Annotated in this window: 112 protein-coding genes (2 of these 112 cut by a window edge); 48 read left to right on the top strand and 64 right to left on the bottom strand. The window is 59.7% G+C overall.

Annotated elements, in window-relative coordinates; translation table 11 throughout:
* Positions 1-192: the 3' portion of a CAP domain-containing protein gene (locus tag Q1A07_RS09275; RefSeq protein WP_299780048.1), read on the top strand. The gene continues 336 nt to the left of window position 1, outside the view; the window shows 192 of its 528 coding nt (coding positions 337-528); its start codon lies off the left edge, out of view; the stop codon is at positions 190-192.
* 3 nt (positions 193-195) lie between these two features.
* On the opposite strand, the gene Q1A07_RS09270 is transcribed toward Q1A07_RS09275, so the two are convergent.
* The 8 genes from Q1A07_RS09270 to Q1A07_RS09235 form a co-directional block, all read right to left on the bottom strand.
* On the bottom strand, positions 196-696 hold the full coding sequence (locus Q1A07_RS09270; RefSeq protein WP_299780047.1) for a L,D-transpeptidase family protein: 501 nt from the start codon (positions 694-696) through the stop codon (positions 196-198).
* Between the two features lie 86 nt (positions 697-782).
* The gene (locus tag Q1A07_RS09265; protein ID WP_299780046.1) at positions 783-1562 is read right to left on the bottom strand and encodes an ion transporter; all 780 of its coding nucleotides are present in this window, start codon (positions 1560-1562) and stop codon (positions 783-785) included.
* A gap of 17 nt (positions 1563-1579) precedes the next feature.
* Positions 1580-2809, bottom strand: coding sequence for a class I SAM-dependent RNA methyltransferase (locus tag Q1A07_RS09260; RefSeq protein ID WP_299780044.1), 1230 nt, complete (start codon positions 2807-2809; stop codon positions 1580-1582).
* Positions 2810-2849: 40 nt separating this feature from the next.
* Positions 2850-4682: an ABC transporter ATP-binding protein gene (locus tag Q1A07_RS09255; protein WP_299780042.1), complete on the bottom strand. Its 1833-nt coding sequence runs from the start codon at positions 4680-4682 to the stop codon at positions 2850-2852.
* Positions 4679-6517: an ABC transporter ATP-binding protein gene (locus Q1A07_RS09250; protein ID WP_299780040.1), complete on the bottom strand. Its 1839-nt coding sequence runs from the start codon at positions 6515-6517 to the stop codon at positions 4679-4681. Before Q1A07_RS09250 ends, Q1A07_RS09255 begins: the two co-directional genes overlap by 4 nt.
* Positions 6518-6682: 165 nt before the next feature.
* Positions 6683-7855, bottom strand: a complete 1173-nt coding sequence (locus tag Q1A07_RS09245) for a CCA tRNA nucleotidyltransferase (protein WP_299780038.1) — start codon at positions 7853-7855, stop codon at positions 6683-6685.
* Positions 7831-8427 (bottom strand): CoA pyrophosphatase, encoded by a 597-nt coding sequence (locus Q1A07_RS09240; protein WP_299780036.1) that lies wholly within the window; start codon positions 8425-8427, stop codon positions 7831-7833. Before Q1A07_RS09240 ends, Q1A07_RS09245 begins: the two co-directional genes overlap by 25 nt.
* Complete coding sequence (locus Q1A07_RS09235; protein WP_299780034.1) at positions 8417-9406, bottom strand: Hsp33 family molecular chaperone HslO; 990 nt, start codon at positions 9404-9406, stop codon at positions 8417-8419. Before Q1A07_RS09235 ends, Q1A07_RS09240 begins: the two co-directional genes overlap by 11 nt.
* A gap of 81 nt (positions 9407-9487) precedes the next feature.
* Between Q1A07_RS09235 and Q1A07_RS09230 the strand changes: the two genes are divergently transcribed.
* Positions 9488-9925 (top strand): NUDIX hydrolase, encoded by a 438-nt coding sequence (locus Q1A07_RS09230; protein ID WP_299780032.1) that lies wholly within the window; start codon positions 9488-9490, stop codon positions 9923-9925.
* Here the strand turns inward: Q1A07_RS09230 and Q1A07_RS09225 are convergent.
* Entirely contained in the window at positions 9913-11193 is a 1281-nt protein-coding gene (locus Q1A07_RS09225; RefSeq protein ID WP_299780030.1) for a SpoIIE family protein phosphatase, read from the bottom strand. The genes Q1A07_RS09230 and Q1A07_RS09225 overlap by 13 nt on opposite strands.
* A 152-nt stretch (positions 11194-11345) precedes the next feature.
* On the opposite strand from Q1A07_RS09225, the gene Q1A07_RS09220 reads away from it, so the two are divergent.
* Positions 11346-11678, top strand: coding sequence for an Hpt domain-containing protein (locus tag Q1A07_RS09220; protein WP_299780028.1), 333 nt, complete (start codon positions 11346-11348; stop codon positions 11676-11678).
* Here Q1A07_RS09220 and Q1A07_RS09215 read toward each other — a convergent pair.
* Together Q1A07_RS09215 and ilvA are read right to left on the bottom strand one after the other, a co-directional pair.
* Positions 11675-12487: an SDR family oxidoreductase gene (locus Q1A07_RS09215; RefSeq protein ID WP_299780026.1), complete on the bottom strand. Its 813-nt coding sequence runs from the start codon at positions 12485-12487 to the stop codon at positions 11675-11677. The two genes, Q1A07_RS09220 and Q1A07_RS09215, sit on opposite strands and share 4 nt — an antisense overlap.
* Positions 12488-12496: 9 nt before the next feature.
* Positions 12497-13732: a threonine ammonia-lyase IlvA gene (gene ilvA / locus Q1A07_RS09210; RefSeq protein WP_299780024.1), complete on the bottom strand. Its 1236-nt coding sequence runs from the start codon at positions 13730-13732 to the stop codon at positions 12497-12499.
* Positions 13733-13865: 133 nt separating this feature from the next.
* Here ilvA and Q1A07_RS09205 point away from each other — a divergent pair, with 133 nt between their 5' ends.
* Positions 13866-15086, top strand: a complete 1221-nt coding sequence (locus Q1A07_RS09205) for an argininosuccinate synthase (protein WP_299780022.1) — start codon at positions 13866-13868, stop codon at positions 15084-15086.
* Between the two features lie 31 nt (positions 15087-15117).
* Here Q1A07_RS09205 and Q1A07_RS09200 read toward each other — a convergent pair whose 3' ends face one another.
* Together Q1A07_RS09200 and Q1A07_RS09195 are read right to left on the bottom strand one after the other, a co-directional pair.
* A complete protein-coding gene (locus Q1A07_RS09200; protein ID WP_299780020.1) occupies positions 15118-15309 on the bottom strand; it encodes a YegP family protein in 192 nt (63 codons plus the stop codon).
* Between the two features lie 257 nt (positions 15310-15566).
* On the bottom strand, positions 15567-16262 hold the full coding sequence (locus Q1A07_RS09195; RefSeq protein ID WP_299780018.1) for an HAD family hydrolase: 696 nt from the start codon (positions 16260-16262) through the stop codon (positions 15567-15569).
* 190 nt (positions 16263-16452) lie between these two features.
* On the opposite strand from Q1A07_RS09195, the gene msrA reads away from it, so the two are divergent.
* Positions 16453-17115 (top strand): peptide-methionine (S)-S-oxide reductase MsrA, encoded by a 663-nt coding sequence (msrA, locus tag Q1A07_RS09190; RefSeq protein WP_299780016.1) that lies wholly within the window; start codon positions 16453-16455, stop codon positions 17113-17115.
* Here the strand turns inward: msrA and Q1A07_RS09185 are convergent, their stop codons facing one another.
* Positions 17116-19371 (bottom strand): NADP-dependent malic enzyme, encoded by a 2256-nt coding sequence (locus tag Q1A07_RS09185; protein WP_299780014.1) that lies wholly within the window; start codon positions 19369-19371, stop codon positions 17116-17118.
* Positions 19372-19505: 134 nt separating this feature from the next.
* On the opposite strand from Q1A07_RS09185, the gene mutS reads away from it, so the two are divergent.
* The gene (gene mutS, locus Q1A07_RS09180; protein WP_299780013.1) at positions 19506-22142 is read left to right on the top strand and encodes a DNA mismatch repair protein MutS; all 2637 of its coding nucleotides are present in this window, start codon (positions 19506-19508) and stop codon (positions 22140-22142) included.
* 57 nt (positions 22143-22199) lie between these two features.
* On the opposite strand, the gene Q1A07_RS09175 is transcribed toward mutS, so the two are convergent.
* Together Q1A07_RS09175 and hrcA are read right to left on the bottom strand one after the other, a co-directional pair.
* The gene (locus tag Q1A07_RS09175; protein WP_299780012.1) at positions 22200-22763 is read right to left on the bottom strand and encodes a nucleotide exchange factor GrpE; all 564 of its coding nucleotides are present in this window, start codon (positions 22761-22763) and stop codon (positions 22200-22202) included.
* Positions 22764-22772: 9 nt separating this feature from the next.
* Positions 22773-23837 carry a heat-inducible transcriptional repressor HrcA gene (gene hrcA / locus Q1A07_RS09170; protein ID WP_299780010.1) on the bottom strand — a complete coding sequence of 355 codons (1065 nt, stop codon included), beginning with the start codon at positions 23835-23837 and terminating at the stop codon, positions 22773-22775.
* 114 nt (positions 23838-23951) lie between these two features.
* Here hrcA and rph point away from each other — a divergent pair, with 114 nt between their 5' ends.
* From rph to hemW, 3 genes are read left to right on the top strand one after another with little or no spacing between them, the layout of a single operon-like run.
* Positions 23952-24665 carry a ribonuclease PH gene (gene rph / locus Q1A07_RS09165; protein WP_299780008.1) on the top strand — a complete coding sequence of 238 codons (714 nt, stop codon included), beginning with the start codon at positions 23952-23954 and terminating at the stop codon, positions 24663-24665.
* Positions 24662-25273 (top strand): non-canonical purine NTP pyrophosphatase, encoded by a 612-nt coding sequence (locus Q1A07_RS09160; RefSeq protein WP_299780006.1) that lies wholly within the window; start codon positions 24662-24664, stop codon positions 25271-25273. Before rph ends, Q1A07_RS09160 begins: the two co-directional genes overlap by 4 nt.
* Positions 25266-26423: a radical SAM family heme chaperone HemW gene (hemW, locus tag Q1A07_RS09155; protein WP_299781386.1), complete on the top strand. Its 1158-nt coding sequence runs from the start codon at positions 25266-25268 to the stop codon at positions 26421-26423. Before Q1A07_RS09160 ends, hemW begins: the two co-directional genes overlap by 8 nt.
* On the opposite strand, the gene Q1A07_RS09150 is transcribed toward hemW, so the two are convergent.
* From Q1A07_RS09150 to hemJ, 7 genes are all read right to left on the bottom strand, one after another.
* Positions 26420-27319 (bottom strand): ParB/RepB/Spo0J family partition protein, encoded by a 900-nt coding sequence (locus Q1A07_RS09150; RefSeq protein WP_299780004.1) that lies wholly within the window; start codon positions 27317-27319, stop codon positions 26420-26422. The two genes, hemW and Q1A07_RS09150, sit on opposite strands and share 4 nt — an antisense overlap.
* Position 27320: 1 nt before the next feature.
* Positions 27321-28139 (bottom strand): AAA family ATPase, encoded by an 819-nt coding sequence (locus Q1A07_RS09145; RefSeq protein WP_299780002.1) that lies wholly within the window; start codon positions 28137-28139, stop codon positions 27321-27323.
* Positions 28132-28737: a 16S rRNA (guanine(527)-N(7))-methyltransferase RsmG gene (gene rsmG, locus Q1A07_RS09140; RefSeq protein WP_299780000.1), complete on the bottom strand. Its 606-nt coding sequence runs from the start codon at positions 28735-28737 to the stop codon at positions 28132-28134. The genes Q1A07_RS09145 and rsmG overlap by 8 nt, the downstream gene beginning before the upstream one ends.
* Positions 28734-30596 carry a tRNA uridine-5-carboxymethylaminomethyl(34) synthesis enzyme MnmG gene (mnmG, locus tag Q1A07_RS09135; protein WP_299779998.1) on the bottom strand — a complete coding sequence of 621 codons (1863 nt, stop codon included), beginning with the start codon at positions 30594-30596 and terminating at the stop codon, positions 28734-28736. Before mnmG ends, rsmG begins: the two co-directional genes overlap by 4 nt.
* 13 nt (positions 30597-30609) lie before the next feature.
* Entirely contained in the window at positions 30610-31896 is a 1287-nt protein-coding gene (gene mnmE, locus Q1A07_RS09130; protein ID WP_299779996.1) for a tRNA uridine-5-carboxymethylaminomethyl(34) synthesis GTPase MnmE, read from the bottom strand.
* Positions 31897-31925: 29 nt separating this feature from the next.
* Positions 31926-33233, bottom strand: a complete 1308-nt coding sequence (gene rho / locus Q1A07_RS09125; protein WP_299779994.1) for a transcription termination factor Rho — start codon at positions 33231-33233, stop codon at positions 31926-31928.
* 126 nt (positions 33234-33359) lie between these two features.
* Positions 33360-33809 carry a protoporphyrinogen oxidase HemJ gene (gene hemJ / locus Q1A07_RS09120; RefSeq protein ID WP_299779992.1) on the bottom strand — a complete coding sequence of 150 codons (450 nt, stop codon included), beginning with the start codon at positions 33807-33809 and terminating at the stop codon, positions 33360-33362.
* A 403-nt stretch (positions 33810-34212) separates the two neighbouring features.
* Between hemJ and Q1A07_RS09115 the strand changes: the two genes are divergently transcribed.
* From Q1A07_RS09115 to dnaQ, 4 genes are read left to right on the top strand one after another with little or no spacing between them, the layout of a single operon-like run.
* On the top strand, positions 34213-34812 hold the full coding sequence (locus tag Q1A07_RS09115) for a nucleoside triphosphate pyrophosphatase (protein WP_299779990.1): 600 nt from the start codon (positions 34213-34215) through the stop codon (positions 34810-34812).
* Entirely contained in the window at positions 34809-35657 is an 849-nt protein-coding gene (locus tag Q1A07_RS09110) for a shikimate dehydrogenase (RefSeq protein ID WP_299779989.1), read from the top strand. Before Q1A07_RS09115 ends, Q1A07_RS09110 begins: the two co-directional genes overlap by 4 nt.
* A complete protein-coding gene (gene coaE, locus Q1A07_RS09105) occupies positions 35654-36247 on the top strand; it encodes a dephospho-CoA kinase (RefSeq protein WP_299781384.1) in 594 nt (197 codons plus the stop codon). Before Q1A07_RS09110 ends, coaE begins: the two co-directional genes overlap by 4 nt.
* Positions 36240-36926 (top strand): DNA polymerase III subunit epsilon, encoded by a 687-nt coding sequence (dnaQ, locus tag Q1A07_RS09100; protein WP_299779987.1) that lies wholly within the window; start codon positions 36240-36242, stop codon positions 36924-36926. The genes coaE and dnaQ overlap by 8 nt, the downstream gene beginning before the upstream one ends.
* Before the next feature lie 3 nt (positions 36927-36929).
* Here dnaQ and secB read toward each other — a convergent pair whose 3' ends face one another.
* Positions 36930-37415, bottom strand: a complete 486-nt coding sequence (secB, locus tag Q1A07_RS09095; protein WP_299779986.1) for a protein-export chaperone SecB — start codon at positions 37413-37415, stop codon at positions 36930-36932.
* 59 nt (positions 37416-37474) lie between these two features.
* Entirely contained in the window at positions 37475-37945 is a 471-nt protein-coding gene (locus Q1A07_RS09090) for an FxsA family protein (protein ID WP_299779985.1), read from the bottom strand.
* A gap of 105 nt (positions 37946-38050) precedes the next feature.
* On the opposite strand from Q1A07_RS09090, the gene Q1A07_RS09085 reads away from it, so the two are divergent.
* The 3 genes from Q1A07_RS09085 to Q1A07_RS09075 are packed head-to-tail and all read left to right on the top strand — an operon-like array spanning position 38051 to position 40337.
* Positions 38051-38710, top strand: a complete 660-nt coding sequence (locus Q1A07_RS09085) for a Tim44/TimA family putative adaptor protein (protein WP_299779984.1) — start codon at positions 38051-38053, stop codon at positions 38708-38710.
* Between the two features lie 41 nt (positions 38711-38751).
* Positions 38752-39744: an MltA domain-containing protein gene (locus Q1A07_RS09080; protein ID WP_299779983.1), complete on the top strand. Its 993-nt coding sequence runs from the start codon at positions 38752-38754 to the stop codon at positions 39742-39744.
* On the top strand, positions 39741-40337 hold the full coding sequence (locus Q1A07_RS09075; RefSeq protein ID WP_299779982.1) for a Smr/MutS family protein: 597 nt from the start codon (positions 39741-39743) through the stop codon (positions 40335-40337). Before Q1A07_RS09080 ends, Q1A07_RS09075 begins: the two co-directional genes overlap by 4 nt.
* On the opposite strand, the gene Q1A07_RS09070 is transcribed toward Q1A07_RS09075, so the two are convergent.
* From Q1A07_RS09070 to regB, 12 genes are all read right to left on the bottom strand, one after another.
* Positions 40321-41547: an MFS transporter gene (locus Q1A07_RS09070; RefSeq protein WP_299779980.1), complete on the bottom strand. Its 1227-nt coding sequence runs from the start codon at positions 41545-41547 to the stop codon at positions 40321-40323. The two genes, Q1A07_RS09075 and Q1A07_RS09070, sit on opposite strands and share 17 nt — an antisense overlap.
* A gap of 38 nt (positions 41548-41585) precedes the next feature.
* Entirely contained in the window at positions 41586-42893 is a 1308-nt protein-coding gene (gene hslU / locus Q1A07_RS09065) for an ATP-dependent protease ATPase subunit HslU (protein ID WP_299779978.1), read from the bottom strand.
* Entirely contained in the window at positions 42890-43972 is a 1083-nt protein-coding gene (locus Q1A07_RS09060) for a hypothetical protein (protein WP_299779976.1), read from the bottom strand. Before Q1A07_RS09060 ends, hslU begins: the two co-directional genes overlap by 4 nt.
* Positions 43969-44526 (bottom strand): ATP-dependent protease subunit HslV, encoded by a 558-nt coding sequence (gene hslV, locus Q1A07_RS09055; RefSeq protein WP_299779974.1) that lies wholly within the window; start codon positions 44524-44526, stop codon positions 43969-43971. Before hslV ends, Q1A07_RS09060 begins: the two co-directional genes overlap by 4 nt.
* A gap of 147 nt (positions 44527-44673) precedes the next feature.
* The gene (gene trxA, locus Q1A07_RS09050) at positions 44674-44994 is read right to left on the bottom strand and encodes a thioredoxin (protein ID WP_299779972.1); all 321 of its coding nucleotides are present in this window, start codon (positions 44992-44994) and stop codon (positions 44674-44676) included.
* 36 nt (positions 44995-45030) lie between these two features.
* On the bottom strand, positions 45031-48402 hold the full coding sequence (addA, locus tag Q1A07_RS09045) for a double-strand break repair helicase AddA (protein WP_299779970.1): 3372 nt from the start codon (positions 48400-48402) through the stop codon (positions 45031-45033).
* Entirely contained in the window at positions 48399-51356 is a 2958-nt protein-coding gene (addB, locus tag Q1A07_RS09040) for a double-strand break repair protein AddB (protein WP_299779968.1), read from the bottom strand. The genes addA and addB overlap by 4 nt, the downstream gene beginning before the upstream one ends.
* Positions 51349-52017, bottom strand: coding sequence for a nucleotidyltransferase family protein (locus tag Q1A07_RS09035; protein ID WP_299779966.1), 669 nt, complete (start codon positions 52015-52017; stop codon positions 51349-51351). Before Q1A07_RS09035 ends, addB begins: the two co-directional genes overlap by 8 nt.
* Complete coding sequence (locus tag Q1A07_RS09030) at positions 52017-53039, bottom strand: phosphotransferase (protein WP_299779964.1); 1023 nt, start codon at positions 53037-53039, stop codon at positions 52017-52019. The genes Q1A07_RS09035 and Q1A07_RS09030 overlap by 1 nt, the downstream gene beginning before the upstream one ends.
* Positions 53036-53509, bottom strand: coding sequence for a tRNA (adenosine(37)-N6)-threonylcarbamoyltransferase complex ATPase subunit type 1 TsaE (gene tsaE / locus Q1A07_RS09025; protein ID WP_299779962.1), 474 nt, complete (start codon positions 53507-53509; stop codon positions 53036-53038). Before tsaE ends, Q1A07_RS09030 begins: the two co-directional genes overlap by 4 nt.
* 47 nt (positions 53510-53556) lie before the next feature.
* Positions 53557-55107 (bottom strand): PAS-domain containing protein, encoded by a 1551-nt coding sequence (locus Q1A07_RS09020; protein WP_299779960.1) that lies wholly within the window; start codon positions 55105-55107, stop codon positions 53557-53559.
* Between the two features lie 83 nt (positions 55108-55190).
* Complete coding sequence (gene regB / locus Q1A07_RS09015) at positions 55191-56579, bottom strand: sensor histidine kinase RegB (protein ID WP_299779958.1); 1389 nt, start codon at positions 56577-56579, stop codon at positions 55191-55193.
* A gap of 100 nt (positions 56580-56679) precedes the next feature.
* On the opposite strand from regB, the gene Q1A07_RS09010 reads away from it, so the two are divergent.
* The gene (locus tag Q1A07_RS09010; RefSeq protein WP_299779956.1) at positions 56680-57297 is read left to right on the top strand and encodes an SCO family protein; all 618 of its coding nucleotides are present in this window, start codon (positions 56680-56682) and stop codon (positions 57295-57297) included.
* Positions 57298-57381: 84 nt separating this feature from the next.
* The gene (locus Q1A07_RS09005; RefSeq protein WP_195821055.1) at positions 57382-57936 is read left to right on the top strand and encodes an ActR/PrrA/RegA family redox response regulator transcription factor; all 555 of its coding nucleotides are present in this window, start codon (positions 57382-57384) and stop codon (positions 57934-57936) included.
* 92 nt (positions 57937-58028) lie between these two features.
* Here the strand turns inward: Q1A07_RS09005 and Q1A07_RS09000 are convergent, their stop codons facing one another.
* Positions 58029-58514, bottom strand: coding sequence for a GNAT family N-acetyltransferase (locus tag Q1A07_RS09000; RefSeq protein WP_299779950.1), 486 nt, complete (start codon positions 58512-58514; stop codon positions 58029-58031).
* Positions 58511-59110, bottom strand: a complete 600-nt coding sequence (locus tag Q1A07_RS08995; protein ID WP_299779948.1) for an HD family hydrolase — start codon at positions 59108-59110, stop codon at positions 58511-58513. The genes Q1A07_RS09000 and Q1A07_RS08995 overlap by 4 nt, the downstream gene beginning before the upstream one ends.
* Positions 59111-59315: 205 nt before the next feature.
* Between Q1A07_RS08995 and Q1A07_RS08990 the strand changes: the two genes are divergently transcribed.
* The 4 genes from Q1A07_RS08990 to Q1A07_RS08975 all read left to right on the top strand — a co-directional run bounded on the left by Q1A07_RS08990 (position 59316) and on the right by Q1A07_RS08975 (position 62303).
* Complete coding sequence (locus tag Q1A07_RS08990; RefSeq protein WP_299779946.1) at positions 59316-59621, top strand: hypothetical protein; 306 nt, start codon at positions 59316-59318, stop codon at positions 59619-59621.
* A gap of 76 nt (positions 59622-59697) precedes the next feature.
* Positions 59698-61086 carry an adenosylhomocysteinase gene (gene ahcY / locus Q1A07_RS08985; RefSeq protein WP_299779944.1) on the top strand — a complete coding sequence of 463 codons (1389 nt, stop codon included), beginning with the start codon at positions 59698-59700 and terminating at the stop codon, positions 61084-61086.
* Positions 61087-61198: 112 nt separating this feature from the next.
* Positions 61199-61840 carry an extensin family protein gene (locus Q1A07_RS08980; protein WP_299779942.1) on the top strand — a complete coding sequence of 214 codons (642 nt, stop codon included), beginning with the start codon at positions 61199-61201 and terminating at the stop codon, positions 61838-61840.
* Between the two features lie 121 nt (positions 61841-61961).
* Complete coding sequence (locus Q1A07_RS08975; RefSeq protein WP_299781382.1) at positions 61962-62303, top strand: DUF2853 family protein; 342 nt, start codon at positions 61962-61964, stop codon at positions 62301-62303.
* A 233-nt stretch (positions 62304-62536) separates the two neighbouring features.
* Here Q1A07_RS08975 and Q1A07_RS08970 read toward each other — a convergent pair whose 3' ends face one another.
* From Q1A07_RS08970 to tsaD, 5 genes are read right to left on the bottom strand one after another with little or no spacing between them, the layout of a single operon-like run.
* Entirely contained in the window at positions 62537-62932 is a 396-nt protein-coding gene (locus tag Q1A07_RS08970) for a DUF1761 domain-containing protein (RefSeq protein ID WP_299779940.1), read from the bottom strand.
* 50 nt (positions 62933-62982) lie between these two features.
* Entirely contained in the window at positions 62983-63402 is a 420-nt protein-coding gene (locus Q1A07_RS08965) for an EVE domain-containing protein (protein WP_299779938.1), read from the bottom strand.
* Entirely contained in the window at positions 63402-63674 is a 273-nt protein-coding gene (locus Q1A07_RS08960; RefSeq protein ID WP_299779936.1) for a YciI family protein, read from the bottom strand. The genes Q1A07_RS08965 and Q1A07_RS08960 overlap by 1 nt, the downstream gene beginning before the upstream one ends.
* Entirely contained in the window at positions 63675-64637 is a 963-nt protein-coding gene (locus Q1A07_RS08955) for an NAD(P)H-dependent glycerol-3-phosphate dehydrogenase (RefSeq protein WP_299779934.1), read from the bottom strand.
* Positions 64634-65731 carry a tRNA (adenosine(37)-N6)-threonylcarbamoyltransferase complex transferase subunit TsaD gene (gene tsaD / locus Q1A07_RS08950; protein WP_299779932.1) on the bottom strand — a complete coding sequence of 366 codons (1098 nt, stop codon included), beginning with the start codon at positions 65729-65731 and terminating at the stop codon, positions 64634-64636. The genes Q1A07_RS08955 and tsaD overlap by 4 nt, the downstream gene beginning before the upstream one ends.
* Before the next feature lie 59 nt (positions 65732-65790).
* Here tsaD and Q1A07_RS08945 point away from each other — a divergent pair, with 59 nt between their 5' ends.
* The 6 genes from Q1A07_RS08945 to Q1A07_RS08920 all read left to right on the top strand — a co-directional run bounded on the left by Q1A07_RS08945 (position 65791) and on the right by Q1A07_RS08920 (position 72628).
* Entirely contained in the window at positions 65791-66516 is a 726-nt protein-coding gene (locus Q1A07_RS08945; protein WP_299779930.1) for a uroporphyrinogen-III synthase, read from the top strand.
* 68 nt (positions 66517-66584) lie between these two features.
* Positions 66585-67916 (top strand): hypothetical protein, encoded by a 1332-nt coding sequence (locus tag Q1A07_RS08940; protein WP_299779928.1) that lies wholly within the window; start codon positions 66585-66587, stop codon positions 67914-67916.
* A 13-nt stretch (positions 67917-67929) separates the two neighbouring features.
* Positions 67930-69441: a heme biosynthesis HemY N-terminal domain-containing protein gene (locus Q1A07_RS08935; protein WP_299779926.1), complete on the top strand. Its 1512-nt coding sequence runs from the start codon at positions 67930-67932 to the stop codon at positions 69439-69441.
* 64 nt (positions 69442-69505) lie between these two features.
* Positions 69506-71761: a heavy metal translocating P-type ATPase gene (locus Q1A07_RS08930; RefSeq protein WP_299779924.1), complete on the top strand. Its 2256-nt coding sequence runs from the start codon at positions 69506-69508 to the stop codon at positions 71759-71761.
* Positions 71758-72156, top strand: a complete 399-nt coding sequence (gene cueR / locus Q1A07_RS08925) for a Cu(I)-responsive transcriptional regulator (RefSeq protein ID WP_299779922.1) — start codon at positions 71758-71760, stop codon at positions 72154-72156. Before Q1A07_RS08930 ends, cueR begins: the two co-directional genes overlap by 4 nt.
* Before the next feature lie 37 nt (positions 72157-72193).
* Entirely contained in the window at positions 72194-72628 is a 435-nt protein-coding gene (locus Q1A07_RS08920; RefSeq protein WP_299779920.1) for a thioesterase family protein, read from the top strand.
* A gap of 2 nt (positions 72629-72630) precedes the next feature.
* On the opposite strand, the gene Q1A07_RS08915 is transcribed toward Q1A07_RS08920, so the two are convergent.
* Positions 72631-73455 carry a helix-turn-helix domain-containing protein gene (locus Q1A07_RS08915; protein WP_299779918.1) on the bottom strand — a complete coding sequence of 275 codons (825 nt, stop codon included), beginning with the start codon at positions 73453-73455 and terminating at the stop codon, positions 72631-72633.
* A gap of 177 nt (positions 73456-73632) precedes the next feature.
* Here Q1A07_RS08915 and Q1A07_RS08910 point away from each other — a divergent pair, with 177 nt between their 5' ends.
* Both Q1A07_RS08910 and Q1A07_RS08905 read left to right on the top strand, forming a co-directional pair.
* Positions 73633-74577, top strand: coding sequence for a fatty acid desaturase (locus Q1A07_RS08910; RefSeq protein WP_299779916.1), 945 nt, complete (start codon positions 73633-73635; stop codon positions 74575-74577).
* 71 nt (positions 74578-74648) lie between these two features.
* Entirely contained in the window at positions 74649-75452 is an 804-nt protein-coding gene (locus tag Q1A07_RS08905) for an enoyl-CoA hydratase (RefSeq protein WP_299779914.1), read from the top strand.
* Positions 75453-75471: 19 nt separating this feature from the next.
* Here the strand turns inward: Q1A07_RS08905 and gyrB are convergent, their stop codons facing one another.
* From gyrB to mutM, 9 genes are all read right to left on the bottom strand, one after another.
* Positions 75472-77886, bottom strand: a complete 2415-nt coding sequence (gyrB, locus tag Q1A07_RS08900) for a DNA topoisomerase (ATP-hydrolyzing) subunit B (RefSeq protein WP_299779912.1) — start codon at positions 77884-77886, stop codon at positions 75472-75474.
* A 78-nt stretch (positions 77887-77964) separates the two neighbouring features.
* Positions 77965-78585 carry a LysE family translocator gene (locus Q1A07_RS08895; RefSeq protein ID WP_299779910.1) on the bottom strand — a complete coding sequence of 207 codons (621 nt, stop codon included), beginning with the start codon at positions 78583-78585 and terminating at the stop codon, positions 77965-77967.
* On the bottom strand, positions 78582-79685 hold the full coding sequence (gene recF, locus Q1A07_RS08890) for a DNA replication/repair protein RecF (protein ID WP_299779908.1): 1104 nt from the start codon (positions 79683-79685) through the stop codon (positions 78582-78584). Before recF ends, Q1A07_RS08895 begins: the two co-directional genes overlap by 4 nt.
* Before the next feature lie 50 nt (positions 79686-79735).
* Complete coding sequence (gene dnaN / locus Q1A07_RS08885; protein WP_299779906.1) at positions 79736-80854, bottom strand: DNA polymerase III subunit beta; 1119 nt, start codon at positions 80852-80854, stop codon at positions 79736-79738.
* A gap of 143 nt (positions 80855-80997) precedes the next feature.
* Positions 80998-82359, bottom strand: coding sequence for a chromosomal replication initiator protein DnaA (dnaA, locus tag Q1A07_RS08880; RefSeq protein WP_299779904.1), 1362 nt, complete (start codon positions 82357-82359; stop codon positions 80998-81000).
* Between the two features lie 527 nt (positions 82360-82886).
* Positions 82887-83150 carry a 30S ribosomal protein S20 gene (rpsT, locus tag Q1A07_RS08875; protein WP_299779902.1) on the bottom strand — a complete coding sequence of 88 codons (264 nt, stop codon included), beginning with the start codon at positions 83148-83150 and terminating at the stop codon, positions 82887-82889.
* A 158-nt stretch (positions 83151-83308) separates the two neighbouring features.
* Entirely contained in the window at positions 83309-84391 is a 1083-nt protein-coding gene (locus Q1A07_RS08870; RefSeq protein WP_299779900.1) for a PAS domain-containing sensor histidine kinase, read from the bottom strand.
* A gap of 121 nt (positions 84392-84512) precedes the next feature.
* A complete protein-coding gene (locus Q1A07_RS08865) occupies positions 84513-85289 on the bottom strand; it encodes an enoyl-CoA hydratase (protein WP_299779898.1) in 777 nt (258 codons plus the stop codon).
* Positions 85290-85353: 64 nt separating this feature from the next.
* Positions 85354-86205, bottom strand: coding sequence for a bifunctional DNA-formamidopyrimidine glycosylase/DNA-(apurinic or apyrimidinic site) lyase (mutM, locus tag Q1A07_RS08860; RefSeq protein WP_299779896.1), 852 nt, complete (start codon positions 86203-86205; stop codon positions 85354-85356).
* 87 nt (positions 86206-86292) lie between these two features.
* Between mutM and ubiE the strand changes: the two genes are divergently transcribed.
* Positions 86293-87045, top strand: a complete 753-nt coding sequence (ubiE, locus tag Q1A07_RS08855; RefSeq protein WP_299779894.1) for a bifunctional demethylmenaquinone methyltransferase/2-methoxy-6-polyprenyl-1,4-benzoquinol methylase UbiE — start codon at positions 86293-86295, stop codon at positions 87043-87045.
* Between the two features lie 104 nt (positions 87046-87149).
* Positions 87150-88697 (top strand): 2-polyprenylphenol 6-hydroxylase, encoded by a 1548-nt coding sequence (gene ubiB / locus Q1A07_RS08850; protein WP_299779892.1) that lies wholly within the window; start codon positions 87150-87152, stop codon positions 88695-88697.
* Positions 88698-88736: 39 nt separating this feature from the next.
* Here ubiB and Q1A07_RS08845 read toward each other — a convergent pair whose 3' ends face one another.
* On the bottom strand, positions 88737-89915 hold the full coding sequence (locus tag Q1A07_RS08845) for an acetyl-CoA C-acyltransferase family protein (protein ID WP_299779890.1): 1179 nt from the start codon (positions 89913-89915) through the stop codon (positions 88737-88739).
* 124 nt (positions 89916-90039) lie between these two features.
* On the opposite strand from Q1A07_RS08845, the gene Q1A07_RS08840 reads away from it, so the two are divergent.
* From Q1A07_RS08840 to Q1A07_RS08825, 4 genes are all read left to right on the top strand, one after another.
* A complete protein-coding gene (locus tag Q1A07_RS08840; protein WP_299779888.1) occupies positions 90040-90606 on the top strand; it encodes an XRE family transcriptional regulator in 567 nt (188 codons plus the stop codon).
* Between the two features lie 92 nt (positions 90607-90698).
* The gene (locus Q1A07_RS08835; RefSeq protein WP_299779886.1) at positions 90699-91886 is read left to right on the top strand and encodes a glycine C-acetyltransferase; all 1188 of its coding nucleotides are present in this window, start codon (positions 90699-90701) and stop codon (positions 91884-91886) included.
* 25 nt (positions 91887-91911) lie between these two features.
* Positions 91912-92952 (top strand): L-threonine 3-dehydrogenase, encoded by a 1041-nt coding sequence (tdh, locus tag Q1A07_RS08830; RefSeq protein ID WP_299779884.1) that lies wholly within the window; start codon positions 91912-91914, stop codon positions 92950-92952.
* A gap of 65 nt (positions 92953-93017) precedes the next feature.
* Entirely contained in the window at positions 93018-93350 is a 333-nt protein-coding gene (locus tag Q1A07_RS08825; RefSeq protein ID WP_299779882.1) for a hypothetical protein, read from the top strand.
* Here the strand turns inward: Q1A07_RS08825 and Q1A07_RS08820 are convergent.
* From Q1A07_RS08820 to Q1A07_RS08810, 3 genes are all read right to left on the bottom strand, one after another.
* A complete protein-coding gene (locus Q1A07_RS08820; protein ID WP_299779880.1) occupies positions 93312-94040 on the bottom strand; it encodes a metallophosphoesterase family protein in 729 nt (242 codons plus the stop codon). The two genes, Q1A07_RS08825 and Q1A07_RS08820, sit on opposite strands and share 39 nt — an antisense overlap.
* A gap of 98 nt (positions 94041-94138) precedes the next feature.
* Entirely contained in the window at positions 94139-95734 is a 1596-nt protein-coding gene (serA, locus tag Q1A07_RS08815; RefSeq protein ID WP_299779878.1) for a phosphoglycerate dehydrogenase, read from the bottom strand.
* 93 nt (positions 95735-95827) lie between these two features.
* Entirely contained in the window at positions 95828-96967 is a 1140-nt protein-coding gene (locus Q1A07_RS08810) for a phosphoserine transaminase (protein ID WP_299779876.1), read from the bottom strand.
* 158 nt (positions 96968-97125) lie between these two features.
* Between Q1A07_RS08810 and serB the strand changes: the two genes are divergently transcribed.
* The gene (gene serB / locus Q1A07_RS08805) at positions 97126-98004 is read left to right on the top strand and encodes a phosphoserine phosphatase SerB (RefSeq protein WP_299779874.1); all 879 of its coding nucleotides are present in this window, start codon (positions 97126-97128) and stop codon (positions 98002-98004) included.
* 62 nt (positions 98005-98066) lie between these two features.
* Positions 98067-98381, top strand: a complete 315-nt coding sequence (locus Q1A07_RS08800) for a YciI family protein (RefSeq protein WP_195821093.1) — start codon at positions 98067-98069, stop codon at positions 98379-98381.
* On the opposite strand, the gene Q1A07_RS08795 is transcribed toward Q1A07_RS08800, so the two are convergent.
* Positions 98382-99362 carry an asparaginase gene (locus Q1A07_RS08795; protein WP_299779871.1) on the bottom strand — a complete coding sequence of 327 codons (981 nt, stop codon included), beginning with the start codon at positions 99360-99362 and terminating at the stop codon, positions 98382-98384.
* A 177-nt stretch (positions 99363-99539) separates the two neighbouring features.
* On the opposite strand from Q1A07_RS08795, the gene Q1A07_RS08790 reads away from it, so the two are divergent.
* The 3 genes from Q1A07_RS08790 to Q1A07_RS08780 all read left to right on the top strand — a co-directional run bounded on the left by Q1A07_RS08790 (position 99540) and on the right by Q1A07_RS08780 (position 102076).
* Entirely contained in the window at positions 99540-100070 is a 531-nt protein-coding gene (locus Q1A07_RS08790) for an invasion associated locus B family protein (RefSeq protein ID WP_299779869.1), read from the top strand.
* Positions 100071-100154: 84 nt separating this feature from the next.
* The gene (gene rlmN, locus Q1A07_RS08785; RefSeq protein ID WP_299779867.1) at positions 100155-101339 is read left to right on the top strand and encodes a 23S rRNA (adenine(2503)-C(2))-methyltransferase RlmN; all 1185 of its coding nucleotides are present in this window, start codon (positions 100155-100157) and stop codon (positions 101337-101339) included.
* Positions 101339-102076, top strand: coding sequence for a DsbA family protein (locus Q1A07_RS08780; RefSeq protein WP_299779865.1), 738 nt, complete (start codon positions 101339-101341; stop codon positions 102074-102076). Before rlmN ends, Q1A07_RS08780 begins: the two co-directional genes overlap by 1 nt.
* A 35-nt stretch (positions 102077-102111) precedes the next feature.
* Here Q1A07_RS08780 and Q1A07_RS08775 read toward each other — a convergent pair whose 3' ends face one another.
* The 3 genes from Q1A07_RS08775 to Q1A07_RS08765 all read right to left on the bottom strand — a co-directional run bounded on the left by Q1A07_RS08775 (position 102112) and on the right by Q1A07_RS08765 (position 103733).
* A complete protein-coding gene (locus Q1A07_RS08775; protein WP_299779863.1) occupies positions 102112-102444 on the bottom strand; it encodes a phage holin family protein in 333 nt (110 codons plus the stop codon).
* Position 102445: 1 nt separating this feature from the next.
* Positions 102446-102802 carry a DUF883 domain-containing protein gene (locus tag Q1A07_RS08770; protein ID WP_299779861.1) on the bottom strand — a complete coding sequence of 119 codons (357 nt, stop codon included), beginning with the start codon at positions 102800-102802 and terminating at the stop codon, positions 102446-102448.
* An 88-nt stretch (positions 102803-102890) separates the two neighbouring features.
* Positions 102891-103733, bottom strand: a complete 843-nt coding sequence (locus Q1A07_RS08765; RefSeq protein WP_299779858.1) for a TIGR00730 family Rossman fold protein — start codon at positions 103731-103733, stop codon at positions 102891-102893.
* Positions 103734-103873: 140 nt separating this feature from the next.
* Here Q1A07_RS08765 and dapD point away from each other — a divergent pair, with 140 nt between their 5' ends.
* From dapD to Q1A07_RS08750, 3 genes are all read left to right on the top strand, one after another.
* Positions 103874-104701 carry a 2,3,4,5-tetrahydropyridine-2,6-dicarboxylate N-succinyltransferase gene (dapD, locus tag Q1A07_RS08760; RefSeq protein ID WP_299779856.1) on the top strand — a complete coding sequence of 276 codons (828 nt, stop codon included), beginning with the start codon at positions 103874-103876 and terminating at the stop codon, positions 104699-104701.
* 99 nt (positions 104702-104800) lie between these two features.
* On the top strand, positions 104801-105712 hold the full coding sequence (locus Q1A07_RS08755; protein ID WP_299779854.1) for a hypothetical protein: 912 nt from the start codon (positions 104801-104803) through the stop codon (positions 105710-105712).
* 9 nt (positions 105713-105721) lie between these two features.
* Entirely contained in the window at positions 105722-106075 is a 354-nt protein-coding gene (locus tag Q1A07_RS08750; protein ID WP_299779852.1) for a hypothetical protein, read from the top strand.
* Here the strand turns inward: Q1A07_RS08750 and Q1A07_RS08745 are convergent.
* A complete protein-coding gene (locus Q1A07_RS08745) occupies positions 106072-107166 on the bottom strand; it encodes a Hint domain-containing protein (RefSeq protein ID WP_299779850.1) in 1095 nt (364 codons plus the stop codon). The two genes, Q1A07_RS08750 and Q1A07_RS08745, sit on opposite strands and share 4 nt — an antisense overlap.
* Positions 107166-108749, bottom strand: a complete 1584-nt coding sequence (locus tag Q1A07_RS08740; RefSeq protein ID WP_299779848.1) for a Hint domain-containing protein — start codon at positions 108747-108749, stop codon at positions 107166-107168. Before Q1A07_RS08740 ends, Q1A07_RS08745 begins: the two co-directional genes overlap by 1 nt.
* Before the next feature lie 266 nt (positions 108750-109015).
* Here Q1A07_RS08740 and dapE point away from each other — a divergent pair, with 266 nt between their 5' ends.
* The 4 genes in view from dapE to rnr are tightly spaced (each overlapping or abutting the next) and all read left to right on the top strand, a layout consistent with a single transcriptional unit that may run on beyond the window.
* A complete protein-coding gene (gene dapE / locus Q1A07_RS08735; RefSeq protein ID WP_299779846.1) occupies positions 109016-110161 on the top strand; it encodes a succinyl-diaminopimelate desuccinylase in 1146 nt (381 codons plus the stop codon).
* The gene (locus Q1A07_RS08730) at positions 110158-110580 is read left to right on the top strand and encodes a GNAT family N-acetyltransferase (protein ID WP_299779844.1); all 423 of its coding nucleotides are present in this window, start codon (positions 110158-110160) and stop codon (positions 110578-110580) included. Before dapE ends, Q1A07_RS08730 begins: the two co-directional genes overlap by 4 nt.
* Entirely contained in the window at positions 110577-111185 is a 609-nt protein-coding gene (locus tag Q1A07_RS08725; RefSeq protein ID WP_299779842.1) for a TIGR04282 family arsenosugar biosynthesis glycosyltransferase, read from the top strand. The genes Q1A07_RS08730 and Q1A07_RS08725 overlap by 4 nt, the downstream gene beginning before the upstream one ends.
* Positions 111182-111301, top strand: partial view of a ribonuclease R gene (gene rnr / locus Q1A07_RS08720; RefSeq protein ID WP_299779840.1) — the 5' end (the start) only. The gene runs 2136 nt beyond the window's last position; 120 of the gene's 2256 nt are visible here — the first part of the coding sequence; its start codon is at positions 111182-111184; the stop codon falls past the right edge of the window. Before Q1A07_RS08725 ends, rnr begins: the two co-directional genes overlap by 4 nt.

Genomic DNA, 111301 nt, shown 5'->3' with positions numbered 1-111301 from the left:
GAGAACATCTCAGAGACATATGAATCCGAACTGGAAACACTGGCGGCCTGGATGGAAAAGCCAGATACGCGCCGCGTGATCCTGTCGCCGGATGCGACCCAGATGGGGTTTTCGTGGTTTCAGGAAAACAATGGCAAAATCTGGTGGACGCTGGTCACCGGCAGTACGATTCCCGGTGCCGGCCCGGTCTGATCGTCAGGCGTTCAGAGAGATCAGCGTGTTATCACGCACCATCGCATAAATCTCTTCCATCTCATCGTTGGTGACGGAGATACATCCCCAGGTCCAATCCTTGTCGTCTCGCCTGAACGGGTTTTTCTGACCGTGGATAAAGATGTCACCCCCCGGAGATTTCCCCATGGCCTTGGCCAGGGCGACATCATTTACATTCGGGTAAGAGATCCCCAATGACAGGTGAAACTGAGAGTTCGGATTGCGGCGATCAATGCGGTAGACACCTTCCGGTGTTTTGCCGTCGCCTTCGACCTGCTTGTGACCAATCGGTGCAAATCCCAGATTGATATCATAGCTTTTCAGCAGCGCATCGTGATGCAAAAGATGCATCCGACGCTGGCCTTTGTTGACCACGACATATGTGACCTCCGGCCCATCATACCGGCGAAACTTTGAACTGCCTGCACAGCCCCCCAACGCCACCGCGGCGGCCGTTGTGATCATCAAATCTCTGCGACGCATTTTCTGCTGTCCCGTTTGTCTTTTCGACATTCTGCTCTTGTGGCACGGTTATCATGGAAAATCGGTTAAACCACCTCACAAATTTGTCAGGTGTCCGATTTTTTCGCCAGTTGTTTTTCGATTGCAATCAAACGGGTGAGCACTTCGTCACGGTAGGCATCGGTCACCGCGCCCGCCTCTTCCTGATGCGCGTCCTGCATGGAGTTCACGATCAGACCCACGAGCAGGTTCACCACGGCGAAGGTCGTGATCATGATGAAGGGCACGAAAAACACCCATGCGTAGGGGTAGACTTCCATGACCGGGCGCACGATTCCCATGGACCAGCTTTCCAACGTCATGATCTGGAACAGGGTATACCCGCTTAGCGCCAGCGAGCCGAACCAGTCGGGGAAACTGGCGGCAAAGAGCTTGGTCGCGATCACCGCACCGATGTAGAAAATGATCGCCATCAGCACGAAGACGCTCGCCATGCCCGGCAGCGCAGTGACAAACCCCTCGACCACGCGGCGCAGGCGCGGCGCCACCGAGATGACCCGCAGCACCCGCAAAATCCGCAGGGCGCGCAGCACCGACATGGTTTGTGAGCCCGGAATCAGCGCCGCGGTGACAATGGCAAAATCAAAGAGGTTCCAGCCGCTTTTGAAAAACCGTTTCCCCCGCGCGAAAATCTTCAACAGCAGTTCCGCGATGAAAAACCCCAGACAGACCGTATCCAGCGCAACGATCAACGTGCCCGCCTGCGCCATCAGGGTCGGTGACGTTTCCATCCCCAGCAGAATCGCGTTGAAAATGATCACCCCCATCACAAGGTTGATCACCCAGGTCTGATCCAGCCAGACATCCAGTTTTTCGCGCACCGTCATCGATCTCTCCTCAAGAGCTATCCGCGCATATGGGGGGCGGTGAAGCTGGCGGCAAGCTCTACATGGGCCGACCAGCGGAATTGATCGACCACTTGTACCCAATCAAGTGTAAAGCCCGCGTTTACCAAAACCTGGGCGTCGCGGGCGAAACTCACCGGGTTGCAGGAAACATAGGCAATGCGGGGTGTCGTTGTCTTTGCCAACTCAGCCACCTGCGCCTCGGCCCCTGCGCGTGGCGGGTCCAGCACGATCGCCTGCGCCTTGCGCATCTCATCCGGCAAGAGCGGCCGCCGGAACAGGTCGCGGGCCTCGGACGTGACGGTTTTCAACCCATCCGCCTTGCGCCATCCCTGATCCAGCGCCGCAATCATCTCGGGCGCGCCTTCAACGGCGTGAACCTCGGCGGTCCGCGCCAGAGGCAAGGCGAAAGTCCCGCATCCTGCAAAGAGATCAATGATCCGCGTGGCGCCCTCGGTGATCTCCCGCACGGCGGCCAGCAGCGCCGCCTCTCCATGGGCCGTGGCCTGCAAAAAGGCACCGGGTGGCGGCGTGATGTCGATACCGTCCAGCGCATGGACCGGCGGGGTGCGCATGGCGACAACCTCATCCGCCCACGTCAGACGCGCCAGCCCCATCTGGTCGCAGATCGCTGCGAGGTGCTGACGCAAGGGTCCGTCCAGCGGTTTGCCATTGCTGACCGCCACATCGAGGCCGGTTTTGGTTGTCGTGACCATGACGGAAAGTGGCGTTTTGCGGCTCGCCCCCGCGGTGGCCAGCGTTTCCGCCACCTGCATCCCGTTCAGCACCTCCGGTGCCACCAGTTTACAATCCGGAATGGCCACAATGGTATCCGACGCCCGCCCATGGAACCCGGCCAAGGCCCCCTTCTTGGTGCGGCGCGCGGCAAAGCCGGCGCGTCTGCGGGATTGAGCGGGCGACGTCTGGATCGGCCTTAAAACAGTCTCTAACCCTTGGGCTTCCAGCGCACGCCGCACCACATCGACCTTCCACGCGGCGACAAAATCATCATCCGCATGCTGCAGCTGGCAGCCACCACAGGATTTGAAATGGCGGCAAGGAGGGGCGACCCGACGGTCAGATGGGGTCAGGACCTTCACATCCTGCAGGGCAGACCCGTGCACCTGCCCCGTGATAGTCTCCCCCGGCAGGGTCAGCGGCGCAAAGAGGGGGCCGTTAGCCACGCCATCTCCCTCAACGCCCAGATGCTTGATTACGAATTCCGTCATGCCGCCTGCCTTACGGCAGGATCGACCGGCGCAAAAGCCCCTATTCCGCCGCTTGCGTCCGGATGAACCCACCCGACTGCCGGTCCCAATACTGCGCGTAGAGCCCACCCTTGGCCAGCAATTCCTCGTGGCTGCCATTCTCGACGATCTGCCCGTCATCCATGACGATGATCCGGTCCATTTCCGTGAGCGTCGACAGGCGGTGCGCGATGGCCAGAACCGTCTTGCCGTCCATCACCCGCTCAAGTGCGGTCTGAATCGCGGCCTCAACCTCGCTGTCCAGCGCGCTTGTCGCTTCGTCCAGCACCAGAATGGGTGCGTCTTTGAGAATGGCGCGCGCCAGGGCAATCCGTTGCCGCTGACCGCCTGAAAGCTTCACGCCCCGCTCGCCCAGATGCGCCTCGTAGCCGGTACGCCCCCGGTGATCGACCAGCCCCAGGATGAATTCATGCGCTTCGGCCTTCTTCGCCGCCGCGATCACCGCGTCCTCACCCGCGTCAGGCCGCCCGTAGATAATGTTATCGAGCGCGGATCGATTAAACATGGCCGTTTCCTGTGTGACCATCCCGATGTTGCGGCGCAGGCTTTCCTGCGTGACGCCGGTGACGTCCTGCCCATCGATCTCGATGGCACCCTCTTCGGCATCGTAGAGCCGCAAGAGCAGCGCCACCAACGTCGATTTACCCACACCGGAGGCGCCAACGATCCCCAGCTTTTCGCCGGGCTTAATGGTCAGATTGATGTCCCGCACGCCGCCGGTGTCCCGCCCGTAGGCAAAGCCGATATCGCGCAGCACGATCTGCCCGTCAGGCACCCGTAAGGCGCTGGCATTGGGGTCATCCTCGACACGATTGCGCGGGGTTAGCGTGCGAATGCCGTCTTCGATCTCGCCGATGTTGGAGTAGATCGCCATCAGCGTGAAACTGACCCAACCGGTCATCTGCGCGATGCGGATGGCCACTGCACCTGCCGCCACGATATCCCCCTGGCTCGCCTGCCCCGATTGCCAGAGCAGGATCGTGCCCCCCAGCAGGAGCACGGGCAGCAACCCGGCCAGCGTCATCAGCGAAAACCGGAACCCTGCGGCGAGGTATCCGAATTCCAAAGCCCGCGCGCGAAAGGTCTGCATCGCGCCAAGGGCGGCGCGGTCTTCGTGATCCGCATGGGCAAAAAGCTTGACCGTCTTGATGTTGGTGATCGTGTCCACCACCTGACCCGAGACCATCGCCCGGGCCCCTGCGCGACCAGCGGAGCGTTTGCGGACGCGTGGCAGGAACCAGTTGATCATGGCGAAGTAAAGCACCAGCCAGACGGCAAACCCCAGCGCGACCCGCAGATCAATCGCCAACAGCAACAGCACCGAGCCGGCCAGCGAGGCCAGCGCAAAGGCGACGACGTTGATCGCCTCCGACACCACATCCGTCACAGCGCGTGCTGCCTGCATCTGCTTCTGCGCGATCCGGCCTGCGAAATCATCGTCGAAAAACCCAACCGTCTGCCCCAGCGTCCAGCGATGCAGCCGCGACAGGACCAGCGGGTTCACATTGGGCTGCACGATGATCGCATTGGCCGAGGCCGAGAGACCAAAGAATATCGGCCGTGCCACCATGAAAAACGCCACCGCCGCAACGATCATCCCGATGTTCCGACCGTCAAAAAACGCCTCTGGCCCAGCGCTCGCCGTGGCATCAATGACAAGGCCCAGGATCAACGCGGTGCCCGCCTCCATCGCCCCGGCGGCGGCAGACAGGAAGGCGGCGAGCCAGAGCGCAGGCCAGGACCCGCTCAGGCACCACCGCATGAAGGCGCCAAGCGTCTGTGGCGGTGGGCCTTCCGCAGGCCGGAAGGCATCAATCCAGTCTGATATCTTCACGACGCCTCCTCAATGGCCAGAAATCCGCCCGACTGCCGGGCCCAGAAGTCTGCATATAGTCCGCCTTGGGCCAAAAGCGCGTCATGGCTGCCATCTTCGACAATGCGCCCCTGATCCAGCACCAGAATCCGGTCCATCTGGGCAATGGTCGACAGGCGGTGCGCAATCGCGATCACGGTTTTGCCCTTCATCATGCCATAGAGCGTATCCTGAATAGCCGCCTCCACTTCACTGTCGAGCGCGCTTGTCGCCTCATCCAGCAGCAGGATCGGCGCGTTTTTCAGAATGACCCGCGCCAGCGTGACCCGCTGCCGCTGACCGCCCGACAGTTTTACGCCGCGCTCGCCCACCTGCGCATCATAGCCCCGGCGGCCCTGCGGGTCCTCCAGATCGAGAATGAATTCATGCGCCTGCGCCTGCCGGGCGGCGGCAAACATATCCTCTTCGGTTGCATCCACGCGTCCGTAGAGGATATTGTCCCGGACCGAGCGATGCAGAAGCGAGCTGTCCTGTTGCACCATGCCAATCGCCAGACGCAGTGTATCCTGCTGAACCCTGGTGATGTCCTGACCATCGATCAGGATTTGCCCTCGCTCAGGGTCATAGAACCGCAGCAGCAGCTTCACCAGCGTCGATTTCCCGGCACCGGACCGGCCCACGAGGCCGATTTTCTCGCCCCGCCGGATGGTCAGATCGATGCCGTCCAACCCGCCGGACTCGCGCCCGTAGTGGTGCGACAACCCTTTGACCTCGATGGTGCCATCGGTCAGTTTCAGCGGCGTCGCGTGCTTATCATCGGTCAGGGTCACGGGCTGCGCGATGGTCTCCATGCCCTCGGCAACCACGCCCAGCTCGCGAAAGAACGTGGTTAGCGCCCACATGATCCAGCCCGTCATGGCGTTCAGCCGCAGGGTCAGCGCCGTGGCCGCCGCAACAACGCCCACGCTCGCCGTCCCCTGCATCCACAGCAGGATGGCCCAGCCTACAACGCCCACGATCAGCACACCGTTAAGCAGCACCAGCGACACATCCATGAGGGTGAAAATCCGCATCTCGACCTGGAAAGTCCTGCGCGTCTCCTCGATGGCCTCCTTGGCGTAGTCCAGCTCCTGTTCGTGATGCGCGAACATCTTCACCGAATGGATGTTGGTATAGGCATCGACCACGCGCCCGGTCACCACCGACCGCGCATTGGACGCCGCCTGCGACGCGGGGCCAACGCGTTTGATAGTCCAGCGCAGCAACAGCCCGTAGAGCAAAAACCACCCCAGCAGGGGGATCAACAGCCGCGGGTCGGAGGTGGACAACAGGATCGCGGCGCCCAGCAGATAGGCCAGCGAAAAGGAGATCGCGTCGAAGACCTGAAAGACAACCTCACCGGCGGCGGGCGGCGTCTGCATGATCCGGTTGGCGATCCGCCCGGCAAAATCGTTCTCGAACCAGCCCACCGATTGCCGCAGCACCTGCCGATGCGCCCGCCATCGGATCATCGTGCCGAAGTTCGGCAGAATGGCATTGTTCAGCAGCAAGACATCCAGCGCCTGCAGCAACGGCCGCGCGGTCAGGATGAATATCGCCACGAGAATCAGCTCGGTACCATAGGTGTCCCAGACGGTTTCGGGCTCCCCTTCCAGCACATCAACCACGCGGCCCATGTAGAAGATCAGGCTGATCTCGATCGCGGCCACAATGACCGACATGATGCCTGCCCAGACAAAGACCTTTCTGAAAGGCCGGGCGTATTGCAGCATGAACGGCCACAGCGTCTGCGGCGGCGTATTTGTCTCTGTATAAGGGCAATAGGGGTCTACAAGACGTTCAAAGAAACGGAACATGGTGGGGGCCTTCGTCGGAAATTTCGAAATGATCGGGCGCTGCGGTGCAGGCCTTCAGGAGCGTGGTTATGACAAAGTCAGGTGAACCAAATCCCGCGATACATTTCGTATTCCTCCGTTTCGATGATTTGTATGTACAAAAGATGTGGCGACTTGTCGACCACTTCATTCCGGTGTCATCAATTCTTCACGTGTGAGCTTGAAACCGGAGGCGATCCAGCGCCGTTCGAGCGCGTCCAGATGCATCCCCAGCGCCTTACCGGTGAAGGCTGGCATAAGGTCCTGCGCACGCACGGGAAACCGGGCCTTGGCCGCTGCTTTCAAGGGTTCAAGGGCCTGTACGTCTGCGGGTTGATTGGACAACGCCGCACGCAGAATGACCACGGATGCAGCGATGTCGTACCCCTGCCGGTAGGCGATTTCAGGCGCTGGCGTCATCTCGCCCATGGCAGCTTTCAGGGCCATCAACACTTTGGCATCCTTGCTGCTGAGCCGCAGCCGGTCCCACACATCGGAACCGCCCAGAGCCGCGAGGCGCAGACGCCAGTCAGGGTGGCGGTTCAACCGTTCTTCCAGATGCACAACCGGCCCCAGCAGGGTTGGATCACCCCCCGGCAGCACACGCACCAGAACACCGGATTGATGCATCACGGCGACAGCAGGCACCGGATTTGGTGCAGCCAGCAGCTTGCGCATCTCCATGCCCACGCGTTCTGCCGACAACCTCTCCAACCCATCGGTGTTGGAGGCAATCGCATCCAAAGCCTCGGGGTCGAACCCGTTTTCGGGGTCTGCATACCAGGCATGAAACCGAAAGAACCGCAACACCCGCAAATAGTCTTCGCGAATGCGGTCCTGCGCGTTTTCGATAAAGCGAATACGCCGCGCCAGACAATCCGGCAGCCCGCCCAGCGGATCGATGATTCGACCCTCCGGCGTGGCATAAAGAGCGTTGAGCGTGAAATCCCGCCTCCGCGCGTCTTGTGCGATGTCCGTTGAAAAGGCAACCGTGGCGCGGCGCCCATCCGTGTCTACATCCTGCCGAAAGGTGGTGACCTCAAAGCCTGTGCCCTGCGCCACGACAGTGACCGTACCGTGATCTATCCCGGTGGGCACGGTTTTCAGGCCCGCAGTCTCGGCACGCCGCATCACTTCCTGCGGTGTCAGCGGCGTGGCCATGTCCACGTCCGACCCATTGAGCCCGAGCACCGCATCGCGCACGCAGCCGCCGACCATGAAAACCTCTTTCCCGCCCAGCGCATCACAGACGGCACGCACCGCCGGGTCGGTCAGCCAGGGGGTGTCCGCGGGGATTATTGCGAAATCTGGTCGGTCCATGCCCGCAACATACGCGCAGTTGCGCCCCAGATGTAATAGGGGCCGTAAGGCACCGCGAAATACGACCGCTGCTGCCCCCGCCAGCGCCGCGATTGGATCACGTAATTCGCCTCTGTCATCACATGGGTCAGCGGGACGGAGAAGACCTCCTCCACCTCGCCCCGCTCCGGCACAATCTCGAAGGGATCGGTCACAAGGCCGATGACCGGTGTGACAATGAACCCCGTCACCGTTTCATGCGCGGGCAGGGTGCCAAGCACCTGGACATTGCCCGACGGCAGACCGATTTCCTCATGCGCTTCACGCAGCGCGGCGGCGGTGACATCCGCATCGCCCTCATCCTGCTTGCCGCCCGGAAAGGCGATCTGACCCGGGTGATGTTTCAGCGCGGAGGAGCGTTTGGTCAGCAGCAGGTGCAGCCCGTCGTCCTGTGCCACGATGGGTGCCAGAACACCCGCCGGACGCAATTTGCGCCCGGCGGGCAGAACCGTCTCCGGGTTCAGGTCAAAATCAGACGACGGGCGGCCGGGACGGCCCAGCGCCGCGCGCAATGTCTCCAGATCAGGCTTCATCGCCACTTTTTTCGGCTTCGAACCCAACCGACAAAGGGTCGAGATCGTAATGCGCGCCGCAAAACTGGCAGTCCGCCGTGACGCGCCCCTGATCCGTCGTCATCTTTTCGATATCCCGTGCCGAATAAATCGACAGGCTCTGACGCACGCGATCTTCCGAGCAGGTGCACCCGAACCGGACGGTTTGCGCATCAAAGACCCGCGGCTGTTCCTCGTGAAAGAGGCGCAGCAACAGATCATTCGGTGCCAGCGTCGGACCGATCAGCTCAATCTCTTCAACCGTGTCGAGCAGGATGTTCGCGCGGTTCCAGTTCTCCGCCTCATCGTCCTGAACCAGATCTGCCGCGGTGAGCGTTTCACCGTTGCCATCGCCCTCCGCCACGAAGGGCGATGCCTTGGGCATATGCTGCAGCATGACGCCCCCCGCGCGCCAGTGCTCGGCCACACCGGGTTCGGTCGACTTCCCGAAGCTCAGCGAGAAGCGTGTCGGCAATTGCTCTGATTGCGCAAAATACGTCTCTGCACAGGCCGCGAGCGACCCGCCTTCCAGCGGCGTGATCCCCTGATAGGGGGCCATGCCTTGGCCCTGATCGATCATGATCGCAAAATACCCTTCGCCGACCTGATCGAACGGGGCCGCATCGGTCAACCGGTCCGCGTCATAGCTGGCGTAGGCCCTGATCCGCGCGGGTTCGCCCTCGGCCTCCGGGCCGTAGTAGTCCGTGGCAATCATGCGCACAGCCCCCTTGGACTGAACCTGCAGCTGCATTTTCCAGCGCAGTTTGATCGTCTGTCCGATCAAGGCAGTCAGCAACGCCATCTCGGCCACCAAGGCTTCGACCTGCGGCGGATAATCATGCTGTTTCAGGATACCATTCAACGCCCCGTCCAGCCGCGCAACACGGCCGCGGATGTCGCTGGCATCAAGTTGGAAAGGCAGGACCGTATCGTCCCACGCGATCTGGTGTCCGAGTGTCATTGGGGTTTCCTTATCGCCAAAGGGTCGGCATACCGGCTCCATATAACCGTCTTGGGTCCGTTGAAAAGAGGGCAAGCCAGAATGATAAGACGTGTCGGCCATGCACCCCGCGCAGACCAGAGATATGTTTTGCGGCCCGGCGCCTATGCTATTTTGCCCTTGGATCGCGCTGTTTTACTGACCGCCCAATTGGGAGAGACCGTGGACATCCAACTGCCCGGCGGCGGGATCGATCCCGGTGAAAGCCCGGTGCAGGCGCTGCACCGCGAGGTCATGGAAGAGACCGGCTGGCGCATCGCAAACCCTCGAAAACTGGGCGCGTTTCGCCGGTTTGTCTACATGCCCGAATACGACATGATGGCTGAAAAGGTCTGTCATATCTATGTCGCGCGTCCGGTGCTCTGCAGGGCAGCGCCGTCGGAGCCGGACCACGAAACATTAGTTTTGTCCCCACCGGATGCGGTGGACGCTTTGGGGAACGATGGGGACCGTCTGTTTCTTGCGCGCTATTTTTCCTGACTTTGTCCAGTAAATTCAAAGAGAACACCTGAGACATCGTCCGGGAACTCCGACAGACCGGAGATCTCTGTCAGCGACGCGACCAGCGAGTCGAAGAGGTCGGGGCCTCTGACCTCGCGCAGCCCGTCCAGGATTTCCTCCAGCCCCTCCTCACCGATCAGGGCGCCGCAGCCGTCTGGACATTCCGTTATCCCGTCCGAGAAGATCATCAGCCTGTCACCGGGGTGCAGCTGCATCTCGAACTTCGAAAACGTCACACCGGACATCAGACCGACCGGAAAGCCGCCCGTACCGTCCTGCTCCATCGTGCCGTCCACGCGTTGAATGACCGGGTGCGGGTGGCCTGCCTGCCCGAGCACCACCTTGCCGGTCTTCAGATCGACATCGGCCAACATCAAAGTGAAGTAGTGTTCGGTTTCCATTTCATCGAGAACAAGCTCGTTCAGCGTCTCAATCGCCTCGTCCGGCGGTCGCGACCTGTACCCGTCCTCCGTTTTCTCCAGCGCGATGTTCTGGTCCAGCGCACTGGCCGACAAATACCCCGCCAGTCGGGCCGTCATCAGCGCGGAACTGATCCCGTGGCCGGATACATCGATGGAATAGAGGCCAAGGTGACCGGGCGCGGCAGGGTAAAACCCGACCAGATCGCCCCCCACATGACCGCTGGAACGCAGCAGAAGCGACAAATCCCCACCCTCGAAGGTTTTGAATCGTTCCCGCACCAGCGACTGTTGAAGCTGTTTTGCCTCGATCAGATCACTGTCGAGAGAATCATACAGACGCTGCAATTCGTCCAGCGTGTCGGTAATGACGCGGTTCTTCAACGTCAGTTCCCGCTGCATCTCCAGAATGCGGGTCCCGGCGGTCATGCGCGCGCGCAGTTCATGGCCATCCACCGGTTTGGTCAGAAAATCATCGGCGCCCGCGTCCAATCCTTCGGCCACGTCATTTTTTTCACTCTTCGAGGTCAGCAGGATGAAATAGCCGTAGTGTTCGCCCGACATCTCGCGGAAGGCTTTGCAGAACTCGATCCCGGACATCCCGGGCATCATCCAGTCACTCAACACCAGATCCGGCGCGCGGATTTTGCAGGCTGCCAAGGCGGCCTCGCCCGAATCCGCCTCCACCACCCGGTATCCCCAGCGTTTGAGCGAGCTGGACAGGATTTTACGCTGCAACCGGCTGTCATCGACGACCAGAACGAGTCTGGGGCCGTCCGAATGATCAGACAGCTTGTCAGTCTCCGGAATGAGTAATTTGTCCGCCATTCAATGCTCGAAACTAGAGTGCACGCTGTTTACGCCACGAAAGCTTAAGGTGTGATGAAGCCTAAAGTTTGCTCTAAAACCAGGCGCCCGCACACCAACTGTTAGTCCTTTTTGGCGACACTGGCGGTTCACATTGGTCGGAGAATGCGGTCATGATCGACTGGGACAGAGTGGCAACGCTGAAAGAAGAGGTTGGTGCGGAAGACTTCGAGGAGGTGGTTGAGCTCTTCCTGGACGAGGTGGATGCAGCCATTGACGCGCTTGCCGCACAAAAGCAGCATGACGATCTGGAGGACAAGCTCCACTTCCTGAAAGGCAGCGCGCTCAGCCTCGGATTCCGGTCGTTTTCTGATCTGTGCCACGCGGGGGAAAGCGCTGCGGCGCAATCAGCAACCCCAATGGTCGATCTCGACGAAATCCTGCAATGCTACGCCCAGTCGCGGCAATCCTTCCTCACCGATCTGCAGACCAAGGTTGCCAGTTAATCCAACCGGTAAAGCTCTGCTTGGTGAGCGTCGCCCAATTCAGACACCGATTTCTGCTGCAGGCGGCGCATACCGTCGATCCAACGGTCGTGGTCCTGCGCCCGCCGCTGCGCATGTTGCGCCACCTCTGCATGGGGCAGGATCAGAAACTGGCCACCCTCGACACCGGCAATAATCGATTGCGCCACTTCCTCGGCTGTCAACAGGGCGGGGCGCGCATCTGCGTCCGGGGCGGTCATGCCAATCAGCGGGGTCGCCACATATTGCGGGCACACCACCGACACGCCGATACCCTGCGCCCCGTGGCTGATGGCCAGAGACTCCGCAAAACTGACCGCGGCATGTTTCGTGGCAGAATAGGCGGCATCCCCGATCTGGTTCAGCAGACCGGCAGCTGAGGACACATTCACAAAATACCCCGCCCCCCGCGCCAACATATCCGGCAGCAGGCATCGCGCCGCGTAGACATGTGCCATGACATGCACCATCCAGTTTTGCATCCAGACGTCATCAGAAGCGGAAGCGGCATGCCCGCTCTGGCCCGCGAAAATACCTGCGTTAGAGACAAAAACATCAATCCGGCCCAGCGCCGTGGTCGCATCGTGAACGCAAGCCTCGATCTCCGCTTCGGCGGTCACGTCGCAGACTAGCCCGAGACAGCCCATCTCCTCCGCTGCATTCATGACGGTCGCCGCATCCCGATCCGCAATGGCGACCCGTGCGCCTTTTTCCTGAACAGCACGTGCCAGCGCCGCGCCGATCCCGCTGGCGCCCCCGGTGATGACAACCGTTTTGCCGTCAAACTCCATTATCGCCCCTCAAATGACGAATTGCGCCAATGTTTCGTCGTTGGTGATGTCGGTGTAGGTAAAGCCTGCCGTATCCAGCTCCGCCAGAAACCGGTTGAAATTTTCCGGACGGGTGGTCTCAATCCCGATCAGAACCGAGCCAAAGTTCCGCGCGGATTTCTTGAGATATTCAAACCGGGCGATATCGTCGTCGGGTCCGAGAATGGACAGGAATTCCTTGAGCGCGCCAGGCCGTTGCGGCATGCGCAGGATGAAATACTTCTTTATCCCCGAATAGCGCTGCGCCCGCTCCTTCACCTCGGGCAGACGTTCAAAATCGAAATTCCCGCCAGAGGCCACGCAGACAACTGTCTTGCCCCTGATTTGCTCCGCGACGACCGACAGGGCTTCGATGGCCAGCGCGCCGGCGGGTTCCAGCACGATCCCTTCGACGTTCAGCATCTCGACAATCGTGGTGCAAATCCTGTCTTCGGACAGGTGAATGACGTCCACCGGGTCAACCCCGCGCAACCGCGCAAAGGTGCGCGCGCCCAGTTTGGCAACCGCCGCCCCATCCACAAAGCTGTTGATCGGGGAGACATCGACCGGTTGGCCTTCGCGCAGCGCAAACCCAAGACTTTGCGCACCTGTGGGCTCGACAAAGGTATAGGCACAAGTCTCGCCAAAGAAACTGCGCACACCGGCCGAGAGACCGCCACCGCCCACCGGCAGGATGATCCGATCCGGCGCGCGGCCCAATTGCGTCTCTATCTCGACGGCTACCGAGGCCTGCCCTTCGATCACATCCTCATCGTCAAAGGGCGACAGGAAATGCGCGCCTTCCTTTGCGCAAAACGCTTGTGCTTCGCTGAGCGTCTGGTCGAAATAGTCTCCAACAAGGCGAATTTCCACGTGATCGCCGCCGAACATCCGCGTTTTCTGAACCTTTTGCTGCGGAGTCGTGACCGGCATGAAAATCACCCCGCGCACGCCGAAATGACGACACATGAAGGCCACACCCTGCGCGTGATTGCCCGCGCTGGCACAGACAAAAAGCGACTGCGCCGGGATCACCTTGCGCATCGCGTTGAAGGCGCCGCGCAGCTTGTAGGACCGCACCGGGCTGAGGTCTTCGCGCTTGAGCCAGATATCGGCACCATAGCGATCCGACAGGTGGTCATTGCGCAACAAAGGCGTGGGCGGAAACACGGCGCGCATTTCACGCTCTGCCGCGCGCGCAGCCTGTGCAAATGCATCTGCCTTCATCCACCGGGTCCTTATATCTGCAGGGTCCCTGTTCAGTAGGCGCGCAGGCCGCGACGGTCAACGCGCATCGACCTTGCCGCCCCTGTCAAAACCCGATATCGCAGCCGGGATTTCGTGACGAAGGAAGATGCTCATGTCCGCGCCCAAAAAAGTCGTGCTCGCCTATTCCGGCGGTCTTGATACCTCGATCATCCTGAAATGGCTGCAAACCGAATACGGATGTGAAGTGGTGACTTTCACTGCCGATCTGGGCCAGGGCGAGGAATTGGAACCGGCGCGCAAGAAGGCAGAACAGATGGGCGCATCGGAGATCTACATCGAGGATGTGCGCGAGGAATTCGTGCGCGATTTCGTCTTTCCGATGTTCCGGGCCAACGCGGTCTACGAAGGGCTCTACCTGCTGGGCACCTCCATCGCGCGGCCCCTGATTTCCAAACGTCTGGTCGAGATTGCCGAGGAAACAGGCGCCGACGCGGTGGCACATGGAGCCACCGGCAAGGGCAACGACCAGGTCCGGTTTGAGCTGGCCGCCTATGCTCTCAACCCCGACATCAAGGTGATCGCGCCCTGGCGTGAATGGGACCTGTCGAGCCGCACCAAACTGCTGGATTTCGCCGAGAAAAACCAGATCCCCATCGCCAAGGACAAACGCGGCGAGGCCCCGTTCAGCGTCGACGCCAACCTGCTGCACACCTCCTCCGAGGGTAAAGTGCTGGAAGACCCGGCGGTGGACGCGCCCGACTACGTCTATCAGCGCACGGTTAACCCGGAAGATGCACCGGACACACCCGAATACATCGAAGTCGGGTTCGAGAAAGGCGACGCCGTCAGCATCGACGGCGTTGCCATGTCCCCCGCCACGATCCTGACCAAACTGAACGAGTTGGGCGGCAAGCATGGTTGCGGCCGTCTCGATCTGGTCGAGGGCCGTTTTGTCGGGATGAAATCCCGTGGCATCTATGAGACGCCCGGTGGGACACTGCTGCTGGAGGCCCACCGGGCCATTGAATCCATCACGCTTGACCGAGGGGCCATGCACCTCAAGGACGAGCTGATGCCGCGCTACGCAGAACTGATCTACAACGGCTTCTGGTTCTCGCCCGAGCGCACGATGCTGCAGGCAGCCATCGACGCCAGCCAGACCCATGTGACCGGCACTGTGCGACTGAAACTCTACAAAGGGCACGTGCGCACAGTGGGCCGCTGGTCAGATCACAGCCTTTACTCCGAAGCGCATGTGACGTTCGAAGATGATGCCGGTGCCTACGACCAAAAAGACGCCGCCGGGTTCATCCAGTTGAACGCGCTGCGCCTGAAGCTACTGGCCGCGCGGGATCGTCGGTTGAAAAAGTGATCGGGGAGATTTTGTGCACTCCCCGACCTTTCTAAGCAGATGTAGCCTGCTTGACCGGGGCGCTGGAAGATAACTTTACCAACTCAATTGCAGATATTGCGTCGGAGCGATTGTGATATCCTTCGCCCGAGTTCGCAATCTTGCGATTGTTTGCAGCATAGAGTGTCCAACGCCAATGATTGTTGACGTCTTTGTATAGATAATAAAACACGGCTTTCTCCATAATCCTGTCCAATGGAAGCCTCTGCCCCATCATTGGGGCAAAGGCAGTTTTCAGACGCTATCGACTTGACTGGAGACCTAGTTTCCACGAGAATCGTGGAGTGTGTAGAAGCACGGTGTCCATAGTGGCGCCTTAGACGCCGACGACGGGAATCGTCGGCGTCTAATGATTCCGTAACCACCAAACAGAGTCCAGAACTTTCTACATTTTGTTATCGGCTTCGCTAGAACTACAAAATGATGGTATGGTACATAACGCTACTTTAGCGCGCCAATATTCATCTTCTTGTAGTATGGAAATGCTGCTTCAAGAAGTTCAAGCAGATGGCCATTCAGTTCCGACAACGGCCCCTCCGCGCCCGCGAATCCGGTGCTCTGATGCACGGCGCCGTACCAATGCGCCGCCCAGATACCATCCTCAGCACGCGGCCCGGCAGACCAGCTGAGCATCGCGGGATCAAAGGGCAGATCAATCGCGTCACACAAGGCCCGCAGCATGTGTTCGGGGCGCGCACGGATATCCGTGCTGTCGATCACGACGCCACCCAATTTCTCATAGAGCGCATGTTGCTGGACAAAGCCGATGTCCTCCAGCGTTGGCGCTTCGCGTTTGGCTGCATAGCTGGCGATGACCCGCGCGGGATGGCGGATGAGGTGCACATTCACACAGTCCTGCGCCCAGTCGAGCGGAAACCCCTCCAGCATGTGATGCGGCATGTGTTTCATATAGAGATGCGGCGTTGGAAAGGGCGCGCTGCACAGGGCGGTCACCTCACCTGGATCGGTGGCCTGCGCTGCGAGGATCTCCTCGCGCATCGGATGGTCCGCACCGGACTGTGCGAGGTAGGCCGCGTAAAACGGCTCATCCATCACGGTGAAATCCGACCGCGCGCCAAAGCTGTACATCATCGCGGTTGAGAGATTCCGCGGCCCAGACCACATCGCAATCTTCATCAGCGCCTTGCCTTCACATGTTTTGTTTCAACCCGCGTGCCCGGCACGATGGGATGTTTCAGAACAGCGTAGAAACCACGCCCCGGAATGCCAAGTCCGTAAACTGTTTTCACCTGCCCGTGACATCGCAAGCTCGTGAATTGTTTGAACGATCTGGATTGGACAGATTGGTGCGCAAAGGAGACGCGATATGTTCACACGGGAAACGTTCAAATCCATTGCCCTTGCCGGAATGATTGCGCTGGGGCTTGTTGCACAAAGCAAAACCGCCCATGCGGCGGACCTGCAGACGCTGACGGTTGCGGGCGGCTGTTTCTGGTGTGTCGAGGCCGATTTCGAAAAGGTCAAAGGCGTGAAGCAGGCCGTCTCGGGCTTTACCGGCGGCGCCGTTGCGAACCCGACCTACAAACAGGTGACCTCGGGTGGCACGGGGCATTATGAGGCGGTGCAGATCACCTTTGATGCGGATGTGGTCAGCCGCCGTACCCTGCTCGATCTGTTTTTCCGGTCGGTTGATCCAACGGATGCGGGCGGACAATTCTGTGATCGGGGTGAGAGCTATCGGACCGCGATTTTCACCAACACCCCAGCCGAAAAGCAAGCAGCACAGGCCGCCAAAACAAAGGCCACTGCTGATCTTGGCCAAAAGGTTGTGACCCCGATCCTCAGCGCATCGGAGTTTTACCCCGCCGATGCCTACCACCAGGACTACTATAAAGGCCGTCAGCTGGTGATCACCCGGTTTGGCCCGAAACGTCAGGCTTCCGCCTACAAGGCCTATCGCGAGGCCTGCGGGCGCGACGCGCGGGTCAAGCAACTCTGGGGAACTGACGCGCCTTTCGTGAACAGCTGATTAGCCGACCTTGCAGGCCGCCAATACCGCCATGTTCAGGATGTCATTGGCCGTGGACACGGTAGAGCAAATCTGGATCGATCCATCCACCCCGGCAAGGATCGGTCCGATCACCGTCGCCCCCGCCATCTCCTGCATCAGCTTCACCGAAATGCTCGCCGAATGGCGCGCGGGCACAATGAGAATGTTGGCAGGCCCGGTCAGCCGCGAGAACGGATAGGCTTCCTGCGCCAGCGCGTTCAGCGCCACATCGACGGTCATCTCGCCTTCGTACTCAAAACTGACGCCGCGCTGGTCCAGTACATCCGCCGCCTTGGCCATTTTCTCCGCCCGTTCCGAGACCGGGTAGCCGAAGGTCGAGAAGCTCACAAAGGCCACCCGCGGCTCTAGCCCCATGTTCTGAGCCACCGTGGCCGCGCGTTCGGCAATGTTGGCCAGGTCTTCCTCGTCCGGCCATTCGTTCACGATGGTATCGGCGATGAACACGATCCGCCCCTTGTGCAGCACCGCCGTGATCCCTGCGACACCGTGATCCTTATCCGCGTCGTAGACGTGATTGATCCGGTCCAGAATATGCGCCGACTTGCGCGTGGCCCCGGTGACCAGCCCATCCCCATGCCCGTGCTGCAGCATCAGCGCCGAGAACACATGCCGGTCGCGCGCCGCCAGCCGGTGAATATCCTGCGCGTCGAAACCGCGCCGGTGCAGCCGGTCGTAGAGGAACTGCTTGTAGGTCTCCAGATGCTGGGTATTGGCCGCATTCACAATCTCGATCTGGCGATGCGCGTCTTCAAGACCTGCCGCCTCCAGCTTGGTTTTCACGTCATCTTCACGGCCAACAACCAGCGCCTTGCCGAACCCGGCACGCTGATACATCACCGCGGCGCGCAAGACCCGTGGATCGTCCCCTTCGGCAAAAATCATGCGGGCCTGATTGGCGCGGGCGCGGGCGTTGATGCCGCGCAGAATGCTGGCCGTCGGGTCCATGCGAGACTTCAACGACAGCTCATAGGCGTCCATATCGATGATCGGGCGGCGGGCAGCCCCGGTGTTCATGCCAGCCTGCGCAACAGCGGGCGGCACGCGGTGGATCAGACGCGGATCGAACGGCGTCGGAATGATGTAATCCCGCCCGAAACTCAGGTTCTTGCCATAGGCCAAGGCCACTTCGTCCGGCACATCCTCGCGCGCGAGGTTCGCCAGCGCATGGGCGCAGGCGATCTTCATCTCGTCATTGATGGCGCGCGCGTTGATGTCCAGCGCCCCCCGGAAGAGATAGGGAAAGCCCAGCACGTTATTGACCTGATTGGGGTAATCGCTGCGCCCCGTGGCGACAATCGCATCGGGCCGCACCTCATGCGCGTCCTCGGGCGTGATTTCCGGATCGGGATTCGCCATGGCGAAAATCACCGGGTTTTCCGCCATGCTGGACACCATGTCCTGCGTCACGGCCCCTTTGACGGACACACCCAGGAACACATCCGCGCCCTTCATCGCCTCGTCCAGCGTACGCAGATCCGTGGCCACCGCATGGGCCGATTTCCACTGGTTCATGCCTTCGGTGCGGCCCTGATAGATCACGCCCTTGGTGTCGCACATGATGCAGTTCTGATGCTTGGCGCCCATCGCCTTCAGCAGTTCCAGACAGGCAATCCCGGCAGCCCCTGCCCCGTTCAACACAATGCGCACGTCTTCGATCTTCTTGCCCGACAGCTTCAGCGCATTCAGCAGACCGGCGGCACAGATCACCGCCGTGCCGTGCTGATCGTCGTGAAAGACGGGGATGTCCATCTCCTCTTTCAGCCGCTGTTCGATGATGAAACACTCCGGTGCCTTGATGTCCTCAAGGTTGATGCCGCCAAACGTCGGCCCCATCAGCTTGACCGCGGCCACAAACGCATCCGTGTCTTCGGTGTCGAGCTCGATATCGATGCTGTTCACATCGGCAAAGCGTTTGAACAGAACCGCCTTACCTTCCATCACCGGTTTTGACGCCAGCGCCCCAAGGTTCCCGAGGCCCAGAACCGCCGTCCCATTGGAAATCACCGCAACCAGATTGCCCTTGTTGGTGTAGTCGTAAGCCGTCTCGGCGTTTTCCGCGATCGCCTCGCAGGGCACAGCCACACCGGGCGAATAGGCCAGGCTCAGATCCCTTTGCGTGGTCATCGGCACCGTCGCCGTGATCTCGAACTTGCCGGGGGTCGGCTCGAGGTGAAAGGCCAGCGCCTCTTCGGGCGTCACGCGATTTTTGGACATGAGAAAAGGCCTTTACTGCAGTTCCGAGCGCATAACCTCTAGCCCAGCGCGCAGGTAGCCTCAAGCAGGCAGCATTTGAGGCTTTTCCCCACCCGCCCGCGTTTGTAAGGTCTGCCGAAACTGCGGGGGTGCCCATGACCGTCACGCCGATGATGGCGCAATATCTCGACCTGAAAGCCGGTTACGCGGATGCCCTGCTGTTCTACCGCATGGGCGATTTCTACGAGATGTTCTTTGACGATGCGGTGGCCGCTGCGGAGGCGCTGGACATCGCCTTGACCAAGCGCGGCAAGCACGACGGCGCGGATATCCCCATGTGCGGCGTGCCGGTTCACGCCGCTGAAGGCTATCTGCTGACGTTGATCCGCAAAGGCTTTCGCGTTGCGGTCTGCGAACAGATGGAAAGCCCGGCAGAGGCGAAAAAACGCGGCTCCAAATCGGTGGTCAAACGGGATGTCGTGCGTCTGGTCACGCCCGGCACGCTGACCGAAGAGGCGCTGCTGGAAGCGCGGCGGCACAATTATCTGACCGCCTTTGCCGAGGTCCGTGATGCTCAGGCACTGGCCTGGGTCGATATCTCCACCGGGGCGTTTCACGTGATGCCGCTGACGGATTTGCGGCTGGGTCCGGAACTGGCACGGCTGGCGCCCTCCGAGCTGATCGTGTCGGAAGCACGCGAGGCGGACCTGCGTGAGATGGTCGAGGAATTCGGGATCGCGCTGACCGGCCTTGCCCGCTCTGCCTTTGACAGCGCGGGCGGTGAAAAGCGCCTTTGCGATCTTTTCGACGTTGAGACGCTGGATGCCTATGGCAGCTTCACCCGCGCGGAGATCGCCGCCATGGGCGCGATCCTGCAGTATCTGGAGATCACGCAGAAAGGCAAACTGCCCCTGTTGCGCGCGCCGCAGAAAGAGGCAGAAGCCCGCACGGTGCAGATCGACGCCGCCACGCGGCGCAACCTCGAACTGACGCAAGCGCTGTCTGGGGGTCGCGCCGGTTCCCTGCTCTCCGTCATGGACAAAACGGTGACGGCAGGCGGCGCGCGCCTGCTGGAACGGCGGCTCTCCAGCCCCTCACGGGTTCTGGACGTGGTGCAGGACCGGCTGGCCGCGGTGCGCTGGGCGGTCTCTGAGACACAGGAACGGCAGACTACCCGCGACACTCTGCGCAAAGTGCCCGATCTGGACCGCGCGCTGTCACGTCTCTCGCTGGATCGCGGCGGGCCACGTGACCTTGCTGCCATTCGAAATGGCCTGTCTCAGGCGGAAAATCTCTGCGCGTCTTTGAACAAGCTGGAGTTACCGCCGCTCCTGACCAGCGCATTAATGGCGATGTCGGGCCATGACGCCCTGATTGATCAGCTGGATGCAGCGTTGGTGGCAGAACCACCGCTCCTGACCCGCGACGGTGGCTTCATCGCGCCGGAGCATGATGCGGAACTCGATGAGGCCCGCAAACTACGCGACGAAGGCCGCAGTGTGATTGCGCAGATGCAGTCTGAATTCGTCTCTAACACGGGGATTTCGTCTCTCAAGATCAAACACAACAACGTCCTGGGCTACTTCATCGAAACGCCCGCGACCCATGCGGAAAAGATGCTGTCACCGCCGCTGTCAGAAACCTTTATCCACCGTCAGACCACCGCGAACCAGGTGCGGTTCACCACGGTCGAGCTTTCTGAGATGGAGACGAAAATTCTCAACGCCGGGGCGCGGGCGCTGGAGATTGAGAAACGCCTCTTCGAAGTGCTGCGCGCAGATGTGTTGGCGGTCGCAGGGCCCGTTGCGGAAACCGCCCGTGGTTTGGCAGAACTTGATCTGACCACGGCACTGGCCGAATTAGCTGTTGCCGAAAGCTGGGCAGCCCCTAAGGTCGATAATACGCGGGCTTTCGATATCTGCGGCGGGCGTCACCCGGTGGTTGAACGCGCGCTGAAGGATAAGTCAGGCGAACCATTCATTGCAAATGATTGCGATCTGAGCGCCGAGGCGGATCATGCAAATGTCTGGCTGCTCACCGGTCCGAACATGGCGGGTAAATCCACCTTCCTGAGGCAAAATGCAATCATCGCCTTGCTGGCGCAGATGGGCAGTTTTGTGCCGGCAGAAAAGGCACATATCGGCCTGATCAGCCAGCTCTTCAGTCGCGTTGGGGCTTCCGATGATCTGGCGCGCGGGCGCTCCACCTTCATGGTCGAGATGGTGGAAACGGCGGCAATTCTCAATCAGGCCGATGACCGGGCGCTGGTGATTCTCGATGAGATCGGGCGTGGAACAGCCACCTATGACGGGCTGTCGATTGCCTGGGCGACGCTCGAACATCTGCATGACGTGAACAAGAGCCGCGCGCTTTTCGCCACACATTACCATGAGATGACCGCGCTGGCCGGGAAACTGACAGGCGTTGAGAACGCGACTGTCGCCGTTAAAGAATGGGAAGGCGAAGTGATCTTCCTGCACGAGGTGCACAAGGGCGCCGCCGACCGATCCTACGGTGTACAGGTGGCACAGCTTGCCGGACTTCCAGCACCTGTGATCGCCCGCGCCCGCGTCGTTCTGGACGCACTGGAAAAGGGAGAACGAGAAGGCGGCGCGACCCAGAAAACCCTGATCGACGATCTGCCACTCTTCTCCGCAACACCGGTCGCCGCGCCGCCAAGGCAGAAAACATCCGAAGTCGAGACGCTTCTGGCCGACATCCTTCCGGACGAACTCACACCCCGGCAAGCGCTAGACGCACTGTACAAACTGAAAGACGCGGCCAAATCCTGACCGCGCCTTCATTGTTCCGAAAAATATGCCCCCCGGAGGGTCGCGCTCAAAAAACGCTCAGCTTGCCGGTGTCGACGACACCCCAACCTGCGCCGGACGCAGCAGGCGGTCATGCAGCATAAACCCTTCGGCGGCGACCTGAATGATGTCGCCCGCCTTGGTGCCCGGCACTGGTGCCTCGAACATCGCCTGATGCTGCTGCGGGTCAAAGCGATCCCCAACTTCAGGCGCAATGACCTCGATCCCGTGTTTCTTGAAGACGCTCAGCAGTTCGCGCATTGTCAATTCAATGCCTTCGATCAGGGCCGAATTCGCTTCTTTCTGCTCGTCCGTGATGGTCTCAATAGCACGTTTCATGTTGTCATAGACAGGCAGCATATCGCGCGACAGCTTGGACCCACCGTAATTCTCGGCCTCGCGCCGGTCCCGATCCGACCGCTTGCGGGCATTCTCGGCATCCGCCAGCGCACGCATAAAACGGTCACGTAGTTCGTCGCGCTCGGCGCGCAGCTGGTCCAGCTCCAGCGCCTCGTCGTCAATCTCTTCCATTTCATCCGCAAAAGCCTGCGCTTCCGCGTCTTCAATATCGTCCAGAAACTCTTCGTTCTTGGGCTCTGCCATAGTTCACCTCTAGCTCCGGTCAGAGATCAGCTTTCCGACCAGCTGCGCCGTGTAATTCACAATCGGCACAATGCGTCCATAATTCAGTCTCGTCGGACCAATGACGCCCACGGCGCCGATGATCTTTCGATCAGCGTTCATATATGGGGAAACCACCAGAGAGGAACCCGAAAGTGAAAAAAGTTTGTTCTCAGAACCGATAAAAATGCGCACACCGTCGCCTTCTTCAGCAAGTTCAAGGAATTCGGCAATATCACGTTTGCGTTCAAGGTCATCAAAGAGGTGTCGGATGCGCTCCAGATCCTCCGCCTCGCCCTCCTCGCTCAGCAGATTCGACCGCCCCCGCACAATCAAACGCTCTATCTGATCGCCCTCGCCCTCCCAGACCGCCAGCCCGCTTTCCACCAGGTCACGCGCCAGCGAATCGATTTCCTGCCGCCGGTTGGAAATCTCCTGCTGAATCGTGGTGTGTACTTCGCCGAGCGTTTTGCCTTCGATCAAAGAATTAAGGAAGTTCGCCGCCTCGCGCATGGAGCTGGGCGTTTGCCCGGGCGGCGGGGTAAACAGCCGGTTTTCGACGTGACCATCCCCAAAAACCAGCACCACCAGCGATCGTTCAGGAGACAGCGACACGAATTCAATATGTTTGATCGGCGCTTCGTGCTTCGGCGTCAGCACCAGCGACGCGCCATGGGTCACCCCCGACAGCGCAGAGCCCACGCGGTCCAGCAGCCCGCTCACATCCTGCTCATTCGACCCCAGGGTTGCGTCGATCTTTTCGCGGTCCGTTTCATCCGGGTTCCCGATTTCCAGCAGCCCGTCCACGAACATGCGCAGGCCCATCTGTGTCGGAATGCGCCCCGCGCTGACATGAGGGCTGTCCAGAAGACCCAGATATTCAAGGTCCTGCATCACATTGCGGATGGTCGCCGCGCTCACCTTTTCGCTGAAATCCCGGGTCAGGGTGCGTGATCCAACCGGGACGCCATCTTCCAGATACCCCTCGACCACCCGGCGAAACACTTCGCGGGATCGGTCGTTCATCTCTCCAAGGATGTTTGGCACGTCACTCATGATCAGATCCCGATTGAACCGCTATAAAAGCATGAAACCCGCAGAATTCAATCGGGGTTGCATCTTCACACCGCTGGACGGTATCGGGGGGGCGTACACAGCAAAGGATATTCCATGCGCCCTTCTGGTCGAGCTCTGGACGAAATGCGTACCGTTTCCATCGAAACAGGTTTCACGAAACACGCCGAAGGGTCGGCCCTGATCAAGATGGGCGATACGCATGTGTTGTGCACCGCCACCATCGAGGATCGCGTGCCGCCGTTCATCAAGGGATCGGGTCTGGGTTGGGTCACCGCAGAATACGGCATGCTGCCCCGCGCCACCAACACGCGGATGCGTCGAGAAGCCGCCGCCGGCAAGCAAGGTGGGCGCACGGTGGAAATTCAACGGCTGATTGGCCGATCCCTGCGCGCCGGTGTCGACCGGGTGGCACTGGGAGAACGTCAGATCACCGTCGATTGCGATGTTCTGCAGGCCGACGGCGGCACCCGTTGTGCCTCGATCACCGGCGGCTGGGTCGCGCTGCGGCTGGCCGTGAACAAGCTGATGAAAGCAGGCGATGTGATCAGCGATCCGATGGTTGACCCCGTGGCGGCCATCAGCTGCGGTATCTACGCGGGCCAGCCGGTGCTGGATCTGGACTATCCAGAGGATTCCGAGGCCGGTGTCGACGGCAATTTCATCATGACGGGCTCCCATCAGTTGATCGAGGTGCAGATGAGCGCCGAAGGTTCCACCTATTCGCGGGATCAGATGAACGCCCTGATGGATCTGGCCGAAAAAGGTGTGTCTGAACTGGCTGCAGCACAAAAGGCTGCTACCACATGACCCGAAGGTTCGACGACAAACGCATCCTTGTGGCCACACATAACGCTGGCAAACTAGATGAGATGCGGCAGTTGTTCGAACCTCACGGCGTCACGGTTGTTGGTGCGGCGGAAATGGACCTGGCCGAACCTGCAGAGACCGAAGACAATTTCGTCGGCAATGCCCGGATCAAGGCGCGCGCCGCGGTTGAGGCAACGGGCCTGCCTGCGTTGGCCGACGATTCCGGGATCGAGGTTGAAGCCTTGGACAATGCCCCCGGCGTCTATACCGCCGATTGGGCCGAAACGCCGAACGGGCGTGATTTCGTCATGGCCATGACCAAGACGCACAACCTGCTTGAAGAGAAATCCGCCCCGCATCCCCGCAAGGCCCGCTTCTGCGCGACCTTCGTGCTTGCATGGCCCGACGGGCATGAAGAGATTTTTGCCGGGCGCGCAAATGGCACGCTGGTCTGGCCCATGCGCGGCGAAACCGGCCACGGATATGACCCGATGTTCCAGCCCGATGGCTATGACATCACCTATGCGGAAATGGACCCGGTCCAGAAAAACAGCATCAGCCACCGCGCCGATGCTTTTGCCAAGCTGATTGCTGGTTGCTTTGGCTGAGGATTGGGAAGCAGGCGGTTTTGGCCTCTACCTGCACTGGCCCTATTGTGAGGCCAAATGCCCCTACTGTGATTTCAACAGCCATGTGTCGCGGCAGATTGATCACGCCGCATGGTGCGATGCCTATCTGAAAGAGTTGGACCGCGCCGCATCGGAAACACCTGGTCGCGTCCTGCGGTCGGTGTTTTTCGGCGGCGGCACCCCCAGCCTCATGCAGCCGGAAACGGTGGGCCGGATCATCGAAAAAATCCGCAGCCTGTGGCCCGTGGCAAATGATCTTGAAATCACGCTGGAGGCAAACCCGGGATCGGTAGAAGCTGGCAAATTCCGTGCGTTCCGTGACGCAGGCGTCAATCGCATCTCTATGGGGGTGCAGGCGCTGAATGATGCAGATCTGAAGCGTCTCGGGCGTATTCATACCGCTGACGAAGCGATGAAGGCCTTTGACATCGCACGCGCCACCTTTGACCGGGTCAGTTTTGATCTGATCTATGCGCGGCAGGGACAATCGCTGGCGGATTGGCGGATGGAACTGGAACAGGCACTGTCCATGGCCGTCGATCACCTGTCTCTCTACCAATTGACGATCGAGCAAGGCACGGCCTTTGGGGATCGCTATAATGCGGGCAAATTGCGCGGGTTGCCGGACGAGGATCTGGGGGCAGATCTTTTCGCCCTGACGCAAGACATTTGCAGCGCGCATGGGTTGCCCGCCTATGAGGTGTCCAACCACGCGCGGGACGGCGCGCAGTCCCGGCACAATCTGATCTATTGGCGTTACGGCGATTACGTGGGCATCGGTCCTGGCGCCCATGGCCGACTGACGCTGAAAGGACAACGCTGGGCAACGGAATGCGTCTCCAACCCGACCCGTTGGCTTGAAGATGTCGCCACGACAACGCCGGAAAAGCCCAGAACGCCCTTATCCGCATCCGATCAGGCAAGCGAATTCCTCCTGATGGGCCTGCGCCTGAAGGAAGGGGTCAGTCGGAGCCGTTTTGCGCAGTTGAATGGCAAGCCCTTGGTATCTGAAAAACTTCAAGACCTCGAAGATCTGGATATGATCTCAACCGAGGATGACAATTTAATCGTTTCAAATCAAGGGTTTATGGTTTTGAACGCTGTGATTGAAAGCCTGCTGCAGACTTAGGACCCACTGAGAATGCGACAAAGCTCATCCAGGTCATCCAAGGATTTGTAGTGCAGCGTCATCTGGCCGGATTCCTGACCCGGCTTGTGCGACAGACTCACCTTCATACCAAGGCTCGCAGAGAGATCGTCCTCAAGCGCTTTGGTATCCGCGTCTTTTGCGGCTTTTGCCGGTTTTGCATCAGGCGTTCCAAAGATGTTCGCACCATCGGAGGCCTGCTTCTTGACCAGCGCCTCTGCCGCACGAACGGATAACCCGCCCCTGACAATCGTTTGTGCCAGTTTCAAAGGATCATCTGCCGGGATCAACGCCCGTGCGTGGCCAGAGCTTAGGTCTCCCTTACGGACCATCTCCAACACAGCCTCAGGCAAGTTGAGCAACCGCAAAAGATTCGCAATATGGCTGCGGCTTTTGCCCAGTGCTTCGGCCATCTTTTCCTGCGTGTGACCAAACCGGTCCATCAGTTGCCGGTATCCCGCTGCCTCTTCAATCGGGTTCAGATCCGCCCGCTGAATGTTCTCGATGATCGCAACTTCCAGCACCTCAACGTCCGTGAAGTTCCGCACGACCACCGGTAACTCGTGCAGCTTGGCCATCTGCGACGCGCGCCACCGCCGCTCCCCCGCAACAATCTCATAACGATCATCTGCCACGGCCCGCACGATCAGCGGCTGGATGACACCCTTCTCGCGGATGGAAGCAGCAAGATCATCCAGATCACCCTCTGCGAACCGTTTCCGGGGCTGATCCGGATTGGGTGCGATTTGCTCGATGGGAATCACACGCTCAGCGGCGGACGGTCCCGCACTGGCGGCCTTCTCCGTCTCCGCGACATCTGACATCAGGGCCGATAGGCCGCGCCCAAGACCCCGTTTACGATCTGCTCCACCTGCCATGTCAGCCCCCTAGTACGACTTTCTCACTATTTCTGCTCAATACTTCCTGCGCAAGAGCCCGATACGCCTGCGCCCCCTTGGAGGCGGTATCGTAGGTCAGCACCGGCATGGCAAAGGATGGCGCTTCGCTCACCCGCACATTCCGCGGAATTCGGGTGGAAAACACCAATTCCCCCAGATTGTCCCGCGCGTCCTGCTCAACCTGCAGGGACAAGTTGTTGCGTCTGTCATACATGGTCAACACAACACCTTCGATTCGCAGGTCTTTGTTGCCGCTCTGCCGAACCTCTCGAATGGTCAGCATCAGCTGCGATAAACCTTCCAGCGCAAAGAACTCACTTTGCAATGGCACCAACACCGAATGCGCCGCGATCATTGCGTTCACTGTCAGCAAATTTAGCGACGGCGGACAGTCAATCAGGATGTAATCCAGCTCAAACACATCCATCGCCGTCTGGCGCAGAGCGTCATGCAGCAGAAAACTGCGCTTCTCATTCGAAATCAGCTCGATGTCGGCGGAACTCAGGTCAACCGTTGCCGGGACGATCATCAACCCCGGCGTCACAGTTGGCAAAACGACCGACTTCAGGTCGACATCCTCCAGGAGCAGCTCGTAGGTGGTGAATTCGCGATCCCCCAGCTCGATACCGAGACCGGTGGACGCATTCCCCTGCGGATCAAGGTCAATGACAAGGACCCTTTTGCCCGCCTCGGCCAATGCGGCGGCAAGATTAATGGTGGTCGTTGTTTTGCCAACCCCGCCCTTCTGGTTCGCGACCGCAATGATTTTAGGACCCACAGGGCGTGAAAAGTCAGACACGTTTGATTTCCCTCACCTCGAGAATGGCAGCATTTGGGTTCGTTTTACTTGTATGGCTCACGAGGTCAAAAGACCACGCCTTACGCGCTTCATCGACCTCTTTTTGCCAGGTCTCGCCTTTGAAAAACAACGCGTGACCGTTCGGGTTCAAGTGATGGTCTGCAAAAGACAATAGCGAAGACAGATCAGCAAGCGCCCGCGCGGAGAGGACATCCGCATCAAGAGGATCAGTTTGTTCAATTCGGGAGGTGAGAACCGTCGCCGTCAGGCCCAACTCGCGTATCACCGTCCTCAGGAACGTCGCTTTTCGCATATCGCTTTCGATCATGGTCACATGAAGGTCTGGATTCAGTTCCCGCGCAATAATCGTAATGACCAACCCGGGCAAACCACCGCCGCTGCCCATATCAACCCAGTTTCGGCAGGTGTCGGCAAGCGGATACATTTGTGCAGAATCCCGGATGTGCCGGTCCCAGACCTCAGCAAGACTCGCCTTGGAAACAAGGTTGATTTTGGGATTCCACTTGGTCAGGAGATCGTGGAAACAGGATAATCGGTCCAATGTTTCACGTGAAACATTCAAATCCAATACCGTCACGCAGATTGCTTTCGTTTCAAGGACCGCAACCGCGCAAGGATGAGCGTTAAAGCAGCGGGTGTCATCCCATCGATACGCGCCACCTGCGCCAGAGAACTCGGCTGCGTCGCGATCAGTTTCGCCTTTAGCTCGTTGGACAGCCCTTCCATCACCGCATAATCAAAACCCTGCGGAATCAGCAAGTTTTCGTCCTTCTGCATCAGCTCGATGTCTTTTTGCTGGCGAAGAATGTAATTGGCATATAGCGCTTCCCGCTCCATTTGGTCCCGCGTTTCGTTGTCGATGTCTCCGAAAGCAGGATCAAGATCGCCAACCTCAGAGAAACCCACATTTGGGAACGCGAGAAGCTGCATGGCTGTGCGCCTGGATCCATCCTGGTTGATTTTGATCCCGACTGACGCGGCTTGCGAGGGCGTGAAGGTTGTTCCCGTCAAGAGATCACGTGCTTTCTCCAGTCTTTCAGACTTCCGTGCGAAAGCCTCCGCGCGCATCGAACCGACGCACCCAATCTCCACTCCCAGCGGTGTCAGACGTTGATCTGCATTGTCTGCGCGCAAGGACAGCCGGAACTCTGCACGGGAGGTGAACATGCGATACGGCTCGCTGACACCGCGTGTTGTGAGATCGTCGATCATCACGCCGATGTAGCTCTGCGCCCGCGAGAATTGTAGTGTTTCCCGACCAGATGCCCTGAGCGCGGCATTTAGCCCGGCAACCAGCCCCTGCGCTGCTGCTTCCTCATACCCCGTTGTCCCGTTGATCTGCCCGGCCAAGTAAAGTCCTGGGACCGTCGGGAGCGCAAGTGTCGCGTCCAACGCACGCGGATCAACATAATCGTATTCAATGGCATATCCGGGCTGCAGAATAACCGCTTGCTCCAGCCCGAAGATTGAGTGCACGTAGTCTTCCTGCACGGCTTCGGGCAGAGACGTGGAGATGCCGTTAGGATACACCGCATCGGTGCTAAGCCCTTCTGGCTCAAGAAATATCTGATGTGAATCCTTATCCGCAAACCGGACGATCTTGTCTTCAATGGAGGGGCAATATCGGGGACCAACCCCGTCAATATGACCGCCATACATCGCAGAGCGTTCCAGGTTTTCCCGAATAATATCATGGGTTTTTGAATTCGTATGCGTGATCCCACAGGACACCTGGCGGGCATGGGTACCCTTTGACAGGAAAGAAAAAAGGGTTGGCACCTCATCACCGGGCTGGTTTTCGAGCTCCGCCCATCGAATGGATTTTCCATCCAACCGCGGTGGTGTTCCGGTTTTCAGCCGTCCAAGCGGTAATTCAAAGGAGTCAATCCGCTCCGCAAGTTTTACAGACGCCTTCTCGCCCATGCGGCCGCCTGAGCGCGAGACATCCCCAATATGGATAACCCCCCGCAAAAACGTACCCGTGGTGAGCACAACAGACGTCGCCTTGACCTCGCTGTCGTCCTGCAACCGAACGCCAATAACGCGCGGACCGTCCATCAGAAAGTCAACAACCTCTCCTGTCAAAATGCTTAGGTTCGGCTGTACTTTGACTTCCGCAAGCATTTCAGTTCGGTAGATTAGCCGGTCCGATTGCGCCCTCGGACCCTGCACGGCCGGACCCTTTCGTCGGTTCAGCAGACGAAACTGGATGCCCGCTTTGTCTGCGACGCGGCCCATCACCCCATCAAGCGCATCAATTTCCCGCACGAGGTGGCCCTTTCCCAGCCCGCCAATGGCCGGGTTGCAGGACATCGCGCCGATCCCGTCTTCGGATAGTGTAATCAGGGCTGTGTTTGCCCCCATGCGGGCGGATGCATGTGCGGCCTCACAGCCTGCATGCCCACCACCGATGATCACAACATCAAAATGTTTCACGTGAAACACTCCGCTACTTGCCCAAGCAAAAACTCGAGAATACTTCGTCCAACAGGTTTTCGACGTCAATACGCCCCACCAGCGCTTCCAAAGCTCGAATCGCACTCCGAAGCTCTTCTGCCGCTATATCATACTGTTCTGGTCCCTGCCCGACGATATCCAAAGCCTGATCAAGGGCACTTCCCGCCCGTTCCATTGCCAGCCGATGCCGCGCATGCGTCGCAAGGCCCGCTCCGGCCGTGCGCTGCTGCAAGGTGTGCTGAATGCGATCCACAAGCTCCGAAACACCGGCGCCGGTTCTGCCAGATATGCCATTCTCAGCCGTATCGACCAAATCGGCCTTGGCGTGTAAAACCAAGTCGCCCTCGACCGGCGACAACATTAACTCTTCGCCGGGCATGGCAAGAAAAACGCGCAGATCCGCTGACTTTGCACGCTCTACAGCGCGCGCAACACCGATGGATTCGATTTCGTCCTCGCTGTCCCGAAGGCCTGCCGTATCCAAAAATGTAACGGGCAAACCTTTCAGATCCATACGAACTTCGATGACGTCACGGGTGGTGCCAGCGATATCTGACGTGATTGCCGCATCGCGCCCGGCCAACCGGTTGAGCAAGGTTGATTTACCCGCGTTTGGCGGCCCTACCAAAGCAACCTCAAACCCCAGCCGAATACGTTCCGCCACAAAGGTTCCGGCGATTTCGCTTTCCAGGTCGCTCTTGACCTGTCCCAGCAAGTCCAGAACTTCAGGACTTACGTCCACGGGAACATCTTCATCAGCAAAATCTATCGTGGCTTCAAGCAACGCTGCACTGCGGATCAGCTTGCTTCGCCAACTTTCAACGCGGTCTCCCAATGCACCGGAAAAAACACGGACAGCCTGTTTGCGCTGCGCCTCGGTCTCCGCATCAATGAGGTCGGCAAGACCTTCGACCTGCGCAAGATCCAGCTTGCCGTTTTCCAGCGCGCGCCGTGTAAACTCACCCGGTTCGGCCAGACGCAGGTCATCCTGCACACCAAGCTCGGCCAAGACCGCCTGCACCACGGAAATGCTACCATGCACGTGCAGCTCAATCACATCTTCCCCGGTGAAGCTGTGCGGCCCTTCGAAGCGGATAACCAGCGCATGGTCGAGGACCTCGCCACTGTTGTCTCGCAAGATACGGGTGGCGGCCTTTCGTGGCTCCGGCAAGGTCCCAGCCAGTGATTTACCCGCGGAGATCGCTGATGGACCGGATATCCGGATCACCGACACCCCGGCCCGGCCTTGTGCCGACGCCAGTGCATAAATCGTATTCATATGTTAACCCACTGTAATTAAACAATAAGCTACGTATTCATGGAGTCGAAGAAATCCGAATTCGTCTTGGTCTGTTTCAGTTTCGAGATCAGGAATTCAATCGCATCCGTTGTGCCCATCGGATTGAGAATACGGCGCAGCACAAAGGTTTTCTGCAGATCGATCTTATCGACAAGCAGATCCTCTTTCCGGGTGCCAGATTTCAGGATGTCCATCGCCGGGAAGACGCGCTTGTCGGCGATCTTGCGATCCAGAACGATTTCGGAGTTACCCGTGCCTTTGAATTCTTCAAAGATCACCTCGTCCATCCGGCTGCCAGTGTCGATCAGCGCTGTGGCGATGATGGTGAGCGAACCGCCCTCTTCGATGTTCCGGGCTGCGCCAAAGAACCGCTTGGGGCGTTGCAAGGCATTGGCGTCCACACCACCGGTCAAAACCTTGCCCGACGACGGTACAACCGTGTTGAACGCCCGGCCCAGACGCGTGATGGAATCGAGCAGGATCACCACATCGCGCTTGTGTTCGACGAGACGTTTGGCTTTTTCGATCACCATATCCGAGACGGCCACGTGGCGCGTTGCCGGTTCATCGAAGGTGGAGGAGACAACCTCCCCCTTCACCGAGCGCTGCATGTCCGTCACCTCTTCGGGCCGTTCGTCGATGAGCAGCACGATCAGATAGCATTCCGGGTGGTTGCGTTCGATGGAATTGGCGATGTTCTGCAGCAGAACGGTTTTACCCGTCCGCGGCGGCGCCACGATCAGCGACCGCTGGCCTTTCCCGATCGGAGCCACCAGGTCAATGATCCGCGAAGACCGATCCTTGACCGTCGGGTCGTCGGTTTCCATCGTCAGACGCTCATCCGGGTAAAGCGGTGTGAGGTTTTCAAAAGCCACCTTGTGACGCGCTTTTTCAGGCTCTTCGAAATTGATCTGCGTGACATCCAGCAGGCCAAAATACCGCTCATTGTCGTCGGGGGCCTTGATCACCCCTTCGATGGTATCGCCTGTGCGCAGGGAGAATTTGCGGATCATTTCAGGCGAGACGTAAATATCATCGGGGCCCGGCAGATAATTCGCCTCGGGAGACCGCAGAAACCCGAACCCGTCCTGCAGCACTTCGAGCACGCCGTCCCCGGAGATTTCCCAGCCCTCATCCGCACGTTCGCGCAGGATCTGGAACATCATCTCGCCCTTGCGCATGGTGGAGGCGTTTTCAATCTCCAGATCTTCCGCCATGGACAAAAGGTCCTTGGGGCTTTTGCGCTTCAGATCCGCGAGGTTCAGCGTCTCGAGCGTTTCAGGGACAGAAGGTGTGTCGGTCATGTCAGTGGTCATGGAAATACCCGTGATCAGCCGCAGCAAAACTGCCGGCTGATGTAAATTTGGAATGTCAGGTCTGCGCCATCCCCGGACGGGGTGGTGCTGGGTACATAGGCGCGCAGGCCGGGTGAGTCAATTGATTCAGAACCGCACAACCACCGAGAGGACAATCAGCACCATCAACAGGGTCGGCACCTCGTTCATCAGCCGGTACTGTCGTCCGGTCAGCTTGTTCTCGCCTCGCATGAAATCCTTGCGCCGCAATCCCAGCCAATGGTGAAACCATGTCATGGCCAGCACACCTGCCATCTTGGTCCAGGGCCAAATCGCCGACCAGTCGACAACCCCGGGTGTGAAAACCAGACAGAGACCCAGGATCCAGGTGGCGATCATCGCCGGGTTCATGATCACCCGCAGCAGTTTCAATTCCATGGTCTGAAAGAGATCATGGGTCTCTCCGCTTTGTCCGACCTGTTCCGCGTGGTAGACAAAGAGACGGGGAAGATAGAACAGACCTGCCATCCAGGCGATCACTGCCATGATGTGAAATGCCTTCGTCCATGGATAGGCAAGGGCGAGCAGGTCCGACATTGAGAACTCCGATCCGTTTGCTCCTCTTATTAATAATAAAAGAAAGATAAAAGGATGATGATTTTGTAGGGTATCTCATATCTGTGGATTATGCGGTTTTGCCTGTCCTTATCCGCTTGGGGAGAACAGTTTTCCTCCGCGGATGAGAACCTCAGATTTATAATTTATCTATTTATAAACAATATCTTGAAAAGTTTTTCGTTGGATTGATGGCGGGATAAGCTTGTGCATATTTTCGCCAAAACCTGCTTATACACACCTTGGGCGTTGTCCTTTTCCGCATAGGGGCATTTCTTGCGCTATTCTGGAATTCCCACAGGATAGCTTTTCCTTGCAGGATCACGCTGTTTTGCCCAGAAGAACATATTAAGAAATCCTTAACCTTGTTCACAGGCTTACCCACATGTCCCGGCACCTGATCCTGGCGTCCAATTCTCAAATAAGAGCGCAGCTGCTGCGGCAGGCGGCGGTTGACTTCACCGTGCAGCCCGCCCGCGTAGATGAGGAAATGATGCGTGATGCCTTGCTGGCCGAAGAGGCCCCGCCCCGTGATATCGCCGATGCGCTGGCGGAAATGAAGGCGCGCAAGGTGAGTGAAAAGCATCCCGAAGCCTTGGTTTTGGGATGTGATCAAGTGTTGGACCACAAGGGCACCCTGTTGGCGAAACCCGGCACGCCCGACGAGGCGGAGGCGCAGTTGCGCTCCCTGCGGAACGACCGCCACATGTTATTGTCGGCGGCAGTGATCTGCGAGGCAGGTAAACCGATCTGGCGCCATGTGGGTCAGGTTCGGTTGCGCATGCGGGATGCGTCGGATGATTTCATCAAGGGTTATGTTGCGCGCAATTGGGACAGCATTCAGCACGCGGTGGGTGCCTATAAACTGGAGGAGGAAGGCGTGCGGCTTTTCACCCGGATTGAAGGCGACTATTTCAACGTGCTCGGGCTGCCCTTATTGGAATTGCTTTCCTATCTGACGTTGCGTGGAGATCTTGAACAATGAGTGACAGCCAACAAGCCCCGGCAAAGATTCCCCTGGCGGGTGTCATCGGGTCCCCGATTGCGCATTCCAAATCCCCGCAGGTGCATCGCCACTGGCTGAACAAACACTATGTCAGGGGGTTTTACGTCCCCATGGATGTCAGCGCCCGGGACTTGAGGGATGTGCTGATGACCCTGCCCAAGGCAGGGTTTGTCGGGGTCAACGTGACCATCCCGCACAAAGAGGCGGTTCTGGACATCGCCGATCTGATCACTGACCGTGCGACCCTGATCGGGGCGGCCAACACGCTGATCTTCCGCAAAGACGGCAAGATACATGCGGACAATACGGATGGGTATGGTTTCATCGAAAACCTGAAGGCGGGCGCGCCCGGCTGGCAGCCGACGCAGGGGAGCGCCGCATTGTTGGGGGCGGGTGGTGCTGCGCGGGCGGTGATTGCGTCCCTGCTCGAAGCAGGTGTGCCGGAAATCCTGCTGTCCAACCGCACCCGCGTTCGGGCGGAGAAACTGCAGGCGGATTTTGGCAACCGGATCACCGTCGTGGATTGGGTGCAGGCAGGCAATATGCTCGAAGACGCCAGCCTCGTGGTGAACACCTCATCCCTTGGGATGGTGGGCAAGCCGGAGATGCGTGTGCCGCTGGATGGATTGCGCAAATCCACCATCGTGACGGATCTTGTCTATACGCCGCTGAAAACCAGATTGCTGGAGGTCGCTGAGGAAAAGGGCTGCGTCACTGTCGACGGTCTGGGTATGTTGTTGCATCAGGCTGTGCCCGGATTTGAGCGTTGGTTCGGCCCCCGTCCCGTGGTCGATGAGGAAGCGCGCGCGGCGGTGCTGCGCTGATGTTTCGATTGGGGCTGACTGGCTCGATCGGGATGGGCAAGACCACGACAGCGCAGATGTTTATGGAGGAAGGTTGCGCACTTTGGGATGCGGACGCTGCGGTGCACCGGCTTTATGCCGAGGGTGGTGCGGCCGTTGTGCCGGTCAAAGCCGTGTTCCCGGAAGCGGTCCAGGAGGGGGCAATCTCCCGCGATGCGTTGCGCAAGATTATCGGTGCGGACCCGAGCGCTTTGCCAAGGATTGAAGCTATCGTGCATCCACTGGTCGCCGCAGATCGTGCAGAATTCATCGGGAGGTCGGATGCCGAAATTATCGTCTTCGACATTCCCTTGCTGTTTGAAACCGGTGGCGAGGCAGAGATGGACGCCGTCGCCTGCGTGTCCATTCCGCCGGAAATTCAGGAACAGCGGGTGCTGGCACGCGGCACCATGACCCATGCGGATTTCGAAAAAATCCGCGCCAAACAGATGCCGAACGCTGAAAAATGCGCCCGGTCCGACTTTGTCATCGTCACGGACACGGTTGAACATGCCCGCGCGCAGGTTCAGGATGTGGTCAGGCAGATCAAGGAAAGAATGCGCGATGCGTGAGGTTGTGCTCGACACCGAAACCACTGGCTTTGATCCGGAGACCGGCGACCGGATTGTCGAGATCGGGGCGGTGGAGCTGATGGGCCATATGGCCACCGGCAAAACCTATCATCAGTATATCAACCCCGAACGCAGCATGCCGGAAGAAGCCTTTCAGGTGCACGGGCTAGGCGATGACTTCCTGCGCGACAAACCGAAGTTTGCGCAGGTGGGTCAGGCGTTTCTGGATTTCATCGGCGATGCGAAACTGGTGATCCACAATGCGGCTTTTGACATCAAGTTCCTGAATGCGGAACTGAAATGGATGGGGCTGCCGCAAATCCCGTGGGAACAGGCCATCGATACGCTGGAGATCGCGCGCAAACGCTTTCCCGGCTCGCCTGCGTCGCTCGATGCACTGTGTCGTCGGTTCAACATCGACAATTCATCGCGGACGCTGCACGGCGCGTTGCTCGACAGTGAAATTCTGGCGGAGGTTTATCTGGAGCTGATTGGTGGGCGACAACCGGATTTCGGTTTGTCCACCTCGTCGCAGAGCGCGTCAGGTGCCGCGGGTGAGGAATGGACTCCGCGCCCGCGCCCGGTGCCGCTCAAATCCCGGATTTCGGAAAAGGAAGCCGCCGCCCATGCCGATTTTGTGGCGAAACTGGGCGACGACGCAATGTGGCTGAAAACCTGAGGTTCAGGCGTCCATTTTGGGCTGATCTTCGGATTCAGACTGACGCCGCGCCAGCTCGTTCCGGTAAAGCGACAGGAAGTCGATGTTTTCCAGGTTCAGCGGCGGGAAGCCACCGTCACGGGTCACATCGCTGACCACGCGGCGCAGGAACGGGAAGATCATCCGTGGACATTCGATCAGCAGGAACGGGTGCAGCTGGTCCTCGGGCACATTGTCGATGCTGAAGATCCCGGCATAGTCAATTTCGAGCACGAAAAGCGTGGCATCGCTATCCTTGGCCTTGGAGGTGACATTCAGCTTGATCGAGGTTTCGTACTGACCTTCGGTGCTGCGCTTTTTTGCGTCCAGATTGACCTGAACCTGAACGTCCGGGGTCACATCCGCAGGCGCGCCTTTTTGCGCCATGATGTTTTCAAAGGACATGTCACGAATGAATTGTCCAAGAACACGCATTTGCGGTCCTTGCTGTTGTGCTTCGGCTTCAGCCATCGGTGTCTCCTACCGTGAATATGAAATCGGGCGAGCTTTACCAGCTTGGTCTGGGGTTCTCAATGGTCGGTCCACTTGGAGGGGCGGTCGACCCGATCACGATCCGGCTGGACCTCGGAATACTCGCCATCGATGATGTCGCCCCGTGCGGGTCTGCGCGCGGGATCGGCCTCGAAGGTCTGGATGTTGATGCGGGACCGAATGGCTTTGAAGAGCGCGATGCGGACGGAGGGAACCAGCAGCAGAAAGCCGACAGCATCGGTGAAAAACCCCGGTGTCAGCAGCAATGCGCCGGAAAACAGGATCATCGCGCCATGTACCAAAGGCTCCGTCGGATCCCGCAGATCGGAAAAGGAAGACTTGAGTTGACCGAGTGCTAGAACGCCCTGATTGCGCACCAGCCACGTGCCCGCAATGGCCGTCAGCACCACGGTCACCAGCGTCCAGCCGAGCCCGATGGCACCACCGATTTGGATGAATAGCGTGATTTCAATGAGTGGTACCGCAAGAAAAGCGATAAATAGCCACATTTTGGTGCTTCCTTTCGTGGAGCGTGGAGTGGACTTGCGCAGGCCCGACACCTACATAAGAGGGATAACTGCCTGTTTCCATGATTTACCCCACATGAGGTACCTATGAATTCGCCCCTGATACAGCTTTTGGTGCTGGCTGGCATCGCTGTTTTTCTGATTCTGCGACTCAAAAACGTGCTGGGGACACGGGATGGGTTTGAACAGCAACCCTTGCCAAAACCTCAAGAGCGCGGGCGATCCGGTCCGGATTTCGAAGTGATCGAAGGTGGTCCCGACCTTGATATCGTGGATCATGTGGATGAGGACAGCGATGCGGCCAAGGCGCTGGCGTCGATGAAACGGATTGAGCCGTCGTTCAACGTGACAGATTTCCTTGGCGGTGCGCGCAGCGCTTACGAGATGATTGTCATGGGATATGAAAAGGGTGAATTGTCCGACATCCAGCCATTTCTTGCCGAGGACATCTATGAATCTTTTGTCGATGGCATTGCTGCGCGCGAAGATCAGGGGCTGACGGTGGAATCGACGTTCATCGGTGTGCGTGAGCTGAAATTGATGGATGCGACGTTTGATGACGATACGCAGGATGCCGAGCTGACGATCCGCTTCGTTGCCGAACTCACCTCCGTTGTACGCAACGCCGAGGGCGAAATCGTGGACGGCGACCCCAAGGAGATCAAACGGCAGAAAGACACATGGGCCTTTGCCCGTGTAATGGGGTCGGATGATCCGAATTGGTTGCTTGTTTCCACAGACGCATGAAGCCTGCCTTCGCGGCAGCACTTTTGGCGGGGATACTCGGTATGACCGGCCCCGCCAGTGCTGAGACGCGCATAGAGGTTCTGTCTTTCGATGACCTTGATGGTTGGGCCAAGGACGACCACGCCGCTGCCTTCGAGACCTTTCGCAACACCTGTCAGGATATGGACGATCCAGACTGGCGTGCCGTCTGCGCCTATGCAACGTCCGAGCCTGATCCGAAGTCCTTTTTCGAACTCCTGTTCCGCCCGGTCTTGATGGAGGACGGGGATCCGGCCCTGTTCACAGGATATTTTGAGCCCGAACTGAACGGATCACGCCAGCGCAGTGGACGCTATCGTTACCCACTTTATGCCATGCCGCCCGAGGCGAAGGACACCGTGCTATGGTATTCTCGGCGACAAATTCTGGACGGGCAGTTGTTGGAAGGGCGCGGGTTGGAGATTGCCTGGGTCGATGATCCGGTCGAGCTTTTCTTTCTGCAAATTCAGGGGTCCGGTCGTGTGAACCTGCCCGGCGGCGGCAAGCTGCGTGTGGGATATGGCGGGGCCAATGGGCACACCTATCGGTCTATCGGAGCCGAACTTGTCCGGCGTGGCACCTATGCCGCGCATCAGGTGAGCGCCGATGTCATCAAGAACTGGGTGCGGCGCAATCCGGCAGCGGGGCGCGAGCTTTTGTTTCACAACCCGTCTTACGTCTTCTTCCGTGAAGTAAGCGAGGTGCCCGCAGACAAGGGCCCGCTTGGCGCGATGAACCGGTCGGTCACACCGATGCGCACCATTGCGGTGGACCCGTCTTTCGTGCCGCTGGGCGCGCCGGTCTGGATCGAAAAGGACGGCAAGAAACCCCTGCGCCGCCTGATGATCGCGCAGGATACCGGCTCGGCGATCAAGGGGGCGCAACGCGCGGATGTCTTTTTCGGCACGGGCGACAAGGCGGGGCGCGCCGCGGGCAAGCTGAAAGATCCCGGGCGCATGGTCGTTCTGCTGCCGATCCAGCGCGCCTTTGCCATGGCGCCGGAGGGTGCGCTGTGACACGGCGCAAACTGTCCGCCGAGGAAGCAGCGCTTTGGCGGAAAGTGACGGAGAGAACCGAAGCCCTCGAACAGCGCCAGACCTTTGATCCCGCTGCTTTTGCGCCGCAGCCGAAACCCAAGCGTGCCGATCCCCCGAAACCGGACTTTGGCAAGCTGGCCACGACATTCCCGCCCAAACCCGAGCTCCGCAAGACCAGTTTCAATCTGACACCTTCCCTGCCTGATCGCTTGCGCAATGCGCCAGTGCAGATGGACCAGAAAACCTTTGGCAAGATGAAGCGCGGCAAGATGAAGCCTGAAGGCCGGATTGATCTGCATGGTATGACGCTGGACCGGGCGCATAGTGCACTGACCCGGTTCGTTCTGTCGGCGCAGGGGTCCGGCAAACGGCTGGTTCTGGTGATCACCGGCAAGGGCAAGAACCGCGACGAAGGCGGCCCGATTCCGGTACGCCACGGCGTTCTGCGGCATCAGGTGCCGCAATGGCTGAGCGCGCCGCCACTGGCCTCTGCCGTGATGCAGGTCAGTGAGGCGCATATCAGTCACGGCGGCGGTGGCGCCTATTACGTTTACCTCAGGCGACAGCGCTAGGCAGATCGCGCTGGTAGCGCAGGATGCCGAGACCGGCGAGCGCGGCCCCTGCAAAATAGAACATGGCAATGGGGATCATCTGGTTGGGGAAATTGATGCCCAGATCGATCAGCGCCCCGGTGATGCCTGGCCCGATGGCGGACCCGAAGACCATCAATGCGGCGGCGGCGGCCTTGATCGCGCCCAGATGGCGGGTGCCGTAAAACACCGCCCAGAAAGCTGTTGTGGCGGTGGCCTGCATGCCCTGCCCCATGCCGAAAATCACCAGGCCCACGCCTGCCATGAAAATACTGTCGGCCGCGGCCAGAACCAGAAAGGACACGCCGAAGGGGATCATCTGAAACGGCACTATCCATTTCACGCCAAACCGGTCGACGGCCCAGCCGGTGATGAAGGTGAAGGCAATCGTGGACCCCGTGTAGATGGGCATCAGGGCCACATAGGACACCAGGCTCCAGCCTTTGACCTCGGTCAGGTGGACCTGCTGGAAAAACAGCGCCGTCCCCCAGGCGGCCGGGCCCAGTATCAGCGGGATCAGCATGTAAAAGAGCGGGTGCCGCAACAGGTCCACCCGCGTCCAGTGCCGCCCGCCCATGCCGAGGCTTTGCGTATCCTCCGCCATGGATTGCGGCGTGCGTTCCTGTCGGAGAAGGGTTTGCATGACCGGAATGACAACCAGAACGCAGACCGCTGCCAGCACCCAGAGGCTGCGCCAGTCGTACCGCACCAGCAGCGCCACGAACACAATCGGCAGCAATGCCTGCCCCACGGCAAATCCCATCGAGGAGAGCGAGATCGCCCGGCCCCGCGCCGCCACGAACCAGCGCGACATGGCCACCGCACCCAGCTGCGACATCATGCCCTGACCCATGAGCCTGAGGGCAAAGACAACTAGGATCAGGAGAAATCCATTCGGCACCAGCGCCATGGCAACGCAGGCGAGCGCCAGCAGGATCATCACCCCAAGCGACAGATGCCGAACGCGGAACCGGTCGGTCAGGGCACCCGCCCAGATCATCGTGATCGCGGACAGCGTGGTCCCGATGGTGTAGATCCCGCCCCATTGCCCATCGCTCAGGCCAAAGCTGCCTTTGATCTCACCGGCAAAGAGCGAGATGAAATAGGTCTGCCCGAAGGAGGACGTGAAGGTCAGCAGGAACCCCGCCAGCAGAAACAGCCGGTTGTCGATGAGAAAACGGATGTAGCCCATTCATGCCATTTCGCAGGCGTTCGCCGGGAAGGGAAGACTTAAAGCACGTAGCGGCTGATATCCGTGGATTTCGTGAGCGCGCCGAGGTTCTTGTCGACAAATGCCGCATCCACGACAACTTCGTCACCCGCGCGGTCGGGGGCGTTGAACGACAGCTCCTCGAACACCCGTTCCATCACGGTGTAAAGCCGCCGCGCGCCGATGTTTTCCACGGACTGGTTCACATCCGCCGCGATTTTCGCGAGGGCTGCGATGCCTTCCGGCTCAAATCTGACGGTGACCTGTTCGGTGCCCATGAGGGCGGTGTACTGCAAGGTCAGCGCATTGTCGGTCTCCGTCAGGATGCGCACGAAATCCTCCTCCGTCAGGGCGCGCAATTCCACGCGGATCGGCAGGCGGCCCTGAAGTTCTGGCAGGAGGTCGGAAGGTTTGGCGATGTGAAAGGCACCCGAGGCGATGAACAGCACGTGGTCGGTTTTCACCGGCCCGTGTTTGGTGCTGACGGTGGTGCCTTCGATCAACGGCAGCAGATCGCGCTGCACGCCTTCGCGGCTGACGTCGCCGCCGCGCGCATCCGACCGGGCACAGACCTTGTCGATCTCGTCCAGAAATACGATGCCGTTCTGTTCCACCGCGTCGATGGCCGCCTTGGTCACGGTTTCATCATCCAGCAGCTTGTCCGCTTCCTCGCCGATCAGCACGTCATAGCTTTCGGCCACGGACAGCCGTTTGCGTGTCGTGCGACCACCCATCGCCTTGCCGAAAATATCACCCAGGTTCATCATGCCCATACCGCCACCCGGCTGGCCGGGAATATCCATCATCGGGAAGGGGTTGGAGGTATCGGCCACGTCGAGATCGATCATCTCACCGTCTAACTCCCCCGCTTTCAGCTTCTTGCGGAACATCTCGCGGGTGCCTTCGCGCGCATCGGCACCGGCAATAGCATCAATCACCCGCTCCTCGGCGGCGTGGCGGGCATTGGCCTTCACGTCCTCGCGCATGTAGTCGCGGGTCATGGCAATGGCGCTGTCCACCAGATCGCGGATAATCTGCTCCACATCCCGCCCGACATAGCCCACCTCTGTGAACTTCGTCGCCTCGACCTTCAGGAACGGCGCGCGGGCCAGTTTCGCCAACCGGCGGCTGATCTCGGTTTTACCGACACCGGTGGGCCCGATCATCAGGATATTCTTGGGGTAAACCTCGTCGCGCAAATCATCGGCCAGCTGCTTGCGCCGCCAGCGGTTGCGCAGCGCCACGGCGACCGCGCGTTTGGCGTCTTTCTGCCCGATGATAAAGCGATCAAGCTCTGAAACGATCTCGCGGGGGGTCAGGTCAGTCATTGGAAAACCTTTGTCACATGTGAAGGAGGCAACCGATGCAGCGGGATGAAGCCGGGCATCAGGGCCAGCAGACGGGCGCGGATCGCTTCCCAGCGCGCGCCGAGGAAAAGCAGAACCACACCAAGGAAGAAGACGGTATAGACGGCGCCGTCGCCTTCGAAAATGGTTGTTGTGAGGATCACCGTGTAGCCGATGGCGGCAATCAGGAAAGACCGGCGGTCGATAATGATGGCGACCAGCGCAAAGAGCATCAGCACGCCGATCAGCGTGGTGTCGGCCCAGCTGCCCTCGCGATCAAGCAGGGTGAGGGCCAGCGTGTTCACCAAGGCGGGGGCGGCCACCACATGCAGCCAGAACCCGTTTGCCGCGCGCCGCGTGACCCGGTGCGGATCGGACATGTCGAACATCATCGCGATGGCAAAAACGACAAGGCCCAGGGCCAGCGTAATCCATGCGAAAGGCCCCCCGGCGGAGAGCAGGAAAAGCTCTTCAATCGACTGGGGCGAACCGCTGCTGTTCCCTGCGATCAGAAGGGCGACCCCGAACGCCGCAAGTGCGATGAGCGCCAGCGCAAAGGGGACGCGGAAGCGGAACCAGTAGATGAACAGTGCGATGGTTGCGAGGGCAAAGGGCAGTGGCAGGCTGCTGTTATCGCCTTGTGCCACCATCAGAATTTCTGAAAAGGCCCCCGCCAGCCCATAGGCCGCGTTGATGGCAAAGAGAATGGCGAGCGCGATGGCCGGGGCGACCATGCGGCGGCGGCGGATGAAGTATTCCGACAGCAACCAAAGCACGACGGCGGCTGCAAGGCTGGAGGTGATCAGTGTCTGCCGCACGCCCAGCGGATCATTGGCAATCCCGAAGGTGACAATACCGATCCAGCCGAATGCGAGGATGACCATGCCGACCACGATGAAAATCTCGTTGAACCCTTTGAAGAGTTCAAAAGGTTCGTCCCCCGGCGCGAGGTTTTCGCGCGCACCACTGCGACTGTGCGCAAGGCTCATGAGGGCAGCAGCCTGCGCTTCGGTCACGATTCCCGCGCTGACGGACGCCCGGAGATCGTCCTTGTCGATCATGCGCTGATTTTCTCCACGGTCAGATTGCCGTTGGTGTAGACACAGATGTCCGCAGCGATGGCCATGGCGTCGCGCGCGACGTCTTCGGCGGATCGGTCGCTGTCCATCAGCCCGCGTGCGGCGGCGAGCGCAAAGTTTCCACCCGACCCGATGGCCGCGACATCATGTTCCGGTTCCAGCACGTCACCCGCACCGGTGATGACAAAGATATCCTTGCCATCGGAAACGATCAGCATCGCCTCAAGCTTTTGCAGGTATTTGTCCGTGCGCCAATCCTTGGCCAGATCGACGCTGGCACGCGCCAGTTGACCGGGCGTCGCTTCCAGTTTGGCCTCCAACCGTTCCAGCAGCGTGAAGGCATCCGCGGTGGACCCGGCGAACCCGGCCACAACATCAAACCCGCCGGGGCTCAGCCTGCGCACCTTGCGCGCCGTGCCCTTGATCACCGTCTGCCCGAGAGAGACCTGACCGTCACCGGCAATCACAACCTCACCGGCCTTTTTCACCCCGATGATCGTGGTCCCATGCCATCCGGGGAAATCGTCCTGTGCCATTCTGGTCTCCTTCTGCGTGGTGCTCTATATGGCCTGCGCTTTTGGGGGGTACAAGGGCGCGCAAAAGCGCATGGGCGGAATGCCGGGCATTAAAAAAAGGGCGCCCGACCCGGACGCCCATCTCATCTGCAAATAATTGACCGGCGGTCAGAGGGAGTCTTCGATCCAGCTTTGCAGCGCGGCTTTCGGCTTGGCGCCCGCCATGTTGGAAATGACCTGACCGTCCTTGAAGATAAACAGCGCCGGGATGCCACGTACACCCATCTGCGCGGGTGAATTCGGGTTCTCGTCGACGTTGACCTTCACGATCTTCACCTTGCCGTTCATCTCGTCCGACAGCTCTTCGAGCGAGGGGCCGATCTGCTTGCAGGGGCCGCACCATTCCGCCCAGAAATCGACAACCACGGGGATGTCGGAATTCTTGACCTCGGAGTCGAATGTATCGTCTGTTACAGCAAGGGTGGCCATGGTGCTCTCCTGACAGGCTATGCTTGGAGGATGAACCTATGTAGCCCTCGGTCCGAGGTCAAGATGTTGCGGGCTTTCTAACACCTGCGTCACGATTTCGTGCGGCAGATGCATCAGGGTGCAGGTTTTTGTCCACAGAATCGCCGTTTCTATGCGCTTGTCGGGATAGATGTGTCGCAGTCCTTCGGCATAAGCGGCCATTTGGCGCAGCAGGCCCAGCGGACAGCTGTCCGCCGTTGCTGGCACGACGCGGTTGGTTTTGAAATCCACTGCCAGAATCGCATCGTCGGACACGATTAGCCGGTCGATGATTCCATACATGCGGGCCTGTTTTAACGGCGCGGAAACAGGCACCTCCGCCAAGGTTGTGGGGGCAAAGAGATGGCGCAGCGCCGGAGCCTCCAACACGGCTTGCGCTTCGGCCAAAGCTTCGGCGTCCTCCGGCTGTCCGGTGGACAAGGTTGCGGCCACCGCGGGCCATGCCGACGCCTCCACATGGGCGAGATGTTCAAGATAGAGATGCACGAGGCTGCCGTAGGCTTTGGCGGCGTCTTCATCGCGCCCCTGCTCGCCTGCAAGTGCCTTTGGGCCACCGAGATCGGAGGGCGAGAGCGTTTCAACCGGGTCGGACTGGGGTGGTGCCTTGCGATAAAAAAACGGATCGAGCGTTGCGCTGGGCGGCGTCGGTCTCTCGGTTTGAACCATTTGCAGCGCATCCCACGATCCTTGGCTGTGCCGCTTGATGGTCAGGCCCTGAAATGCGATTTCCTCCGTTGGCATTTGGTCAAGCGCCGCATCCACGATCTGATAAAGACTGTCATTTTTCCGTGAAAGCTCCCCGGCAGCTGCAACGATCAGCCACTTTTCTGCCCGTGTCAGAGCCACATACAAAAGCCGCAGACGCTCTTCGAACTGCGCATTTTTGAGCGTGGTCACTTCCTCCGCCATGATCTGCGGCATCTCGGCGGCATTGGTTTTCCAAACCGGGTGGTCCCCGATTTTCAGGATGTCATCCTTGATCTGTATGTCGCGCTTGCCGGTGTCGGGCAGGATCACGATGGGCGCTTCCAGCCCTTTGGCGCCATGGATCGTCATCACCCTGATCTGGTCCGAGGCACTGTCGATCTGGCGTTTGATTTCCAGATCGTCGGTGTCCATCCAGACCAGAAACCCGGTGAGACTGGGGATCGCGTTGCGTTCATAAGACAGCGCCTGCGAGAGCAGTGCGTTGATCCCATCCTCCGCCTCGCGTCCCAACCGGGCAAGCAACTGCCGCCGCCCGCTGTGCCGTGTCAGCACCCGTTCGATCAGGTCATAGGGGCGCAGGAAATCCACATTGGCGCGCAGATCGTTCAGGATGCCCAGTGTTTCGGGATAGGCATCGGGCTTGCTGCGCAGGGTCTGCCAGAGATGGTCTTCGCTGCGACCATGGGCGAGATCGAACAGCTCTTTCTCTGTCCAACCGAACAGCGGGGATCGCAGCGCCGTGGCGAGCGACAGGCTGTCTTCGGCCACGGCCAGAAAGGAGAGCAGCGCAGCCAGGTCACGCACCGCCAATTCGCCGCCAACCTTCAACCGGTCGGCACCTGCAATGGGCAGGTCGTGATTTTTGCAGGCGCGGATGATCTCGGCAAAAAGATCGGACCGGCGTTGCACCAGAATGAGAAAATCACCGGGCTGAACCGGCCGTCTGGCATGACCACCGTCCACATCGACGGGGATGGTTTGGCCGGTGTCGATCATCTGCTTGATCTGATCTGCAACCTGATTGGCCAGGATCATGGTGTGATGGCGGGCGCCGCGACGGTCCAGCGGTTCGTACCACAGGCGGTCATCCGCATCGTCCTGCTTTTCGATCACTGGCCAGATGTCTACGCGCCCGGGCAAGGCATCCTTGAAGGCGATATGGCGGGCATCTTCGGTGAAGCCGGCTTCTTCGCGATGCTCAAAGGCGGCATCGACCACCCCGAGCACGGCAGCAGAGGATCGGAAGGAATATCCCAATGTCAGGCTCTGAAACCGCTGATCCGCCGCCTCCATCTTGGATTTAAACTCCGCGTGCATCCGGTCGAATTCCCGCGGGTCGGCACCCTGAAACGAATAGATCGACTGTTTTTTGTCACCCACCACAAAAAGCGTGCGCGCGACGTCTTTGCGCGCGCCTTCGCCGCTGGTGAATTCAGCGGCCAGTTTGCGGATCACATCCCATTGCGTGGGGCTGGTGTCCTGCGCCTCGTCTACAAGAATGTGGTCAATGCCGCCGTCGATCCGGAACAGCACCCAGGCGGCAACGGCGGGGTCGTTCAGCAGGTCGCGCGCCTTGAAAATCAGGTCGTCGAAGTCGAGCCATCCGCGCAGCAGTTTGCGTTCCTCGTAATGCGCGATGAACCGGGTGGCGAAATCTCGGAGGGCCTGCGTTTTCCGCGCCGCGTTCAAGGCAAGGCGCGCTTCCCGCGCGGTCTCCACACGATCCATGAAGGCATTGAGCGCTGGCATGTGATCACTCAACACGCTCTGTGTCGGTTTGGTTGGCAAGCTTCCGATTTTCGCGGTGAAGGGGGATTTCGCCGTGGCACCGGTCAAAAAGACCCCTTCGAGCCCCGGCAACGCGTCAAAGCCCAACGACCCCAGCGCTGCGAGTTTTTCTGCTGCCTTTCCGTCATTCCCGCCCTTCTCCCGCATGGCTGGCAGGATCGCGGCGATCAGATCATCCTCGCCACCAAGAAAGACATCCTGCGCAATCTGCCCCTCTGACAGCGTCGCTGGTTGTTCAAGTACTGCAAGGATTTCAGGCCATGTCAGGGGTTGGGACAGCAGTTCGCGATGCTGGACAATGGCGCGGGTCAGTTTGGAAAAATCTTCGCCCGTGTAGTGCCGTGCGATGCCGTCAATCAGGCTGCTGTCTGCCCCTTCAGCCATTTGGTCCACAATCTCGGCGCGCAGCAGATCGGCGGCGCGGTCTTCGATTTCGGTGAATTGCGGGCTGACCCGCGCCTCCAGCGGAAAGCGGCGCAGAAGCGAGGCGCAAAAGGAGTGGATCGTCTGGATTTTCAACCCGCCCGGCGTTTCGATCGCGCGGGCGAAGAGCGTGCGGGCATCCCGCAACCGGGCGCTATCGATCGCCCCTTCGATACCGAGGTCGCGCAGCGCGGCATGCAGCGCTGGTTCGGGCAGCATCGCCCAGGCCCCAAGCCGTTTGAACAGCCGATTCTGCATCTCGGAGGCGGCGGCCTTGGTGTACGTCAGACAGAGGATGTGTTGCGGTTCCACCCCATCCAGTAACAACCGCGCCACCCTGTCGGTCAGTACGCGCGTCTTGCCGGACCCGGCGTTGGCGGCCAGCCAGGTGGAAGCGTCAGGTCGCGCGGCGCGCACCTGTGCTTCTGTGGCATCGTCCCGCCGGGTCATGACAGATCCTCCGGCGCGGGGTCGTCCGTCGCGTCCCATTCACCGAAACGGGCGAGCTGGTCATAGTCACCTTCGATTTTGTCCTGCAGCATCATGCGGCGGGAAGTGAACCCCTGCCCGGGGTCAAGATAAGCGTCGATCAACGCGCGCAGATTTCCCAGTGTTTCTCTGGGGGGTTCGGTCTCCAGCGGGGCCAATACCTCTTCCGGATGTGCGCCTAACCCGATGAAAATCGCCGATGCGACCGAGGAAGCACCCAGCGTGGCAAATGCCCCTTCTTCGATCATCGCCGCTTCGATCAGCAGTTGTTTGTCAAAGGTCGCCTGCTGTTTCGCTGTGGGTGGCTTGCCGGTCTTGTAGTCGTAGATCAGGACATCACCATCCTCGGTCCGGTCGATCCTGTCGGCGCGGGCGCTGAGGGTGAACCCGATGTCGGGCCAGACCAGTTGTCCTTTGGCTTGCGCCTCGAAGGCGACAGGCGTCGAGTAGCTTTGCCGCAGTTGTTCTCGTGCCACAAACCAATCGGCGATCTTTTCGATCCGGGCGAGCCACATGGCGCGTGCAGCAGGCCACGGCACCTCCGTTGTCATCACCCGACGTGCCACCGCCATCAGGTGATCGGCGCAGAGCAGTGCGCGGTCTTGCAACGTGTCCTGTACAAAACCCTCCATGATCTCATGCGCCAGGGTGCCGCGCATCAGCGCATCGGGGCTTTGCACCAGCGGCCCGAGGCGCGAGAGTTTCAGGACATGTCGCGCGTAAATTGCATAGGGATCGCGGATCAGGCGTTTGATTTCGGTGATCGACAGGGCACGCGGTCGGGCCTCCAGGGGTGGTTTCGGAGAGGGCCGTTTTGCCGGGTCCGCGGGGTCAACACGTTCAAAACAGGCGGCGCGGGCGAGCCAGAGATCACCGCGCGCCAGCATATCGGCCAAGGCTTGTGGCCCACCCTGATCGCGCAGCCCGTCCAGCAGGTTACGCAACCGGTTCAGCCAGCGCGACGTGACGGTTTCCGCGTCATCGGAGCGAATGGCGCGGGTGAGCCAGACCTCCTTGGCGCCGATGGCCTGCTGGTAATCATGCGCGGACAGTCCAATGCGTCGTTCCGGCAGCAACAGCCCGGCCTGATGTCGCAGCGCGCGATTGAGCCACGGGTCCGGCGCGGGTGCTTCGGGCCATGTGCCATCGTTGAGACCGGCGAGGATGACAAGATCGGCCCCCTGTACCCGCGCCTCAAGCGTGCCCCAGATCATGATGTCAGGATGCGGGGCGTCGCGGTCGCGGATCTCTTCCCCCGACAAAAGCGCGCCGATCAAATCGCCGTAGTCGGCCGCCGTCATGGTGGTGCCGTATTCAGCCTGTGACGCAACATTTTGCATCACTTGCAGGGCTTTTTGTCCGGCTTTCTTTTGCCACAGCTCGCCGGGATCTGTGTAGCCAAGACCTGCGGAAATAGTCTCTGACAAGGTAATATGGTTATTTACCCAAGTGGCAAGTGGACGTACCTCGGACGTCATATGCCCGGCAAAGGTCTGGCCCACCCACTGTGCCCAATCCTGCAGCGCTGCCTGATCTTCCGCTTTGGCCACCGACTTTTCCAGCAGACGCAGGATGCCTGCGGGGTCGGGATAGGGCAGCCCGTGTTTCCGGATGCACAGCTCCAACCGTTGCGTGTTGAGTACATGCGGGCCGCGCGCGCCGCCGCTGTGTGTCAGCGGGTGCTTCAAAAGTGTCAGCAGTGACTCGGTGTCCAGACGGCGGGTAAAAAGGTTGGCCACGTGGCGCAGGAAGCGCCCGGGCGGGGAGAGGTGCAGCGGCGTGCCCGCTGAATCGTCGGGCAGGATGTCCCACTGATCCAACGCCGCCGTCACTTGCCGGGTCAGCACCCTGTCGGGCGTGATCAAAGCGGCGGTTTCCCCGACCTCGGCGGCCTGACGGAGCCGTAACGCGATGGCCAGCGCCTCGTCCCGGGGGCTGGGCGCGTCCAGCAGTGTCACATCTGCCGTGGCTTCGGCGATATTGGTCAGCTTTGCACCTTCGGTCAGCCAGGCATCTGTCACGGGCGCGGGCCGCAGGGACAAAGACACCAGCGCATTCCGCGCAGGCGACGGTGCGGGTGCATCATGCCAGTGCGTGACATCAGAGGGGGTCACCGCCATCTCCGTCATCATTTTGTGAAAACGGTATTGCGGGTGATCTTCCGACGCCATGGCGTTGCCCAGCTGTGCCCAGACGCTAAGCGGCATGTCAAAGTCGAACCCCGGCAGGATCAGCGCGCCCTGCGGCAGCTTTGCCACCGCCTGCATCAACAACATCGTGGTGCCCCGCGACCCGGTGGAGCCCGCGATCAGCACCGGATCACCCGGTGGCTGACGCTGCCATTTATCGGCCAGTGCGGTCACAAGCAGACGCTGGCGTGCTTCCTGATCTGGTGCCGTGTCGGTTTGATCCAGATAGGCCTGCGCAATCTGAATGAACTGCTGTGCCCGTTGCCAGTGTCCGGATTGATCGGTCACGTCCAGATCAGCGATGGTTTGAGCTGTTACGCCTTCGCCCTGCATTTCGTCTATGAGGCTGGCGAGGCTGTCGGTGAGATCATAGAGAGAGGATTGAGGCGCGAGGTCCTTTTGCTGCGCAATGAGGCGCGAAACCAATGCGATCAGTTCCAGCCTGCGCCGCAACGGCGAGACGGGGGGCGGCAGCGCCAGACTTGGATCAATCAGATCAAGATCGGTGATCAACCTGATCTTTGGCAACAACATCGCGGGTTGAGTATCAAAGAGATCACGCAATCTGCGTTGCATCCGGCGTGTGTTCACGATCAGCTGCACACGTGCCATGGCCTCGGGTGGCTGACCAGACATCCGCGCAACCAATCCTTCAACCAAGGCGCGCGGAAAATCTACACCCGGCGAAATGCCGAAAAGCCTTTTGTTAGAGCCGTTTTCAAACATCGGATCGGACCAGTAAGGCTTCGGCAATGTCGATGCCGCCGGGGTGGCCGACGTCGCACCAATGTCCCGGGTAGCTGATCCCGAAAAGCCGGTTTTGCGCGGACATCAAATCCCACAGGATGTTCAGCGAAAAACTGGTGGCGTCAATTTCCTGCAACCTGTCGGTCTTGATGATCTGCGCGCCGCTGTAGACGTGACCGTGGCCCCGGTGCAGCCTGCCGTTCTGGTCGATTTCGAAATCGCCCTGCCCCGAATAGGCGTGTGTCTGCGTAACCGGGATACACATCAAAAGCGCATCCATTTCCTCCGGTTGCCATGCGTCCCGGAGCAACGCCAGCGGGCTGGGGCCTTTCCAGATGGAATCGCTGTTCAGGGTGAAAACCGGACCCCGCCCCAGATGCGATATCGCGTTGCGCAATCCGCCGCCTGTATCGAGGATTTCGGGGTGCTCAAGTACAGTAATGACCTCCCGCGCGGCCAAGTGTTCTGCCAGTTTTGCAGGTTTGTAATGCAGGTTGGCAACAATCCGGTCCAGCGGCACGCCAACCGTCTGGTCCAGCGCATGATCGATCAGCGGTCGACCCGCCACCGGGATCATCGGTTTCGGCAGCGCGTCGGTCAGTGGCCGCATGCGCGTGCCAAACCCGGCTGCGAACAGCATTACTGATCCGGGAACGTCGCGCATTTCGATCTCAAAAGGCTCAGGGCCTCCGGGGTTGGAGGCGACAGGGATTGGTGGATGTGCTCGGCGACATCTGCAAGGGCCGGGTGGCGCAGATTTGTCTGAACGTGGCCCCATACGCGCGGGATCAGGTCAATGTAATGTGCCTTGCCGTAACGCAGACAGAGCCTTGCAAAAACCCCCAGAATGCGCAGATTGCGCTGGGCCCCAAGGACCGCGTAGGCGGTCGTAAACGCGGTGTGGTCTTGCGGGCTCTGCTCCAGGAAATGGGCGATCATGTGCTCTTCCAGCTCAGGCGATACGTCCCGACGGGCGTCTTGCAAGAGCGAGACCAGATCATAGGCCGTGTGCCCAAGTACTGCGTCCTGAAAATCCAGCAACCCCACCCGCGCCAACCCTTCCCGGTCGGGCAGCCAGAGCAGGTTTTCCGCATGATAGTCTCGTTGAATGAGTACTTTGGGCTGCGCGTCGAGCGGTGCGAGATGTCTTAGAAACAGTTCTGAAAACGCCGCGCGCGCGTTTTTGTCTATCTCTCCGGCTATGCCGAACTGGTACCAGTCAAAGGCTGGCGCGGTGAGGGAGGCGAGTGTTGCGGCGTCATAAGAGGCCAGTGCCGGGGGCGGCGCACGGTGCAGATGAACCAACGCATCAATGGCCGTTTCATAAAGTGTTTCTTCGCGGTGTGGCTCCTGTTCCAGAATGCGGGCAAACAGGTCATCTCCCAGATCTTCCAGCAGCAGGAACCCCAGCTTGTCGTCCTGGGCATAGATACGCGGCGCGCTGAGCCCGATGCCTGCGAGATAGGCGGCAATGCGCACAAAAGGGCGTATGTCATTGCCCTTCGCAGGCGGTGCGTCCATCAAAACTGCGCGCATGCCATCTGGCTGTACGAGCCGGTCATAGCGTCTCGTGGACGCATCCCCGGCCAGCGGTGTGATCCTCGCGGCCCCCAACCCTGCCCGTTCGACAAAAGCCTGAAGGTCCTGATCGCGCGCCGTCATAGCGCCCAGGCCTTCATTTTCTCCGTCCACCGCGGATTCAGCCAATCGGCGCAGAGCATGCGGCTGTCTTCCGACGCGCCGTCCTTCAGCCAGATGTTCAGCGCATTTTCCGGGCGCAGTTCGCCCAGCCTGTCGGGCCACTCTACGAGGCAGATCGCGGTCTCAAAAGCCTCTCCCAGACCCAGCTCCTCGATCTCGCCCACGGTGCCGATGCGGTAGAGATCGGCATGCCAAAGGGGGCCGATGGTGGTGTCATAGGTCTGCACGAGGGTGAACGTGGGAGAGGGAATATCTTCGGGCGCGATCAGCACGGAGCGGATCAGGTGCCGCGCGAAATGGGTTTTGCCAGCGCCCACGGGGCCGTTCAGCAAAACGGTATCCCCCGGTTCGAGCATGGGTCCGAGTGCCGCTGCCGCCAAAGCGGTCGCATCGCTGGTGTCAAACTGATGGGAAATCTGGTTGGCGGTCATGCCCCATGCTTACCGCGCGCAGGGTTGGCTGCAAGGGGTAAGAGGGTTCAGGCAGACGGGCGGTTGAGCTTTGTCCGTGCTGACTTGGCTTTCGTTGCACCGGTCGGGATGAAACGGATCACCGTTGCCCCGGACGCAATACGTGACACAGTGCACGAAAGAGCGGTACCGTCGCTGAGCTTTGCCGGCATATCCCAGGTGGTACGATCGCCATAGCCGCGGACAAAATCCGTCAACGCAGGCCAGCGCGTGCCCGGTTTGCATAGGCGTTTCCATTCATGCACGGAATCCGCGATGGTCACATCGGCAAAGGAATTGTCCGGATCGAGCCCCCAAAGCTCCCGGTAGGCAATGTTGCAGAAGGTCAGAACGCCGGTGGAGGAGAAGACGACCAATGCTTCATCGAATGTGTCCATCAGAGACTGTCCAAGCTCCAGCTCTGCTCGGAAGTTCCTTGTTAGAGACACTTCAGCGCTAATATCTTCGATTAGAAAGGCGATGGCCCCGTCGGGATGTGGTCGCCCGCGGACCCGGTAGGTCTGCCCGGTCTCCAGGGTCCATGTCTCCTGGTACCGACCGTCCGTAGCGGCGGCGATTACTTCTGAGATCTCCTGGCGCCAGGAATGATAATTCTTGGGCTCCGGCATCCGACGGTTTTCGCGCATCCGGTCGAAGAATGACAAAAGCGTCGGGCGCCCGCTCAGGAAATCGGCGGGCAGGTCGGTCAGATCAATCAGGGCCGGGTTGAAGAGGGCCAGCTGTCCGTTTCGGTCAAAAATGGCCAGGCCAATGGAGAGTTGTGCAAAGGTCTTTGCCAGGGTCTGTACGAAATTGCGCTGGGCGACTTCCGATTTCACCACCGCATTCACATCCACCGCGTGGAATATCGTGATGTCACCGACGGTGACCGCATTCACGTCGTACCAGTCTTTCCTGCCATCCGCCTTGGATTGGGTAGACACGCGCTGCCGACCAGTGCTCTCGTTTGCGGCATCAGAAACCTCGAAAACGGGTTTGGTTGTTTGGGGGGCCGTGTTGTGTAACCGGTTGTACAGATCTTCGTAAGCCGCATTGTGCCATGTAACCTTGCCCATCTGGTCCACCTGCCAGACCGCGTGCGGTGTGGTATCGCTGGCCCGCCGCAAATCGGCGAGCTCCCGGTGCAGCGCGCGCAGTTTTTGCGACTGTGCGGCGTTGATCATCCGGTCATCGTCCATATGAATCTGGGTGAACTGCCCACGGTGTGTGAGTTTCAGGGTCGCCGTGTCCTCGGCATGCCGCGCCGGCACTGTTACGGACCCAGGTTGGTTTGACATTGGATGTTCGGGCAGGCTGGGAAACCGGTTCAGCATGCGTTCACGCCAGGATTGCCAGTCATCCTGGCCAGGGATCAACCGATAGAGTTGTTGCGCAGTTTCAGATGCATGATGCAGGTCTTCCCGGTCGAAGAGGAAAGAGATACCGTCCGGACGGCTTTCGCGCGTCATGTCGGGTGACGGGCTCGCCGACGTGGGACCCGGTCGCATGATCCAGAATAATGCGGCACCTGTGCTGAGCCCGGCAGCAGCGACGATGGCCGCTATGTCCCAAAAAGGCATGAGCCGAACAATCCCTGTTTCAGATGAAGACAGGTTTACTATTCCTTGGCGTTAGTTAACGGCTGGTTAATTTCCCGAACGGCTCAGACGGCGAACTGGCGGTTTTCCCCGAATTGGCGGGCTTGGTCGCGGTCATGGGCATCTATGCGCTGTCGCTCCCATGTCACATGCACGATAGCGCCCAGATCGGTGCGTTTGCCCTCTTCCACCGCAACAGGATCGCGGCCATTGGCAAAGCGGAGTTCCGCGCCAGACCGTTCAAGAAGGGTTTTCGCGATAAACAGACCCAGCCCCATGCCTTCGTACCCTGGCCGCAGGCCGCTACTGGCCGTGTTGCGCCGACGGCGCATGAATGGATCACCGATCCGCCCCAAAAGCTGTGGCGGAAAGCCGCACCCGTCGTCCATGATGCGCAGGGAAATGCTGTCGTCACTCCACCCGGCTTCGATCCAAATGTCCGTTTCCGCGAAATCGACGGCGTTCTGGATAAGGTTCCGCAAACCGTGGATGATTTCCGGTTTGCGCAGGATGGAGGGTTGCTCCGTGGGATCGCCCAGATGGTGGAAGTGCACAGTCTTGCCGCGCCCCATATGCGGTTCGGCGGCCTCTTCGATCACCGCCATGAGGGGTGCCTGCCGGAGATGCAGATCATCCTTTCCAGCGCGCCCCATGTCTCGCAGAATGTCGCGGCACCGATCCGCCTGCTCACGGATGAGTGCTGCGTCTTCCCGCAGGTCGGGATGATTGATCAGCTCTTCATACAATTCGCCACTGGCCAGCTTGATGGTCGCCAGTGGCGTTCCCAACTCATGCGCTGCAGCAGCAACGACGCCACCAAGATCGGTCAGTTTCTGTTCGCGCGCCAGCGCCATTTGCGTGGCCGCCAAAGCGTCCGACATCGAGTGTATTTCTGAGGTGACCCGCACGGAATAGGCGCTGATAAAGACAATTGCGATGATCAGGGCGATCCAATGGCCAAAAACGAACAGCTGCGGGATCTCCAAAATCAACCCGCTGTCGGTGCGCAGGGGCAGGTGGATTTGCGACAGGATGGACACCATCAGAATCGCAGTGCTGCCCAGAAGAACCGTTGATCTTAGGGTGAGAACAGCTGCGGAAATCGTGACGGGCCCCAGCATCAAAAGGGCAAAGGGATTATGCAGCCCACCGGTCAGGAACAACAGAATGCTGAGTTGAAGCAGGTCGAACATCACCATCAGCATGTTTTCGACTTCGCCGAGCCGTTTGTTTTCCGGGAAAATGAAGATGGCCACCAGATTGGCGATGACCGAGGCGCCGATGACCAGATAGCAGAGCCCCAGCTCCAGTTGCAGCCCGTACCAATGCTGCGCCACCGTGATCGCCGTGAGCTGGCCGCCAATGGCAAACCAGCGCAACAGGATCATGGTCCGCAGGCGTATCCAGCTGGCGCGCGTGTCCCCGCCGAGAGGTCTGACAGTGTTTTCCTGCATCCGGGCTCACCGCTTGTTGAGTTGCATAGATGTCGCAGGACGGTACGACTTCGATTTGATAGGAACACCCTAACGTTGCAAATCAGGAGAAGCGACACCCATGCGCTACATCGCCCCCCTTTCCGCTATCGCCATCTTCGGTCTTCTGGCCGGGATCTGGTTTGCCACGCAATCGCCGACGGGTGACGACGCTTATGCGCAATGCAGCGCAAGCCAGGTTGCCGGTGGTGCGGGTGCGATTGGTGGTCCGTTTGAGCTGGTGAATGCAGCTGGCGAAACCGTCACGGATCAGGATGTGATCACCGAACCCACGCTGCTGTACTTCGGCTATACCTTCTGCCCGGACGTCTGCCCGATCGACACGGCGCGGAATGCGGATGCCGTGGATATGCTCGCGGAGAAAAACATTTCCGTCACGCCGGTTTTTATCTCCATCGATCCCAAGCGCGACACTCCTGAAGTTGTCGGAGATTTCGCACAGAACCTGCATGAACGGATGATCGGCCTGACGGGTTCGCCAGAGCAGGTGAAAGCGGCGAGCGAGGCTTATCGCACGTATTACAAGGCGCATGACGGGGACGATGATTACTACCTCGTCGATCACTCGACATTCAGTTATCTGGTGCTGCCGGAAAAGGGCTTCGTCGAGTTTTTCCGGCGTGAGGCGACGGCTCAGGACATCGCGGACACAGTTGCCTGCTTTGTGGAAAACACCTGAAACCACCACACATGGTTTGACGAGTGCCCTGCACTGCCACATATTGCATAAGGATGACTGACAACCGTGCTAAGGAAAGCGCCGATGCAGGAAGCTGCTCAATTGGACCTCGGAGAAGACGCCAGTCTTTTGCTGGTGGACGACGATGAACCCTTTCTGCGTCGGCTTGCCAAGGCGATGGAGAAACGCGGTTTTTCCGTGGAGACTGCGGACTCCGTAGCGGCAGGCAAGGCGATTGCGACAGCCCGGCCCCCGGCCTACGCCGTGGTCGATTTAAGGCTCGAAGACGGAAATGGCCTCGATGTGGTCGAGGTGCTGCGTGAGAAACGTCCCGACATTCGGGTTGTCGTGTTGACGGGATATGGTGCAATTGCGACAGCCGTAGCCGCCGTGAAAATTGGTGCGACGGACTATTTGTCGAAACCAGCTGACGCGGCGGATATCGTGAACGCCTTGTTGGCACGGGGGGATGATCTACCGCCGCCGCCCGAAAATCCGATGAGCGCGGATCGCGTGCGATGGGAGCATATCCAGCGGGTGTTTGAACTCTGTGACCGCAATGTCAGTGAAACCGCACGACGCCTGAACATGCACCGCAGAACGCTGCAGCGCATACTGGCAAAGCGCTCGCCCAGATAATGCCGACAGAGGGGTGGCCTGAAAGCCCACCCTACCTGTTGGCGGCGAGGGTGATGGCAGACAGGTAGGGTGGGCTTTCAGGCCAACTTTTGTCAGATGTCGTATCGTTTGCTGATCTTGTTGACCAGTTGCCCAGACGCCAAAGCAACATCCTCGTCAAAGTGCCAGTCTCTGAACCCTCGGCTTTGATAATAGGTCAGCCCGCCTGTGTTGTCCGCGCGGATCGTGGCATTGATCCACACATAGCCCAGTTCTTTTGCCGCTTTTGCCGTCGCATCGAACAGCGCCGATCCAATCCCTAGGCCGGTTTGACCCACCTTCACAAATGTGGCGATGTCCACGGCATCGGGTGGCAGCTTTGGATGGGGTTCAAGCAGTTGAAACCCAACGACCTCTTCTTGTTCATTCACCGCCACATGCCAGGCGGACCCGCTTGAATGGCCTGCCATCCAGTCTTTCAGATCATCGCCTGTCACGGGTTTGGTCAGCGCGGTTGTCCCACCGATTTCGATGATTTCATTCAACAGCCGCGCCATGGAGGCGCAGTCGAGAGGCAATGCCGGTCGCACGTGAATCATCCCATTTCCTCCAGGAGCATTGCGTGACGCTCGGTAAAGGCGCGGCGGGTCTCGACCGGCGGGCGCAACACGATCTGCAGGTCGTCCATGGCTCTCGCGTCCGGCTTGCCAAAAAACTTGCTGGCCTCAGCTTGTGAAAACCCCGCAATCTGCGTGGCTTCCATCCAGGCGCTGATCTTGTCGGCCTTTTTGATCTGTTTCTTGATCTGAACGGGAATCGCTGCTGGCAGACCGAACCGAATATGCACCGCTGCCGCCAGGCGATCATCCAGCGCGCCATAGTCCGGACCAACGGCTGCCTTGACCGGGGAAATCATGTCTCCGATGACATATTCCGGCGCGTCATGCAGCAGCGCTGCAAGACGCCATTTGGCAGGCGCTTTTGGGGCGATACGGCCAAAAAGCGTCTCTACCAAAAGCGAATGCTCGGCCACGGAGTAGGCGTGATCTCCTCGTGTCTGGCCGTTCCAACGCGCCACGAAGGCCAAACCATGCGCGATATCTTCGATTTCTATGTCGACGGGCGTCGGGTCGAGCAGGTCAAGCCTGCGTCCTGACAGCATCCGCTGCCATGCGCGTGCCGGCGATCTGGCCATATCGGGTCATCCTCGTGTGTTTGCACCTGATTATCCCGCGGCCCGGTCACTGGCAAATCCCTTCCTCACGATAAGAGCACAGGAATGTGCGGCCCGGCGCGTCGCAAATCCGCCTGATCGAGCTTATATTGACAGTATAAACAGCAACAGGCGCACGGCGTCTTATTACCTTCATGCGGTGCGCCCCTGATCAAGGAGCAATCCCATGTTTAAACGTCTTTTTTCGGCAGCCCTTGTCTTTGGCGCAGCAGCGCTTGCGCCCCCCTTGGCGGCCCAGACGGCCTGCCTGCCACGCGGTGACCTCGTCAATTCGCTAAAAAGCACTTACAGCGAACAAATGGCGGGTGGCGGTCTGCAAAACGCGTCGCGACTGATCGAAATCTGGACCTCCCGACGTACCGGCAGTTTCACCATCTTTATCACGCGCCCGGACGGTATCAGTTGCGTGGTTGCAAGTGGCCAGGACTGGTACTCGGTCCCGCAACCTATTGGCGAAGGTGTCAAAGGGTAAGGTCGTATTACTCCATTGTCCCTTTTAAGCCCCGGTGCTATCTGAACGGCAACTTTGGATGCAGGGAATGTAAATGATGGCAGAAGATTTTATCGTGCGTGACATCGCGCTCGCCGACTACGGGCGCAAGGAACTCGATATTGCAGAAACGGAAATGCCGGGCCTGATGGCGCTGCGCGACGAGTATGGCGAGAGCAAGCCGCTCAAGGGCGCGCGGATTGTGGGTTCTCTGCATATGACCATCCAGACGGCCGTTCTGATTGAAACGCTTGTGGCGCTGGGCGCGGATGTGCGCTGGGCGTCCTGCAACATCTTCTCCACGCAGGACCACGCAGCAGCCGCGATTGCCGCAGGCGGCACGCCTGTCTTCGCGATCAAAGGTCAGTCGCTGGAAGAGCACTGGGACTATCTCGACAGGTCGTTCATGTTCCCTGAGGGCCCGAACCTGATCCTGGATGATGGTGGCGATGCGACACTGTATATTCTGCTTGGCGCCCGTGCCGAAGCCGGAGAGGAAGTTATTCCTGTTCCCGGCTCTGAAGAGGAAGTCGCGATCAAGGCGCAGATTAAAAAGCGTATGGAAGAAAGCCCCGGCTGGTTCACAAAAATGCGCGACCAGATTGTCGGCGTCTCGGAAGAGACGACCACCGGTGTGCACCGTCTGTATGAACTGGTGCGCGAAGGCCAGCTGCCCTTCCCCGCGATCAACGTGAACGATTCCGTGACCAAGTCGAAGTTCGACAACAAATACGGCTGTAAAGAATCGCTGGTCGACGGTATCCGTCGTGCGACAGACACCATGATGGCGGGCAAGGTTGCCGTTGTGATGGGCTACGGCGATGTGGGCAAAGGCTCTGCCGCCTCGCTGCGCGGTGCCGGTGCGCGGGTGAAGGTCACCGAAGTGGACCCGATCTGTGCACTGCAGGCTGCGATGGACGGCTTTGAGGTTGTGCTGCTGGAAGATGTGGTTGGTTCCGCGGATATCTTCATCACCACCACCGGCAACAAGGACGTGATCCGCATCGAGCACATGCGCGAGATGAAGGACATGGCGATTGTCGGCAACATCGGCCACTTTGACAACGAAATCCAGGTTGCCGCGCTGAAGAACCACAAGTGGACCAGCATCAAAGAGCAGGTGGACATGATCGAGATGCCGAATGGCAATCGTCTGATCCTGCTGTCTGAGGGTCGTCTGCTGAACCTCGGTAACGCAACGGGCCACCCGTCCTTTGTGATGTCTGCGTCTTTCACCAACCAGGTACTGGCCCAGATTGAGCTGTGGACCAAAGGCGACGAGTACAAAAACGAGGTCTACATCCTGCCCAAGCATCTGGATGAAAAAGTGGCCCGTCTGCATCTGGACCGGATCGGTGTGAAACTGACAGAGCTCGACAAGGATCAGGCAGCCTATATCGGCGTCGCCCCCGAAGGGCCGTTCAAGCCGGAACACTACCGCTACTAGGCGCGTGCCGGATCAGCCGGAGACAGAGCCTGACAAGATCAGACGCCGCCCCGCATTAGGTCGGGCGGCGTTTGTCATTCTGTGCGCCGCCCTGTTCGGTGCGTATCGTTTGATGACCCTGCCGGATACGCCCCTGCCCGCCGCCTGGAACCCCATGGCACCGCTATCCGTCAATGATCCGGTCACGCCATTGACCCACTGGAAACTGAGCCGGGCGCTGGCCGCGCCCGAGGTATGTCTGCAGGCATTGATGACCGGGGCCGTGGCGCAACCCCTGCCCGATCTCGTGGAAAACGCCCAATGCGGCATTGCCGATCAGGTCTTGCTGTCCGGTGTCTCCGGTGCACGTCTCGATCCGTTGAATACGCGGTGCCAGACGGCGTTGCGTATGGCGATGTGGCTGCAGCACGGGGCGCAACCGGCTGCGGAAAACCATTTCGGACAGCGCATTGCCCGCGTGAACCATATCTCCAGCTATTCATGTCGACCCATTCGTACGCCCCGTGGCACTGGAGCGCGGATGAGCACGCATGCACGGGCCGAAGCCGTGGATGTCGCTGGCTTCGTGCTGGCGGATGGCACGCGGATTTCACTGTTGGAAAGTTGGGGGGAAGATGGTCCGGCGGGCGCTTTTCTTGCGGATGTGCGCAATGCGGCCTGTACGTGGTTTCGCCTGACGTTGGGACCTTCCTTCAACCGATTGCATGCCGATCATTTCCACCTGCAGCATCGCGGCAGTGGCCTGTGCCGGTAAGCAGGGCTTTGCAACGGGGAATGCGACAGACAAAAACTCCTTTTGTGAATGGAAATATGTGATTAGTCTTGCGCGCAACGGTCGGACACCCCGGCCGATTTTGCCAGGTGGGAGAATTTTTATGGGCAAACGGGACGATTTGATTGCGCAATATGCAGATGATCTGAAGAGTAAATGTGGCATGTCGCCGGACATGGATTTGCTGACAAAAGTCACAATCGGCTGCGGCCCCTCAATCTATGATGCGGATGCGGCGACCGTTGCCTCCAGCCAGGCGGGCGAGATTGAAACCGTGAAAAACAACTTCCTGATCAAGAAGCTGGGCCTGTCCGATGGGCCTGAGCTTGATGCAGCGATTAGCAAGGTTATCGAAACCTATGGTCAGTCGGAGCGCAATAAATATCGCGCTGTTGTCTACTACATGCTGACCAAACACTTTGGCAAAGAAGCCGTTTACGGCTGATCAAGACCAAAACGTGATCCGGAGCGCCTTCTTTTCTTAAGGAGGCGTTTCTTTTTTAGCAGGCTTTTAAAACACTGAAAAATTGCAATTCTTTGCTGCCTGATGTAGCAATTACTCATCCGGCCAGCATGGCCAGGACCAGTTTCAAACACGTGCGGTGGATATGGGAGCACGTGGGGTGAAGAAGGGTTCTGGCGTCATGTCAGGACCCTTCGTCTTTTTTGCCGGACCTTTCAGAACAGTGTCAAAACGATACCGATCACGGTACAGCCGAATGTAGCATATCCGCCATCGATCAGGATCAGGCTGCGCGGTCGTGCACCAAAACTGTAGAACGTTGCGATCCAGGGGCTGACGAGAAAGAGCCCGATGCCCAGACCCGAGACAAGCCCTTTGCCCACCGTGTCAATTGCGCTCAGCTCAAACACATGTCGCATCATGCCGGCCACAAGGATCGCGCCCAAAAGACTGGTGATATAGGGAATCGGGTCTGATCTGTTGGCGGGTTTGCCGCTCTCGTCTCGTGCTACGCCTGACGCCGCCATCCATCTATCGGCCAGCACAGTGTACCAGACGGCTCCAAACATGAACCCCGCCACCCCGGCGATCAAAACACTCAGATATTCCATAATTGCCTCCCGTATTCTGACGGGAGACTGCCATCAAGAAGGCAACCCGGCTAGTCCGAAACGCCGGTCATCTCGCAGATAATCTGCCATTCCTTTGCGGTCACCGGTTGCACCGACAGCCGTGAATTGCGGACCAGCACCATCTCGGACAGGCGCGGATCTGCTTTGATATCATCGAGTGTAATGGGCGTTTTCACCGGTTTCACCGCCTTGATGTCCACGCATTCCCACCGCTCATCCTCGGTGGTGCTGTCAGGATGCGCCTCGGCGATGACCTCGACGATGCCAACAATCGCGCGCTCTTTTTGCGAATGGTAGAAAAAGCCAAGATCGCCCACGGCCATCTCGCGCATGAAATTGCGGGCCTGATAGTTACGCACACCATCCCATTCCTCACCCGCGTCGCCCTTGGCGACTTGCTGATCCCAGCTCCAGGTCGTGGTTTCGGATTTGAAAAGCCAGTAGTTCATCAGCCGATCACCCTGTTCCATGGGATCAGATTAACGGATTCGAACAGCCCTGCCTTGCCGTAGGGATCGCCGTCGGCCCATATGCGGGCCTCATCCATGTCGGCGACATCCAGGATGATCAGTGATCCGATCATGTCACCCACATGGTCCAGCAATGGGCCCGCCTGCTGCACAGCCGTGCCGGATTTCAGGTATTCCACATGCGCGGGCCGGTTTTCCTGTCGTACAGACAGTGCGCCGGGTTTGTCATGCGCTATCAGGGCAACAAGCATCTATTCTTCCTTCAGGCTGCGCGACAACAGGTCATGCATCGCTTGGCGCACATCCAACCGTTTTTCGACCAGCCCCGCAACCGCAGAAGTAATCGGCATGTCCAACCCTTCCTCGCGCGCCAGCGCATCGGCGGCGCGGGCGGTGGCCGCACCCTCCACGGTGATTTTGTCGTCGAACGCTTCCGCTTTGCCCAGCGACAGCCCAAGCCGGTAGTTGCGCGATTGTGCCGAGGTGCAGGTGAGCACGAGATCTCCAAAGCCCGACAGGCCTGCCAGCGTGTTCGGATTGGCACCCTTGTGCAGGGCCAGCCGCTGCATTTCCGCGAACCCGCGGGTCAGGACGGCGGCGCGCGCGCTTTCGCCCAGCCCGGCCCCCATCGCAGCGCCACAGGCGATGGCAATCACGTTTTTCAGCGCCCCCCCCAGGGTCGCGCCCACCACGTCGTCACTGCGATAAAGCCGCAAAACCGGCGTCGAGAGGGCCTCCTGCACCTGTCGCCCCAGATCATCATCCGCGCAGGCAAGCGTCAGACCGGTGGGCAGGCCCGCCGCGATGTCGCGGGCAAAACTCGGCCCTGTCAGCAAGGCAGTGCGCGCGCCGGGCAGACTGTCTGCAATCACCTCCAGCGGTCCCTTGCCCGAGGTCAGGTCCATCCCCTTACAGCAGGCCACCAGCGTCTTGCCGTCCAGCGCTTCGCGGTGCTCCTGCAGGAAGGACCGCAGCTGCTGCATGGGGACGGCCAGCAGCAGGATATCCACTTCGGCTGCGCGGTCGATATCCGGGGTGACGGCCAGCGCCGCCGGAAAGGGTCGATCGGGCAGACGGGATTTGTTTTCATGATCCCGAGACATCTCCTGCACATGCTCGGATGAACGGGCCCAAAGCTGAAGCGGGGTCTTTTGCGACAGGCTGATGGCGAGCGCTGTACCAAATGCGCCTGCGCCCAGAACCGAAATCGTCATGCCTTGGCTCCCTTCTTGCCACTGCCCAGCATGGCCGGGCTGGTCTGGTCGAGCGGCCAGCGCGGGCGGGCGGAGAGATCAAAACCATCCGCCGGACGGGTGGCCATCTGCTCCAGCGCGGCAAAGGCGATCATGGCTGCATTATCCGTGCAAAGTGCCAGGGGAGGCGCAACGAATATAGCTCCATTTCGCAGCGAAACAGTCTCTAACGCGGCGCGAATGGCCCAGTTGGCCGCAACGCCTCCGGCAACACATAGTGTCGGTTGCGCGGGTGACAATGCGCCGTAAACCGCAAGGGCACGTTTGGTTTTTTCCGCCAGCACGTCGACCACTGCCTGCTGAAACCCGGCGCAAAGATCGGCGCGCGCCTGTTGTGGCAGCCCGCCATGCTCAGAGACGATGGCATCCCGCGTCCGCAGAACGGCTGTCTTCAGCCCCGAAAAGGACAGGTCACATCCGGCACGGTCCAGCAATGGACGCGGCAATGGAAAACGGCTGCTCGTTCCCTGCCGCGCTTCCTGTTCCACGGATGGGCCGCCCGGTTGCGGCAGGCCGACAAGACGCGCGATCTTGTCAAACGCTTCGCCGGGGGCGTCGTCGATTGTGCCGCCCAGACGCTCGAACCGTCCGGGCCCATGTACGATTAGAAACTGGCAATGCCCGCCCGAAACCAGCAGCATCAGGTAGGGATAGGCGACATCATCCGTGAGGCGGGGCGTCAACGCGTGGCCTGCGAGATGGTTGACGCCGTAGAGCGGCAGCCCCGTTGCGGCAGACAGTCCCTTGGCGCACATCACACCGGACACAACGCCCCCGATGAGGCCGGGGCCAGATGTCACACCAATTGCATCGAGGTCTGAAAAACTGCAATTTGCCTTTGTTAGAGCCTCTTCCACGCAATGATCGAGCAGCTCGGCATGGGCCCGGGCGGCAATCTCTGGGACGACACCACCAAAGTCGGCGTGCAGTGCCGTTTGCCCCTTTACGACAGAGGACAGAATGTCGGTTTGACCGTCTTCGTGCCGTCGCAGAACCGCAGCGGCAGTGTCATCGCAACTGCTTTCCAGACCCAGGATTGTCGTTGATCGTGTCACGCGGTGACCCCGTTGCATGCGTCTTTGCCCGCAGGTAACACCGTAGGGGGCCGCAAACAATGCCGAGGGTTTTCATGGGCACCGCCCCCATACCGTTGATCATGACCCGCCCGGTTGAGGCGAATGCGCGATTTGTGGCGCAATTGCCCGTGTCATTGTCCAAGCGTCTCGAGGTAATCGAAAGCCCGCTTGTCGAAATTGTGCCCGAGCGCGCAGATTTTGAGATTGGCCCCGGCGAGGCCGTGATTTTTACCTCTGCGAATGGCGTTCAACACGCACCAGACGGGCAGGGCAGGCAGGCTTTTTGCGTCGGTCAGCGCACGGCAGAGGCGGCAGGCGCAGCAGGATGGGAGAGCGTGTTTTGTGGTCAGACTGCGGACGCGCTGGTCTCTTCCATGTTGGCGGCGCCGCCTGCTGTAAGGCTCTGGCATCTCGCGGGGCGGCACACGCGGGGACAGATTGCGGAACGTTTGACCGCTGGCGGGCTGCAGGTGACGCGGGTCACGGTCTATGATCAGGCACTGAGACCACTCACCGCACAGGCCAAAAGCCTTCTGAAACAGGCAAAAACGGTGATTGTACCGATTTTTTCCCCGCGCACGGCCACCCAGTTTGTGCAGGAATGCCCGGCAGGGGCGCGTCCACATATCGTTGCGCTCAGCGAGGCCGTTGCGGCACCGATGGGGCAGCTAGGCTGCGCTTCGTTGGAAGTCGCGCCTGCGCCGGACGCACAGGCCGTGGTCAAATGCCTTGAAAAGGTGATGGCGCGCATCAGCTTGGGTTGAAGAAGTGAGGTGCGCGCGAGTAAGGTTCCTAGGTGCGCCGCTGGGGTAGATTCGAAAAGGTGGATGTTGTGGCAAAAGCAAAAAAACCAAAAGACGACACCGCGCCGGAGCAAGCCGCAAGTGAAACGCGCAACGATATTTCCGAAAATGTGACAGCAGGAACCGGGGCAGAGGATGCCTCCGAGACCAAGGTAGAACCATCGACGGAGGTCGAGACCTTGGCCCCGCAGGATGTGATCACGGATGCTGACACACCCAAAGAGGACTCGTCCGCCGCAGCGAAAGCGGATGAGACCGCGCCTGAGGAGCCTGCAAAGGATGATGCGGTCAAAGCGCCGTGGTCCGTTTCCGAACCGGACGCCACCGAAAAAACGGATGATGAACAGACTGAGGATGCGTCGGAGACCCGGGATGTAAAAGATCAGGCGGTGCTGCAGCACCCGTTGCCGGTGCCTGCGCCGGCCCCGCGCCGCAGCAGTTTCTGGCCTGCGGTGTTTGGCGGTGTTGTCGCGGCGATGCTCGGGTTCATTGCGGGGCGTGGCGACTTGCTGGATGCATATTTCCCTCGTGCCGATCTTCCGGAACCGGTCGATCTGACGCCGCTGACCGAAGAAACCGCCGCTTTGACCGCGCGGGTTCAAGATCTCGAAAACGCACCCCCCGCCGCCGTGCCGGATGGTGATGCCATCACCGCGGGCCTCGATGATGTCTCCAGCGCGCTTGAGGCCATGCAGTCCACCCTGCAGGCCCAAACGGCTCGGATTGACGCGCTGGAAGCCCGCCCTGAAACCGGGACCACCGCACCGCCGGTAGACAACAGTGCCGAGATCGAAGCCTTGCAATCGTCAATCGCGGCGCTCGAAGCGCGTTTGGCTGAACAGGATGCCCAGGCCAGCGCGGAAGCGGCGCGATTGTTGGCACGGGCCGCCCTGACGCAGGTTGTGACGGCCGTGGAAAATGGTGAGGCGTTTGAGCCTGCCCTGGGCGCGCTCGAAGAAGTAGCGCCCGTTGAGGTGCCGGATGCCCTGCGCAGCGCTGCGGCGGAAGGGGTGCCCAGCATGACGACGTTACGAGAGAATTTCCCGGATGCCGCACGGGCCGCATTGGCCGCCGCGCGGGCGGACGTTCCGGAATCGGAGGTGGCGGGCATTGGTGGATTTTTGCGGCGGCAACTGAGCGCCCGTTCTGTTACCCCGCGCGAGGGGTCAGACCCGGATGCGGTGCTGTCGCGGGCTGAAGCAGCGGTCAGGTCTGGTGATCTGGAGACAGCGCTGACCGAATTGGCCGCGCTGCCTGAGACGTCGAAATCTGCGATGCAAACCTGGCTGGACGGGGCAAATGCCCGCAAAGAGGCGCGCGACGCTGCTCAGGCTCTGTCTGACAGCCTGACGGTTAATTAAGGAAGACGAATTCATGCTCTGGTCCCTCATCAAGATTATCCTCTTTGTCGGTGTTGTCGCGTTGCTGGCGCTCGGGGCCGGATACCTGTTGGAAAGCGAGGGCGGTGTTCAGGTCACCGTCATGGGCAGCGAATACACCTTTGGCCCGCTGCAGTCGGTGATTGCCGTCGCGGTGCTGGTGGTGGCGCTCTGGGTATTGCTCAAACTGGTGTCCCTGCTGGTGGCGACATGGCGTTTTCTGAACGGAGATGAGACGGCCCTGTCGCGATACTTTGACCGCAATCGCGAGCGCAAAGGGTTCGATGCGCTTTCCGAAGGGATGATGGCGCTGGCCAGCGGTGAAGGGCGGCTGGCCATGACCAAGGCGGCCAAGGCCGAGAAATATCTTGGCAAACCGGAGCTGACGAACCTCCTGACGGCGCAAGCGGCTGAGTTGGCAGGTGATCGGCAGAAGGCGGAGGAAACCTACAAGAAACTGGTGACCAATGACGCCACGCGGTTTGTGGGCGTGCGCGGTATTCTCAAGCAGAAACTGGCGGATGGGGATACCGAAACGGCGCTGAAACTGGCGGAAAAAGCCTTTGCGATCAAACCCAAGCACGAAGAAACGCAGGACGTGTTGTTGCGGCTGCAGGCGCAGAAAGAAGACTGGTCCGGCGCACGCCAGACGCTGAGCGCCAAGCTCAAGCACGGTAATCTGCCGCGCGACGTGCATAAACGGCGCGATGCGGTGCTGGCCTTGTCCGAGGCCAAGGATGTCTTGTCGGACGGCAGCGGTATTGAGACGCAGGAAAAGGCGATCGAGGCCAATAAACTGTCACCTGATCTGATCCCGGCGGCGGTCATGGCTGCGCACAGCTACATCGAAAAAGGCAAACCCCGCCTTGCCACGCGGTTGCTGAAAAAAGCGTGGGACGTGGCGCCGCACCCTGATCTGGCCGCTGCCTTTGCCGCCATTGAACCCGACGAAACGTCGGAGCAGCGCCTGAAGCGCTTTGCCTCTCTGACGCGCAGCAATCCGCAGCATCCTGAAACGCGCATGCTGCTGGCCGAACTTCACATCGCAAACGAGGACTTCCCCGAAGCCCGTCGCGCCCTTGGGGATCTGGTGGAAACAGATCCGACCGCGCGATCTGTGACCTTGATGGCGGCTATCGAGCGAGGCGAGGGCGCAGATGACGCGGTGGTGCGCGGTTGGCTCGCGCGCGCGCTGACTGTGTCACGCGGTCCGCAGTGGATTTGTGACAATTGCCAGCATATCCACGCGGAATGGGCGCCGATCTGCGAAAATTGCGAGAGCTTCGACACGCTGGCGTGGAAGACGCCACCCCTTTCCGAAGTGGCGATGCCCGGGGGCGTGCAGATGTTGCCGCTGATCGTGGGCGCGGTTGAAGATGACGTGAGCAAGGCACCGGATGACGATGCTGCGGATGACGTTATCGAAGACGCGGAGCTTCTGGAGCCAGATGTAACTGATGTCGACGTGGTTGAGAGTGAGCCCGCCCTGGAAGAGAAACGCGCCTGAGGTCTTGACCTTCCAGTAACTGGAGGCCTTATCTCTATCCCTGAACCGCTTCGGGGGCCTGCGCGTGCTGGACACTCAAAAGATCACACTGACCGTTGAAAACATGTCGTGCGCCTCCTGCGTGGGACGTGTGGACCGTGCCCTCGCAGAGGTACCGGGTGTCATTGACGTCGCCGTCAACCTCGCAACGGAAGAGGCGACCGTGCATGTGCGCGGCGATGGCCCTTCGGGGGAAACCCTTGCGCTTCAGGCGACGGAGGCCGGATACCCTGCCAAAGTCCTGCAGGGCCGCGACGCGGATGATCAGGCCAACCGCCAGAGCGCGCAGGCCGACGCGCTTGGAAAACGCACATGGATTGCGGCGCTTTTGACGCTTCCGGTCTTCGTGTTGGAAATGGGCGGGCATATGGTCCCCGAATTCCATCACTTCATCGCCCGTACGCTTGGCACGACCCAAAGCTGGTGGCTACAGGCGTTGCTCACCACAGGAGTTTTGCTGGGCCCGGGTCGGATGTTCTACGTGACCGGTGTGTCGGCGCTGCGCAAAGGCGCACCGGATATGAACAGCCTTGTCGCCGTTGGGACATCCGCCGCCTATGGGTATTCGCTCTGTGTTCTTCTGGCGCCGGAGTTGCTGCCTGCCGCTGCGCAGGTGGTCTATTTCGAAGCGGCAGCGGTGATCATCACCTTCATTCTGCTGGGCCGATGGCTGGAAGCGCGCGCCAAGGGCAAGACCGGCGCGGCCATCCGGTCCTTGCTGAAATTACAACCGAAAACGGCGCAGGTGCTGCGGGGCGGGGTCGCGCAAACCGTCGCTGTCGACGAGATTGTGCCCGGCGACATCATCCTGCTGCGTCCGGGAGAGCGGGTGCCGGTCGATGCGGTGGTCACCGAAGGCGCCAGCCACATCGATGAAAGCATGATCACCGGGGAACCGATGCCGGTGGAAAAATCCCTCGGCGACCCGGTGACGGCAGGCACGATCAATGGTCCCGGCAGCCTGCGCCTTGATGCCAAGAGGGTCGGGGCCGACACCGTGCTCGCAGGGATTATCCGCATGGTGCAGGAGGCCCAAGGCGCGAAGCTGCCCATTCAGGCACTGGTTGATCGGGTGACGCTCTGGTTCGTGCCGGCAGTGCTTGGCTTGGCTACGCTGACGGTGGTGATCTGGCTGGTTTTCGGACCAGAACCGGTGGTGTCACACGCGCTGGTGGCGGGCGTTGCCGTGTTGATCATTGCTTGCCCCTGCGCCATGGGGTTGGCCACGCCAACGTCGATCATGGTGGCCACAGGACGTGCTGCGGAACTCGGGGTGCTGTTCCGCAAGGGTGATGCCTTGCAGGCGTTGGCGGATGTGGATCTGATTGCATTCGACAAAACCGGCACGCTGACAAAAGGTGAGCCCGTGTTGACCGACTTCAGGGCCTTGGGTGATTTTGACCGCGCTTATGCCCTGGCGCTGGTGGCGGCAGTGGAGGCGCGGGTGGAACATCCCGTGGCGGGCGCGATCGTCGACGCTGCGCGTTCGGATGTCGCCCAGGTTCCAGACGCACGTGACGTGACAGCGCTCAGCGGGCTGGGGGCCAGAGGATCGGTAGACGGCCATGTGGTTCTGGTGGGGTCGGACCGCCTGATGCAGGAAGAGGGCATCGATTTCGGCGACGCGCTGGGGCAGGGGCACATACTGGCAGCGCAGGGAAAAACCGTGTTTTTTGCCGCCATAGACAGCAAGCCCGCCGCTCTGATTGCGGTGTCCGATCAGATCAAGCCCAACGCGGCGGATGTGGTCGCCAGACTGCGGGAACAGGGGCGGCGCGTCGCCATGATCACCGGCGACAAACAGGAAACCGCAGAGGCCGTGGCCGCCCGGCTCGGGATCGACGAGGTTGTCGCTGGTGTCATGCCACAGGGAAAAACGGCTGCGTTAGAGACGTTTCGGTCAGGGGGTATCAAGGTTGCCTTTGTCGGTGACGGCATCAACGATGCGCCCGCTCTGGCCTGCGCGGACGTAGGGATCGCCATCGGCAGCGGGACGGATATCGCCATCGGTGCAGCCGATGTCGTGCTGATGTCCGGTGATCTGCGGGGGGTCAGCACGGCCCTGTCGGTCTCCCAAGCCGCAATGCGCAACATTCGCCAAAACCTGTTCTGGGCTTTTGCCTATAACACCGCGCTTATTCCGGTCGCAGCAGGCGCACTTTACGCCAGCTTTGGTCTGCTCTTGTCACCACAACTGGCGGCTGGAGCGATGGCGCTGTCCAGCCTCTTCGTGCTCAGCAATGCCTTGCGCCTGCGTGGATTGAAAAGGGGGATTGCATGAATATCTCAGACGTCGCCAGCAGCACGGGTCTGCCGGTCAAAACCATCCGCTACTACGAGGATATCGGCCTGATCGCGCCTGCGCGCAGTGCCAATGGGTATCGCCAGTTTTCCGATAGTGATCTACATAAATTGGCCTTTATCGGGCGCGCGCGGTCCTTGGGTTTTGGCATAGACGCCTGCCGCGACCTGCTACGGCTTTACAACGATCAGACGCGCGCCAGTGCGGATGTGAAAAAGCTGGCACAATCCCATCTGGGCGAGATTGATCGCAAGATCGCCGAACTTGGCCAGATGCGCGCAACACTGTCTCATCTGGTCGACGCCTGCGCTGGAAACGACCGGCCCGATTGCCCGATCCTCGCTGATCTGGCAGCAGATCGCAGCAAGGCTTGACCCTTGACGCCAGCCGCAGACCCGTCAGGGTGCGGACATGAGTGAAATCTTCCAGCATCGCATCAAGGTCCTGTTCCAGCACTGCGACCCGGCGGGCATCGTCTTTTATCCGCGTTACTTCGAAATGGTGAACCAGACCGTCGAGGAATGGCACGATAGCGGCCTGCACCATTCGTTTTCGAAAATGCACATGGAATCGGGGCATGGGGTGCCAACTGTCTCTATCGGGGCGGAATTCACCGCCCCCAGCAAGATGGGCGATGTGCTGACATGGTCGCTCTCGGTGCTGCGGCTGGGTCGGACGTCCGCGCACCTGAGCATCAAGGCGCGATGTGGTGACCAGCTGCGCATGACGGCGACGCCGGTGTTGGTTTACGTACATATGGCCTCCGGACGCCCAGTCCCCTGGCCCGAAGACATTAGGTCCCGCATGTCGAGCTACCTGAACGATGGGGCGCAACTGCCCGACTGACGTCAGCGCACTTTTTCGGCGAGGTCTGACAGCATTTCATGCACCTTGTCGGCCCCCACGATCGCCCGGCGCACCAACCTGTCGAACTGTTTCGCGAACCCGCGGATTTGATCCGGGCTGCTGATCACCAGATAGGCGTCGCCGATGTAAAGCGCGACGCGCTGTTTGCCGAACACGGTGAACGGGGCGGAAAACGTCTGCGTCCCATCATAAAGATGCAGCCGTAGCGCCGGGTAATTCTTGCGGCACACGCGCGCCATATAGGCAAGCTGCGCGCGACATTGCTCCGGGTCTGCCCCACGCCAAAGCCCGCTGCGCGCGGATAAATCCTGCAGTGTCTGCACCGGCATGGCAATTTCGACATCCATGTCATCCAGTGAAATTTGGCCCAATACGTTCTCGACCCCACCACCACGGGCGTCCGACACGTCGGCCTCAGGTTCGGGCGCAAGGCTGACCATATCGGGTAGAGTCGAAGGCACATAGCGCAGCTTGAAGCCCGACGCGGCGCTGCGCCATTGGTCAAGCGGCGTCGATCCATCCGCCTGTACCGCTTTTTCGATTTGAACACTTTCCGCCACCTCCTGGCGACCTTCAGGCGCATTTTCGAGGCAGAGCAACCAGTCCACCGAAACCCCGCTGACCCGCGCGATTCGGCGCAGTGTTTCAGCGCGGGGCAAGCGGTCGCTGTCGGGATTGAGAAACTGGCTGAGCGCAGACCGATCCATGCCGACGTCGCGCAGAAATTGCCCCTTACCGGCGGGATGGGACGCCAGCACCTGTTCTAGGCGCTCTTTGAATTGGGCGGAGAGATCACGTTTATCCATGTTGTGAGTATCCAGCAGTTGCGCGGAAACACAACAAAATCATGAAAGCGTGACGAAAGTAATGCATCCAACGCAAATTCACGCTCTTGCGAGATTTGCCAATTCCGTCACCCTATTGCGCGGACATTGCCACATCACACATCATTGAAAGAAAGGGAAAAATTGAAGTCCCCTGACGTGACTACCCCTGCCATTGAATGGCCAACCGTAATCATTGGTGTGATGTGCTATATCGGTTTCACGATATCCACCACCTCTTACGACGCACTCGGACCCTGGATTCCCGGCATTCTCCTCACCCTCGCCCTGACGCTTTACTCCTCCTTCAGCCATGAAGTGCTGCACGGGCATCCGTTTCGGAACGAGACGCTGAACACCGCCTTTGTCTTTCCGGCGCTGGGACTGGCCATTCCCTACCCGCGCTTTCGCGACACACATCTGGCGCACCATCACGATCCCGCGCTCACCGATCCCTACGATGATCCGGAAAGCAATTTCATCGATCCGTCGGTCTGGGCGGATTGGGGTGTGGTGCGCCGCGCGATCTACACGTGGAACAACACGCTTCTAGGGCGCATGTTGGTCGGCCCCGTCATCGCCCTGATTGCCTTTTACAGGGACGATTTTCATGCGATTTTAAAAGGAAAACCCCAAGTTAGAGACGCATATGTCTTTCATTTCTGTGGCCTGGTACCTGTCCTGATTTGGTGGGTCTGGATGGCAGATATGCCGGTCTGGCTCTACTTGCTCTGCGCCTACGCCAGCCATTCGATTCTCAAGATACGGACGTTTCTGGAACACCGCGCCCACGAACGCGCCCGTTGCCGCAGCGTGATCATTGAGGACCGTGGGCTGCTGTCCTTCTTGTTTCTCAAGAACAACCTGCACGCGGTGCACCATGCCTGCCCCCGTCTGCCGTGGTACAGGCTGCAGGGCTATTACATGGCACGTCGCTCCGCGTTTCTGGAGCGCAATGGCGGTTATGCCTATCGCTCCTACACGCAAATTGCGCGATTATTTCTGCTGAAAACCAAGGATCCAGTGCCGCATCTGCTCTGGCAGGACCCGGCGTTTCATATGGAGAAGGACATCCCGATGAAATCCCCGGTGCGAGACCTCTGATATTTTGCTTGTAGTCGCGCCGGGCTTCCCGCTTTGATACCGCCTATTCGGAATCAGAGGGATATTCAGCCATGACAGATACAAGCGCGCCAGTTCTGCTGGATCAATCGGGCGGCATTGCGACAATCACTCTGAACCGGCCGAAATCCATGAACGCCCTGTCAGAGGACATGCTGGCCGCCCTGCAGTCCGCACTGGACCAGATCGCGTCTGATCGGTCAGTGCGCGCGGTTATCCTGCGAGGTGCGGGCGCGCATTTCTGTGCGGGTCACAATCTCAAGGAAATGACCGCCCGACGGGAGGATGCGGATGGTGGCAAAGCCTATTTCAACACGCTCTTCCAGACCTGTTCGAAGATGATGATGTCCATCGTCACCCTGCCGCAACCCGTGATCGCCGAGGTGCAGGGTATTGCTACCGCCGCAGGGTGCCAGCTGGTTGCAACCTGCGATCTGGCCGTCGCGGCGCAGACCTCGCGTTTTGCCACGTCGGGCGTGAATATCGGACTTTTCTGTTCCACGCCCATGGTGGCGCTGTCGCGCAATGTGCCCCGCAAGCAGGCAATGGAAATGCTGCTGCTTGGGGAGTTTCAGACAGCGGAAAGGGCGGCAGAGATCGGATTGATCAACAGCGTTGTGCCAGAGACGGAATTGTCTGATGCAACCCGCAAGATGGCCGTCACGATCGTCGGGAAGGCCCCCGTGGCCGTGAAAATCGGCAAGGAGGCGTTTTATAATCAGGCAGATATGGATCTTGCATCTGCCTACGCCTACACCGGCGCTGCCATGGCGGAGAACATGATGGCGCGCGATACTGAGCGGGGGATCGACGCCTTCATCAGCAAGAAACCAATGCCGGAATGGGCGGATGATTAGGCCCTAATAAGGTTATTCATCAGAAATCGAGGTTCTCCACGCTCAGCGCGTTCTGCTGAATGAATTCGCGCCGCGGCTCCACCACGTCGCCCATCAGCTTGGTGAAAAGATCATCGGCCTCGGCCATGTCATCCACCTTGACCTGCAAGAGCGTACGCGCGTCGGGGTCCAGCGTGGTTTCCCACAATTGATCGGGATTCATCTCGCCCAGACCTTTGTAGCGCTGCAGTGACAGTCCCTTTTCGCCTTCCTGCAGGATTGCATCCAACAGGTCCATCGGCCCGAGGATCATCTGGGTTCTGTCTTTGCGTACCAGCGTGGCGGGCAGGTTGTAGACATCCTGCAGGCTCTGGGTAAAGCTGCCGGTCCGCTTGGCCTCGCCGCCGCGCAGGATGCGACCATCGAGCGTGCGCACCTCTTCCACGCCGCGCAGAATCCGCGCCAGTCGGATGCCGTGATCCTGCGTGATCCGCCCCTGCCAACCGCGTTCGTATTCGGGTGCAATCAGGTTCAGCCGGGCGGCGACCTTGTCTGCGGTGCCTTGCAGATCCGCATCCACCACGCCGGGCGCAAAGGCACCGGCAATCGCCGCCTGCTCCAGAATATGGCGCGGGTAGTGCGTCGGAAAAGCCTCCAGCACGCGGCGCATCTGGCGGGCGAGATCGACAACGCGCATCAAATCCTGTCCGGTGATTTCTTCACCATTGCCTTGCTTAAGCATGGCTCCTTCAATGCCCTGGTGGATCAAATAATCCTCCATCGCCGCCTGATCTTTCAGGTAGACTTCGGATTTGCCGCGCGAAACCTTATAGAGCGGCGGTTGCGCGATATAGAGATGCCCGTTTTCGATCAGCTCCGGCATCTGCCGGTAGAAGAACGTGAGCAGCAGCGTCCGGATATGTGCCCCATCCACGTCCGCGTCGGTCATGATAACGATCTTGTGGTAGCGCAGCTTTTCGATGTTGAACTCATCGCGGCCAATGCCGGTGCCCAGGGCCATGACCAGATTGCCAATCTCCTGGCTGGACAGCATCCGATCAAACCGTGCCCGCTCCACGTTCAGGATTTTCCCTTTCAGCGGCAGGATGGCCTGCGTCTGCCGGTCACGGCCTGTCTGGGCCGATCCTCCGGCTGAGTCCCCCTCAACAAGGAATACCTCGGTCTTCGACGGGTCTTTCTCGGAACAGTCCTTCAGCTTCCCAGCAAGGAAATTCACATCCATCGCCGTTTTGCGCCGGGTCAACTCTCGGGCCTTGCGCGCGGCTTCCCGCGCTTGCGCCGCTTCGATGATCTTGCCCACGACGATGCGTGCCTCGTTGGGGTTTTCCTCGAACCATTCGGCCAATTTTTCGTTCACCAACCCCTCAACCGCCGGGCGCACCTCGGAACTGACCAGCTTATCCTTGGTTTGGGAGCTGAATTTCGGGTCCGGCACCTTCACCGACAGCACGCAGGTCAACCCTTCGCGTGCATCATCCCCGGTGAAGGAGACCTTCTCTTTCTTCGCAATCCCGCTCGACTGCGCGTAATTGTTGATCGTCCGTGTCAGCGCGCCGCGAAAGCCCGCCATATGCGTGCCGCCATCCCGTTGCGGGATATTGTTGGTGAAGGGCAGCACATTCTCGTGGTAGCTGTCATTCCACCACATGGCGATTTCCACGCCAATCTCGTCGCGCTCGCCTTGGATGAAGATCGGCTCTGGCATCACGGAGGATTTCGAGCGATCAAGGTACTTCACGAATTCCTTGACGCCACCTTCGTAAAACAGCTCTGACCGCAGGTTTTCGGCGGGCCGTTCGTCCACCAGAATGATCCGCACGCCGGAGTTCAGAAAGGCCAGTTCCCGCAGACGCTTTTCTAGCGTGTCAAAGGAGTATTCGAGGTTGGAAAAGGTTGCCGTCGACGCCATGAAACGCACCTCGGTGCCCGTCCGCTCCGTCGGTCCCACGACTTCGAGATGCTTGGTGGTGAAACCACCTTCGAACCGCGCAACATGCTCCTTGCCTTCCCGCCAGATGCGCAGCTCCAGCCAGTCAGAGAGCGCGTTCACCACCGACACGCCCACCCCGTGCAGACCGCCCGACACCTTGTAGGAATTGCTGTCGAATTTCCCGCCCGCGTGCAGTTGGGTCATGATCACTTCAGCGGCTGAGACGCCTTCTTCCTCGTGAATCCCCACCGGAATCCCGCGCCCATTGTCGCTGACGGAAACGGAAGAATCCTCATGAATGGTAACGGTAACGGCATCCGCGTGACCGGCCAGCGCCTCGTCGATGCCGTTGTCGACGACCTCATAGACCATATGGTGCAGACCAGAGCCATCGTCCGTGTCCCCGATGTACATGCCGGGGCGCTTGCGAACGGCTTCTAAGCCTTTGAGAACCTTGATGGAATTGGCGCCATATTCTTCTGGCGATTGCTCGTTGTCGGACATGCCGCTACACCTTCGTATTTTTGGTATTTTATAAGGTTTCTAAAGGGGAATGTCACGTCACGGGCACAATATTTTGTGTCAGATGACCGGCAGAACCACACCGACCAAGATCAGCAGAAACCCGGAGATTACATTGATGCGCGCCAGGGTTCGAGGTGCCGTGATCAGGGCCCGCACATGGCTCACACAGGCCGCCAGCAAGAGGTTTCCGATGAGGGGGATTGCAACCGATGCGGCGATGATCGCGCTGACGTCTCCCGCTGTCACGCTGCGCAGGTCAAAGAACCCCGGCAGAACGCCCATGTAGAAGAGCACTGCCTTGGGATTACCGAGAATCGCAACGAGACCGGCGAGAAATCCGGGCCAGAGACCGGGCCGTGTCAGGCGGCTGTCCGTGCTGATCTTCTGATCCGCGTGTCGGATCAGCAAGAGCCCCATGCCGATGAACACTGCGCAAGCCACCCACCGAAGCACCGCCATGAACACATCAAAAACCGACAGCACCCAGGAGATGCCCAGCACGGCAACCAAGGGCCACAGAATATCTCCTACCGCGACGCCCACGGCAAGCGGCCAGGCGGCACGAAATCCGCCGGACAGCGCCCGGGCCATCAGTGCCAGCCATACCGGACCGGGGGTCAGAAACAGGATCACCAGCGCGCCCGCGTATAAAATCAGATCAGACCATGCGATGCTCATGATCGGGGCAGGAGTTCAGAAAGCCCATCTCTATCAAGTACTTCGATGTATTGCGCGCGATCTCCCAAGGCCTCGAAAAGCGCGGGCTCCGTGCCTGTCATCCAGGCCTGCGCGCCAAGGGCTGTGATTTCATCATAAAGTGCCGCGCGCCGATCCGGGTCGAGATGAGCAGCAACCTCATCAAGTAACAAAAGCGGCGGTGCGCCGAAATCCCGCGCCAGCGCCCGCGCATTGGCAAGGATCAGTGAAACCAGAAGCGCCTTTTGCTCCCCGGTTGAACAGTCTTTCGCCGGCACATCCTTGGCCTGATACATCCCATAGAGATCAGCGCGATGCGGGCCAATCAGACTGCGTCCCGCGGCCATGTCACGCGTGCGACTGTCGGCCAATGCCGCGCGCAAATCTTTCTCGGTGTCCGGCAGTTCTCCCTCCGCATGGGTAAGCGTCAACGCCGCTGCAGGAAAGGCAGTGGTCGCATCTGTCTGCGCTCTTGACAGCTGCGCCAAAGCCGCGCGGCGATTGGCATGGACCATGACGCCAGATTGCGCCATCTGCGCCTCAAGCGCTCCGTACCACGCAGGGTCTCGCACCATGTCCTTCAAAAGCCGGTTCCGTTCACGCATCGCGCGCTCGTAGGCTAATGTCGCTTCGGCATGCCCGGGCTCAAAGCTCAACGTCATCCGGTCCAGAAACCGCCGCCGCCCTTCGGCCCCTTCAATCCACAGGCGGTCCATCGCCGGGATCAGCCACAGCACCCGCGCAATCCGCCCCAACGCCACCTGCGCGGCCGCCTTGTCATCGATCTTGACCTGTCGGGCTGCGCCGCCTTCGGACCAGATCTCGATTTCATGCAATTGGTGCATCGACTGCAAAATGCCGGAAAGCTTCCACCCCAAAGCCTCCGGACGCCGCGTCATATCCTCAGCACTGGACCGGCGCAGCCCCCGCCCCGGAGAGAACAGCGAGACGGCCTCCAACACATTGGTCTTGCCCGCGCCATTCGCGCCATACAAAGCCACAGGCCGCCCATCCAGCGCCAGCCGCCCTACTTTATGTGATCGGAAATGCGACAGGGTCAGCGATGTCAGATACAGCGCCATCGCTCGCCTTTCATTGTTCCAAAAATATGCCCGCCGGAGGCAAAACCCTCTTACACGCGCATCGGCATCACGACGTAAACAGCGGATTGGTCATTGCCTTCCCGCATCAGGGTCGGATCGCCGGAGGAGTTGAACAGGAACACCGCATTTTCACGATCCACCTGGCTGGCAATCTCCAGCAAATACTTGGCGTTAAAGCCAATTTCCAGACGCTCATCACCGTAAGCCACAGCCAGCTCTTCCTCGGCGGCCCCGGAATCCGGCGCATTCACCGACAGCACCAGCCGGTCTTCGTCCAGCTGCAGCTTCACCGCGCGCGAGCGTTCGGAGCTGACTGTCGCCACCCGGTCCACGGCCTGCGCAAAGTCGGAGGCGTCCACTTCCAGCTTGCGCGTGTTGCCCTGCGGGATGACGCGGGTGTAGTCCGGGAAGGTGCCGTCGATGACCTTCGAGGTCAGCGTGATGTCGGGCGTGGCAAAGCGTACCTTGGTCTCTGACACCGATACCGCGATTTTCATCTCGTCATCGTCCAGCAGCTTGCGCAATTCGCCGACGGTCTTGCGGGGGACGATCACGCCGGGCATATCCGCGGCACCTTCCGGCAGATCGGCATCGATCCGGGCCAGCCGGTGACCGTCTGTCGCCACGCAGCGCAGCACCTGCCCGCCCTCGGCGTCCGAGACATGCATGTAGACACCGTTCAGATAATACCGGGTCTCCTCGGTCGAGATCGCGAATTTGGATTTGTCAAAAAGCCGTCGCAACACTGGCGCCGGGGCCGAGAAGTTCGAGGCATATTCAGATGATGCCATGACCGGGAAGTCTTCTTTCGGCAGCGTTGCCAGCGAGAAGTTCGACCGACCCGCCTCGACAGTCAGCCGACCCGTCGCGCCATCAGCGGTCAGCGTGACCAGTGCACCATCCGGCAGTTTGCGTACGATTTCATGCAGGGTGGTTGCAGAAACAGTGGTGGCGCCGGCGCGTTCGACCTGGGCCGGGGCCTTGTCGACAACTTCGATATCGAGGTCGGTGGCGCGGAAGCTCACATCGCTGCCTTCGGCTTCAATCAACACATTGGCAAGGATGGGGATCGTGTTACGCCGCTCCACGACGGACTGTGCCTGAGACACCGCCTTGAGCAGGGCTGCGCGTTCGATGCTGATCTTCATGATGCCTTATCCTTCCCACCAGTCGGGACAGGCAAATTACCCTGTTCCACCGACTTCACAAGACTTTTATTGGTTTGTCTGTTGGAAAGGGCAGGGCGTCAAGACCCGCAGCCCTTTTGCAAGGCTGCGGGCCGGATGTGTGACTATTCTTCCAGCGCGCGGCGCAGCAATTCGAGGTCTTCGGCAATCTGCCCGTCCTGTGACTTCAGTTCTTCGATCCGCTTGACCCCGTGCATGACCGTGGTGTGGTCACGCCCGCCAAAACGGCGCCCGATTTCAGGCAAGGACCGGCTGGTCATTTTCTTGCACAGATACATCGCCACCTGCCGTGGCCGGGCATAGGATCGCAGACGCTTGGGCCCGATCATGTCGGAAAGCCGGATGTTGTAGTGATCCGAGACCTTGCGCTGGATTTCCTCGACCGTGATCTTGCGCTCCGAGGCGCGCAGCACGTCCGACAGGCAATCCTGCGTCAGTTCCATGTTGATCTCGCGCCCGACAAGCGAGGCAAAGGCAAAAAGCCGCGTCAACGCGCCCTCAAGCACACGCACGTTAGTCGAAATCCGGTGCGCGAGGAACTCAAGCACACCCGCTTCGACCTCAAGACCCGGATAATTGGCGCGCTGCTGCTCCACCTTGCTCTGCAGGATGCCGAGCCGCAGCTCGTAGTCCGTCGGGTGCAGATCGACCACCAACCCGCATTGCAGACGCGACTTCACGCGATCTTCAAGGTCCTTGATTTCGCCCGGTGCCCGGTCGGCGGAAATAATGATCTGCTTGTTTTGATCAACCAGCGCGTTGAACGTGTGAAAGAACTCCTCCTGCGTGGAATCCTTGCCCGCGATGAATTGCACGTCATCCACCATCAACACGTCAACGGACCGGAAGATTTCCTTGAAATCCATCATTTTACGGTCCCGCAAAGCCTGAACAAAGCGATACATGAACTGCTCGGCCGAGAGGTAGAGGACATTCATTTCGGGACGACGCTGACGCAACTCATGGGCAATGGCATGCATCAGGTGCGTTTTACCAAGACCGACACCACCGTAGAGAAAAAGCGGATTGAATGTCACCGGCCCGCCTTCTGCCACGCGCCGCGCGGCGGCATGGGCCAACTCATTGGGCTTACCGACAACAAAAGTGTCGAATGTAAAGCGCTTGTCCAGTGGCGCGGTGGTCAGCGTGCCGGAGTTTGCGGGTTTCGCAACACGTGGTGCTACCGTTGGCTGGTCTTGCATTGCTGTCTCCTGTGCACCCACGGGTGCGGGCACGGCAAAGCACAGGCGGCGCACAGTAGGATCTTCTGTCTTCAGCTCATGTAGGATCAGATCCGCAAAGTTTTGGTTAACGTAGTTTCCCAGAAAGTTGGTCGGTACATCAAATGTTGCAATTCCATCGTTTGCGGCGCGAAACTCGATTGGTTCAATCCAATTCGTGTAGTTGTTTTGCCCTACGGTCTTCAGCAGTCTCTGCCTCAACTGCCCCCACTTTTCTTTAGTCATGTTTGACCTGTTTTCCCTTTAGCGTTCCCAATTCCGGCGCAGCACCCATGTTTGGTATGCCCCACCGTCTCTATCTTCGTTCCGCAGGCATAGTTCTCCTATCCCGCTCCCACACGGAAACAGGTGAACGCCCGACGGACATATACAGATTAGGCAAAGCCTGATCGAAATACGTTTCCGATTGCTCGGAAGCGCTACCCCGTCAGACGACACCGTCCGCTCTTTTTTGACAGGGCAAAACGCTGTTTGCGCAGCTTTTGCAGACTGAAGGCGTTACGGTTACCCGCGGCGCCCAGTCCCTGATGTCATAGTCTTCGCTGCAGTGCGAAGTGACCGATCAGAGCCTGTCCCCCCATGGCGAAATGAATCGCTATACACTGGTAGCAAGTTCGTGAGCGGCACGGCAACTGAACTTCATTCTTGACTCTGAATTTTCAAAAAAGAATCTCCGGCCACGCGGAAAGAGTCTCATAAATGCAAAAAAGCGCCGAAGAATCGGCGCTTTTCATCGCTGTTTTTGGGGAGCGTTACCCCAGTGCTTTGACGCGTGCAGACAGACGGGAGACTTTCCGCGCTGCAGTATTTTTGTGGAAGACGCCTTTTGTCACACCACGCATCAATTCGGGTTGTGCTGCTTTCAGAGCGCTTGCCGCTGCGTCCTTGTCCCCGGAGGCAATCGCCTCTTCGACTTTGCGCAGATAGGTACGGATGCGCGAACGACGCGCTTTGTTGACTTGAAAGCGGGCCTCGTTCTGACGGGCGCGTTTCTTGGACTGTGGCGAATTGGCCATGTGTGCGTCACCTTTTCTAAGGGTTCAATGTGTCTCGATTGCACGGTGCCCCCCGTTTCGGTTGATATTCAACCAAAGGTGATTCTAGCCAAAGCGGGCTGCACGCGCATGTATCGGGCGCTCTATAAAGAAGCTGGCAGGATTTGCAAACGGCAAATTCAGCCCGATGCGGGGGCCTTCCTGGGCAGGACAAGCCGGAATTCGGTTTCGATATCGTCGGAGGTCACGCTCAATGTCCCCCCATGTCCCAAGGCGATTTGTTTGGCGATGAATAACCCCAACCCCAGCCCGTTCTGGGATTGCCGCAGCTCGGCGCGGGTGAAGGGTTCGAACAGCTTTTCCTGCGCGGCTTGTGGGATCGGTTTCCCGAAATTCGCGACGGTCAGAACAAGGTTTTCGCCTTCGTTAAATGCGCGGACACGAACGGGTTCATCCTGCTCACCGTGAAAAACCGCGTTTGAGACAAGGTTCGACAGCAACTGGCTGATCCGGTCTCCGTCACACTGCACGTTGTCGAAAAAGTGAAAGTCTTCGATGATAGTCGTATCAGGATTGGACAGCCGAATTTCCTGAACCACCTGCGCCAGAATTGGTGTCAGCTCAACACTCTGCGTCGGGGCAATCCCGATATCCCCGCCAAGACGCGCCCGCGCAAAATCCATGACGTCGGAGATGAGCGCCGTCATCCGGCCCAGAGATACTTCCGCCGTCGTCAGCAGCCTGCGTGATTTTTCGGTTTGTTCCTGTCGCAAGGCGGTCCAGATTGCCGAACTGACCGCCGCGATCGGGGTGCGCAGATCGTGGCCCAGCACGGCGATGAACTGTTCGCGCAGCTGTGCTTCATCCTCCTTGGTCCGGAGCATCTGTTCGTTGTCCTTGGCGTCGGTAATGTCCCGGGCGCTGCAGAAAAAGAGGCCTGCCTCCGGCACCGCATTCCAGGAGAGCCAGCGATAGCTGCCATCCTTGTGCTGGTACCTGTTTTCGAACTGCAGGATCGGTTCGCCGTTCTGAATTTTTACGAATGCCCGCTCGGTCTTGGGGATGTCATCGGGGTGGATGAAGTCGAAAAACTGTCTGCTTTCAATATCTTCGGGTAGTCTGCCGAGAGTTTTGAACCAGGCCGGATTCGTATCGGTGAACACACCGGATTTGTCGAGAATGCCCAACAGGTCCGGGGTGACCCGCCATGTCAGACTGTATCTGTCTATCTGTCCAACCACCTGCGGCTCGAATTTGTTCAACCTAAGGACGAATTCTTACGGATGCTCGTATCAAAAATCAACGTTGACCTTTGGCAGAAGAATGTAATGGCCAGGGATGTCTTTCGAGGGGTCCCGCGTTGCCCAAGCGACCGCGTAGCGCCTACTTGTCGCGAAATTGAGCTTCGCGCTTTTCCAGAAAGGCGGACATGCCTTCGGATTGGTCTTCGGTGGCAAAGAGCGAATGGAACATTCGCCGCTCGAACAGCAGGCCCTCGCGCAACGGCACTTCATAGGCACGGTTGACCGCTTCTTTGACAACCATCACCGAAACCATCGATTTTTCGGCGATTTTCTGAGCAGCGCTATGTGCTTCTTCCAGCAGTTTCTTGCACGCCACCACGCGGGAGGCGAGACCGGACCGCTCCGCCTCTTCCGCGTCCATGAAGCGACCGGTCAGGTTCATGTCCATCGCCTTGGATTTGCCGACAATGCGGGTCAGCCGTTGCGTCCCGCCGATGCCCGCAACCACGCCCAGATTGATCTCCGGCTGGCCAAACTTGGCGGTTTCCGAACAGATGATGAAATCACACATCATCGCCAGTTCGCATCCACCGCCGAGAGCGTATCCGGACACGGCGGCGATAATGGGTTTGCGCACCCGCATGATCTGGTCGGTTTCCGGCGTGAAGAGATCCCCCGAAAACGCTTCGACAAAGCTCTTGTCCTTCATCATCGCGATGTCCGCGCCCGCGGCAAAGGCTTTCTCCGAGCCGGTGATGATGATGCAACGGACCTTCTCGTTGGCCTGCGCCTCTGCCAGCGCGTCGGCCAGTTCTTTCATCAGCTCGTCATTCAGCGCATTCAATGCGTCGGGCCGGTTCAGCGTGATCTGTGCGACATGGTTCTCTACGTCAACGATGATCGTTTCATAGGCCATTGAAAGAAGCTCTCGATTGTTGTCTGGAACCTCGACTCAATACCATGCGCAACGGAGGTTCAAGCTATCTTTGGCATTGCGCACAGAAGAAAGATGAGCGTCCCGATTGCACGATTCGCCCAATGACGCCGGGGCATTCGGGGGTTCTGCAGGGCGCTCCTTCGCGGCCATAGACGTCAAAGTTGTGCTGGAAATATCCAAGCTCTCCGTCGGCTTGCCGAAAATCGCGCAGGGACGAGCCGCCCGCCTCAATGGCCTCTGACAGCACCGCGCGAATGATCGGAACAAGCCCTGCAACCCGGGGGGCAGAAATACGCCCGGCTTTGCGTGTCGGCCTGATTTTTGCGCGATAGAGCGCCTCGCACACGTAGATGTTGCCCAGCCCCGCAACAATTTTCTGGTCCAGCAAGGCTGATTTTATCGGGCTCATCTTGCCCCTGAAGGCCTCGACCAGATGCGCCTCGTGAAAGTCATTGCCCAGAGGTTCCGGCCCCAGAACAGACAGCAACTTGTGGTGCTCCGCACCTTGTGTCGGCATCAGATCCATCGCCCCAAATCGCCGCGGGTCGTTAAAGGTGATGCGCGCGCCGTTCTCCATATGCAAGACAACATGGTCGTGTTTCTCCGGGGCAGGGTGGTCATGCACGAATTGCCCCAGCGGATCGCCCGACACCAGCATCCGCCCAGACATGCCCAGATGAATGAGCAGCGTCTCGCCCGAGCTCAGATCGGCCAGAATATACTTGGACCGCCGCCGCAGTTGCTCCACCCGCTGCCCACTCAAGCGTGCCCCCATGTCTGCAGGAAAGGGCCAGCGCAGATCGGGCCGGTTGACTTCGGCCTTCGCAATCCGCACGCCCTGCATGGCGGGGGTCAGCCCGCGCCGGACCGTCTCAACTTCGGGCAGTTCGGGCATCTTGTCTCCCTGTGACGAAAGGGCCGCATTGTGCACGGCTCTCAGAGCCCTATAACAAAGCGCGAAGCGCAGGGACTGCAAGAGCCGATGACAGATACCAAAGACAAAACCACCCACTTTGGGTTCGAGACCGTTCCCGAGGGTGAAAAGGCCGGACGCGTGCAGGGCGTGTTTTCCTCCGTCGCCAGCAAGTACGACATCATGAACGACGTGATGTCCGGCGGCATTCACCGGCTCTGGAAAGACGCGATGATGGATTGGCTCGCGCCCCGACCCGGGCAAAAGCTGCTCGATGTGGCGGGGGGCACAGGCGACATCTCGTTCCGGTTCCTCAAACGCGCCGGCTCCGGTCACGCCACCGTGCTCGACCTGACAGAGCCGATGCTGGTCGAAGGACGCCAGCGCGCCGAGGCCGCACAGATGCAGGACAGCCTCGATTGGGTGGTGGGGGATGCGATGGCACTGCCCTTTGAAGACAACAGTTTCGATGTCTACACCATAAGCTTCGGCATCCGGAACGTCACCCGCCCACAGGATGCGCTGCATGAGGCTTACCGCGTGCTCAAACCCGGCGGTCGCCTGATGGTGCTCGAATTCAGCCAGTTGCCCAACCCCGCGATGCAAAAGGCCTATGACCTCTACAGCTTCAACGTGATCCCACGCATGGGCCAGATCATCGCAAACGACCGCGACAGCTACCAATACCTCGTGGAATCGATCCGCAACTTCCCCGATCAGGAAAGCTTCCTCGCCATGATCCGGGACGCGGGCTTCGAGAATGCCAAATACCGCAATCTGACCATGGGCGTGGCCTGCCTGCATTCGGGCTGGAAGCTGTGACGCCGCGCGCCCCTCTTCATTGTTCCGCCAATATGCTGGGGGACCGGGGGCAGCGCCCCCGGCGGATCGCCTTGCGCCCGCACGGCGACACCAAAGGATAACCCATGCGTGGTCCCCACAATATCTGGCGGCTCATCCGCACAGGCGCCACGCTCGAACGCACCGGCGCGATGAATGTCGTGCTCGACGCGTTCGAAGCCCCGCCGACGCTGCGTTTTGTCGCCCGCACGCTGGGACTGCCGTTCAAATGGCTGGGATATAAAGGTGATCCGGCGATGCCGCCCGCCACCCGCGCGCTGACCGCGCTCGGCCCCGCCTATATCAAGTTTGGCCAGATTCTGTCGACCCGCCCCGACGTGGTGGGCGACGAGCTGGCGTTGCAACTGCGAGTTCTGCAGGACAAACTGCCGCCCTTTTCGGTGCAGGAAGCCAAGGAGGAGGTGCAGCGCGAACTGGGTATGCCCGTCGATCAAATGTTTTCCGAGTTCAGCGAACCGGTCGCGGCGGCATCGATTGCGCAGGTGCACAAGGCAACCCTCGCTTCAAATGGCGAGGCCGTCGCCGTCAAGGTCCTGCGCCCCGGCATCGAAAAAGCGTTCCGTAAGGATGTGGATGCCTTCTACCTTGCGGCGCGTATGGTCGAGATTTTCTCGCCGGGCTCCCGCCGCCTGCGTCCGATGGAGGTGATCGAGCACTTCGATGGTGTCGTGCGCGGAGAGTTGGACCTGCGGCTGGAATCCTCTGCCGCGTCCGAATTTGCGGCCAACACCAAGGACGATGCCGGGTTTCAGCTGCCGCAGATGAAGTGGGAATACTCCGCCCGGCGCGTCATGACGCTGGGCTGGGCCGATGGCGCGCCGATGGGCGACAATGATGCGATTGACGCGGCAGGGCATGACCGTGTGGCGCTCAGCGAACGTGTCTTGCAGCTGTTCCTCAATCACGCGCTGCGCGACGGCTACTTCCACGCGGACATGCACCAGGGCAACCTCAAGGTCGCGCCCAATGGCGATATCGTCGCCTATGACTTCGGTATCATGGGACACATCGACGAATACACCCGCCGGGTCTATGCGGAAATCCTCTTTGGCTTCATCCGCAAGGACTACAAGCGCGTGGCCGAGGTGCATTTTGAAGCGGGCTATGTGCCCGCCGACAAGGATGTGGATGAATTCGCCCGCGCTCTGCGTGCCGTAGGGGAGCCAATTTTCGGCATGGATGCGTCCAAGATTTCGATGGGCCGTCTGCTGAACTACCTCTTCGAGGTGACCGAACGCTTCGGCATGGAAACGCGGACCGAACTCATCCTGCTGCAACGCACCATGGTGGTGGTCGAAGGTGTGGCGCGCTCGCTCAATCCGCAAATGAACATCTGGCAGGTCGCGGCACCCATCGTGACTGACTACATCTCCAAATCCATCGGGCCCAAGGCGGTGCTGAGTGACCTGACAAAAACTGCCCGCGTCGTCGCCCGGTTTGGCCCGCGATTGCCGGGGATGGTCGAGGCGGCGCTGGTCCGTCAGAGCAACCCGGCAGAACCTGCGTCCAAACCCGGTCTGATGGAACGTGTGCTCCTGGCGATTGTGTTTGGCATCGCCATCGGGGCGGGCGCCACACTTACGCTTGTGCTCGTCGATCTGACGTTCTTCTGAGAACAGCGCGTCGGTCTGGCTGGTGCCGGGACCGCGCGCCTAAAGACGCTCGATTGCCAGGGCAATCCCCTGACCGCCACCAATGCACATGGTGATCAACGCCTTGGACCCCTGAATGCGCTCCAGCTCATAGAGCGCCTTGACCGTGATGATCGCGCCCGTCGCGCCGACCGGGTGGCCCAGGGCAATCGCACCGCCATTCGGGTTCACCTTCGCGGGGTCAAAGCCAAGGTTTTTGCTGACCGCCAGCGCCTGCGCGGCAAAGGCCTCGTTGCTTTCGATCACATCGAAATCGCTGGCTTGCAGGCCGGTCCGCGCCAACAGGTTTTCCACCGCCGGGACCGGTCCGATGCCCATGACCTCGGGGCGCACGCCGGCATGCGCATACCCCAGAATGCGGGCCTTCGGTGTCAGCCCGGCCTTCTCGGCGGCCTCCGCCGTGGCCAGAACCAGCGCACCGGCGCCATCGTTGATCCCGCTGGCATTGCCCGCCGTCACGGAGCCGTCCTTCTGGAACACCGCGCGCAGACCGGAGAGCGCCTCCGCCGTCGTCGCCTTGGGGTGTTCATCTGTCTCGAAGGGAACCATGTCCCGCTTGACCCGCACCTCTACCGGTGTGATTTGCCCGGCAAAATAGCCTGCTGCGATGGCCGCCGCCGCCCGCGTCTGGCTCTCCAGCGCAAAGGCGTCCTGCTGGTCCCGCGTGATGTCGTGCTCTGCCGCGACGTTTTCCGCCGTGACCCCCATATGACCGGTGCCAAAGGGACAGTTGAGCGCGCCCAGCATCATGTCCAGCGTTTTGATGTCGCCCATCTTCGCGCCCCAGCGCTGCTGCGGCACGATGAACGGTGAGCGGGACATATTCTCCGCCCCACCTGCCAGACCAAACTCGGCGTCACCCAGCATCAGGGACTGCACGACAGAGACAATCGCCTGCACGCCGGAGCCACACAAGCGGTTCACATTCATCGCGGGCACCGTGTCCGGCACGCCCGCCTGCATCGCGGCGACACGGCTGAGGTACATATCCCGCGGCTCGGTGTTGATCACATGTCCAAAGGCCACATGGCCGATCTGTGCACCGTCCACACCCGACCGCTCCAGCGCCGCCTTGGCCGCAACCGTGCCAAGGTCGATGGGCGGCGTTCCTGCGAGGGCGCCTCCAAATGTGCCGATGGCGGTGCGTGCTCCGTCCAGTATCACGATGTCTTTGGTCATGGCGGCCTCCCGGGTTGATCCTCTGCATCTTATGTTGGCGCAAAGTGCGGTTGTCAGCAACGACGTCCCGTCAGCGCCGCAGTTTCAATTGACAACAATCCTGCATATCGGCGATGTCTCCGATATGACGGAAACCGATAATGCCATCCTGACGCAATTGCCCGCCCGGCTCAAAGCAGCGCGGCGCGCGAAGGATTTGTCCCTGGATGCGGTGGCCAAGCTTTCAGGCGTGTCACGCTCCATGGTCAGCCAGATCGAACGGGGCGAAAGCAGCCCGACGATTGCAACGCTGTGGAACCTGACACGGGCGCTGCAGGTCGATTTCGCCGGCTTGCTCGATGACGCGCAGGGGTCTGCGCAGATCGAGACACTGCGGGCCGCAGAGGTGCCCACAATCGACAATCTCGGCTCCGGCTGTCGTATTCGCATCCTGTCCCCGCCCGAGGACGCGGGGCGGCACGAGGTCTATGAGCTGACGATCGCCAAAGGAGGTATGCTCGACAGCCAACCCCATGCCCGGGGCGCGCGTGAACATCTGACCGTGATCGATGGCGCAGTGACGGTCACCAGCGGTGAGGTGTCGAGTACGCTGAACGCAGGCGACACTGCGCGCTATGCTGCGGATGTGACGCATAGGATCGCCGCGGAAACGGGCGACGTCCGGGCCTTTCTCGTCGTTCAGAACGCGTAGTTCCGAGATATTGGAATAAATCCGCTATTGCGAAATTTCCCATTCCAGAACACCATCCGTTCTGCTAGACGGGCGCAAAAAGGAGTCGCACCATGACGCAAGCCTATCTGCAACACATCACCGACACCCTCGCCCAGATCGAAGCGGATGGCATGATGAAGCGCGAGCGCATGATCACATCCCCGCAAGGCGGGCAGATCTCGGTGGGTCCGCGGGACGTCATCAACCTCTGTGCCAACAACTATTTGGGGCTTGCGGATCATCCGGAGTTGATCGCGGCCGCCAAGGAGGCGATGAACCCGCGCGGTTTTGGCATGGCCTCCGTGCGCTTCATCTGTGGTACGCAAGACATTCATCGGGAGTTGGAGCAGAAGCTTGCGACCTTCCTGGATATGGACGATTCCATTCTGTTTGCGGCCTGTTTTGACGCAAATGGTGGGCTGTTCGAACCCCTCCTGGGGCCCGAGGATGCCGTGGTATCCGATGCCTTGAACCACGCGTCGATCATTGATGGGATCAGGCTCTGCAAAGCGAAAAGATACCGCTATGCCAATTCGGATATGACGGATCTGGAAGGGCAGTTGAAGCTTGCCCGTGAAGAAGGTGCCCGGTTTATTCTGGTCGCCACGGATGGCGTGTTCAGCATGGACGGTTATCTGGCGAAACTGTCTGATATCAAGGCGCTGGCCGAGAAATATGGGGCACTGGTGATGGTTGATGATTGCCACGCCACCGGGTTCATGGGTCCGAAAGGGGCAGGAACACCTGCACATGCGGGTGTCGACGTGGATATTCTCACAGGCACGCTTGGTAAGGCGCTGGGCGGGGCGATTGGTGGCTATATTGCGGGGCCGCAACCTGTCATCGATCTGTTGCGCCAGCGAGCGCGGCCTTATCTTTTCTCCAACTCCTTGCCGCCATCCATTGTTGCGGCAGGGATCAAGGCGTTGGAGCTGGTTGAAAAAGGGGACGATTTGCGGGCGCGGTTGTTCGAAAACACCGCCTATTGGCGCGCGGGGCTGGACAAACTGGGCTTTGATCTGCTGCCGGGTGAGCATCCGATTGTGCCGGTGATGCTGGGCGAGGCGCAATTGGCGCAGGATATGGCGGCGAAACTATTCGAAGAGGGCGTTTTCGTGTCCGGGTTTTTTTTCCCCGTGGTGCCGCGCGGCCAGGCGCGGATCCGGACGCAGATGAATGCGTCTTTGACCCGCGATGAACTGGACAAGGCGCTCGGGGCCTTTGAGACCGCGGGCAGGGCGTGCGGCGTAATCGCGTGACGCGATGGTGCGAAGGGCATATTTGATGAACAATGAAATGAAGGCACTTTCCAAACTGCATCCGCGCGAGGGGCTGTGGATGATCCATGCGCCGGTGCCGGAGATTGGCCCGGATGACGTGCTGATCAAGATCAGCAAGACCGGCATCTGCGGCACCGATATTCACATCTGGAACTGGGACGACTGGGCGGCGCATACCGTGCCGGTTCCAATGATCACCGGCCATGAGTTTGCCGGTGTGATCGTGGAACTAGGCTCTAACGTGACGGATTTGACAATCGGTCAGCGCTGTTCTGGGGAGGGGCATCTGATTGGCACGACGTCGCGGCAAAGCCGGGCGGGCAAGTTCCATCTTGATCCCGGTACGCGCGGTATTGGGGTGAACGAACAGGGCGCCTTTGCCCAGTACCTCAGGCTGCCAGCCTTCAATGTCGTCCCGCTGCCCGATGAAATATCCGACGACATCGGTGCAATCCTCGATCCTTTGGGGAATGCGGTGCATACCGCGCTTAGTTTTGACCTTGTGGGGGAGGATGTGTTGATCACGGGTGCTGGTCCCATCGGCATCATGGCGGCGGCGGTTTCGCGGCATGTGGGCGCGCGGCATGTGGTGATTACGGATGTGAACCCGGACCGTCTGGCGCTGGCAGCAGAGGTGGCCGATGTGGTGCCGGTCAATGTTGCGGAGGCTGATCTGGCTGAAACAGTTTCGGACCTCAAGATGAAACAGGGCTTTGACGTGGGCCTCGAGATGTCGGGTAATCAGCGCGCGCTGGATCAGATGGTCGAGGCGATGACCATGGGCGGGCGTATTGCGATGCTGGGTATTCCGCCGGGAAAGAGCCCCGTGGATTGGAGTCGCATCGTCTTCAAGGCGATCACGATCAAGGGCGTCTATGGCCGCGAGATTTTCGAGACCTGGTACAAGATGATCGCGATGCTGCAGAACGGGTTGGACATCAGCCGGGTGATCACGCACCGCTTTCCGGTCGATGACTTTGAGGCCGGGTTTGCTGCCATGAAATCCGGCAGTTCGGGCAAGGTTGTGTTGGATTGGACGGGATAGACGGCATTTACCCGCGGGACAGTTTTTTCACACTTTCACTCGCCGGCCAGGTCGGGTTGGTGCTGGTGTCTGTTATGTTGGCGGCTGGCACCGTGTTTCTCGCGTGGCGGTTGTCGCGCGCGCGCAGTCTCATCCTGCGGGCCTTTGTGGGGGTGGTGCTTTTTGGCGCATTCGTCTGGATTTCGCCGCAGGCCTACTACGGCTACTATCTGCTGATCTTTGACGGGTTGACCCCGCAATGGGTGGTTCAAGACCCGCCATCGCCCTTGTTTCTGGTGAAACTGCTTGGCTTTTCCGCCAAAAGCGACCTCAGCCACCACGGGCAGGGCCTTCTGGGATGGCTGTGTCTGGGGGCGGCACTATGGCCGCAGCGGGATGCGTCCCGTCTCGGAGAGTAGCCAGCATGCGCGTCCTTCGAAAACGGCAGCATGCAGCGGGCGGAAATACCCCGCCCCCCCGTCCAGATTGACGCGGTTTCCAGCATGTTCCGGATGCTCAAGCGCGGTGTGACCGTGCACGACCAGTGGCCCGTGAGACGCTTGATGGTCCAGAAAGGGTGCCCGGATCCAGATCAGGTCCTCTTCGACCTGCTTGTCCAGTGCGATACCAGGCCGGATGCCCGCGTGCACGAACAGCAGGTCCTCTGTTTCGTGCATCAGCGGCAGCCTGGAGAGAAAATCGCGATGCGCCTGCGGCACTGCGGCGAGAGCGGCGTTGCGGATTACGGATGGAGGGATGGTTTCATTTGCCTCAACGCCGTAAGCGGCCATGGTCTTGTCTCCGCCCAGACGCGGGTTGAACCACGACAGGTCGGGCCGGGTGGCGGGATCATACACGATCGTATCGTCGAGAAACCGGCCGAGATAGCGGTCATGGTTTCCCTTTAGCGTGATCCAGTTCCGACCTGCGGCCGTCGCGTCGATCAGGAACTGCAGAACGCCGCGGCTGTCGGGCCCGCGGTCAACATAATCGCCGACCAACACCACCTGTGCGTCGGGTCCGCCATCCGCTTCGATCAGGGCCAGAACCCGTTGAAGTTCCTCCAGCTGTCCGTGCACGTCGCCAATGGCATAGATCGGGTTGGTCATGAGTGTTCCCCAGCGCTACGGTCACTTCATGCCGCAATGTCCCGCCGGATGAAAGCGGAATGGGGGGCCAGGCCATGTGGCGACGGCCTCCCGATGGGTCATGCCACGTCGAAGGCCAGCGGTTTGATCTGGGTGAACATACCTGTTTCGGCCAGTTTGGCGCGGGCTTCTGCCGGGACCGGTTCGTCGACGTAGAGCAGAGCGATGGCCTCTCCGCCTGCGGTGGCCCGACCCAGCGTAAAGTTCGCGATGTTCACGCCATTGTCGCCCATCGTCTGACCCAATGCCCCGATGATGCCCGGCACGTCCTCATTGGTGGTGTAGAGCATATGCGCCCCGATCTCAGCATCGATGTTGATGCCCTTGATCTGGATAAACCGTGGCTTGCCGTCTGAGAAGACGGTCCCGGCAATCGACCGTTCGCGTTTTGCCGTGACGACCGTGACCTTGATGTAGCCGTCAAACGCGCCGGATTTGTCCTGATTGGTGGTCGAAATCTGGATACCACGCTCCTTGGCAATCACCGGGGCGGAGACCATGTTCACATCCGGGTTTGCCTTTTTCATGATGCCGGCGATGACGCCGCAGTTGAGCGCTTCGAGGTTCATATCGGCAACCACCCCGTCATAGAGGATGTTGATCGCGCGGATGGGTTCATCGGTCATCTGCCCGGTGAAACTGCCCAGATGCCCGGCAAGCTTGACCCAAGGTCCCATAACGCGGGCTTCCTCCGCCGTGACGGATGGCATGTTGAGCGCATTGGCCACGGCGCCTGTCAGCAGGTAGTCCGACATCTGTTCCGCGACCTGGAGGGCTACGTTTTCCTGTGCTTCGGTCGTGGCAGCCCCAAGGTGTGGGGTGCAGACGACGTTGGGCAGGTGGAACAGCGGGTTTTCATTTGCCGGTTCCTTGGCAAAGACGTCAAAGGCCGCACCTGCCACATGGCCGGATTTCAGCGCTTCGGCCAGAGCCTCTTCATCCACCAGACCGCCACGGGCACAGTTGATGATGCGCGCGCCTTTCTTGGTCTTGGCGATGTTTTCGCGGCTGAGGATATTCGCCGTCTGATCGGTGAAGGGCACGTGCAGCGTGATGAAATCCGCGCGGCCTAGCAGGTCGTCCAATTCGACTTTCTCCACACCCATCTTCTTGGCCTTTTCTTCGCCAAGGAAAGGATCATAGGCCAGTACCTTCATTTTCAGCGCGCGGGCGCGGTCGCAGACGATACCGCCGATGTTGCCCGCGCCGATCACGCCCAGGGTCTTGCCGGTCAGCTCGACCCCCATGAACTTGGATTTTTCCCACTTGCCGTCATGCGTGGAGGCGGAGGCTTCGGGGATCTGACGCGCCACGGCAAACATCATCGCGATGGCGTGCTCCGCCGTGGTGATCATGTTGCCAAAGGGCGTGTTCATCACGATGATGCCCTTTTTAGAAGCTGCTTCCTTGTCAATATTATCGGTGCCAATCCCGGCGCGCCCGATGACCTTGAGGTTGGTGGCCGCGGTAATGATCTTCTCGGTCACCTTGGTGGCGGAGCGGATCGCAAGGCCGTCATAGTCGCCGATGATCTGGGCGAGCTTTTCCTTGTCCTTCCCCACATCGGGCTGGAAATCGACATCGATGCCACGATCGCGGAAAATCTGCACGGCGGCTTCGGAGAGTTTGTCAGAGATAAGTACTTTAGGGGCCATTCTGTTGGTCCTTTGATGTCTTTGGAAGCGGTGGCCCAAGGCCCACCTTACCTGCAGATGGACAGGTAGGGTGGGCTTCAGGCCACCTTTGTTTCAGGATGAGATTTCGGCTTCAAAGGCCCATGCCAGCCAGGGCAGCATCGCCTCGATATCGGTGGTTTCCACCGTGCCGCCACACCAGATGCGCAGACCGGCAGGGGCATCGCGATACGCACCGACATCAAGTGCCACGCCCTCATCTGCCAGCCGTTTCGCGATGGCTTTGGCAAAGCTTGCGCCGTCCTTGACCCGGTCGTCCGCGAATTTGAGGCAGACAGAGGTGTTGGACCGGGTTGCCGGATCGCTTGCGAGAAAGCTGATCCAGTTGTGTCGCTGCACGAATGCGGTGATCGCCGCTGCGTTCGCATCGGCGCGGGTAATCAGCCCCTGCAGCCCACCAACGGATTTTGCCCAGGCCAGAGATTGCAGGTAATCCTCGACACAGAGCATGGACGGTGTGTTGATCGTCTCGCCTTTGAAGATGCCTTCGATCAGCTTGCCGCCTTTGGTCAGGCGGAAGATTTTCGGCAGCGGCCAGGGCGGCGTATAGCTTTCCAGCCGCTCAACAGCGCGCGGGCTGAGGATCAGCATGCCGTGTGCGGCCTCGCCCCCCAGCACCTTCTGCCAGCTGAACGTCGTCACATCGAGCTTGTCCCACGGTAAATCCATCGCAAAGGCGGCGGAGGTCGCATCGCAAAGCGTCAGACCCTTGCGATCCGCGGGGATCACATCGCCACTGGGCAGCCGGACGCCGGAGGTCGTACCGTTCCACGTAAAGCAGACGTCATTGTCGTAGTTGAGCGCCGCCATATCGAAGATCTCACCGTAGTCGGCGGTATGCACGGTGTGCTCGATCTTGAGTTGTTTGGCGACATCTGTGACCCAACCGGCGCCAAAGCTTTCCCAGGCGACCATCTCTGCGGGGCGTTCCCCCAGAAGCGACCACATCGCCATCTCAAACGCGCCGGTGTCCGAGGCGGGCACGATGCCGATGCGGTAATCGGCCGGAACCCCGAGGATCTCGCGGGTGGTCTCGATCGCTTCCAGCAGCTTTGCCTTGCCCGGCGCTGCCCGGTGTGACCGGCCCAGCGGCGCGTCGGACAGATTCGTCAAATCAAACGTGGGGGGTTTGGCACAGGGGCCAGAGGAAAAACGCGGATTTACCGGCCGCGCCGCCGGTTTCTGAGTAGCCATTGATGCTATCCTTCCAGATATGCGCCCTTCGTTGGGGAAGGGTGTCCCACGGACGGGTCTATGGCGGCGCATGGTCTGGTGCAACGGAAAAAACGAGGCTAGAACGCCGCAAATTCGCTTTTTTGCGACACACTCTGCGCGGATCGGAAACTTTGCCCATGTATATCGCCACTCTCCTGTCTGCGGCGGGCGCACACAGCCTGCAGCCCGCCCTGCCAGACGCCCTGCGCAATGCCTGGGGTGGGGGCGATGTGGTCTGGCTCGCCCCGGATGAGGCGGCAGAATTTACGTTGCCGCGACTGCCGGACAATCGCTGGGGGGTCTGGGAAGATCTGCAAAAACAAGGCGTTGATCTTGCCGTTCAGCCTAAGGAAGGACGGCGCAAGAAGATGTTGCTGGCCGATATGGACAGTACCATGATCCAGCAGGAGTGCATTGACGAACTGGCTGATGAGGCGGGGATCGGCGACCGGGTCAAGGAGATTACCGCCCGTGCCATGAATGGCGAGATGGACTTTGAAGAAGCCCTGCGTGCGCGTGTCGGACTGCTCAAAGGTCTGCCTGTCGCCACCATTGCAAAGGTGCTTGCGGACCGCATTACCCTGATGCCGGGTGGCGAGGTGCTGCTGGCCACGATGAAGGCGCAGGGGGCGCATGCCGCTTTGGTCTCCGGCGGTTTCACCGATTTCACCAGCGCCGTGGCCGGGCAGTTGGGCTTCGATGAGAACCGCGCGAATACCCTGCTCAACGACGGCGTCAGCCTGACGGGTGAGGTCGGGATGCCCATCCTTGGCCAACAGGCCAAGGTGGATGCGCTGGAGGACATCACACGGCGTCTTGGGATTGGCGAAGCGGATGTGATCGCCGTCGGCGACGGGGCGAATGATCTGGGCATGTTGGGCCGTGCGGGGACAGGGGTTGCCCTGCATGCCAAACCCGCCGTGGCGGCGCAATGTGATGTGCGGATCAACTATGGTGACCTGACGGCGCTTCTATTCCTGCAGGGGTATACGGCCTCGGAGTTTGTCACTGGCTGATCAAAGACGACTCATGCCTTCATGTGATACCATCGCAACCGGGTCACAGGGGAGGAGACACAATGCCAGAGTATGTATTCGCCTACCACGGCGGCAAAACACCGGAATCGGAAGAAGAGGGCGCCAAGGTCATGGCCGCGTGGCAAGCGTGGTTCGAGACCATGGGAAAGGCGGTCGTCAATCCGGGCAACCCCGTAGGGACATCGAAAACGGTGACTGCAGAAGGGGTCGAGGACCATGGTGGGGCCAATCCCCTGTCCGGGTTCAGCGTCGTTGCCGCAGCTGACATTGACGAGGCTATCGATATGGCCAAGGGCTGCCCGATGGTGGCCGATGGCTCCGGGTCCATCGAAGTTGCCGAAGTGCACCAGATGTGATCAGGCAAGCGCCGCGGACGGCCTGATCCAACCGGTTTGAATGTCGCGCCTGTTGGTGATGGGCGCGTTCATCCGTTTGCGGGTTGCCGGATGATCAGGGTCTAACACGCCCAGTTTCACCAGAATTGCCGCGATGGCGCATTCAGAGGCCCGCGTCGTGCCATCGACGATCTTGAGGGCGACGCCGAGTTTCTGCTCGGGCAGGATCGCGATGAAAAACGCCTCCGCACCCGTTTTGATCGCGACTTTCCCATCCATGGCCCGCATCAGTTCCGTGCAGGCACGTTTCTCGCCTGCCACCAAGTCCGGATGCTTCCGCATTGCCTGATGCAGCTGCGCCTCGGCGCTGTCTGGGGGGGCGGCGGCGAAATGCGCCATGGCCCGCGCCATGCCGGTCAGGCTGGTCGCGAAATTCGGGGCAGAACACCCATCAATGCCAAACCCCGGAGAGGTTTCCCCCGTCGTGCGTTCAAACGCGTCGAGGCAGGCCTTTTGCACGGGATGATCCGCGTCCACATATTCAGGACCGGCACCAAGGTGCTGGGCCAGCGTCAGAAAGCCCGCGTGTTTACCCGAGCAGTTGTTGTGGATCTGGCAGGGGCTTTCGTGGGCGCAGATTATCGCCTCGCGCGCGGGTCGATCGTCGGGCATCTGTGGTCCGCACCGCAAAGCCGCATCGGACAGGCCCTGCGTTTCCAGCCAGCGTTCGACCCGTGTGGTGTGAATTGCCGCCCCATTATGCGACGCGCAGGCGAGGGCCAGATGCTCTGACGTCAGGCTTGTCGCCTTGGCCGCACCGGAGGTGATCAGTGGCAGGGCCTGTATCATCTTGGCGGAACTGCGCGGCAGGACAATGGCCTCCGGATCACCCCAGGCCTCGACAATCTGGCCGCTGTCATCACAGACCACCGCATGACCACTATGCGCGCTTTCCAGAAAGTCCCCGCGCCAGATTTCGACCATCGGAACCGCTTGCGTCATTTTAACCCTCAAGAATTTGGCAAAAACCTGCTAATCGGACTTTCGGGGGTCGCGGGTTTTGCGCTACTGTGACACTTGTCGAGAAGATTGACGGGTCTTGCAAGAGAGCGGGTCGAAAAAGGCACGCCGGGCAGGTTCGGGGACATTGAGGTTAAAGACGGCTGGAGGCTGTAAGACATGCGAATTTTGAAAGGTTTCATTGGTTTGGTCTCGGCGCTGGCGCTGACGGGCATGGCCGCGCAGGCACAGGATCAAAGCAGCAATCTGGTTGCCGAGAAAACCGATTGGGGCGTCTACGAGGATGACAATCCGCGTGAATGCTGGGGCGTTTCCGTTCCGAAAGAAACAGTCAATACCCGGGATGGCCGTGTTGTTGCCGCGACCCGTGGGCAGATCTTGCTGATGGTCTTTTTCCGCCCTGGATCGGGGGCCAATGCGCAGGTCACTTTCACCGGCGGATATCCTTTTGCCAGCGGGTCCAAAGTGAATATCGACATTGGTGGCACTAACTATTCGCTCTTTACCGATGGTGAATGGGCATGGCCCGAAGACACGTCCGAGGACGCAAAGATCGTGGCAGCGATGAAACGCGGTGCAGACGCAACGGTGACGGGACTTTCCAGCCGGGGCACGACAACCAAGGATACCTTTTCGCTGCGCGGGTTCACCGCAGCCCTGGACGAGGCCCAAAAACGCTGCGCCAGCTGATCACGCAGACCTGACGGGCTTTTCCTTTTGATCTTGGCGCAAACCTCTATATAGAGGCGCATCTTCGTCATGTCAGGAAAACCCATGTCTGCCTCAGCGCCGATCACGCAAGATGTACACACCATGCCGCGCAAACTGCCGGAGGGGCCGGTCAACCTTGTCGGCCTGACCCGGGATGCGATGCGCGCCGCGCTGATCGAGGCAGGGGTGCCGGAAAAGCAGGCCAAGATGCGCGTCGGTCAGATCTGGCAGTGGATTTACCAGTGGGGTGTCCGCGATTTCGACGCGATGACGAACCTGGCCAAGACCCTGCGTGCGGAGTTGAAAGAGCGTTTTGTCATTGAAGTTCCCGAGGTTGTCTCAAAGCAGGTCAGCGAAGACGGCACCCGTAAGTATCTGGTCCGCATCGCCGGTGGCCATGAGGTTGAGGTCGTTTACATCCCCGAAGAGGGACGCGGCACGCTCTGTGTATCGTCACAGGTCGGATGCACTTTGACCTGTTCGTTCTGTCATACGGGCACGCAAAAACTGGTACGCAACCTGACCGCCGCAGAGATCATTGGTCAGGTAATGATGGCCCGCGACGATCTCGACGAATGGCCGGAAATCGGCGCGCCCAAGGATGAAACCCGGTTGCTCAGCAACATCGTCCTCATGGGCATGGGCGAGCCGCTTTATAACTTTGAGAACGTGCGAGACGCGATGAAAATCGCCATGGACGCCGAAGGCATTCAGCTCAGCCGCCGCCGTATCACGTTGTCGACTTCTGGTGTTGTGCCCGAGATTGCGCGCACGGCAGAGGAAATCGGGTGTCAGCTGGCGATCAGCTTCCACGCCACCACGGATGAGGTGCGCGACAAGCTGGTGCCGATCAACAAACGCTGGAATCTGGACGTGCTGCTCGACGCGCTGCGCAGCTATCCCAAAGTATCGAATTCCGAGCGGATCACCTTTGAATATGTCATGCTGGACGGTGTGAATGACAGTGACGAGGACGCGCGCCGCTTGATCAAGCTGATTGATGGCATTCCGGCCAAGATCAATCTCATCCCCTTCAATGAATGGCCGGGCGCGCCCTACAAACGGTCGTCGAACAACCGTATCCGGGCCTTTGCCGATATCATCTACAAGGCGGGCTACGCTTCACCGATCCGGACGCCGCGGGGGGAAGACATCATGGCCGCCTGCGGGCAGCTCAAGTCGGCCACCGAACGGGCGCGGAAATCGCGCCGCCAGATCGAGGCGGAAACGGGGCTTTCAGGACATTAATGCGTCGTCGTGAGGCCTTGATTGTTGGCGGTGCCGTTGCTGTCGCGCTGGCCATTCCTCCCATCCTGCGACGGCAGACCAGTGCATTCGAATTTTCCAAGATTCCCAATCCGCCCGGCTTTCGCCGATTGGTGCGCGGAAATCTGTCGGGCAATGGTGATCTTTTTGCGGGTCTTCTGACGCCTGAAGAAGAAGCGGCGACGGGTCGGTTGCCCGGCGACCTCTGCACCGCGATATTCCCGCAACCCATTGTGCCCAAACGTTTGCCCATTGCCGTTTTCAGTGACTATTATTGCCCGTATTGCGCAGTTCTGGACAAACGGCTGGCCGATCTCGCAGCCAGCGGATCGCCCATCGATCTGGTCTTTCACGAGCTTCCGTTGCTGGGAGAGCGATCTGTCTGGGCGTCTCGGGTGGCGCTTGCTGGGGGCATGCAAGGCGATCATACCGCGATCCATCTCGACATGATGCAACGCGTGCTGCGCCCCGGAATTGTGGGCGTGCGCGACGTCGCGGAGCGTCATGGTCTTGATGCGCAACAGATGATGGACGATGCGATGTCCCCTGAGATGACGGTCAAGATCGAAGAGGCATTGGCGCTAGGCCGTGCGCTCGGCATCCCCGGCACGCCGGGCATGGTGGTTAGTCGCACGGTCGTAGTTGGTGCTTTGCCGGCAGCAGATCTCGCAAAGCTGATCGAGTTGGAGCGCGAGACACCATTCACGGGCTGTGCCTGACACGCGTAACGGCGACGCAAAGGTGGCCGAAAAACCTAGCGTCGGTGTGCCATCCCTTGCGCCATGCCCTGCATGAAAGCAGCGGCCAGCGGCGGCATTTCATCCGTCTTCGGTTGGACCTCCCGGCGGTGATGCCGGTTGTGGTCAGATTTTGATGAGCGCGCTGCAACCATCATCAGCAATCCGATGCCCAGAAAAGCACCCCCCATGATCGCACTGGCCGTCATCGGGTCGGTAAAAGTGAGCAGGAGCATCAGCGCGGACGCGCTCAGAAACCCAAGCCCCACCAGCGTCATGAGCGCACCGACACTGCCCAGCGCAAACCGTTGAGCAGTGTCTCGAATATTTTGGCGAAGGTGCGAAAACATCTTACGACCGACGCGTCGCCATCATGCCAACCAGAAAACCGATCCCGGCTGCAATGCCCACCGCCATGGCGGGTTGCTGACGGACCGTTTCCTCGGCTTTGTAATACGCGGCCTCGGCATCCGTGCGCACACGCTCTCCGGTTTCGACCGCTTTGGCGTGTGCCGCATCCACTTTCTGCGCTGCGGAGGATTTCAGCGATGCTGCGGTGTTCGCTGCACGCTCCTTGGCTTCCTCTTTCTTGTCCTGCGCCAAGTCGGACATCAGCGCTGTCAGCGCAGCAATGTCATTCTTGATGGTATCGATCTGTGCGGTAACGTCATTCACGTCGGTTTTGCCGTTTGAACGTGCCTGTGCCATGTGGCCCTCCTGAAAGTGAACGGGGCCACGATGTGACCCCATGATTGCGATTCAGAAGACTAACGTGGCGGGCCACGAAATGGTTCCCTCAACTGCGCCCGGGCAGTTTGTCGCGGGCGGGCAGGTCCTGCCAGTTCTCGATCAGGTGCATCGCGTCGGCGGCACTGTCGACGAACCGGAAGAGCGACAAATCCTCATCCGAAATGGTGCCCGCGTCCGCGAGCGCCTCCCAGTTCAGAATACGCTCCCAGAAGGCACGCCCAAAGAGCAGGACAGGCACCGGTTGCATCCGTCCGGTCTGGATCAGGGTGAGTGTCTCAAAGAGCTCGTCCATCGTACCGAACCCGCCGGGAAAAACGCAGATCGCTTTGGCGCGCATCAGGAAATGCATCTTCCGAATGGCGAAATAGTGGAAGTTGAAACACAGTTCCGGCGTGACGTATTCATTGGGCGCCTGCTCATGCGGCAACACGATGTTGAGCCCGATGGAATGCCCGCCCGCATCTTCCGCGCCACGGTTGCCCGCCTCCATCACGCCGGGGCCGCCGCCGGTGACCACCACATTCTCCCGCCCGCTGCTTTCGAGGCTTTTCAGGGTCATCAACCGGGAGAACTCCCGCGCCTCGTCATAGAAATGGGACAGCTCGGACAGCGTTTTCGTGCGTGCCTTGTCCTTGTTTGCCGGGCTGGGGATGCGCGCTCCTCCAAAAAGCACGATGGTGCTGGTGATGTTATGCGCATCCAGCATCATCTCCGGTTTGAGCAACTCCAGTTGCAGTCGCACCGGGCGCAGTTCTTCCCGACACAGAAAATCCTCATCGGCAAAGGCAAGCCGGTAGGCAGGTGCACGCGTCTGCGGCGTGTCGGGTACGTCCTGAACCGCATTGCGGTCCATATGCGCATCGCGCAGCGGGTGGCGGGGTTTGTTCATCCGGGTCACTCCAATAACTCATCACAGGCAGGGGGCCATGTTGTGCGCCAAGATGCAATGGCTTTGCGCCGGATGGATTGCGCGTGGGACACCGGACTTGTATAGGCGCTGCATGTTAATTCTTTCCCTGGGGGAACCTCATGTCCAACGCACAGCTTGAAACCGCCATCGAAGCCGCATGGGAGGCGCGCGACACCATCACGCCCGCAACCACCGGGGAAACCCGTGAGGCCATCGAAGACACGCTGGCAGCCCTCGACGGGGGCAAGCTGCGGGTGGCGGAAAAGCAGGCGAATGGCGATTGGCACGTGAACCAATGGGCCAAGAAAGCGGTTTTGCTGGGCTTCCGCATCAAGGACATGGAAATGCAGGCAGGCGGCCCGCAAGAGGGCGGCTGGTGGGACAAGGTCGACAGCAAATTTGCGGGCTGGGGCGATAATCAATGGCGGGCGGCGGGCTTTCGTGCGGTGCCGAACTGCGTGGTGCGCAAGTCTGCCTTCATCGCGCCCGGTGTGGTGCTGATGCCCTCTTTTGTGAATCTGGGAGCCTACGTGGACGAGGGCACGATGGTTGATACCTGGGCCACGGTCGGCTCCTGTGCACAGATCGGCAAGAACGTGCACCTGTCGGGCGGCGTCGGCATCGGCGGCGTGCTGGAACCAATGCAGGCGGGTCCGACGATCATCGAGGACAACTGCTTTATCGGCGCACGCTCTGAGGTGGTCGAGGGCTGCATCGTGCGCGAAGGCTCTGTGCTGGGCATGGGCGTCTTCATTGGCAAATCGACCAAGATCGTCGACCGTGAAACCGGCGAATTCACCTACGGTGAAGTGCCTGCGGGCTCTGTCGTTGTTGCAGGCTCGATGCCGTCCAAGAACGGTGTGAACCTTTATTGCGCCGTCATTGTGAAGAAGGTGGATGCGCAGACGCGGTCCAAAACTTCGATCAACGAACTGCTGCGTGATTAAACTTTGCATTAATATCTAAGGCAATTCTGCCTCAGGAATACCCGGCAAAGGTCAGGTGCGGGATGCAATCCGGCCCGGATGTGGAGCTATCGCATATCCATGCGTCATGCGTCTGTCCCCATATCGTTCCAAACCCTGCAGGTTGTCGCGGACCTGCAATCTGCTGCCGCCACCGGGTTTAGTGGTCTGGCAGACCGCCTGAAACCGGCGCAAAAGCAATTGCTGCGCCGTGTCATCTTTGATCAGAAATGCGTGCTGTCTTCGCGGGACGTTGAGTCAATTCATGCTGATCTGCTGCTTGTGGCCGCCTTGCCTGACAAAGGCCTCGATGCCTTTCTGACCGCCACCGCGCTGCTACTGGCTGACCGGTTGCAGGGGGGTTCCGGGGCCGACGATCTCTTTTGGAATTGGGACGCGTTTCAGGATCACTACCGCAAAGGCTCATCACCGGTGCGGGCCGCGGTGATGAATGGATATCGCTGGGCTCATACGACGCGCCGCGTCAATCTTGATCGGGCGCCTGAGGGCCGCGATCTGCAAACCTATGATGGCGCCGACCTGATACGGGTATTGAAGGTCATTGCGCGCTCAATGCCAGCCGGCCTGCGCGATCTCGTCTGCGATGCAGCACCGGTGGATACCCGTACCGTCCACCGAACCGCCCTGGAAAACTGTCTCAAGGGTAGCTGCGTTCTCTCGGAATACGGCGGCTGGTTTCCGGGTGAAGTGGTGGAATTGATCTCGCTCGATCCGGAACACGCTGCCTATGCGCATTGCACGGCACTGGTTTTGCTTGATGCGCTGGTGAGCCGGGACGCCAAAGGCCGCATGGCATTCCGCTGGGAGGAACAGGCGGATCGATATCTTCGGATGCGGTCCGAGATGCGTACGGCCATCCTCGCGGGGGTGCGCCATCTGCACGAGATGGCGATCGACTGGTCGCCCTATACCGGTTGGGCGCCGGACCAATTGGTGGAAAAAGCCGTTGTGGTACCTTTCGCCAAGGCCTAACACACGTGCATGGCAGAGAAAAAGAAACCGTCACGGCAGCAAGTCTTTACCCTGGTTGTTCAGATTGGACGCAAGGAAGGCGATGGCTTGCCAGCGAAGGCCACAGGCGCAGGTCTGGTCGTTTTTGCCAGCGGGATCGACGAGGCCGAGGCTGTCCGCGAGACTGTGGCGGTTCTGAAACAGGCTGACACTGCACCGCTCGACGTCACCGGCTACGGCACGCTGACGGAACGCGAGGCTGAGGGACATGAGATCGGTGACGATGAGCGGGCGCTGATGCAGCGCGCGCTTGATGAGAATGCAGTGATCATCGCACAGATGGAGCCCTTTTACGGCACGCATCCGGAAGTGGACGCTGATTAAGCCGCGCGTTGGCGTGCCAGGTGAATGGCCTCGAACCACTTGAGCACTTTGAACGCGGGTCGCCTGTGTTGTGGCAGAGAATGTCTTGGAATGTCGGCCAGCAGTGTTGCTGCCAGTTCCGCCGGGTTACGGCGAATCCGGCCTATGTAGAGACTTTCCAAAGCGGCACCCGCTACGACAAGCGCGTCGTGATCCGGCAGAATCAATTGCGTGTAGCGCTGGGTGGCCCCTGCGATAGCAGACAGCGCGGCAAAGCCGTTTACCAGATGGCGCGCCGGGATAAGGACCGCCTCCTGTGCAAAGAGATATTCGACTTCGGTACCGTCGATGATCAGCTGTTGCCGGGGACCAACGACGACATCTTCCAGCAGTCCAAAGTAAGGCGCCCGCAAACGTACCGGCGCAAAACTGCCACGCGCCGGTACCGTGCGGTCAACCCGGTGCAAGACCGGCACCACGTCACCGCACTGGGTTATGACGGTATCGCCGCGCCGCAAAGTGCCCGCAGCGCGGTAGCCCTGCGGGGTCGCCACCATGGCGCTCGGGCAGAGGCTCGGCATCGGGCCAATCCGCTCAATTTCGTCCGAAAGGGCGGCAAACACGATTTCCTTTGCAAAACAGGGATTGCCGCGCCCCATCAGCATGTTGCGCAAATCCTGTAACAGCATCGGACTGGCGTTGGGCACTGGAACAAAGACGATCTGATTGGTGTCGGGTTGCTCAACGCTGAGCTGAGCCCATTCCCGCGATGCGTCCCAGGCAAAGGTGATACGCAACACTTCCGTTCGCGCGACCATGCTGTTTTGGAGAGCGGCATGCGCAATGCTTTCGCCTTGGACCTGTACCAGGGAAATGCCGCCGCCCGGAATGGCGCGGAACGACAGGCTGCCCTGGTTTGGCCATCCCCTGGAAAATCCTAACAGCTCTTGTGGACGCCCATCTGCCGACGTCCGCGTCTCAAAGACGATGCTGCCTCGGGTTAAAAGGGTGTTGGCATCATCCGAATGCAGTCGTTCCGGATGGCGGTCGTCCCCAAGGCCCCGCAGGGAAAACCGCCGTTCCTTGTGATCGCAAACCGCCAGCCACGCCATTATGCGGCCTCGCTGGAGGCGCGCAGCAAGGCGGCCTCGTATCTTTTAAGCGTTCGCCGCGCGGCCGGGCTGTATCCGATCCCCGTATCAGGGTCTATTTCAGGGAAAATCGCACATATTTCGGCAACGATTTCTTCTTCGAAAATATCCGTGGTCTGCGGTCCGGGCAGAAAGCTCTCGGTCGGGAGGCCTTCGGAAAAGATCACCTGGTGACGGTCAAACATCAAATGCACATATGTTACCCGACCGCCTTCGCGGGTCCGCACCGACCGGTCGTTGACCAGATCTCGGGCACAGACCAATACTTCGGGTTCGCCGAAGAGTAACTCCGCGACAGTGTCCCGGATCAGGACGCGGTGCAGTGGCGAGACCAAAAGATGTCCGTGCTCACCAAATGTGTTTGGGCGAATGTGAATGGGGGCGAATTTCCCAACGGCGTCGACCTGCCGTGTCCCGATCCAGCGCAGGGGTTGCGGCCCGTCATCCTGCGTCATGACCATATCGCCAGGACGCAACCGTTCGACCATCACATTGCCACTTGTGGTCTGGATCATCGTACCAGCGACAAAGCAGGGCACTGATGTCGCGTTGACATAGCCAACGTCTGAAATACTGCTGTTGGTGACCGTGTAGGTGAAATTGAAGTTTTCCGGGTCCCCATCCCCTACCACGCTCAGCTTGCCATCGGATTGTAACACGACCTGCTGCCCGGTTGGCAGGGTGATCGTGTCGCCGGCAACAACGGGTTGCCCGTTGATATGTGTGATGGTGAGCGTGCCCGGGCCTTCATTGATGTCGTTGCTCAGCACGTCGATGGTTTTGATACCGTCCGTGAGAACCTCAACGGTATCCGAAATGGCAACAAGATCTGTCTGAACGGAATCCCCGGCGATCAGCAGATTGGAATCGTAGCGGTTATCAGACACGTCCGCGATGCCAATGCGGATCGAATTCACCTCGTCAGGCACAACATTCATGGTCAGGGTCAGCGTGATGGTGAACCCGTCCATTTCCGTATTGTAATCATCATCGGAGTTATCAACGAACATGTTGATATTATTGGTTGTATTGACGTTTCCTGGATCTACGTCGCCATTCCCGACGTCCATGTCGATCTGTGTGCCATTGACCCAGACGCCCACGAAATCCTGATAGATCGAGTTCTGGAATTCGGGATACTCTTCGGACGAAAAAATGAACTGGATTGTCATCTGATCGTGATCAGGCACAAAATCCACGTCCAGATAAGCCGCATCAAAGGTGCGCGCGCCTGCTGCGGCATTGAACTGGGGATTGTTATTTGGCCCTGAGGTATTGGTCGAGGTGCTGTTGCTCTGGTTCGACGACCCGTTGGAATTGGTGAAGCTTTCCGCATTGCCAGTCGACAGGATCACGCCACTGTCACCGGGTACGACACCGGGGGATACGGAATTGCCGTTTGTGTAGATGCCCGCGCTGTCGACGTCGCCCGTGTAGGAGGCCCGTTCGACGCGCACGCCAGACCCAAAGATTGCTTCCGCCATGTCGGTAGCGTCGGTGCCTTCGCGGACCGTGCGAATGGGCAGTTCGGATGCTGCAACCATTGTATATGCCTCGTACCCTTTGGTCGAGACAATGCATCGTCCGAGCGCCGTGCATACGGGTCGCTCTTTACCGATCGTTTGGTGCGTCGGGTCCCACTATTATGGTGACCACACTGCTGATGCCCTGCCTCGGGATTATTGTTAACCTTTCGTTAACACGTATGGCGGGCATTTGTTAAGTATTTCTTGTTCCGACCCCCTTGGCATTGCTGCCTTTTGGCCACAAACCTTGGGTTACACATCATGTCAGGGATAAGGAAAAGCGCATGGCAGGTCAGGACCCCGTTGCACTCACTGCGGATCTGGTGCGCTGCGCGTCTGTGACGCCAGAGGATGCCGGTGCCCTGGATGTGCTGCATGATCTATTGAGCGGTGCCGGATTCGCGTGCACCTGGGCGGATCGGGGGGGCATCCGCAACCTCTTTGCGCGTTGGGGACCCAAGGGCCACAACAAGACGTTCGGGTTCAACGGCCATACGGATGTTGTGCCTGTGGGGGACGCCGCCGCCTGGACGATGCCTCCCTTTGGGGCGGAGATCAAAGACGGCGTTCTTTACGGTCGGGGTACGACGGATATGAAGTCGGGTGTCGCCGCCTTCGCCACCGCCGCGATTGATTTCGTTCAGACCACGCCACCGGATGGCGCGATCATTCTGGCAATTACCGGAGACGAAGAAGGCGATGCCGTCGATGGCACCACTGCGCTCTTGGCGCATATGGAGGCCGCGAATGAACGCATGGATGTCTGCCTGGTCGGAGAGCCGACCTGCCCCGATAAAATGGGCGACATGATCAAGATCGGCCGCCGTGGATCGATGACCGCCTGGATCAGAGTGATCGGCACGCAGGGCCATTCTGCCTATCCGCATCGTGCCAACAATCCACTACCAGCCATGGTGCGCCTGATGGACCGTCTGGCAAGCCACGAGTTGGACAAGGGCACCGATCATTTTGACCCCTCAACGCTGGCCGTTGTGACCGTGGACACCGGCAACCCTGCTACGAATGTGATCCCGGCAGAATGTACCGCCGCGGTCAACATCCGTTTCAACGATCGCCATAGCGGTGCGTCCCTGACGCAATGGATCGAAGAGGAAATCGCCCGCATAGAGACTGAATTCGGCGTTGAAACAGAAGTCACAATCAAGATTTCGGGCGAAAGCTTCCTGACGCCGCCCGGTGCACTTTCCGATTTGGTTGCACGCGCGGTGGAGGCCGAAACTGGTGTGACGCCGGTTCTGTCGACAACAGGCGGCACGTCGGATGCCCGCTTTGTCAAGGATCACTGCCCGGTCGTGGAATTCGGCTTGGTGGGACAATCCATGCATCAAGTGGATGAACATGTTGAGATTGCGCACATCAGGCAGCTCAAGGACATCTACACGCGCATTCTCACGGAGTATTTCGTGTGACGGTGCGAATTGCGCAGACGGATGACCTCGACACCTGTCTGGCACTGCGCAGGCAGGTTTTCATCGAAGAGCAAAGTGTGTCGGAGGCCGAGGAAGTCGATGGGCTGGACGGCAGTGCGCTGCATTTGTTGGCTGTTGACGGCACAAAGCCGGTGGGTACCGCGCGCCTTCTGCTAAAGGGCGAAACCGCGAAAATCGGTCGGGTCTGTGTGCTGCATTCCGCACGCGGTACCGGGCTGGGGGCAAAGCTGATCCAGTCCGTGCTTGACGTGGCCCGCGCGCAGCCGGGCATAGCGCGGGCCGTTCTTGGCGCGCAGATACAGGCTTTGGGCTTCTACGAGAAACTGGGCTTTGCCGCCTTCGGACCTGTCTATGACGACGCGGGCATTGATCATCGCGACATGGAACGGATTTTGTGAAACGCACCCTTGTCGTGATGCTGAAGGAACCGCATCCCGGTCGGGTCAAAACCCGTCTGGGCCGCGAGGTCGGCATGATCCCCGCTGCTTGGTGGTTCCGACACCAGACGCGTGCGTTATTGAACCGCCTGCAGGACCCGCGGTGGGATCTGGTTCTGGCCGTCAGTCCCGACGTTGCCGGGCTAAGGAGCCGTGTTTGGCCGCAGCATCTGGACCGAATTCCACAGGGGCACGGCGATCTGGGTGACCGTATGAAACGCATGTTGCGCCTGCAGGGCATGGGCCCGGTGTGCATCATCGGTGCGGATATCCCCGCCATCACTCGGGGTCACATCACCCGTGCTTTTGCTGCGCTGGGATCTGCGGATGCAGTATTTGGTCCGGCGCCCGACGGGGGTTTTTGGCTCATCGGCGCGAAACGCACGCGGGCCTTGCCGCCGCGCTTGTTTGCAGATGTGCGGTGGTCCACTGAGCACGCGCTGGCCGATACGGTGGCCAGCTGGCCCGATGCGCGCATCGCCTATGTCGATACGTTGCGTGATGTGGATGAGGCGCGCGATTTGCGCATGACGGCACCGGGCGCGCATGCTACCTCAAGGGTATGACCCGCATCCCCACGAAAACCGAAATTCTCGATTGGATCAGCGAAAATCCGACGCTGACCGCAAAGCGCGATATTGCCAAGGCTTTTGGCATCAAGGGGGCGGCGCGGATTGATCTC

This window comes from uncultured Roseobacter sp. (assembly GCF_947492555.1).
GTDB lineage: Bacteria > Pseudomonadota > Alphaproteobacteria > Rhodobacterales > Rhodobacteraceae > Roseobacter.
This window is presented reverse-complemented; position numbering and strand designations above follow the sequence as displayed.

What these genes read in the sequence shown, in the direction of transcription:
- Q1A07_RS08995 (WP_299779948.1), bottom strand. Translation starts at nt 59,110, where the DNA reads ATGGCCAGATCGCCGGCACGCGCATGGCAGCGGATGCTGTCAGGACGC.
- rho (WP_299779994.1), bottom strand. Translation starts at nt 33,233, where the DNA reads ATGACCACTGACATGACCGACACACCTTCTGTCCCTGAAACGCTCGAG.
- hslU (WP_299779978.1), bottom strand. Translation starts at nt 42,893, where the DNA reads ATGACTGACCTGACCCCCCGCGAGATCGTTTCAGAGCTTGATCGCTTT.
- regB (WP_299779958.1), bottom strand. Translation starts at nt 56,579, where the DNA reads ATGCAGGAAAACACTGTCAGACCTCTCGGCGGGGACACGCGCGCCAGC.
- Q1A07_RS09240 (WP_299780036.1), bottom strand. Translation starts at nt 8,427, where the DNA reads ATGAAGCCTGATCTGGAGACATTGCGCGCGGCGCTGGGCCGTCCCGGC.
- tsaE (WP_299779962.1), bottom strand. Translation starts at nt 53,509, where the DNA reads ATGACCGCCAACCAGATTTCCCATCAGTTTGACACCAGCGATGCGACC.
- ahcY (WP_299779944.1), top strand. Translation starts at nt 59,698, where the DNA reads ATGGCAGAAGATTTTATCGTGCGTGACATCGCGCTCGCCGACTACGGG.
- Q1A07_RS08820 (WP_299779880.1), bottom strand. Translation starts at nt 94,040, where the DNA reads ATGACCAACCCGATCTATGCCATTGGCGACGTGCACGGACAGCTGGAG.
- Q1A07_RS09200 (WP_299780020.1), bottom strand. Translation starts at nt 15,309, where the DNA reads ATGGAGAAAGCCGTGTTTTATTATCTATACAAAGACGTCAACAATCAT.
- Q1A07_RS09080 (WP_299779983.1), top strand. Translation starts at nt 38,752, where the DNA reads ATGACCGGCCCCGCCAGTGCTGAGACGCGCATAGAGGTTCTGTCTTTC.
- Q1A07_RS09000 (WP_299779950.1), bottom strand. Translation starts at nt 58,514, where the DNA reads ATGATTCACGTGCGACCGGCATTGCCTCTCGACTGCGCCTCCATGGCG.
- Q1A07_RS09035 (WP_299779966.1), bottom strand. Translation starts at nt 52,017, where the DNA reads ATGCTGTTCGCAGCCGGGTTTGGCACGCGCATGCGGCCACTGACCGAC.
- recF (WP_299779908.1), bottom strand. Translation starts at nt 79,685, where the DNA reads ATGGCGCTGTATCTGACATCGCTGACCCTGTCGCATTTCCGATCACAT.
- tdh (WP_299779884.1), top strand. Translation starts at nt 91,912, where the DNA reads ATGAACAATGAAATGAAGGCACTTTCCAAACTGCATCCGCGCGAGGGG.
- Q1A07_RS09110 (WP_299779989.1), top strand. Translation starts at nt 34,809, where the DNA reads ATGAGTGACAGCCAACAAGCCCCGGCAAAGATTCCCCTGGCGGGTGTC.
- Q1A07_RS09010 (WP_299779956.1), top strand. Translation starts at nt 56,680, where the DNA reads ATGCGCTACATCGCCCCCCTTTCCGCTATCGCCATCTTCGGTCTTCTG.
- rlmN (WP_299779867.1), top strand. Translation starts at nt 100,155, where the DNA reads ATGTCTGCCTCAGCGCCGATCACGCAAGATGTACACACCATGCCGCGC.
- cueR (WP_299779922.1), top strand. Translation starts at nt 71,758, where the DNA reads ATGAATATCTCAGACGTCGCCAGCAGCACGGGTCTGCCGGTCAAAACC.
- Q1A07_RS08975 (WP_299781382.1), top strand. Translation starts at nt 61,962, where the DNA reads ATGGGCAAACGGGACGATTTGATTGCGCAATATGCAGATGATCTGAAG.
- Q1A07_RS09250 (WP_299780040.1), bottom strand. Translation starts at nt 6,517, where the DNA reads ATGTTCCGTTTCTTTGAACGTCTTGTAGACCCCTATTGCCCTTATACA.
- Q1A07_RS08955 (WP_299779934.1), bottom strand. Translation starts at nt 64,637, where the DNA reads ATGACGATTTCGGTTCTGGGCGCAGGCGCATTTGGTACAGCGCTCGCC.
- Q1A07_RS09005 (WP_195821055.1), top strand. Translation starts at nt 57,382, where the DNA reads ATGCAGGAAGCTGCTCAATTGGACCTCGGAGAAGACGCCAGTCTTTTG.
- Q1A07_RS08795 (WP_299779871.1), bottom strand. Translation starts at nt 99,362, where the DNA reads ATGACGCAAGCGGTTCCGATGGTCGAAATCTGGCGCGGGGACTTTCTG.
- Q1A07_RS08895 (WP_299779910.1), bottom strand. Translation starts at nt 78,585, where the DNA reads ATGAGCATCGCATGGTCTGATCTGATTTTATACGCGGGCGCGCTGGTG.
- Q1A07_RS08745 (WP_299779850.1), bottom strand. Translation starts at nt 107,166, where the DNA reads ATGGCGTGGCTGGCGGTTTGCGATCACAAGGAACGGCGGTTTTCCCTG.
- Q1A07_RS09030 (WP_299779964.1), bottom strand. Translation starts at nt 53,039, where the DNA reads ATGACGGCGCGCGATCAGGACCTTCAGGCTTTTGTCGAACGGGCAGGG.
- Q1A07_RS08965 (WP_299779938.1), bottom strand. Translation starts at nt 63,402, where the DNA reads ATGAACTACTGGCTTTTCAAATCCGAAACCACGACCTGGAGCTGGGAT.
- msrA (WP_299780016.1), top strand. Translation starts at nt 16,453, where the DNA reads ATGTTCACACGGGAAACGTTCAAATCCATTGCCCTTGCCGGAATGATT.
- Q1A07_RS09260 (WP_299780044.1), bottom strand. Translation starts at nt 2,809, where the DNA reads ATGACGGAATTCGTAATCAAGCATCTGGGCGTTGAGGGAGATGGCGTG.
- Q1A07_RS08845 (WP_299779890.1), bottom strand. Translation starts at nt 89,915, where the DNA reads ATGACCAAAGACATCGTGATACTGGACGGAGCACGCACCGCCATCGGC.
- Q1A07_RS09090 (WP_299779985.1), bottom strand. Translation starts at nt 37,945, where the DNA reads ATGTGGCTATTTATCGCTTTTCTTGCGGTACCACTCATTGAAATCACG.
- Q1A07_RS09205 (WP_299780022.1), top strand. Translation starts at nt 13,866, where the DNA reads ATGTCCGCGCCCAAAAAAGTCGTGCTCGCCTATTCCGGCGGTCTTGAT.
- Q1A07_RS08800 (WP_195821093.1), top strand. Translation starts at nt 98,067, where the DNA reads ATGCCAGAGTATGTATTCGCCTACCACGGCGGCAAAACACCGGAATCG.
- trxA (WP_299779972.1), bottom strand. Translation starts at nt 44,994, where the DNA reads ATGGCCACCCTTGCTGTAACAGACGATACATTCGACTCCGAGGTCAAG.
- Q1A07_RS09185 (WP_299780014.1), bottom strand. Translation starts at nt 19,371, where the DNA reads ATGTCCAAAAATCGCGTGACGCCCGAAGAGGCGCTGGCCTTTCACCTC.
- mnmE (WP_299779996.1), bottom strand. Translation starts at nt 31,896, where the DNA reads ATGAATACGATTTATGCACTGGCGTCGGCACAAGGCCGGGCCGGGGTG.
- Q1A07_RS09220 (WP_299780028.1), top strand. Translation starts at nt 11,346, where the DNA reads ATGATCGACTGGGACAGAGTGGCAACGCTGAAAGAAGAGGTTGGTGCG.
- Q1A07_RS08740 (WP_299779848.1), bottom strand. Translation starts at nt 108,749, where the DNA reads ATGGTTGCAGCATCCGAACTGCCCATTCGCACGGTCCGCGAAGGCACC.
- gyrB (WP_299779912.1), bottom strand. Translation starts at nt 77,886, where the DNA reads ATGTCCGACAACGAGCAATCGCCAGAAGAATATGGCGCCAATTCCATC.
- Q1A07_RS08945 (WP_299779930.1), top strand. Translation starts at nt 65,791, where the DNA reads ATGCCGAGGGTTTTCATGGGCACCGCCCCCATACCGTTGATCATGACC.
- Q1A07_RS08835 (WP_299779886.1), top strand. Translation starts at nt 90,699, where the DNA reads ATGACGCAAGCCTATCTGCAACACATCACCGACACCCTCGCCCAGATC.
- Q1A07_RS08840 (WP_299779888.1), top strand. Translation starts at nt 90,040, where the DNA reads ATGACGGAAACCGATAATGCCATCCTGACGCAATTGCCCGCCCGGCTC.
- Q1A07_RS08915 (WP_299779918.1), bottom strand. Translation starts at nt 73,455, where the DNA reads ATGGATAAACGTGATCTCTCCGCCCAATTCAAAGAGCGCCTAGAACAG.
- Q1A07_RS08905 (WP_299779914.1), top strand. Translation starts at nt 74,649, where the DNA reads ATGACAGATACAAGCGCGCCAGTTCTGCTGGATCAATCGGGCGGCATT.
- ubiB (WP_299779892.1), top strand. Translation starts at nt 87,150, where the DNA reads ATGCGTGGTCCCCACAATATCTGGCGGCTCATCCGCACAGGCGCCACG.
- ilvA (WP_299780024.1), bottom strand. Translation starts at nt 13,732, where the DNA reads ATGAAGGCAGATGCATTTGCACAGGCTGCGCGCGCGGCAGAGCGTGAA.
- addA (WP_299779970.1), bottom strand. Translation starts at nt 48,402, where the DNA reads ATGACCCGGCGGGACGATGCCACAGAAGCACAGGTGCGCGCCGCGCGA.
- Q1A07_RS09175 (WP_299780012.1), bottom strand. Translation starts at nt 22,763, where the DNA reads ATGGCAGAGCCCAAGAACGAAGAGTTTCTGGACGATATTGAAGACGCG.
- Q1A07_RS09195 (WP_299780018.1), bottom strand. Translation starts at nt 16,262, where the DNA reads ATGAAGATTGCGATGTGGTCTGGGCCGCGGAATCTCTCAACCGCGATG.
- Q1A07_RS09270 (WP_299780047.1), bottom strand. Translation starts at nt 696, where the DNA reads ATGCGTCGCAGAGATTTGATGATCACAACGGCCGCCGCGGTGGCGTTG.
- Q1A07_RS08770 (WP_299779861.1), bottom strand. Translation starts at nt 102,802, where the DNA reads ATGGCACAGGCACGTTCAAACGGCAAAACCGACGTGAATGACGTTACC.
- hemJ (WP_299779992.1), bottom strand. Translation starts at nt 33,809, where the DNA reads ATGTCGGACCTGCTCGCCCTTGCCTATCCATGGACGAAGGCATTTCAC.
- hrcA (WP_299780010.1), bottom strand. Translation starts at nt 23,837, where the DNA reads ATGAGTGACGTGCCAAACATCCTTGGAGAGATGAACGACCGATCCCGC.
- dapD (WP_299779856.1), top strand. Translation starts at nt 103,874, where the DNA reads ATGTCCAACGCACAGCTTGAAACCGCCATCGAAGCCGCATGGGAGGCG.
- Q1A07_RS08750 (WP_299779852.1), top strand. Translation starts at nt 105,722, where the DNA reads ATGGCAGAGAAAAAGAAACCGTCACGGCAGCAAGTCTTTACCCTGGTT.
- rph (WP_299780008.1), top strand. Translation starts at nt 23,952, where the DNA reads ATGCGCCCTTCTGGTCGAGCTCTGGACGAAATGCGTACCGTTTCCATC.
- dnaA (WP_299779904.1), bottom strand. Translation starts at nt 82,359, where the DNA reads ATGACTAAAGAAAAGTGGGGGCAGTTGAGGCAGAGACTGCTGAAGACC.
- dnaN (WP_299779906.1), bottom strand. Translation starts at nt 80,854, where the DNA reads ATGAAGATCAGCATCGAACGCGCAGCCCTGCTCAAGGCGGTGTCTCAG.
- Q1A07_RS08935 (WP_299779926.1), top strand. Translation starts at nt 67,930, where the DNA reads ATGCTCTGGTCCCTCATCAAGATTATCCTCTTTGTCGGTGTTGTCGCG.
- Q1A07_RS09060 (WP_299779976.1), bottom strand. Translation starts at nt 43,972, where the DNA reads ATGATCGACAAGGACGATCTCCGGGCGTCCGTCAGCGCGGGAATCGTG.
- Q1A07_RS08780 (WP_299779865.1), top strand. Translation starts at nt 101,339, where the DNA reads ATGCGTCGTCGTGAGGCCTTGATTGTTGGCGGTGCCGTTGCTGTCGCG.
- Q1A07_RS09215 (WP_299780026.1), bottom strand. Translation starts at nt 12,487, where the DNA reads ATGGAGTTTGACGGCAAAACGGTTGTCATCACCGGGGGCGCCAGCGGG.
- dnaQ (WP_299779987.1), top strand. Translation starts at nt 36,240, where the DNA reads ATGCGTGAGGTTGTGCTCGACACCGAAACCACTGGCTTTGATCCGGAG.
- Q1A07_RS09235 (WP_299780034.1), bottom strand. Translation starts at nt 9,406, where the DNA reads ATGACACTCGGACACCAGATCGCGTGGGACGATACGGTCCTGCCTTTC.
- Q1A07_RS09265 (WP_299780046.1), bottom strand. Translation starts at nt 1,562, where the DNA reads ATGACGGTGCGCGAAAAACTGGATGTCTGGCTGGATCAGACCTGGGTG.
- Q1A07_RS08810 (WP_299779876.1), bottom strand. Translation starts at nt 96,967, where the DNA reads ATGGCTACTCAGAAACCGGCGGCGCGGCCGGTAAATCCGCGTTTTTCC.
- Q1A07_RS08775 (WP_299779863.1), bottom strand. Translation starts at nt 102,444, where the DNA reads ATGTTTTCGCACCTTCGCCAAAATATTCGAGACACTGCTCAACGGTTT.
- mutM (WP_299779896.1), bottom strand. Translation starts at nt 86,205, where the DNA reads ATGCCCGAACTGCCCGAAGTTGAGACGGTCCGGCGCGGGCTGACCCCC.
- Q1A07_RS08790 (WP_299779869.1), top strand. Translation starts at nt 99,540, where the DNA reads ATGCGAATTTTGAAAGGTTTCATTGGTTTGGTCTCGGCGCTGGCGCTG.
- rpsT (WP_299779902.1), bottom strand. Translation starts at nt 83,150, where the DNA reads ATGGCCAATTCGCCACAGTCCAAGAAACGCGCCCGTCAGAACGAGGCC.
- Q1A07_RS09245 (WP_299780038.1), bottom strand. Translation starts at nt 7,855, where the DNA reads ATGGACCGACCAGATTTCGCAATAATCCCCGCGGACACCCCCTGGCTG.
- Q1A07_RS09225 (WP_299780030.1), bottom strand. Translation starts at nt 11,193, where the DNA reads ATGGCGGACAAATTACTCATTCCGGAGACTGACAAGCTGTCTGATCAT.
- Q1A07_RS09150 (WP_299780004.1), bottom strand. Translation starts at nt 27,319, where the DNA reads ATGGCAGGTGGAGCAGATCGTAAACGGGGTCTTGGGCGCGGCCTATCG.
- Q1A07_RS08920 (WP_299779920.1), top strand. Translation starts at nt 72,194, where the DNA reads ATGAGTGAAATCTTCCAGCATCGCATCAAGGTCCTGTTCCAGCACTGC.
- Q1A07_RS08960 (WP_299779936.1), bottom strand. Translation starts at nt 63,674, where the DNA reads ATGCTTGTTGCCCTGATAGCGCATGACAAACCCGGCGCACTGTCTGTA.
- Q1A07_RS09160 (WP_299780006.1), top strand. Translation starts at nt 24,662, where the DNA reads ATGACCCGAAGGTTCGACGACAAACGCATCCTTGTGGCCACACATAAC.
- Q1A07_RS09070 (WP_299779980.1), bottom strand. Translation starts at nt 41,547, where the DNA reads ATGGGCTACATCCGTTTTCTCATCGACAACCGGCTGTTTCTGCTGGCG.
- Q1A07_RS09115 (WP_299779990.1), top strand. Translation starts at nt 34,213, where the DNA reads ATGTCCCGGCACCTGATCCTGGCGTCCAATTCTCAAATAAGAGCGCAG.
- Q1A07_RS09085 (WP_299779984.1), top strand. Translation starts at nt 38,051, where the DNA reads ATGAATTCGCCCCTGATACAGCTTTTGGTGCTGGCTGGCATCGCTGTT.
- Q1A07_RS08970 (WP_299779940.1), bottom strand. Translation starts at nt 62,932, where the DNA reads ATGGAATATCTGAGTGTTTTGATCGCCGGGGTGGCGGGGTTCATGTTT.
- ubiE (WP_299779894.1), top strand. Translation starts at nt 86,293, where the DNA reads ATGACAGATACCAAAGACAAAACCACCCACTTTGGGTTCGAGACCGTT.
- Q1A07_RS08755 (WP_299779854.1), top strand. Translation starts at nt 104,801, where the DNA reads ATGCGTCATGCGTCTGTCCCCATATCGTTCCAAACCCTGCAGGTTGTC.
- Q1A07_RS09020 (WP_299779960.1), bottom strand. Translation starts at nt 55,107, where the DNA reads ATGCCTTTTTGGGACATAGCGGCCATCGTCGCTGCTGCCGGGCTCAGC.
- Q1A07_RS08765 (WP_299779858.1), bottom strand. Translation starts at nt 103,733, where the DNA reads ATGAACAAACCCCGCCACCCGCTGCGCGATGCGCATATGGACCGCAAT.
- secB (WP_299779986.1), bottom strand. Translation starts at nt 37,415, where the DNA reads ATGGCTGAAGCCGAAGCACAACAGCAAGGACCGCAAATGCGTGTTCTT.
- Q1A07_RS08865 (WP_299779898.1), bottom strand. Translation starts at nt 85,289, where the DNA reads ATGGCCTATGAAACGATCATCGTTGACGTAGAGAACCATGTCGCACAG.
- mutS (WP_299780013.1), top strand. Translation starts at nt 19,506, where the DNA reads ATGACCGTCACGCCGATGATGGCGCAATATCTCGACCTGAAAGCCGGT.
- Q1A07_RS09230 (WP_299780032.1), top strand. Translation starts at nt 9,488, where the DNA reads ATGATAAGACGTGTCGGCCATGCACCCCGCGCAGACCAGAGATATGTT.
- serB (WP_299779874.1), top strand. Translation starts at nt 97,126, where the DNA reads ATGTATATCGCCACTCTCCTGTCTGCGGCGGGCGCACACAGCCTGCAG.
- dapE (WP_299779846.1), top strand. Translation starts at nt 109,016, where the DNA reads ATGGCAGGTCAGGACCCCGTTGCACTCACTGCGGATCTGGTGCGCTGC.
- addB (WP_299779968.1), bottom strand. Translation starts at nt 51,356, where the DNA reads ATGTTTGAAAACGGCTCTAACAAAAGGCTTTTCGGCATTTCGCCGGGT.
- Q1A07_RS08990 (WP_299779946.1), top strand. Translation starts at nt 59,316, where the DNA reads ATGTTTAAACGTCTTTTTTCGGCAGCCCTTGTCTTTGGCGCAGCAGCG.
- Q1A07_RS08980 (WP_299779942.1), top strand. Translation starts at nt 61,199, where the DNA reads ATGACCCTGCCGGATACGCCCCTGCCCGCCGCCTGGAACCCCATGGCA.
- serA (WP_299779878.1), bottom strand. Translation starts at nt 95,734, where the DNA reads ATGGCCCCTAAAGTACTTATCTCTGACAAACTCTCCGAAGCCGCCGTG.
- hslV (WP_299779974.1), bottom strand. Translation starts at nt 44,526, where the DNA reads ATGGCACAGGACGATTTCCCCGGATGGCATGGGACCACGATCATCGGG.